Origin of the sequence: Streptomyces sp. NPDC052682 (assembly GCF_040678435.1) — a bacterium.
GTDB lineage: Bacteria > Actinomycetota > Actinomycetes > Streptomycetales > Streptomycetaceae > Streptomyces.
This window is the reverse complement of sequence record NZ_JBFATS010000006.1, coordinates 168,309-282,210: the sequence shown is the minus strand read 5'-3', so window position 1 is coordinate 282,210 and position 113,902 is coordinate 168,309. Positions and strand designations below refer to the sequence as shown.

At 72.5% G+C, this 113,902-nt stretch carries 100 protein-coding genes, 1 tRNA gene and 3 pseudogenes (2 of these 104 only partly in view); 40 read left to right on the top strand and 64 right to left on the bottom strand.

The window, feature by feature from the left end; all coding sequences use genetic code 11:
• From AB0K80_RS11895 to bldG, 9 genes are all read right to left on the bottom strand, one after another.
• Positions 1-167: the 5' end (the start) of a DNA polymerase III subunit delta' gene (locus tag AB0K80_RS11895; protein WP_365668389.1), read on the bottom strand. It extends 1,039 nt beyond the left edge of the window; only the first 167 of its 1,206 coding nucleotides appear in the window; it begins with the start codon at positions 165-167; its stop codon lies off the left edge, out of view.
• 103 nt (positions 168-270) lie between these two features.
• A complete protein-coding gene (gene tmk, locus AB0K80_RS11890) occupies positions 271-3,576 on the bottom strand; it encodes a dTMP kinase (RefSeq protein WP_365668387.1) in 3,306 nt (1,101 codons plus the stop codon).
• A gap of 168 nt (positions 3,577-3,744) precedes the next feature.
• Positions 3,745-6,579 (bottom strand): type I DNA topoisomerase, encoded by a 2,835-nt coding sequence (topA, locus tag AB0K80_RS11885; RefSeq protein WP_365668385.1) that lies wholly within the window; start codon positions 6,577-6,579, stop codon positions 3,745-3,747.
• A 262-nt stretch (positions 6,580-6,841) separates the two neighbouring features.
• Positions 6,842-7,039 carry a hypothetical protein gene (locus AB0K80_RS11880; RefSeq protein WP_365668383.1) on the bottom strand — a complete coding sequence of 66 codons (198 nt, stop codon included), beginning with the start codon at positions 7,037-7,039 and terminating at the stop codon, positions 6,842-6,844.
• Between the two features lie 754 nt (positions 7,040-7,793).
• Positions 7,794-9,314, bottom strand: coding sequence for a class I SAM-dependent methyltransferase (locus AB0K80_RS11875; RefSeq protein WP_365668381.1), 1,521 nt, complete (start codon positions 9,312-9,314; stop codon positions 7,794-7,796).
• 173 nt (positions 9,315-9,487) lie between these two features.
• The gene (locus AB0K80_RS11870; RefSeq protein WP_365668379.1) at positions 9,488-10,078 is read right to left on the bottom strand and encodes a small secreted protein; all 591 of its coding nucleotides are present in this window, start codon (positions 10,076-10,078) and stop codon (positions 9,488-9,490) included.
• Positions 10,079-10,284: 206 nt separating this feature from the next.
• Positions 10,285-12,690: a sodium-translocating pyrophosphatase gene (locus AB0K80_RS11865; protein WP_365668377.1), complete on the bottom strand. Its 2,406-nt coding sequence runs from the start codon at positions 12,688-12,690 to the stop codon at positions 10,285-10,287.
• Positions 12,691-12,976: 286 nt separating this feature from the next.
• Positions 12,977-13,408, bottom strand: coding sequence for an ATP-binding protein (locus AB0K80_RS11860; protein WP_365668375.1), 432 nt, complete (start codon positions 13,406-13,408; stop codon positions 12,977-12,979).
• 144 nt (positions 13,409-13,552) lie between these two features.
• Entirely contained in the window at positions 13,553-13,894 is a 342-nt protein-coding gene (bldG, locus tag AB0K80_RS11855; RefSeq protein ID WP_024885807.1) for an anti-sigma factor antagonist BldG, read from the bottom strand.
• A 79-nt stretch (positions 13,895-13,973) separates the two neighbouring features.
• Between bldG and AB0K80_RS11850 the strand changes: the two genes are divergently transcribed.
• On the top strand, positions 13,974-16,469 hold the full coding sequence (locus AB0K80_RS11850; protein ID WP_365668373.1) for a DEAD/DEAH box helicase: 2,496 nt from the start codon (positions 13,974-13,976) through the stop codon (positions 16,467-16,469).
• Positions 16,470-16,605: 136 nt separating this feature from the next.
• Here the strand turns inward: AB0K80_RS11850 and AB0K80_RS11845 are convergent.
• The 7 genes and pseudogenes from AB0K80_RS11845 to ssd form a co-directional block, all read right to left on the bottom strand.
• Positions 16,606-16,983: pseudogene (locus tag AB0K80_RS11845) on the bottom strand (Rv3654c family TadE-like protein); the annotation flags it as partial.
• On the bottom strand, positions 16,980-17,363 hold the full coding sequence (locus AB0K80_RS11840; protein ID WP_365668371.1) for a TadE family type IV pilus minor pilin: 384 nt from the start codon (positions 17,361-17,363) through the stop codon (positions 16,980-16,982). The pseudogene AB0K80_RS11845 and the gene AB0K80_RS11840, both read right to left, overlap by 4 nt.
• The gene (locus AB0K80_RS11835; RefSeq protein ID WP_365668370.1) at positions 17,350-17,559 is read right to left on the bottom strand and encodes a DUF4244 domain-containing protein; all 210 of its coding nucleotides are present in this window, start codon (positions 17,557-17,559) and stop codon (positions 17,350-17,352) included. The genes AB0K80_RS11840 and AB0K80_RS11835 overlap by 14 nt, the downstream gene beginning before the upstream one ends.
• Positions 17,560-17,644: 85 nt before the next feature.
• On the bottom strand, positions 17,645-18,436 hold the full coding sequence (locus tag AB0K80_RS11830) for a type II secretion system F family protein (protein WP_365668368.1): 792 nt from the start codon (positions 18,434-18,436) through the stop codon (positions 17,645-17,647).
• The gene (locus AB0K80_RS11825; protein ID WP_365668579.1) at positions 18,433-19,284 is read right to left on the bottom strand and encodes a type II secretion system F family protein; all 852 of its coding nucleotides are present in this window, start codon (positions 19,282-19,284) and stop codon (positions 18,433-18,435) included. Before AB0K80_RS11825 ends, AB0K80_RS11830 begins: the two co-directional genes overlap by 4 nt.
• A 7-nt stretch (positions 19,285-19,291) precedes the next feature.
• Complete coding sequence (locus AB0K80_RS11820) at positions 19,292-20,566, bottom strand: TadA family conjugal transfer-associated ATPase (protein ID WP_365668366.1); 1,275 nt, start codon at positions 20,564-20,566, stop codon at positions 19,292-19,294.
• Positions 20,563-21,666, bottom strand: coding sequence for a septum site-determining protein Ssd (ssd, locus tag AB0K80_RS11815; protein WP_365668364.1), 1,104 nt, complete (start codon positions 21,664-21,666; stop codon positions 20,563-20,565). The genes AB0K80_RS11820 and ssd overlap by 4 nt, the downstream gene beginning before the upstream one ends.
• Positions 21,667-22,282: 616 nt before the next feature.
• Between ssd and AB0K80_RS11810 the strand changes: the two genes are divergently transcribed.
• The gene (locus AB0K80_RS11810; protein WP_365668362.1) at positions 22,283-23,116 is read left to right on the top strand and encodes an HAD-IB family hydrolase; all 834 of its coding nucleotides are present in this window, start codon (positions 22,283-22,285) and stop codon (positions 23,114-23,116) included.
• A 320-nt stretch (positions 23,117-23,436) separates the two neighbouring features.
• Here AB0K80_RS11810 and AB0K80_RS11805 read toward each other — a convergent pair whose 3' ends face one another.
• Positions 23,437-24,261, bottom strand: coding sequence for an oxidoreductase (locus AB0K80_RS11805; protein WP_365668360.1), 825 nt, complete (start codon positions 24,259-24,261; stop codon positions 23,437-23,439).
• A 101-nt stretch (positions 24,262-24,362) separates the two neighbouring features.
• Between AB0K80_RS11805 and AB0K80_RS11800 the strand changes: the two genes are divergently transcribed.
• A complete protein-coding gene (locus AB0K80_RS11800; protein ID WP_365668358.1) occupies positions 24,363-25,343 on the top strand; it encodes an ATP-binding protein in 981 nt (326 codons plus the stop codon).
• 69 nt (positions 25,344-25,412) lie between these two features.
• Here AB0K80_RS11800 and AB0K80_RS11795 read toward each other — a convergent pair whose 3' ends face one another.
• Positions 25,413-26,729, bottom strand: a complete 1,317-nt coding sequence (locus AB0K80_RS11795; protein ID WP_365668357.1) for a hypothetical protein — start codon at positions 26,727-26,729, stop codon at positions 25,413-25,415.
• A gap of 296 nt (positions 26,730-27,025) precedes the next feature.
• Between AB0K80_RS11795 and AB0K80_RS11790 the strand changes: the two genes are divergently transcribed.
• The 6 genes from AB0K80_RS11790 to AB0K80_RS11765 all read left to right on the top strand — a co-directional run bounded on the left by AB0K80_RS11790 (position 27,026) and on the right by AB0K80_RS11765 (position 35,215).
• Positions 27,026-29,464: a bifunctional SulP family inorganic anion transporter/carbonic anhydrase gene (locus AB0K80_RS11790; protein WP_365668355.1), complete on the top strand. Its 2,439-nt coding sequence runs from the start codon at positions 27,026-27,028 to the stop codon at positions 29,462-29,464.
• A 284-nt stretch (positions 29,465-29,748) separates the two neighbouring features.
• The gene (gene acs, locus AB0K80_RS11785; protein ID WP_365668353.1) at positions 29,749-31,704 is read left to right on the top strand and encodes an acetate--CoA ligase; all 1,956 of its coding nucleotides are present in this window, start codon (positions 29,749-29,751) and stop codon (positions 31,702-31,704) included.
• Positions 31,705-31,925: 221 nt separating this feature from the next.
• Positions 31,926-33,377 carry a Na+/H+ antiporter NhaA gene (nhaA, locus tag AB0K80_RS11780; protein WP_365668351.1) on the top strand — a complete coding sequence of 484 codons (1,452 nt, stop codon included), beginning with the start codon at positions 31,926-31,928 and terminating at the stop codon, positions 33,375-33,377.
• A gap of 89 nt (positions 33,378-33,466) precedes the next feature.
• A complete protein-coding gene (locus AB0K80_RS11775) occupies positions 33,467-33,961 on the top strand; it encodes a phage holin family protein (protein ID WP_365668349.1) in 495 nt (164 codons plus the stop codon).
• Positions 33,958-34,896 (top strand): alpha/beta hydrolase, encoded by a 939-nt coding sequence (locus AB0K80_RS11770; RefSeq protein WP_365668347.1) that lies wholly within the window; start codon positions 33,958-33,960, stop codon positions 34,894-34,896. The genes AB0K80_RS11775 and AB0K80_RS11770 overlap by 4 nt, the downstream gene beginning before the upstream one ends.
• A gap of 127 nt (positions 34,897-35,023) precedes the next feature.
• Positions 35,024-35,215 carry a hypothetical protein gene (locus AB0K80_RS11765; RefSeq protein ID WP_365668345.1) on the top strand — a complete coding sequence of 64 codons (192 nt, stop codon included), beginning with the start codon at positions 35,024-35,026 and terminating at the stop codon, positions 35,213-35,215.
• Between the two features lie 19 nt (positions 35,216-35,234).
• On the opposite strand, the gene AB0K80_RS11760 is transcribed toward AB0K80_RS11765, so the two are convergent.
• The 3 genes from AB0K80_RS11760 to nth all read right to left on the bottom strand — a co-directional run bounded on the left by AB0K80_RS11760 (position 35,235) and on the right by nth (position 38,278).
• The gene (locus tag AB0K80_RS11760) at positions 35,235-36,434 is read right to left on the bottom strand and encodes a MarP family serine protease (RefSeq protein ID WP_365668343.1); all 1,200 of its coding nucleotides are present in this window, start codon (positions 36,432-36,434) and stop codon (positions 35,235-35,237) included.
• 13 nt (positions 36,435-36,447) lie between these two features.
• Complete coding sequence (locus AB0K80_RS11755) at positions 36,448-37,143, bottom strand: CoA pyrophosphatase (protein ID WP_365668341.1); 696 nt, start codon at positions 37,141-37,143, stop codon at positions 36,448-36,450.
• A gap of 61 nt (positions 37,144-37,204) precedes the next feature.
• Positions 37,205-38,278, bottom strand: a complete 1,074-nt coding sequence (gene nth, locus AB0K80_RS11750) for an endonuclease III (protein ID WP_365668577.1) — start codon at positions 38,276-38,278, stop codon at positions 37,205-37,207.
• A gap of 449 nt (positions 38,279-38,727) precedes the next feature.
• Between nth and AB0K80_RS11745 the strand changes: the two genes are divergently transcribed.
• Positions 38,728-39,402 (top strand): Crp/Fnr family transcriptional regulator, encoded by a 675-nt coding sequence (locus tag AB0K80_RS11745; protein ID WP_029382547.1) that lies wholly within the window; start codon positions 38,728-38,730, stop codon positions 39,400-39,402.
• A 96-nt stretch (positions 39,403-39,498) separates the two neighbouring features.
• Here AB0K80_RS11745 and AB0K80_RS11740 read toward each other — a convergent pair whose 3' ends face one another.
• The 4 genes from AB0K80_RS11740 to AB0K80_RS11725 all read right to left on the bottom strand — a co-directional run bounded on the left by AB0K80_RS11740 (position 39,499) and on the right by AB0K80_RS11725 (position 41,889).
• Positions 39,499-40,329: an MBL fold metallo-hydrolase gene (locus tag AB0K80_RS11740; protein ID WP_365668340.1), complete on the bottom strand. Its 831-nt coding sequence runs from the start codon at positions 40,327-40,329 to the stop codon at positions 39,499-39,501.
• Positions 40,326-41,207 carry an NUDIX hydrolase gene (locus AB0K80_RS11735; RefSeq protein WP_365668338.1) on the bottom strand — a complete coding sequence of 294 codons (882 nt, stop codon included), beginning with the start codon at positions 41,205-41,207 and terminating at the stop codon, positions 40,326-40,328. The genes AB0K80_RS11740 and AB0K80_RS11735 overlap by 4 nt, the downstream gene beginning before the upstream one ends.
• Positions 41,208-41,269: 62 nt before the next feature.
• Positions 41,270-41,731, bottom strand: a complete 462-nt coding sequence (locus AB0K80_RS11730; protein ID WP_365668336.1) for a RidA family protein — start codon at positions 41,729-41,731, stop codon at positions 41,270-41,272.
• Positions 41,731-41,889: a DUF4177 domain-containing protein gene (locus AB0K80_RS11725; protein WP_003991873.1), complete on the bottom strand. Its 159-nt coding sequence runs from the start codon at positions 41,887-41,889 to the stop codon at positions 41,731-41,733. The genes AB0K80_RS11730 and AB0K80_RS11725 overlap by 1 nt, the downstream gene beginning before the upstream one ends.
• A 106-nt stretch (positions 41,890-41,995) precedes the next feature.
• On the opposite strand from AB0K80_RS11725, the gene AB0K80_RS11720 reads away from it, so the two are divergent.
• Positions 41,996-42,973 (top strand): ArsA-related P-loop ATPase, encoded by a 978-nt coding sequence (locus AB0K80_RS11720; RefSeq protein ID WP_365668334.1) that lies wholly within the window; start codon positions 41,996-41,998, stop codon positions 42,971-42,973.
• Positions 42,974-43,070: 97 nt separating this feature from the next.
• A complete protein-coding gene (locus AB0K80_RS11715; protein ID WP_365668332.1) occupies positions 43,071-44,465 on the top strand; it encodes an ArsA family ATPase in 1,395 nt (464 codons plus the stop codon).
• A 121-nt stretch (positions 44,466-44,586) separates the two neighbouring features.
• Here AB0K80_RS11715 and wblA read toward each other — a convergent pair whose 3' ends face one another.
• Entirely contained in the window at positions 44,587-44,925 is a 339-nt protein-coding gene (gene wblA, locus AB0K80_RS11710) for a transcriptional regulator WblA (RefSeq protein WP_365668330.1), read from the bottom strand.
• A gap of 572 nt (positions 44,926-45,497) precedes the next feature.
• On the opposite strand from wblA, the gene AB0K80_RS11705 reads away from it, so the two are divergent.
• On the top strand, positions 45,498-47,810 hold the full coding sequence (locus AB0K80_RS11705) for a transglycosylase domain-containing protein (protein WP_365668328.1): 2,313 nt from the start codon (positions 45,498-45,500) through the stop codon (positions 47,808-47,810).
• A gap of 121 nt (positions 47,811-47,931) precedes the next feature.
• Here AB0K80_RS11705 and AB0K80_RS11700 read toward each other — a convergent pair whose 3' ends face one another.
• Entirely contained in the window at positions 47,932-48,396 is a 465-nt protein-coding gene (locus AB0K80_RS11700; protein ID WP_365668326.1) for a GatB/YqeY domain-containing protein, read from the bottom strand.
• A gap of 119 nt (positions 48,397-48,515) precedes the next feature.
• On the opposite strand from AB0K80_RS11700, the gene AB0K80_RS11695 reads away from it, so the two are divergent.
• The 3 genes and pseudogenes from AB0K80_RS11695 to AB0K80_RS11685 all read left to right on the top strand — a co-directional run bounded on the left by AB0K80_RS11695 (position 48,516) and on the right by AB0K80_RS11685 (position 49,852).
• Complete coding sequence (locus AB0K80_RS11695; protein ID WP_365668324.1) at positions 48,516-49,457, top strand: metallophosphoesterase; 942 nt, start codon at positions 48,516-48,518, stop codon at positions 49,455-49,457.
• A gap of 160 nt (positions 49,458-49,617) precedes the next feature.
• A pseudogene (locus tag AB0K80_RS11690) lies at positions 49,618-49,746 on the top strand (integral membrane regulator); the annotation flags it as partial.
• Between the two features lie 32 nt (positions 49,747-49,778).
• A tRNA-Pro gene (locus AB0K80_RS11685) sits at positions 49,779-49,852 on the top strand.
• Between the two features lie 166 nt (positions 49,853-50,018).
• Here the strand turns inward: AB0K80_RS11685 and AB0K80_RS11680 are convergent.
• Positions 50,019-50,231: a hypothetical protein gene (locus AB0K80_RS11680; protein ID WP_365668322.1), complete on the bottom strand. Its 213-nt coding sequence runs from the start codon at positions 50,229-50,231 to the stop codon at positions 50,019-50,021.
• A 33-nt stretch (positions 50,232-50,264) separates the two neighbouring features.
• Here AB0K80_RS11680 and AB0K80_RS11675 point away from each other — a divergent pair, with 33 nt between their 5' ends.
• Entirely contained in the window at positions 50,265-50,591 is a 327-nt protein-coding gene (locus tag AB0K80_RS11675) for a hypothetical protein (RefSeq protein ID WP_365668320.1), read from the top strand.
• A gap of 88 nt (positions 50,592-50,679) precedes the next feature.
• Here AB0K80_RS11675 and AB0K80_RS11670 read toward each other — a convergent pair whose 3' ends face one another.
• The 5 genes and pseudogenes from AB0K80_RS11670 to AB0K80_RS11650 all read right to left on the bottom strand — a co-directional run bounded on the left by AB0K80_RS11670 (position 50,680) and on the right by AB0K80_RS11650 (position 54,872).
• Positions 50,680-51,681 carry a site-specific integrase gene (locus AB0K80_RS11670; RefSeq protein WP_365668318.1) on the bottom strand — a complete coding sequence of 334 codons (1,002 nt, stop codon included), beginning with the start codon at positions 51,679-51,681 and terminating at the stop codon, positions 50,680-50,682.
• Between the two features lie 216 nt (positions 51,682-51,897).
• Entirely contained in the window at positions 51,898-52,053 is a 156-nt protein-coding gene (locus AB0K80_RS11665) for a DNA-binding protein (RefSeq protein ID WP_365668316.1), read from the bottom strand.
• Between the two features lie 89 nt (positions 52,054-52,142).
• Positions 52,143-52,400, bottom strand: a pseudogene (locus AB0K80_RS11660) (hypothetical protein); the annotation flags it as partial.
• Positions 52,401-52,498: 98 nt separating this feature from the next.
• The gene (locus AB0K80_RS11655) at positions 52,499-53,791 is read right to left on the bottom strand and encodes a DNA sulfur modification protein DndB (RefSeq protein WP_365668314.1); all 1,293 of its coding nucleotides are present in this window, start codon (positions 53,789-53,791) and stop codon (positions 52,499-52,501) included.
• A gap of 622 nt (positions 53,792-54,413) precedes the next feature.
• Complete coding sequence (locus AB0K80_RS11650; protein ID WP_365668312.1) at positions 54,414-54,872, bottom strand: hypothetical protein; 459 nt, start codon at positions 54,870-54,872, stop codon at positions 54,414-54,416.
• A 400-nt stretch (positions 54,873-55,272) separates the two neighbouring features.
• On the opposite strand from AB0K80_RS11650, the gene AB0K80_RS11645 reads away from it, so the two are divergent.
• Entirely contained in the window at positions 55,273-56,124 is an 852-nt protein-coding gene (locus AB0K80_RS11645) for a hypothetical protein (protein ID WP_365668310.1), read from the top strand.
• A 93-nt stretch (positions 56,125-56,217) separates the two neighbouring features.
• Here AB0K80_RS11645 and AB0K80_RS11640 read toward each other — a convergent pair whose 3' ends face one another.
• Positions 56,218-57,051, bottom strand: coding sequence for a MerR family transcriptional regulator (locus AB0K80_RS11640; protein WP_365668308.1), 834 nt, complete (start codon positions 57,049-57,051; stop codon positions 56,218-56,220).
• Positions 57,052-57,522: 471 nt separating this feature from the next.
• On the opposite strand from AB0K80_RS11640, the gene AB0K80_RS11635 reads away from it, so the two are divergent.
• A complete protein-coding gene (locus AB0K80_RS11635) occupies positions 57,523-61,605 on the top strand; it encodes an AAA family ATPase (RefSeq protein WP_365668307.1) in 4,083 nt (1,360 codons plus the stop codon).
• A 154-nt stretch (positions 61,606-61,759) separates the two neighbouring features.
• Here AB0K80_RS11635 and AB0K80_RS11630 read toward each other — a convergent pair whose 3' ends face one another.
• The 3 genes from AB0K80_RS11630 to AB0K80_RS11620 form a co-directional block, all read right to left on the bottom strand.
• Entirely contained in the window at positions 61,760-61,948 is a 189-nt protein-coding gene (locus AB0K80_RS11630; RefSeq protein WP_365668305.1) for a ferredoxin, read from the bottom strand.
• Between the two features lie 93 nt (positions 61,949-62,041).
• Positions 62,042-62,743, bottom strand: a complete 702-nt coding sequence (locus tag AB0K80_RS11625) for a TIGR03943 family protein (RefSeq protein ID WP_365668303.1) — start codon at positions 62,741-62,743, stop codon at positions 62,042-62,044.
• A complete protein-coding gene (locus tag AB0K80_RS11620) occupies positions 62,740-63,750 on the bottom strand; it encodes a permease (protein ID WP_365668301.1) in 1,011 nt (336 codons plus the stop codon). The genes AB0K80_RS11625 and AB0K80_RS11620 overlap by 4 nt, the downstream gene beginning before the upstream one ends.
• Before the next feature lie 192 nt (positions 63,751-63,942).
• Here AB0K80_RS11620 and AB0K80_RS11615 point away from each other — a divergent pair, with 192 nt between their 5' ends.
• Positions 63,943-65,814, top strand: a complete 1,872-nt coding sequence (locus tag AB0K80_RS11615) for an NAD-binding protein (RefSeq protein ID WP_365668575.1) — start codon at positions 63,943-63,945, stop codon at positions 65,812-65,814.
• 25 nt (positions 65,815-65,839) lie between these two features.
• Here AB0K80_RS11615 and AB0K80_RS11610 read toward each other — a convergent pair whose 3' ends face one another.
• The gene (locus tag AB0K80_RS11610) at positions 65,840-67,711 is read right to left on the bottom strand and encodes a prolyl oligopeptidase family serine peptidase (RefSeq protein WP_365668299.1); all 1,872 of its coding nucleotides are present in this window, start codon (positions 67,709-67,711) and stop codon (positions 65,840-65,842) included.
• 103 nt (positions 67,712-67,814) lie between these two features.
• Here AB0K80_RS11610 and AB0K80_RS11605 point away from each other — a divergent pair, with 103 nt between their 5' ends.
• Together AB0K80_RS11605 and AB0K80_RS11600 are read left to right on the top strand one after the other, a co-directional pair.
• Positions 67,815-68,639 (top strand): class I SAM-dependent methyltransferase, encoded by an 825-nt coding sequence (locus AB0K80_RS11605; protein ID WP_365668297.1) that lies wholly within the window; start codon positions 67,815-67,817, stop codon positions 68,637-68,639.
• Positions 68,640-68,681: 42 nt separating this feature from the next.
• Positions 68,682-69,473 (top strand): SURF1 family protein, encoded by a 792-nt coding sequence (locus AB0K80_RS11600; RefSeq protein WP_365668295.1) that lies wholly within the window; start codon positions 68,682-68,684, stop codon positions 69,471-69,473.
• A 28-nt stretch (positions 69,474-69,501) separates the two neighbouring features.
• On the opposite strand, the gene AB0K80_RS11595 is transcribed toward AB0K80_RS11600, so the two are convergent.
• The 4 genes from AB0K80_RS11595 to AB0K80_RS11580 all read right to left on the bottom strand — a co-directional run bounded on the left by AB0K80_RS11595 (position 69,502) and on the right by AB0K80_RS11580 (position 74,181).
• Positions 69,502-70,710: a hypothetical protein gene (locus AB0K80_RS11595; RefSeq protein WP_365668293.1), complete on the bottom strand. Its 1,209-nt coding sequence runs from the start codon at positions 70,708-70,710 to the stop codon at positions 69,502-69,504.
• A complete protein-coding gene (locus AB0K80_RS11590; protein ID WP_365668292.1) occupies positions 70,707-71,390 on the bottom strand; it encodes a SigE family RNA polymerase sigma factor in 684 nt (227 codons plus the stop codon). Before AB0K80_RS11590 ends, AB0K80_RS11595 begins: the two co-directional genes overlap by 4 nt.
• Before the next feature lie 449 nt (positions 71,391-71,839).
• A complete protein-coding gene (locus tag AB0K80_RS11585) occupies positions 71,840-72,910 on the bottom strand; it encodes an aspartate-semialdehyde dehydrogenase (RefSeq protein WP_365668290.1) in 1,071 nt (356 codons plus the stop codon).
• Positions 72,910-74,181: an aspartate kinase gene (locus AB0K80_RS11580; RefSeq protein WP_365668289.1), complete on the bottom strand. Its 1,272-nt coding sequence runs from the start codon at positions 74,179-74,181 to the stop codon at positions 72,910-72,912. Before AB0K80_RS11580 ends, AB0K80_RS11585 begins: the two co-directional genes overlap by 1 nt.
• Before the next feature lie 214 nt (positions 74,182-74,395).
• On the opposite strand from AB0K80_RS11580, the gene AB0K80_RS11575 reads away from it, so the two are divergent.
• Positions 74,396-75,145 carry a response regulator transcription factor gene (locus AB0K80_RS11575; protein WP_365668287.1) on the top strand — a complete coding sequence of 250 codons (750 nt, stop codon included), beginning with the start codon at positions 74,396-74,398 and terminating at the stop codon, positions 75,143-75,145.
• Positions 75,142-76,518 carry a HAMP domain-containing sensor histidine kinase gene (locus AB0K80_RS11570; RefSeq protein WP_365668285.1) on the top strand — a complete coding sequence of 459 codons (1,377 nt, stop codon included), beginning with the start codon at positions 75,142-75,144 and terminating at the stop codon, positions 76,516-76,518. Before AB0K80_RS11575 ends, AB0K80_RS11570 begins: the two co-directional genes overlap by 4 nt.
• Here AB0K80_RS11570 and AB0K80_RS11565 read toward each other — a convergent pair.
• The gene (locus AB0K80_RS11565; RefSeq protein ID WP_365668283.1) at positions 76,484-77,011 is read right to left on the bottom strand and encodes an SgcJ/EcaC family oxidoreductase; all 528 of its coding nucleotides are present in this window, start codon (positions 77,009-77,011) and stop codon (positions 76,484-76,486) included. The genes AB0K80_RS11570 and AB0K80_RS11565 overlap by 35 nt on opposite strands.
• 210 nt (positions 77,012-77,221) lie before the next feature.
• On the opposite strand from AB0K80_RS11565, the gene AB0K80_RS11560 reads away from it, so the two are divergent.
• Positions 77,222-77,704, top strand: coding sequence for a sel1 repeat family protein (locus tag AB0K80_RS11560; protein WP_365668280.1), 483 nt, complete (start codon positions 77,222-77,224; stop codon positions 77,702-77,704).
• On the opposite strand, the gene AB0K80_RS11555 is transcribed toward AB0K80_RS11560, so the two are convergent.
• The 5 genes from AB0K80_RS11555 to AB0K80_RS11535 form a co-directional block, all read right to left on the bottom strand.
• The gene (locus AB0K80_RS11555) at positions 77,689-77,940 is read right to left on the bottom strand and encodes a DUF397 domain-containing protein (RefSeq protein WP_365668279.1); all 252 of its coding nucleotides are present in this window, start codon (positions 77,938-77,940) and stop codon (positions 77,689-77,691) included. The genes AB0K80_RS11560 and AB0K80_RS11555 overlap by 16 nt on opposite strands.
• The gene (locus AB0K80_RS11550; RefSeq protein ID WP_365668277.1) at positions 77,933-78,748 is read right to left on the bottom strand and encodes a helix-turn-helix transcriptional regulator; all 816 of its coding nucleotides are present in this window, start codon (positions 78,746-78,748) and stop codon (positions 77,933-77,935) included. Before AB0K80_RS11550 ends, AB0K80_RS11555 begins: the two co-directional genes overlap by 8 nt.
• 113 nt (positions 78,749-78,861) lie before the next feature.
• A complete protein-coding gene (locus AB0K80_RS11545; protein WP_365668276.1) occupies positions 78,862-79,521 on the bottom strand; it encodes a DUF5063 domain-containing protein in 660 nt (219 codons plus the stop codon).
• Positions 79,514-80,113: a recombination mediator RecR gene (gene recR / locus AB0K80_RS11540; protein WP_365668274.1), complete on the bottom strand. Its 600-nt coding sequence runs from the start codon at positions 80,111-80,113 to the stop codon at positions 79,514-79,516. Before recR ends, AB0K80_RS11545 begins: the two co-directional genes overlap by 8 nt.
• An 83-nt stretch (positions 80,114-80,196) precedes the next feature.
• Positions 80,197-80,538 (bottom strand): YbaB/EbfC family nucleoid-associated protein, encoded by a 342-nt coding sequence (locus tag AB0K80_RS11535; RefSeq protein WP_365668272.1) that lies wholly within the window; start codon positions 80,536-80,538, stop codon positions 80,197-80,199.
• Between the two features lie 283 nt (positions 80,539-80,821).
• On the opposite strand from AB0K80_RS11535, the gene AB0K80_RS11530 reads away from it, so the two are divergent.
• Positions 80,822-81,574, top strand: a complete 753-nt coding sequence (locus tag AB0K80_RS11530) for an SLATT domain-containing protein (protein ID WP_365668270.1) — start codon at positions 80,822-80,824, stop codon at positions 81,572-81,574.
• A gap of 156 nt (positions 81,575-81,730) precedes the next feature.
• On the opposite strand, the gene AB0K80_RS11525 is transcribed toward AB0K80_RS11530, so the two are convergent.
• The 4 genes from AB0K80_RS11525 to AB0K80_RS11510 form a co-directional block, all read right to left on the bottom strand.
• The gene (locus AB0K80_RS11525; protein WP_365668268.1) at positions 81,731-82,237 is read right to left on the bottom strand and encodes an EF-hand domain-containing protein; all 507 of its coding nucleotides are present in this window, start codon (positions 82,235-82,237) and stop codon (positions 81,731-81,733) included.
• A 106-nt stretch (positions 82,238-82,343) separates the two neighbouring features.
• On the bottom strand, positions 82,344-84,197 hold the full coding sequence (locus tag AB0K80_RS11520; protein ID WP_365668266.1) for a serine/threonine-protein kinase: 1,854 nt from the start codon (positions 84,195-84,197) through the stop codon (positions 82,344-82,346).
• A gap of 77 nt (positions 84,198-84,274) precedes the next feature.
• A complete protein-coding gene (locus AB0K80_RS11515) occupies positions 84,275-84,733 on the bottom strand; it encodes a MarR family transcriptional regulator (protein ID WP_365668264.1) in 459 nt (152 codons plus the stop codon).
• Positions 84,730-85,356: a type 1 glutamine amidotransferase family protein gene (locus AB0K80_RS11510; protein WP_365668262.1), complete on the bottom strand. Its 627-nt coding sequence runs from the start codon at positions 85,354-85,356 to the stop codon at positions 84,730-84,732. Before AB0K80_RS11510 ends, AB0K80_RS11515 begins: the two co-directional genes overlap by 4 nt.
• 166 nt (positions 85,357-85,522) lie before the next feature.
• Between AB0K80_RS11510 and AB0K80_RS11505 the strand changes: the two genes are divergently transcribed.
• The 3 genes from AB0K80_RS11505 to AB0K80_RS11495 all read left to right on the top strand — a co-directional run bounded on the left by AB0K80_RS11505 (position 85,523) and on the right by AB0K80_RS11495 (position 89,010).
• On the top strand, positions 85,523-86,896 hold the full coding sequence (locus AB0K80_RS11505; protein ID WP_365668260.1) for an aspartate aminotransferase family protein: 1,374 nt from the start codon (positions 85,523-85,525) through the stop codon (positions 86,894-86,896).
• Positions 86,897-87,046: 150 nt separating this feature from the next.
• The gene (locus AB0K80_RS11500; RefSeq protein WP_365668258.1) at positions 87,047-87,769 is read left to right on the top strand and encodes a GntR family transcriptional regulator; all 723 of its coding nucleotides are present in this window, start codon (positions 87,047-87,049) and stop codon (positions 87,767-87,769) included.
• 590 nt (positions 87,770-88,359) lie between these two features.
• Entirely contained in the window at positions 88,360-89,010 is a 651-nt protein-coding gene (locus AB0K80_RS11495; protein WP_365668256.1) for a hypothetical protein, read from the top strand.
• A gap of 6 nt (positions 89,011-89,016) precedes the next feature.
• Here AB0K80_RS11495 and AB0K80_RS11490 read toward each other — a convergent pair whose 3' ends face one another.
• Complete coding sequence (locus tag AB0K80_RS11490) at positions 89,017-89,325, bottom strand: hypothetical protein (RefSeq protein ID WP_365668254.1); 309 nt, start codon at positions 89,323-89,325, stop codon at positions 89,017-89,019.
• Between AB0K80_RS11490 and AB0K80_RS11485 the strand changes: the two genes are divergently transcribed.
• Positions 89,324-89,488 (top strand): hypothetical protein, encoded by a 165-nt coding sequence (locus AB0K80_RS11485; RefSeq protein ID WP_365668253.1) that lies wholly within the window; start codon positions 89,324-89,326, stop codon positions 89,486-89,488. The genes AB0K80_RS11490 and AB0K80_RS11485 overlap by 2 nt on opposite strands.
• A gap of 18 nt (positions 89,489-89,506) precedes the next feature.
• Here AB0K80_RS11485 and AB0K80_RS11480 read toward each other — a convergent pair whose 3' ends face one another.
• Positions 89,507-90,535, bottom strand: a complete 1,029-nt coding sequence (locus AB0K80_RS11480) for a LacI family DNA-binding transcriptional regulator (protein WP_365668252.1) — start codon at positions 90,533-90,535, stop codon at positions 89,507-89,509.
• 289 nt (positions 90,536-90,824) lie between these two features.
• On the opposite strand from AB0K80_RS11480, the gene AB0K80_RS11475 reads away from it, so the two are divergent.
• The 5 genes from AB0K80_RS11475 (at position 90,825) to AB0K80_RS11455 (ending at position 97,834) form a co-directional block, all read left to right on the top strand.
• Positions 90,825-92,759 carry a beta-L-arabinofuranosidase domain-containing protein gene (locus AB0K80_RS11475; protein ID WP_365668251.1) on the top strand — a complete coding sequence of 645 codons (1,935 nt, stop codon included), beginning with the start codon at positions 90,825-90,827 and terminating at the stop codon, positions 92,757-92,759.
• A gap of 78 nt (positions 92,760-92,837) precedes the next feature.
• Positions 92,838-94,079, top strand: a complete 1,242-nt coding sequence (locus AB0K80_RS11470; protein ID WP_365668249.1) for an extracellular solute-binding protein — start codon at positions 92,838-92,840, stop codon at positions 94,077-94,079.
• A 197-nt stretch (positions 94,080-94,276) separates the two neighbouring features.
• On the top strand, positions 94,277-95,224 hold the full coding sequence (locus AB0K80_RS11465) for a sugar ABC transporter permease (protein WP_365668573.1): 948 nt from the start codon (positions 94,277-94,279) through the stop codon (positions 95,222-95,224).
• The gene (locus AB0K80_RS11460; protein WP_365668247.1) at positions 95,221-96,033 is read left to right on the top strand and encodes a carbohydrate ABC transporter permease; all 813 of its coding nucleotides are present in this window, start codon (positions 95,221-95,223) and stop codon (positions 96,031-96,033) included. The genes AB0K80_RS11465 and AB0K80_RS11460 overlap by 4 nt, the downstream gene beginning before the upstream one ends.
• Before the next feature lie 67 nt (positions 96,034-96,100).
• Positions 96,101-97,834 carry an RICIN domain-containing protein gene (locus AB0K80_RS11455; protein ID WP_365668245.1) on the top strand — a complete coding sequence of 578 codons (1,734 nt, stop codon included), beginning with the start codon at positions 96,101-96,103 and terminating at the stop codon, positions 97,832-97,834.
• 79 nt (positions 97,835-97,913) lie between these two features.
• Here AB0K80_RS11455 and AB0K80_RS11450 read toward each other — a convergent pair whose 3' ends face one another.
• A complete protein-coding gene (locus AB0K80_RS11450) occupies positions 97,914-98,591 on the bottom strand; it encodes a response regulator transcription factor (RefSeq protein WP_365668244.1) in 678 nt (225 codons plus the stop codon).
• Entirely contained in the window at positions 98,588-99,916 is a 1,329-nt protein-coding gene (locus tag AB0K80_RS11445) for a histidine kinase (RefSeq protein WP_365668242.1), read from the bottom strand. Before AB0K80_RS11445 ends, AB0K80_RS11450 begins: the two co-directional genes overlap by 4 nt.
• 205 nt (positions 99,917-100,121) lie before the next feature.
• Between AB0K80_RS11445 and AB0K80_RS11440 the strand changes: the two genes are divergently transcribed.
• Together AB0K80_RS11440 and AB0K80_RS11435 are read left to right on the top strand one after the other, a co-directional pair.
• Positions 100,122-100,832: an ABC transporter ATP-binding protein gene (locus tag AB0K80_RS11440; RefSeq protein ID WP_365668240.1), complete on the top strand. Its 711-nt coding sequence runs from the start codon at positions 100,122-100,124 to the stop codon at positions 100,830-100,832.
• Positions 100,829-103,234 (top strand): FtsX-like permease family protein, encoded by a 2,406-nt coding sequence (locus AB0K80_RS11435; RefSeq protein WP_365668239.1) that lies wholly within the window; start codon positions 100,829-100,831, stop codon positions 103,232-103,234. Before AB0K80_RS11440 ends, AB0K80_RS11435 begins: the two co-directional genes overlap by 4 nt.
• A gap of 67 nt (positions 103,235-103,301) precedes the next feature.
• Here AB0K80_RS11435 and AB0K80_RS11430 read toward each other — a convergent pair whose 3' ends face one another.
• On the bottom strand, positions 103,302-104,585 hold the full coding sequence (locus tag AB0K80_RS11430) for an adenylosuccinate synthase (protein ID WP_365668237.1): 1,284 nt from the start codon (positions 104,583-104,585) through the stop codon (positions 103,302-103,304).
• Positions 104,586-104,774: 189 nt separating this feature from the next.
• Between AB0K80_RS11430 and AB0K80_RS11425 the strand changes: the two genes are divergently transcribed.
• Positions 104,775-105,629 (top strand): diacylglycerol kinase, encoded by an 855-nt coding sequence (locus tag AB0K80_RS11425; protein WP_365668235.1) that lies wholly within the window; start codon positions 104,775-104,777, stop codon positions 105,627-105,629.
• A 1-nt stretch (position 105,630) separates the two neighbouring features.
• Here the strand turns inward: AB0K80_RS11425 and AB0K80_RS11420 are convergent, their stop codons facing one another.
• Positions 105,631-106,245: a Uma2 family endonuclease gene (locus AB0K80_RS11420; RefSeq protein WP_365668233.1), complete on the bottom strand. Its 615-nt coding sequence runs from the start codon at positions 106,243-106,245 to the stop codon at positions 105,631-105,633.
• Positions 106,246-106,301: 56 nt separating this feature from the next.
• A complete protein-coding gene (locus AB0K80_RS11415) occupies positions 106,302-106,796 on the bottom strand; it encodes a MarR family transcriptional regulator (RefSeq protein WP_365668230.1) in 495 nt (164 codons plus the stop codon).
• 73 nt (positions 106,797-106,869) lie between these two features.
• Here AB0K80_RS11415 and AB0K80_RS11410 point away from each other — a divergent pair, with 73 nt between their 5' ends.
• Together AB0K80_RS11410 and AB0K80_RS11405 are read left to right on the top strand one after the other, a co-directional pair.
• Positions 106,870-107,769: an ABC transporter ATP-binding protein gene (locus AB0K80_RS11410; protein ID WP_365668228.1), complete on the top strand. Its 900-nt coding sequence runs from the start codon at positions 106,870-106,872 to the stop codon at positions 107,767-107,769.
• Positions 107,766-109,364 (top strand): ABC transporter permease, encoded by a 1,599-nt coding sequence (locus AB0K80_RS11405; protein WP_365668225.1) that lies wholly within the window; start codon positions 107,766-107,768, stop codon positions 109,362-109,364. Before AB0K80_RS11410 ends, AB0K80_RS11405 begins: the two co-directional genes overlap by 4 nt.
• 2 nt (positions 109,365-109,366) lie before the next feature.
• Here AB0K80_RS11405 and AB0K80_RS11400 read toward each other — a convergent pair whose 3' ends face one another.
• The 5 genes from AB0K80_RS11400 to AB0K80_RS11380 all read right to left on the bottom strand — a co-directional run.
• Positions 109,367-110,587 carry a cytochrome P450 gene (locus AB0K80_RS11400; RefSeq protein WP_365668223.1) on the bottom strand — a complete coding sequence of 407 codons (1,221 nt, stop codon included), beginning with the start codon at positions 110,585-110,587 and terminating at the stop codon, positions 109,367-109,369.
• 38 nt (positions 110,588-110,625) lie between these two features.
• Positions 110,626-111,291, bottom strand: a complete 666-nt coding sequence (locus tag AB0K80_RS11395) for a response regulator transcription factor (RefSeq protein WP_365668221.1) — start codon at positions 111,289-111,291, stop codon at positions 110,626-110,628.
• A complete protein-coding gene (locus AB0K80_RS11390; protein ID WP_365668219.1) occupies positions 111,288-112,625 on the bottom strand; it encodes a histidine kinase in 1,338 nt (445 codons plus the stop codon). The genes AB0K80_RS11395 and AB0K80_RS11390 overlap by 4 nt, the downstream gene beginning before the upstream one ends.
• Positions 112,626-112,734: 109 nt before the next feature.
• Positions 112,735-113,418 (bottom strand): response regulator transcription factor, encoded by a 684-nt coding sequence (locus AB0K80_RS11385; RefSeq protein ID WP_365668217.1) that lies wholly within the window; start codon positions 113,416-113,418, stop codon positions 112,735-112,737.
• Positions 113,415-113,902, bottom strand: partial view of a sensor histidine kinase gene (locus AB0K80_RS11380; protein ID WP_365668571.1) — the final stretch only. 865 nt of this gene lie beyond the right edge of the window; 488 of the gene's 1,353 nt are visible here — the last part of the coding sequence; its start codon lies beyond the right edge, outside the window; it ends in the stop codon at positions 113,415-113,417. Before AB0K80_RS11380 ends, AB0K80_RS11385 begins: the two co-directional genes overlap by 4 nt.

Sequence of the window (113,902 nt, the reverse complement as noted above, 5' to 3'; positions counted from 1 at the left end):
CCGGCCCCGGGCGGCCCCGTGAACAGCCAGGCGTGCGTCATCCGCGACGCCTCGGGCAGGGGCTCGTCCGCCGCGGCGGCCGTGACCAGGGCGTCGGCGTCCCGGGCGGCGGCGGCGAGCTGCTCGCTCACCTTCTCCTGCCCGACGAGGTCGTCCCACACGGTCATGGGTCACGCCGCCCTTCCGTCACGTACAGCCTGCGGGATCCATTGTGGGGGTGGGCACTGACAACGCCCCGGGGGTGGGCCTGTCCCCCCGGGCGGGACCGGCTCAGCGGCGCCGGCCCCGGCCGTCGTCCTCGTCGTCCTCGTGCGGACCGAGCAGTTCGTCCGCGAGCGTCGGCAGGTCGTCCAGCGGTGTCTCCTCGGCCCAGTCGGACCGCTGCCGCCGCCGGGGGCCGCCCTGCTGATCGACCTGGGGCAGCTCCCGCGTACGGTCCTCGGTCCCGTCGGGCCGGGGCCGCTCGTCCCGGAAGAAGCCCGGAGGCACCCGGTCCGCGGGGTCCTCCCCGGGCACCGGCGGGAGTACGGCGGTCTCCTCGGCGTCCCCGGACCGTACGGGCGGGAGCACCGCGGTCTCGTCCTCGGCCCCGGGCGCCGCCGGGGTCCGGTTCCCGGCCCCGGGGGCCACCGGCGGGAGTACGGCCGTATCCTCGCCGTCCCCCGGGCGCACCGGAGGCAGCACCGCCGTCTCGTCCGCCGCGCCGGGAACGACCGGCGGCTTGGGCAGCTCGGCCGTCACCTCGGAGTCGGGCACCGCCGGCCCAGGAGACGCCTCGAAACGGTCGTCGGCGCTCCTCGTGGGCCGCTGCGGGGCCTCCGCCTTGTCCATGCGCACGCGCGGCAGCACCGCGGTGTCCTCCGCCGGCCCGCCCGACGCGTTGGTCGGCGTGACCACGGGCGTCGGCGCGGTCGCCGCGTCCGGTGCGGCGGCGGAGGGCGCCGGTGCCGGCTTCGGCCCGGTCTCGGCCGCGGCGGCCGCCGCTTCGGCCAGGCGCCGGGCCTCCTCGGCCCGCAGCAGTGCCTCCTCGGCCTTGCGCTGCTTCTCCAGTCGCCGGGCCTCGGCCTCGGCACGCACGCGTGCCTCCTCCTCGGCCTGCTTCCGGCGCCGTTCCTCCTCGGCCCTGCGCCGGGCTTCCTCCTCGGCACGGGCCTTCTCCTCGGCGAGGAGCCGCGCCCGTTCCTCCTCGGCCCGCTTGCGCGCCTCCTCGGCCCGGCGGCGCGCCTCCTCCGCCTGCCGTTCGGCCTCGCGCCGCTGCGCCTCCTCCAGCTCGCGCCGCTTGCGCTCCTCCTCCTCGGCACGCAGCCGCGCCAGCTGCTCCTGGCGCTCGCGCTCCAGGCGCTCCTCCTCGGCCTTCCTGCGGGCCTCTTCCTCGGCCTTGCGGCGGGCCTCCTCCTCGGCCTTCTTCCGCGCCTCCTCCCGGGCCTTGATCTCGGCCTCGGACAGCGGCAGGACCTGGTCGAGCCGGTGCCGGATGACCGTGGTGACCGCCTCGGGCTCCTGGGCTGCGTCCACCACCAGGTACCGGCCCGGGTCGGCCGCCGCCAGCGTCAGGAAACCGGCCCGCACGCGCGCGTGGAACTCGGCGGGCTCCGACTCCAGCCGGTCGGGCGCCTCGGTGAACCGCTCGCGCGCGGTCTCCGGCGCGACGTCCAGCAGCACGGTCAGGTGCGGCACCAGACCGTTGGTCGCCCAGCGGTTGATGCGGGCGATCTCGACGGGCGACAGGTCACGGCCCGCGCCCTGGTAGGCCACCGAGGAGTCGGTGTACCGGTCGGAGATCACCACCGCGCCCCGCTCCAGGGCGGGCCGGACCACCGTGTCCACGTGCTCGGCGCGGTCGGCGGCGTACAGCAGCGCCTCCGCCCGGTGGGACAGGCCGGCGCTGGAGACGTCCAGCAGGATCGACCGCAGCCGCTTGCCGACCGGGGTCGCCCCCGGCTCGCGGGTCAGCACGACCTCGTGGCCCTTGGCGCGGATCCACTCGGCGAGCGCCTCGGCCTGCGTCGACTTGCCGGACCCGTCGCCGCCTTCGAGGGCGATGAAGAAGCCGGTGGCGGCGGGCGCCTGCTCGGGGTCGTCGCCGCCGAGCACCGCGTCGCGCAGGTCGTGCCGCAGGGGCACGCCGGAGCGGTCGTCGACCTTGGCCAGCACCAGCGCGGCCACCGGCAGCAGCAGCGCGCCGACCAGCATCAGCGTGAACGCGGCGCCGCCGTGCGCGAAGACGAACTTGCCGTTCTCCAGCCGGTGCGGCCCGATGCCCGCCGCGACCAGCGGGGAGAGGACCGCGCCGAGTGCCACGCAGACCCGGACGACCGCGTGCAGGTGTTCCGTCGTGCGCTGCCGCCGGAAGTCCTCGGTCTCCTGGTCGAGCAGGGTGTGCCCGGTGTTGGCGGCCATGCCCGCGCCGACGCCGGCCAGTGCCAGGATCAGCAGGACGCTGGTGACGTCCGGCACCAGCCCGGCGGCCAGCAGCGCCACGCCGGTGAAGGCGATGGCCAGCGCGAGCAGCCGCCGCCGCGACAGCGCGGGCAGGACGGCGGGGGCCGTACGGATGCCGACCACGACACCGCCGGTCAGCGCACCCACCACCAGCCCGTACAGCACGGGGCCGCCGCCCAGGTCCTTGGCGTGCAGCACCGCCACGGCGACCGCGGCGGAGATCGCGCCGGCGACGCAGGCGCAGGCGAGCACCAGCAGCGGCAGCGCGCCCGTGCGGCCCTTGTCGGCGCCGGTGCCGGTCTTCGGGCGGCGCAGCCCCTCCAGCGGCGACCGCGCGCGGGGGGTGCGGGTGCCGGGCAGCTCCAGGAAGGTCAGCACGGACAGGGACGCGGCGAACAGCCCGGCCGCGACGTACGAGGCGAGGGCCGCCTGGTGCGCGCCGAACCAGTCGATGCCCGCGCCGAGCAGGTTGTTGCACAGCGCGGCGACGACCAGGGCGACGGCGGCGGCGGGGATCGCGGCGAAGCCGGTGCGCAGCGACAGGCGGCGCAGGGCGTCCATGTGGTCCGGCAGGGGCCGTATCGACGCGCCCTCCGGCGGCGGGGCGGGCAGCAGCGCCGGGGCGGCGCTCTCCCGGCACACCGTCCAGAACCGCTCGGCGACCCCGGTCACGAACGCGGTGACCAGCAGGACGGCCAGCGCGTTGCCAGGTGTCCAGTCGATCCACAGCGGCGCGACGATGAGCAGCGCGGCCCGCAGTCCGTCCGCGCCGACCATGGTCCAGCGGCGGTCCAGCGGACCGTCGTGGGAGGTGAGGGAGGTGAGCGGGCCGAGGAGGACGGCGCCGAACAGCAGGGTGGCCAGGACGCGGACGCCGAAAACGGTCGCCACTGCGAACGCCACGCCCCGGTACCCGCCGCCGAACGAGCCCTCGGCGATCGCCGCCTGGAGGGCGAGGAGGACCAGCACCAGCAGGGCGAGGGTGTCACCCACGGCACCCACCAGCTGGGCGCTCCACAACCGCTTCAGCTGCGGCTGGCGCAGCAGGGCGCGGACGGCACGCTCGCGGGAGTCCGCGACCAGGGCGTCGTCGGGGGCCGGGTGAGGGGCCGTTGGCTGCTCGGCTCGCGTCATGCTTTCAGCCTATCGGCCCGCACCGACAGCCTGGAGGGCGCGCCCGGGCGTGCGCGCGCCCCGGCACCGAAGTACTGCCGGGGCGTTCGCATTGCGAACGTGAGGCGAGGTTGCGGGCCTTGCGGGCCGGGCCTGCCCCGTGCGGGCGGACCCGGTCCTGAAGACCTCTCAGTCCTCCGCGGTGTTGGCGGCCGTCGCCTTCTTCGCCGCCGTCTTCTTGGCGGTCGCGGACTTCGCGGTCGTGGTCTTCTTGGCGGTCGTGGTCTTCTTCGCCGCGGTCTTCTTGGCGGCCGTCGCCTTCTTGGCCGGGGCCTTCTTCGCGGCCGTCTTCTTCGCGGTCTTCTTGGCGGGCGCCTTGGCGCGCTTCTCGGCGAGCAGCTCGAAGCCGCGCTCCGGCGTGATCGTCTCGACGCTGTCGCCGGAGCGCAGGGTCGCGTTGGTCTCGCCGTCGGTGACGTACGGCCCGAAGCGGCCGTCCTTCACCACGACCGGCTTCCCGCTGACCGGGTCCTCGCCGAGCTCCTTCAGCGGCGGCTTGGCGGCCGCGCGGCCCCGCTGCTTGGGCTGGGCGTAGATCGCCTGCGCCTCTTCCAGCGTGATGGTGAAGATCTGGTCCTCGGACTGCAGGGACCGCGAGTCGGTGCCCTTCTTCAGGTACGGGCCGTAGCGGCCGTTCTGCGCGGTGATCTCCTGGCCGTCGGTGTCGGTGCCGACGACCCGCGGCAGCGACATCAGCCGCAGCGCGTCCTGAAGGGTCACCGTGTCCAGGGTCATCGACTTGAACAGCGACGCCGTACGCGGCTTGACCGCGTTCTTGCCCGACTTCGGGGTGCCCTCGGGGAGCACCTCCGTGACGTACGGGCCGTAGCGGCCGTCCTTGGCGATGATCTGGCGGCCCGTCTCCGGGTCGTCGCCCAGCACGCGCTCGCCGCTGGGCTTGGCGAGCAGCTCCTCCGCGAGCTCGACGGTCAGCTCGTCCGGCGCCAGGTCGGCCGGGATGTCGGCGCGCTGGTGGGCCTCGGTGTCCTTCTCGCCGCGCTCGATGTACGGCCCGTAGCGTCCGACCCGCAGCACGATGCCGTTGCCCACCGGGAACGACGACACCTCGCGCGCGTCGATCGCGCCCAGGTCGGTCACCAGCTCCTTGAGGCCGCCGAGGTGGTCCCCGTCGCCGTTGCCGGCGTCGGCGGCGTCGCCGTTGCTCGTGCCCTCGCCGAAGTAGAACCGCTTCAGCCACGGCACGGCCTGCGCCTCACCGCGCGCGATGCGGTCGAGGTCGTCCTCCATCTTGGCGGTGAAGTCGTAGTCGACGAGCCGCCCGAAGTGCTTCTCCAGCAGGTTGACCACGGCGAAGGACAGGAAGGACGGCACCAGGGCCGTGCCCTTCTTGAACACGTAGCCGCGGTCGAGGATCGTGCCGATGATCGACGCGTACGTCGAGGGGCGGCCGATCTCCCGCTCCTCCAGCTCCTTGACCAGGGAGGCCTCGGTGTAGCGGGCCGGGGGCTTGGTGGCGTGCCCGTCGACCGTGATCTCCTCGGCGCTCAGCGCGTCGCCCTCGGTGACCTGCGGCAGCCGGCGCTCGCGGTCGTCGAGCTCGGCGTTCGGGTCGTCGGCGCCCTCCACGTAGGCCTTGAGGAAGCCGTGGAAGGTGATCGTCTTGCCGGACGCGCTGAACTCGACGTCCCGCCCGTCGGCGGCCGTGCCGCCGATCTTGACGGTCACGGAGTTGCCCGTGGCGTCCTTCATCTGGGAGGCGACGGTCCGCTTCCAGATCAGCTCGTACAGCTTGAACTGGTCGCCGGTCAGTCCGGTCTCGGCGGGCGTGCGGAAACGATCACCCGAGGGCCGGATCGCCTCGTGGGCCTCCTGCGCGTTCTTGACCTTCGCGGCGTACGTCCTCGGCTGCGGCGGCAGGTAGTCGGCGCCGTACAGCTGCGTGACCTGGGCGCGGGCGGCGGCGATCGCCGTGTCGCTCAGCGTCGTGGAGTCCGTACGCATGTACGTGATGTAGCCGTTCTCGTACAGCTTCTGCGCGATCTGCATGGTCGCCTTCGCGCCGAAGCCGAGCTTGCGGCTGGCCTCCTGCTGGAGCGTCGTCGTACGGAACGGGGCGTACGGCGAGCGGCGGTACGGCTTGGACTCGACGGACCGCACGGAGAAGCGGGTGTTCTCCAGGGCGGCGGCCAGGGCGCGGGCGTTCGCCTCGTCGAGGTGGAGGATGCCGTCGCTCTTGAGTCGTCCCAGGGAGTCGAAGTCGCGGCCCTGCGCGATCCGCCTGCCGTCGACGGTCTGGAGGCGGGCGACCAGCGACGACGGGTCCGACGGGTCTCCGGCGCGGCCGGTGGCGAAGGTACCCGTCAGGTCCCAGTACTCAGCAGAACGGAAAGCCATCCGCTCGCGTTCCCGCTCGACCACGAGCCGGGTGGCGACGGACTGGACGCGGCCGGCCGACAGCCGCGGCATGACCTTCTTCCACAGCACCGGCGAGACCTCGTAGCCGTAGAGACGGTCGAGGATGCGGCGGGTCTCCTGGGCGTCGACGAGCTTCTGGTTGAGCTGGCGCGGGTTGGCCACCGCCTCCCGGATCGCGTCCTTGGTGATCTCGTGGAACACCATGCGCTTCACCGGGATCTTGGGCTTGAGGACCTCCTGGAGGTGCCAGGCGATGGCCTCGCCCTCCCGGTCCTCATCGGTGGCGAGGTAGAGCTCGTCGGAGTCCTTCAGCAGGTCCTTGAGCTTCTTGACCTGCGCCTTCTTGTCGGCGTTGACCACATAGATGGGCTGGAAGTCATGGTCGACGTCCACACCGAGGCGGCGGACCTCACCGGTGTACTTCTCGGGCACCTCCGCGGCGCCGTTCGGAAGGTCGCGAATGTGCCCGACGCTCGCCTCGACGATGTAGCCAGGGCCGAGATAGCCCTTGATCGTCTTCGCCTTGGCAGGCGACTCGACGATGACGAGTCGGCGGCCGCCCTTCGCGGTCTCGCTGGTCGGGGACAACTTCGCTCTTCTCTCCGGTCGACGCTGGGCCTCCCCAGGCCTGTGCTCCCGGGGTCGGGTCGTTCTTTCCTGGTTCACTCTGGTGACGCTGCGGAGTGTGACGGTACATCCCGCCCCCGTGTCAAACGGGAAAAGCCCGCAACGGCCACTCGAACGGTAACCCGACTACCACCATTCCTGCCGCCCGGAGTCTTGAGTGGTCCGGAAGGTGTATGCGCAGCGCTGTCGTCCCGCTACAGAAGGACGTGTTCCGTTCCGCTGCTCAGAGGCGGGTGAGGCACCAGGCGCCGGCCGCCAGCGCGGCCAGGCCGGCCAGGGTCGCGACGGTCACCGATGCGACGGGACTCACACCCTGCGCGACCGGGCGGTGGTGCCGTGCCCGGGTCACGGTCCACACCAGCAATCCGGCCCCGAACAGGGAGAACACCATTCCTGCGAAGATCGCCGGTCCGCTCTCCATGGCTCCCCGTGCCCCTTTTTCTCCGGTCCTCGCGTTCCCAGCCCCGGGAGGCTGACACGCGCGGGCGGCGGCCAGGCGAACCCGGGGTGAACGCCGGGCCGACGGGCGTGGGCCTCATGGTCGGCTGACGCCCGCCGCCCGGTTCGGGACGGCCGCCACAACGGCTCGATCTTTTCCGGGGCCGTCCTTAGGGGCCGACGCGGGCGCTTTGAGGGGCTGGCGTGGGCTGTGTGGGGGTGGCGCGGCCTGTGTGTGGGGCTGGCGCGGCCACCGTTGGGGGGTGGCGTGGCCGCCGTTGGGGGGTGGCGTGGCCGCCAGGAGGGGACACGGCCGCCGTGAGGGAGCGTGGCCGCCGTGAGGGAGGGTGGCCGCCGTGAGGGGGCGTGGCCGCCGTGAGGGGGCGTGGCCGCCGTGGGGGCGCGGCCGCGGGAGCCGACGCGACCACCGCGAGGGGGTACAGCCCGACCCACCGCCAGGCGTCACAGTCCGGGACCACCGCCAGCCGGGACCACCGCCAGGCGGTCCGGTGCCGCCACGCCAGGCGGTACGGCCCCACCTATCAACCCAACCCGCCGACTCCGCACCGTCCGGCTAGCCCGGCCGACATCTCAACCCCGCCGACGTCTCAAACGGCCGGCCTCCCAACCAGCCGGCCTCCCAACCAGCCGGCGCCCCCAACCAGCCGGCGTCCCAAACGGCCCACACCCCAACCAGCCGGCGTCCCAAACCGCCGACGCCCCAACCAGCCGGCGTCTCAGCCCGCCGGTTCCAGGAACCCCTGCTCGACCAGCAGCCGGATCTGGCCCGGCGTGCGGTCGCGCAGCAGGACCGGGTCCTCGCCGACCAGCTGGGCGATGGCGTCCAGGATCCGGCCCGCGCTCATCGTGCCGTCGCAGACGCCGGCGAAGCCGGCACCGACCGTGTCGACCTTGGTGGCCCGGCGCATGCCGCGGTTCTGCCGCAGCACGACGTGCTCCGGGTCCTCGGCGCCGGGCAGCCCGACCTGCTCCTGCACGACCTCGTCGGCGAGCCGGAAGTGCGCCTCCAGCAGGGCGGCGTCGTCGTGCGTCCGCAGGTAGTCGAGCCGGTCGAAGTGCGCGCGGATCGTCTCACCGAGCGGCTGTTCGACCGGATGCGGCCACTCCTCCGTCGTGATGGACGGCGCGGACGAGTCCGTGCGGCGCAGTGTGATCCAGCCGAAGCCGACCGCCCTCACCTTGCGCGCGTCGAACTCGTCGAGCCACGCGTCATACCGCGCCTGGTACTCGGCCAGGTCGCCACGGTGGTCGCCCGCGTCCCTCAGCCACAGCTCGGCGTACTGGTTGATGTCCTGCACCTCGCGCTGCACGATCCAGGCGTCGCACCCGCGAGGCACCCATGACCTGAGCCTGTCCTGCCAGTCCTCCCCTTCCACGTGCTGCCAGTTGGCGAGGAACTGCGCGAACCCGCCCACGTTCAGCCGTTCCCCTGCCCCCTGAACGAGCGAGCGGCACAGATCGTCCCCGCCCATGCCGCCGTCGCGGTACGTCAGCCGGGCACCCGGCGAGATCACGAACGGCGGGTTCGACACGATCAGGTCGTACGTCTCGTCCTGCCTGACCGGCTCGAACAGCGAACCTTCGCGCAGGTCGGCGGCCGGCGCCCCGGAGAGCGCGAGTGTGAGCGCGGCGATGTGCAGGGCGCGCGGGTTGACGTCGGTCGCCGTCACGCGCGTGGCGTGCCGGGAGGCGTGCAGCGCCTGGATGCCCGATCCGGTGCCGAGGTCGAGGGCGGAGGCGACGGGCGTGCGGACGGTGATCCCCGCGAGGGTCGTGGAAGCCCCGCCGACCCCGAGGACGACTCCCTCGTCCCGCCGGCCGATCCCGCCGGCGCCGCCGACCGCGCAGCCCAGGTCGGACACGATGTACCAGTCCTCGCCGTCCGGCCCCCCGTACGGCCGGACGTCCACGGTGGCGGCGAGCTCGTCCGCCCCGGCGCGCACCAGCCAGCCGCTCTCCAGGCACGCGTCGACGGGCAGGACCTCCGCCACGCGCGCGTGCGGCACGGGCTGCTGGAGCAGGAACAGCCGGACGAGCATCTCCAGTGGCGTGTCCCCGCGGGTGGCCCGCAGCGCGGGCACCGTCTCGCTGCGCGCGAGGGCCGCGTACGCCGGGGCGCCGAGCAGCTCGAGCAGTCCGTCGGCGGTGAAGGAGGCCCCGAGCAGCGCGTCCCGGAGCCGGGCGGCGACGTCGGGGCGGTCGGAGGAGGGCAGAGGAGGCAGGCTGGCGTTACTCACGCCACCATTGTGAACGCACCCGACCGTTCGGGTCCGGCCTCACGCCGCCGTTCCGGTTCGACGCATGCCCCCGCTCCTGCCGTACGTCGCCGACACGGCGCCGAAGGCCCCGGCACGCGTGCGTACCGGGGCCTTGTTCGGTTGACGAACGACCGCTCACCCTGGGGCGGCTCTCAGCTCGCCGTGGCCGGCGCCGATCCGGTCGCCGCGTTGCAGCTGGGCTGCTTGGCCATCGCCTGGCCGACCTCGCCCTCCTCCAGGTTGCGCAGGGCGTCGTTGCCGCTCTTGCTGAGCTTGTCCAGCTCGGTGGCGATGTCCTTCAGGCCGTCGGCGAACTTCGCCTGGTCCTTGGTGTTGAGCCCGTCGACCTGCTTCTTCAGGGAGGCGTAGGAGGAGGAGATGCCGTTCAGCTCCTTCACGGCGTCCTTCTGCTTCTGCTCGCCCTTGTCGACGTCGGGCGCACCGGCCTTCTGGACGGCGGCTCCGATCGCCTTGTAGGCGTCGGACATGTCCTGGAAGGCCTGCGCGTCGGTCTTCTGGACGTCTTCCGGCGCGCTGTTGTCCGAGGTCTCCTTCTGGATCGCGGCGTTGGCGGCCTTGATCTTCTTGGCCTGCGGCTGCACCGCGTCGCAGACCTCCTTGGCCCAGGAGTTCAGCTTCTCGTTGCTGTCGTCGCCGCCGCATCCCGACAGCGCCAGTACCAGTACCGCACCGCCGGACAGTGCGGCCGCGAGCTTCTTGTTCACCGGTTTGGTCCCTTCCATGGCTCTCTCGGCCCCGGAACATACACGCCAGATGGGCGACATCCGCGTGTCGAACGCCCATTAAGACCCTTTTGTAACCATTTGCACCAAGAGAGAGAAGGCTCACGATGAGGGCGCGCACAGACACGGCGTGGGCGGACGGCGCGTCAACCCGCGCCGTCCGCCCACGCCTTGAGCTGGGGCTTGTTCCGCGACCGCCCGGCTCGCTAGGAAACCACCGCCGGATCGGCCGACTTGGGTTTCCGTTCGGCGTTGTCTTCGTCACCCACGGCGATGCCGCGCCGCTTGGAGACGTAGACCGCGCCGACGATCACGACGAACGCCAGTGCCGCGATCAGCACCCGTACCCCGACGCTCCTGTCGGCGCCGTAGGAGAACCTGATGACCGCGGGCGCGATGAGCAGCGACACCAGGTTCATGACCTTCAGCAGCGGGTTGATCGCGGGACCGGCGGTGTCCTTGAAGGGGTCGCCGACGGTGTCGCCGATGACGGTGGCGGCGTGGGCCTCGCTGCCCTTGCCACCGTGGTGGCCGTCCTCGACGAGCTTCTTGGCGTTGTCCCAGGCGCCGCCGGAGTTGGCGAGGAACACCGCCATCAGCGTGCCCGCGCCGATCGCGCCCGCCAGGTACGCGCCGAGCGCGCCGACGCCGAGGGTGAACCCGATGAAGATCGGCGCCATCACGGCGAGCAGGCCGGGGGTGGCCAGTTCCCGGAGCGCGTCCTTGGTGCAGATGTCGACGACCTTGCCGTACTCCGGTTTCTCGCTGTAGTCCATGATCCCGGGCTTCTCCCGGAACTGGCGGCGCACCTCGAACACCACCGAACCCGCCGACCGCGACACGGCGTTGATCGCCAGCCCCGAGAAGAGGAAGACGACCGCCGCGCCGGCGATGAGACCGACGAGGTTGTTGGGCTGGGAGATGTCCATCATCAGGCTCATCGGGGCGCCCTCCCCGCTGAGTTTCTCGCCCACGTCCCGCGCCCCGGTGATGATCGCGTCACGGTACGAGCCGAACAGCGCCGAGGCCGCGAGGACAGCCGTGGCGATCGCGATGCCCTTGGTGATGGCCTTGGTGGTGTTGCCGACGGCGTCCAGGTTGGTGAGCACCTGCGCGCCCGCGCCCTCGACGTCGCCGGACATCTCGGCGATGCCCTGCGCGTTGTCGGAGACCGGCCCGAAGGTGTCCATGGCGACGATCACGCCGACCGTGGTGAGCAGGCCGGTGCCGGCCAGCGCCACCGCGAACAGCGCCAGCATGATCGACGTTCCGCCGAGCAGGAAAGCCCCGTACACACCGAGGCCGATCAGGAGGGCGGTGTAGACGGCCGATTCCAGGCCGACGGAGATACCGGCGAGGACGACGGTGGCCGGGCCGGTGAGCGAGGTCTTGCCGATGTCCCTGACGGGCCGCCGGCTGGTCTCGGTGAAGTAGCCGGTCAGCTGCTGGATCAGCGCGGCGAGCACGATGCCGATGGCGACCGCGACGAGCGCGAGGATCCGCGGGTCGCCGCTCTTGCCCTGGATCGCCGCGTCGGTCACGCCGTCCAGCTCGGCGTACTTCCCGGGCAGGTAGACGAAGACGGCCACCGCGACCAGGACGAGCGAGATCACCGCGGAGATGAAGAAGCCGCGGTTGATCGCGCTCATGCCGCTGCGGTCGGCCCGCCTGGGTGCCACCGCGAAAATGCCGATCATGGCCGTGACCACGCCGATGGCGGGCACGAGCAGCGGGAACGCCAGGCCCGAGTCGCCGAAGGCCGCCTTGCCGAGGATCAGCGCCGCCACCAGGGTCACGGCATAGGACTCGAACAGGTCGGCCGCCATGCCCGCGCAGTCGCCGACGTTGTCGCCCACGTTGTCGGCGATGGTCGCGGCATTGCGCGGATCGTCCTCCGGAATGCCCTGCTCGACCTTGCCGACCAGGTCGGCGCCGACGTCGGCGGCCTTGGTGAAGATGCCACCGCCGACCCTCATGAACATCGCGATGAGCGCCGCGCCGAGACCGAAACCCTCCAGCACCTTCGGCGCGTCGGCCGCGTACACCAGCACCACACAGGAGGCGCCCAGCAGGCCGAGGCCCACCGTGAACATGCCGACCACGCCACCCGTGCGAAACGCGATCTTCATCGCTTTGTGGGAGACGGCGGTGAGATCCTTTTCCGGCTCGCCCACCGCCGGAGTCGCCTCACGCGCCGCAGCGGCCACACGCACATTGCTGCGTACGGCGAGCCACATGCCGATATAGCCGGTGGCCGCCGAGAACGCCGCGCCGATCAGAAAGAACACCGACCGTCCGGCACGCTGATTCCAGTCGTCCGCGGGCAGCAGCATGAGCAGGAAGAACACGACGACGGCGAATACGCCGAGCGTGCGCAGCTGGCGGGCCAGATAGGCGTTCGCGCCCTCCTGGACCGCCGCCGCGATCTTCTTCATGCTGTCGGTGCCCTCGCCGGCCGCGAGGACCTGGCGCACCAGGATGCCCGCGACCACGAGCGCCGCCAGCGCCACGACCGCGATGACCGCCACGAGCACACGGTTGTCATCGGTCAGCACGGCGGCTGCGAGGTGCGTGGGAAGGCCCGACTGATCTGAGAGAGAAAGCCCCGCCATTCGTCCTCCTTGACGCTTGGGCTGAGCTCAAGATGTGGACGGGATTGTAGGTACCGGAACCCGATCAAAACAGTGCGCGATAAATCGAATTGGCCGCCTCGGTAATGCCCTGAAAGCATTCCCCTACGGCACGTTGATCGCTTATTGGGCACCACAATTGATCGTGAACGAATTCACGCGATGTGAAGCACTGGAACCACTGTAAGCGCGGGTACTGACACCCGCACATGCCGAAGGGCCCCACGGGTGGGGCCCTTCGGCATGAGGAGTGCGTACGGGTGACCGGTCAGACGAGGATCGTCGGCGGCGGTGTGGTCGGCCAGGTCATACGGATCTGCCCGCCGTTCTCCCCGGTGGTGACCTCGACGTCGTCGACGAGCCCGCTGATGACGGCGAGGCCCATCTCGTCCTCGTCGGTCTCCACGTCACCGTCCGCGGTCCCGGAGGCCGGGTCACCGGGAACGGCGTGCGGGGCCTCGTCGCCGACCTCGATGGAGAACTGCTTCTCCTCCTCGATCAGCAGCACCTTCACCGGCGCCGACACGCCGCTGGTCCGGTGCAGTCCGACGGCCCGGGTGCAGGCCTCGCCGACGGCCAGCCTGACCTCGTCGAGGACGGCCTCGTCCACTCCGGCCCTGCGCGCCACCGCTGCCGCCACCAGCCGGGCGGTCCGGACGTGCTCGGGCAGCGCGCTGAAGCGGAGCTCAACGGTGGCCATGCATCCCCCTCGCAACTACGGGCGTGCTGTCGAGGGACCGGGCCGCCGATAACCCGGCCCCCCTCGTTGTTCACTTCGCCGCACGTTCCGGCGAACGTTTCGCCGGACGTCGGCAGCCCCGGGCACTTGGCCCGGGGCCGGTGATCAGTCGGTCGCCGCCACCGCTTCCTCGACCGAGGTGTGAATCGGGAACACCTTGGTGAGGCCGGTGATACGGAAGATTTTCAGAATGCGCTCCTGGTTGCAGACCAGGCGCAGGGAGCCCTCATGGGCACGCACGCGCTTGAGGCCGCCGACCAGCACGCCGAGGCCGGTGGAGTCGAGGAAGTCCACACCCTCCATGTCGACGACAAGGTGGAAACTGCCGTCGTTCACCAGCTCGACCAGCTGCTCGCGCAGCTTGGGCGCGGTATATACGTCGATTTCGCCACCGACCCTGACGATCGTGCGATCGCCGATGGTCTCGGTCGACAGGGACAGGTCCACGGATCCTCCAGCACCTTGCTATCGAGCGGTCGCCCTTGGGGCATCTCGGCTTCGGCCCCTGGACGGTTCGCCAGCCGCGATGGCATTCAATCACTTACCGGCAGGCGTGCACGACGCCTTGGTCCCATTGTCCGTCACGCCAGTGACACACTCGGTGCCGATGGCCAAGAATCACCGATCCGATCGACCCTCGACGGACCACGCCTCCCGCCCCGCGCCGGGCACGGTCCTGGACCGGCTCGCCTCGGGGCCGAGCCGGGCTGCGCGCATCACTCATACGGAGCACTTGCCCCCACGTGAGGGCCGCCATGCCGTCTGGCCGGACCGGATCCGTGCCGAGGTCATCGCCGCCGTACGGACCGCCGGTGTCCAGCATCCCTGGGCCCACCAGGCCATCGCCGCCGAACACGCCCTGAACGGCGAGTCGGTCGTCGTCGCCACCGGCACGGCATCCGGCAAGTCCCTGGCGTACCTGGTGCCGGTCCTGTCCACGCTGCTGGACGGCGCAAAGGCCGCGAACGGCCGCGGGGCCACCGCCCTGTACCTCGCCCCCACGAAGGCCCTTGCGGCGGACCAGTGCCGGTCGGTGAAGGAACTTTCACAGCCGTTGGGCCATTCGGTGCGTGCCGCGGTCTACGACGGCGACACGCCGTTCGAGGAACGCGAGTGGATCCGCCAGTACGCCACCTACGTGCTGACCAACCCGGACATGCTGCACCGCGGCATCCTGCCGTCCCACCCCCGCTGGGCCTCCTTCCTGAAGTCGCTGAGGTACGTCGTCATCGACGAGTGCCACACCTACCGGGGCGTCTTCGGTTCGCACGTCGCCCAGGTGCTGCGCCGGCTGCGCCGCCTGTGCGCCCGCTACGGCGCCTCGCCGGTGTTCCTGCTGGCCTCGGCCACCGCCGCCGAGCCCGCGGTGGCCGCCCGGCGCCTGACCGGTCTGCCGGTGGTGGAGGTGGCCGACGACGCCTCCCCGCGCGGTGAACTGGTGTTCGCCCTCTGGGAGCCGCCGTTGACCGAACTGGAAGGCGAGAAGGGCGCACCCGTCCGCCGTACGGCCACCGCCGAGGCCGCCGACCTGCTCACCGACCTCACCGTGCAGGGCATGCGGTCGATCGCCTTCATCCGGTCCCGGCGCGGGGCGGAGCTGATCTCCGTCATCGCCAAGGAACGCCTCGCCGAGGTGGACCGCTCCCTGGCCCGGCGGGTGGCGGCCTACCGGGGCGGCTACCTCCCCGAGGAGCGCCGCGCGCTGGAAAAGGCCCTGCACTCCGGCGAACTGCTGGGCCTGGCCGCGACCAACGCCCTGGAGCTCGGCATCGACATCTCCGGCCTAGACGCGGTGATCATCGCCGGCTACCCGGGCACGCGCGCGTCCCTGTGGCAGCAGGCGGGCCGGGCCGGACGGGCCGGGCAGGGCGCCCTCGCCGTCCTGGTGGCCCGCGACGACCCCCTGGACACCTACCTCGTCCACCACCCGGAGGCGTTGTTCGACCGGCCGGTGGAATCCACCGTCCTCGACCCCGACAACCCCTACGTCCTCGCCCCCCATCTGTGCGCGGCCGCGGCCGAGCTCCCGCTCACGGAGGAGGACCTGGTCCTCTTCGGCCCCACCTGCGCCGAGCTGCTGCCGCAGCTGGAAGCCGCGAAGCTGCTGCGCCGCCGTACCAAGGCCTGGCACTGGACGCGGCGGGAGCGGGCCGCCGACCTGACCGACATCCGGGGCGAGGGCGGCCGGCCCGTCCAGGTGGTGGAGGCCGGCACCGGCCGCCTGCTGGGCACGGTCGACGCGGGCGCCGCGCACTCGACGGTGCACGAGGGCGCGGTCCACCTCCACCAGGGCCGCACATACCTCGTACGGTCCCTGGACCTGGAGGACTCCGTCGCCCTGGTCGAGGAGGCCCGCCCGCCGTACTCCACCGTCGCCCGCGACACGACCTCGATCTCCGTCCTGGAGACCGACGCCGAGATCCCCTGGGGCGAGGGCCGCCTGTGCTACGGCTCCGTCGAGGTCACCAACCAGGTCGTCTCCTTCCTGCGCCGCCGGCTCCTCACCGGCGAGGTGCTGGGCGAGACCAAGCTCGACCTCCCTCCCCGTACCCTGCGCACCCGCGCGGTGTGGTGGACGGTCACCGAGCATCAGCTGGACCGGGCGCGGATCAACCCGGAGATCCTCGGCGGCGCCCTGCACGCGGCCGAGCACGCGTCGATCGGCATGCTGCCCCTCTTCGCGACCTGCGACCGCTGGGACATCGGCGGCGTGTCGATCCCGCTCCACCCCGACACGCTGCTGCCCACCGTCTTCGTGTACGACGGCCACCCGGGAGGCGCGGGATTCGCGGAGCGCGCCTTCCACACCGCCCGGGCCTGGCTCACGGCCACCCGCGAGGCCATCGCGTCCTGCGAGTGCGAGGCCGGCTGCCCGTCCTGCATCCAGTCCCCCAAGTGCGGCAACGGCAACGATCCGCTGCACAAGAGGGGTGCCGTGCGACTGCTCACGGTGCTGCTGGAGGGGGCGCCGGAGGAGAAGACGGCGGGGGAGCAGGGGGAGCCGGTCCGGCCGGGCTCCTAGCCGGTCCGGCCGCACTCTTAGCCGGGCCGGGAAGACCCGCAGCAGACAGCCCGGGGAGACCCGCAGGAGAGGGGCCCTGGAGTCCCTCCGGCGGCACCGGCCCCACAGGTTCGTCAGGAGCCAGGCCCGCGCTTCCCGCAGGGCCCGCCCGTGCCCTGACCTCCGCGGTGAACGGCCCTCGTCCCGACGCCGCAGTCACGTCCGAGACGTCGCCGACGAGCGCGCAGCGCACGAGCCGTGCCCCCTGGGCCCGGGCCACACGATCCGCCCGGGCGCAGGCCGCCGGTTCCCCCTGAGCCCAGTGGTCCGCCGCCGCGAGCGCCGCGAGGTCCGCGCCTCCGGCCGCGCGGTGCCGGGTGACGACGGCATGCCCCACGGCGAGCACGACGCCGAAGACGACGCACAGCACCGCGATCACCCCGGCGCTCCACACCGTGGCGGAGCCGCGGTCGGAGCTCGCTGCCGCCCACCGGAGCCACCGAGCCGGGGCGGGACCCCGCGAGCCGCCTTTCATGTGCCCTCCCCCGCCGCCCCCCGGGCCTCGACGGAGGCCACGGCGTCCTCCCGCAGCTCAAGAGGCAGTCCGTACAGCAGTGGCGGCTGGGCCACCACGGTCACGCGCACCTGCTGCGCCTCCCGGCTGACCGTGATCTCGGCCCCGGACGGTGCGACCTCGCGGGCCGCCTCGACCACCGCGCCGGCCGGTTCCTGCCGGGCCGCCGCACGGGCGCCCGTCCGCGCCGCGTCCACGCACCGGATCTGCGCGACCACGACCAGCAGCCCCCAGATCAGCGACGCGGCGAAGAGCACCAGCACGGGCAGCACCACGGCCGACTCCGCCGTCACGAACCCCTGGTCCGACCCCCGTCCCGCACCGCGCTCACGCTTTCGCACGAAGGGCCCGCCTCACCATGTCCTGGAGCTCCGCGCTGACCGCGCCGCTCGTGACCACCTTGTAGAGCACCACGGCGAACGCCACCGCCGCCACGATGCCCATCGCGTACTCCGAGGTGACCATCCCCGCGTCCCTCCGCACCGCTCGCACCGCGCACACCAGGGCACACAGCCGTGCCCGTACCGCCTGATACATCTCAACCTCCGTAAGAGTCCTGGAAACCGTCTGCTCGTCACTGCTTCTCGAAGCGCCGCTCACCGGCGCGTCCCGTGGGTCCCCGTCAGCCACCACCCCCGTCCAGCACGCCGCCCGCCAGCCCGATGACCACGGGCAGCACCCCGACCGCGATGAACGCGGGCAGGAAACACAGCCCCACCGGTGCGGTGACCAGGACGGAGGCCCGCCGGGCCCGTGCCGTGGCGGCGCGCGCCCACTCGGCGCGTGCGTCGGCGGCGAGCCGGGCGGCCGGCACGGCGGCGGGCAGCCCGGACACGTCGGCCCTCTCCAGCAGCCGGGCCAGCGCTCCCGCACCCGGTGCGGCGGCCAGCCGCCGCCAGGCCGCGCCCGGTTCGCCGCCGAGCCGTACCTCCGCCGCGCCGCGCGCCAGGGCGTCTCCGACCGGCCCGCCCAGGGCCTCGCCCACGGCCTGCGCCGCGAGCACCGGGCCGGCACCGGCCGCGATGCAGGCCGCCAGCAGGTCGGCGGCGAGCGGCAGTTGGCGTGCCGCCTCGGCGGCGTCGCGGTCGTGCGCGTCCGCGCCGGTGGCTGTCTGCCGCCGTCGCCACCCCCACAGCACGGCCGCCGCCACCAGTGCCACCGCGAGGCCCGCTGCACCGCCGACCAGCACCCACCCGGCACACACCACGCCCATCAGGGGCAGCCATCGCCGCAGGGCACCGCCTACCGCGCGCCGGGGAGCGGCCGGTGTCGCCGGCTCCTGCGCCAGCACCTCGGCCAGTCGTCGTCGCGCCCGGTGCCTGTGCCGCACGGTCCACAACCACCGGGCCGGCCATCCCAACAGCAGCGCCACCGCGACGGCTGTCCCCAGCCTGTGGACAACGTCTGCGTTCACGCCGCCTCCTCCGCTCCCCGCACGATGCGCAGCGCCCACCACAGCCCCAGTCCCTCCAGCACCCCACCGGCCAGCAGACAGCCCAGGCCGGCTCCGGTGTGCAGCAGCACGTGCAGCGGGTCGACGCCCAGGGCGGTGCCGAGGAGCAGGCCGAGAGCCGGCAGCCCGGCCAGCATCACGGCCGTGACGCGGGCACCCGCCAACTGGGCGCGCAGGTCGGCACGCTGGTCTCGCTCGGCGCGCAGCGCCCCTTCGAGCCGGTCGAGTCCGGCGGCGAGCCCGGCGCCCTGGTCCACCGCCACCCGCCAGCACGCGGCCAGTCCCCGCAGCCCTTCGGCCCCCGGCTGCCGTGCCGCGGCAGCGAGCGCGCCCGGCACGTCCCCGCCGAACCGCGCCGCCGCCAGCACCACGGCCTGGGCCGCACCGAGCCCGCCGGAGTCGCGGGCGGCGCGCAGCAGCGCCTCACCCGGCTGCCGCCCGGCCCGCACCTCCCCGGCCAGCGCCCCGCACAGCCCGATCACCGCATCCGCCCGGCGCTCCCGGGCGCGCCGCGCCTGACGGGCGAGCCGCGCCCGGCACAGCAACGGCACCCCGGCCGCTCCGGCGACGACCGGCAGGACCGACGCCCCCAGCACCGCCAGCACCACCCCGGCGGCGGGCGCCCACCACTCGGGCCGCAGTCGCGCGCGGACCCGCCGCAGCGCGTCCGTCACGCGTTCCGGCCAGCCGGGCGGTCCGCTGCCCGCCGTCCCACCACCCGCGAACAGCAACCGCGCCCGCCGCGCCCCGGGCTGCCGCCCGCCCAGCAGCCAGACGGCCGCGCCCAGGCACGCCACTGTCGCCCCCATCGACACCTCAGCCGTCCCGTCCAACGCCCTCTCCCCCTTCACACCCGTCCTGACGAAGCAGCCCCCGCCGGTCCTCCGGAGGCAGCTCCCGCCCACCGGGGCGAGGCACCTCCCGCCCGTCCTCCCGGAGCAGCCCCCGCAGCCGCTCCCACCCCCGCTCGCTGACGAACGCCTCCGCACCCCACCGCAGCGCCGGTACCGTCCGCACCAGCCCGGACGGGTCCCGCTCCAGCACGTGCACCTCGGCGATCCGCCGCCGTCCGGCCCGGTCGCGCACCAGGTGCAGGACCACCGACAGCGCAGCAGCCAGCTGGCTGTGCAAGGCGGCCCGGTCGAGTCCGGCGGCCGTGCCGAGTGCCTCGAGCCGGGCCGGTACGTCGGCGGCCGCGTTGGCGTGGACCGTGCCGCAGCCGCCCTCGTGGCCGGTGTTCAGCGCGGCCAGCAGATGCACCACCTCGGGCCCGCGCACCTCCCCCACGACGAGCCGGTCCGGGCGCATCCGCAGCGCCTGCCGCACGAGGTCCTCGAGGGTGACCAGTCCGGCGCCCTCCTGGTTGGCGGGCCGGGTCTCCAGGCGCACGACGTGCGGATGGTCCGGCCGCAGTTCCGCCGAGTCCTCGGCGAGCACGATCCGCTCGTCCGGGCCGGCCACTCCCAGCAGCGCGCTCAGCAGCGTCGTCTTGCCGCTGCCCGTTCCGCCGCTGACGAGGAAGGACAGCCGGGCCCGGATCAGGGCCCGCAGCACCCGGTCCCCGCCCGGCGGCACCGTGCCCGCCGCCACCAGCTCCTCGAGGGTGAAGGCGCGCGGCCGTACCACCCGCAGCGACAGGCAGGTGCAGCCGACGGCGACCGGCGGCAGCACCGCGTGCAGCCGGGTGCCGTCGGGCAGCCGGGCGTCCACCCAGGGCCGGGCGTCGTCGAGCCGGCGCCCTGCCACGGCGGCCAGCCGCTGCGCGAGGCGCCGCACGGCAGCGGCGTCGGCGAAACGGACGGAGGTCAGCTCGAGCCCGCCGCCCCGGTCGACCCAGACCCGGTCCGGGGCCGACACCAGGACGTCGGTCACCGACGGGTCGGTGAGCAGCGGCTCCAGTGGCCCGCTGCCGACCAGCTCGGACCGCAGCCGCTCGGCGGCGCCCAGCACTTCAGCATCGCCCAGCACCCGGCCCTGCTCCCGCAGCGCCTGCGCCACGCGCGCGGGGGTCGGCTCGGCGCCGCTCTCGGCCAGCCACTGGCGCACCCCGTCGAGCAGCCGGGAACCGTCGGCCGCGGTGAAGGCGTTCACGCGGCACCCGCCTCGACCAGGGCCCGCTCCCAGAACTGCGTGCAGAACCGCGCCAGGGGACTCCGCGCCGCCGCTCCGGGTGGCTGCCCGCCGCCCATCGGGCGCAGCAGTGCCGACTCCACGGGCACCTCCCCCGCCAGGGGCAGCCCGAGCAGCCGGGCCACCTCCCGGTCGTCCAGGCCGGGCGCGTACGGCCCTCGGACCGCCACCCGCAGGTCGCGCAGGACCATGCCCGCGGCGGAGGCGACACGGCCCGCCGCCGCGACGGCCCGCAGCTCCGCCGGTACCACCAGCAGCCCCATGTCGAGCTGTCCGAGGATCTCGGCGACTCCGTCGTCGACGCGGCGCGGCAGGTCGACGACGACCGTGCCGCCCCGGCGCCGGGCCGCCGCCAGCACCGCGCGGACGGCCTGCGGCGGGACGGCGACGCAGTCACCGCGGTCCCAGCTGAGCACGCGAAGGGAGTGCAGTTCGGGCAGCGATTCCTCCAGGGCGCCGCCGCCGACCCGCCCGCGCGAGGCGGCGAACGCGGGCCAGCGCAACCCCTCGGCTGTCTCCCCGCCGAGGAGGACATCGAGTCCGCCGCCCAGCGGATCCGCGTCCACGAGAAGCGTGCGCAGCCCCTCACGCGCGGAGGTGACGGCGAGGGCGCACGCGAGCGTAGAGGCGCCGGCCCCGCCGCGTCCGCCGATGACGCCGACGGTGAGCGCGGGCCGCCCGACCCCCTCGGCGACGTCGGCGATGCGGTCGACCAGCCACTGTTCGCCGTCGGGCAGCATCAGGACGTGGTCGGCGCCGATCTCCACCGCCCGCCGCCAGACCCCGGAATCGTCCTGGTCACGGCCGACCAGCACCACGCCGCGCCGGCGTGCGGCCCCGCGCAAGCGCCGGGCGGCGTCGTCGCCGACCAGCACGAGTGGGGCGGCCTCCCAGCGGCCGGTGGGTTCCGGCACCCCGTGGTGGACCTCCGGTGTGGCGCCGGCCGCCGCGCACAGGCGCAGCAGGTCGTCGAGGAGTTCGGCGTCCTCGGTGACGATGAGCGGTCCGCTCTGCCGCCCTCCGGCGGTCGGTGGCGGATCGTGTGCGACGGCTCCGGGCATGGCCGCATCCCCCTTCGCTGCATCTCTCGCGCAGCCCCTTCGGCCCCGCGAATCCCAAACGTGTGAAGAACCGCCCAAGCGGTCTCCATATGAGCGGCCGTCGAAAACCGGCCATACGCGCCCCGGCAAACGGATCCGGCAAGGAACCAGGAAGGAACCGGCAAGGAACCGGCAAGGAACTCGCCGCGAGCGGGCCGCGCTGGAATCACGGTGCAGCGATCCGGGAAATCGTGTGGATCTTGGTCGATAACTGTGGACGGCTCGGGGGTTGTGAATATCGCCATCACCCATACCGGTGACCCCGGCCCACCGCCCGTGCGACTCCCGCAGAGCAGTCCCACGGACACGCTCAGTGACGGATCATGGGCATGGCGAAGCACCGGACCTGAGCACCTGCGTGACAGCACCCGACGGCGGCGAAAATGGGAAAAACCCACCCGGACATGCGACGACCCCCGCCGGGGGGGAGAGCGGGGGTCGTCTCCACGGCCGACTCGGGGGGGGAGGAGTCGGACCGGGTTAGCACGGTCGCGAACGATCCGTGACTTCCATGGTGTACCCGAGAGGCCTCTCAGGCAAACCCACACGCCCACCTTACGCCGAATGGGCTGCCCCTATGCTCAAGGGCGTGGAAAACCACTCCTTGCCCCGCACAGCGGCCTTCTTTGATCTGGACAAGACGGTCATTGCGAAGTCGAGCACGCTCACCTTCAGCAAGTCCTTCTACCAAGGCGGTCTGATCAACCGCAGGGCTGTCTTGCGTACCGCATATGCCCAGTTCGTCTTCCTCGCCGGCGGCGCCGACCACGACCAGATGGAGCGGATGCGCGAGTACCTGTCCGCGCTGTGCCGCGGCTGGAACGTCCAGCAGGTCAAGGAGATCGTCGCCGAGACGCTGCACGACCTGATCGACCCGATCATCTACGACGAGGCCGCCTCCCTCATCGAGGAGCACCACACCGCCGGCCGCGACGTCGTGATCGTGTCCACGTCGGGCGCCGAGGTCGTCGAGCCGATCGGTGAGCTGCTCGGCGCCGACCGCGTCGTGGCCACCCGCATGGTCGTGGGCGACGACGGCTGCTTCACCGGGGAGGTGGAGTACTACGCGTACGGCCCGACGAAGGCCGAGGCGATCAGGGAGCTGGCCGAGTCCGAGGGGTACGACCTGTCCCGCTGCTACGCCTACAGCGACTCGGCGACCGACCTGCCGATGCTGGAGTCCGTCGGCCACCCGCACGCCGTCAACCCCGACCGCGCGCTGCGCCGGGAGGCACTGGCCCGCGGCTGGCCGATCCTCGACTTCCACCGCCCGGTGCGCCTCAAGCAGCGCTTCCCGGCGTTCTCCGTACCGCCGCGCCCGGTGCTCGTCGCCGCCGCCGCGATAGGCGCCGCGGCGGCCACGGCGGGGTTCGTCTGGTACGCGAACCGGCGTCGGGCGTCGATCGCCTGACCTGGGCGGCCCTCGCCGTCCTATTTGAACCCAAAAGTAAAGAAGCGCGGTCAGGGGTTTCGCTTGCTCCCGTTCCGGAGTACAAAGGACTCAACGGCCCGCGAGACCAAGGACATCCGAGAGGATCACCTTCAAAACGCAAATGGCCCACGGACCGAGCATGAACACCGGGCACCCACGCGACGTCGACCCGTCGATTACGGGCCAGCCGCACCAGGTGACGGGCAAAGTACCCGACCTGATGGGCGAATATCGAGGACGCTTGGTAACTCGGTGAACATGCCAGCGGCGGTACGAATCCTCGTACCGCCGCATTTCTGTTATGCCGCGCCGCGCTGGAGCGCCTCGCACACCGCCGTCGACTCGCGCGCGCCCAGCTCGACGGCCCTGCCGCAGTGCGCGATCCAGGCGGCCATGCCCTCGGGGGTCCCGGAGACGTACCCGTCGAGCGCCTTCACGTAGGCCGCGCGGCCCAGCTCGGCGTGGCCGACCTCGGCCGGGCACACCGACTTGGGGTCCAGACCGCTGCCCACCAGGACGATGCGTTCGGCGGTCCGCGCGACCAGGCCGTTGTGGGAGGCGAAGGGGCGCAGTGCCATCAGTTCGCCGTGCACGACGGCGGCCGTGACCAGCGCCGGGGCCGAGCTGCCCGCGATGATCAGTTCGGCGAGGCCGTCGAGCCGGCCGTGCATCTCCGTGGCGTTCGGCAACGGCAGCTCGACCAGCGGCTCGTCGACGGGCTCCCCCGCATGACGGGGTCGGCCGACGTGGTCGGCCTTGTCGGCCGCCGCCACCAGGTGCAGCCGCGCCAGCACTCGAAGGGGTGACTGCCGCCAGACGGACAGCAGTTGCCCCGCCTCCGCGGTCAGCCGGAGGGCCGCGCCCATGGTGCGCGCCTCGTCGTCGCCGCTGAAGTCGGTGCGCCGGCGCACCTCCTCCAGGGCCCAGTCCGCTCCGGACAGCGCCGCCGAGCCACGGGCGCCGCGCAGCGCCGCCTCGGAGGTGATCTCGGTGCTGCGGCGGCGCATGATCCGGTGCCCGTAGACCCGGTCCACGGCCTTGCGCACGGACTCCACGGACTCGGCCACGCCGGGCAGTGAGGCCAGGGCCGCAAGCGGGTCGGCGGTCGCGCCTGTCGTACTCATGGGTACGACCCTACGCACCCGCGGCCCGCACCCCACGAAGGAGTGGTCTTCCTCACGCGTGCGTGCGACACACCGCCATCGCCCCATTACGCTTCGTGAACATGAAAATTGCTTTCGTGGGGAAGGGCGGCAGCGGAAAGACGACCCTGTCCTCCCTGTTCATCCGGCATCTCGCGGCCCGGGCCGCCCCGGTCGTCGCGGTCGACGCCGACATCAACCAGCACCTGGGGTGCGCGCTGGGCCTCGACGAGGCGGAGGCGGCCGCGCTGCCCGCGCTGGGCGACCACCTGCGGCTCATCAAGGACTACCTGCGCGGCGACAACCCCCGTATCGCCTCGGCCGAGACGATGATCAAGACGACGCCGCCGGGTGAGGGCTCACGACTGCTGCGGGTGCGCGAGGACAACCCGGTCTACGACGCCTGCGCCCGGCCGGTGGAACTCGACGGCGGCGCGGTCCGTTTGATGGTCACGGGGGCCTTCACGGAGTCCGACCTGGGGGTCGCCTGCTACCACTCCAAGACGGGAGCGGTGGAGCTGTGCCTGAACCACCTGGTGGACGGGCGCGACGAGTACGTCGTGGTCGACATGACGGCGGGCTCGGACTCCTTCGCCTCCGGCATGTTCACCCGCTTCGACCTGACGTTCCTCGTCGCCGAGCCGACCCGCAGGGGGGTGTCCGTCTACCGCCAGTACAAGGAGTACGCCCGTGACTACGGGGTCCTGCTCAAGGTCGTGGGCAACAAGGTGCACGGCCCGGACGATGTCGACTTCCTGCGGGCCGAGGTCGGCGACGACCTGCTCGTGGCGTTCGGGCACTCGGACTGGGTACGCGCCCTGGAGAAGGGCCGGCCGCCCCGGTTCGGCCTCCTGGAGGAGCCCAACCGCCGCGCCCTGGAGCTGCTGCGCACCACGGTCGACGCGGCGTACGAGCAGCGCGACTGGGAGCGCTACACGCGCCAGATGGTGCACTTCCACCTCAAGAACGCCCAGGCCTGGGGCAACGAGCGCACCGGGGCCGACCTGGCGGCACAGATCGACCCCGGTTTCGTGCTCGGGGAGGCGGCGGTGACCACGGCCTGACCGGCCGTAGATCTGTCGCCTGCGACCGCCTGACGCCTCAGCGCCCGGCCCCTCGGGGCAGACAGTGGATCACCGCCTGGCCGCCGGGGCCTGCGGTGCCCCCTTCGCGGCCGGTGATCCGGGTGCCCCCTTCGGGGCCGGGGTCGGGCGGGCCGCCAGGAAGGCCGCCCAGCCCTGCTTCGGCGCCTGACCGACCTGCAGGGTGCGCAGCTTCTCGAGCGTCGTGGGGTCCTGCGCGTCCAGCCAGTCCGCGAGCTGCCGGAAGGAGACACACCGCACCTCGGCCTTGGTGCACACCCGCTCGATGACCTCCTCGACGGCCCGCATGTAGGTGCCGCCGTTCCAGGACTCGAAGTGGTTGCCGATGATCAGGGGCGCCCGGTTGCCGTCGTAGGCCCGCTGGAAGCCCCGCAGCAGGCTGTCGCGCATCTGGTCGCCCCAGTAGGCGTGCTTGGCGGGGTCGCCCTGGGTGGTGGTGCCCGACTGGTTGACCATGAAGTTGTAGTCCATGGTGAGCTGCTCGAAGGAGTGCCCGGGGAACGGCACGAGCTGCATCGACAGATCCCACAGGCCGTGCTTCTTGCCCGGCCACACCTGGTTGTTGACGCCGCTGGTGTCGTACCGGAAGCCCAGCTGGCGGGCCGCCCTCATGAAGTTCTCCCGGCCCTCCAGGCAGGGGGTGCGGGCGCCGATGAGCTCCTTGTCGTAGTCGAAGGGCAGCGGGGCCGCGTCCGTCAGGCCCGTGTTGGTCTTCCAGGTCTTCACGAACTGCTTGGCCTGGGCGATCTCGTCCTTCCAGTCCTCGACCGACCACTCGCCGACCCCGCCGCCGCTGCCACAGAAGTGGCCGTTGAAGTGGGTGCCGACCTCATTGCCCTCCAGCCACGCCAGACGCAGCTGCTCGGCGGTGGCGGCGATGCCCCTCCGGTCGTTGAAGCCGATGTCGGAGCGGCCCGGTGAGTGCTGCGGCGGCCGGTACAGGTCGCGCCTCTCCTCCGGCAGCATGTACACGCCGCTGAGGAAGTACGTCATCGTCGCGTTGTTCGCCCTGGCGACCTCGCGGAAGTGGGAGAAGAGCTTCTGGCTGTCCTCGCCGGCGCCGTCCCACGAGAACACCACGAACTGCGGGGGCTTCTGGCCGGGCCTGAGGCGCTCGGGTCTGGGCAGGTGCGGCTGCGCTCCGGTGTAGGCGGTGGAACCGTCACCGATCAGCCGCAGGGTGCTCTTCGGTGCCGACCGGCCGTGCTGCGGTGCGTGCGCCCCCTGCGGGTGAGCGTCCGTGCCGGCCTCGCTGGAACCGCCGGTTCCGAACGCACAGCCGGCGAGCGACAGGGCGCAGACCCCGGCGATGACGGGGCCTGCGGCGATCCTGTGGGTGGCTGCCATGTTCCGCCCACCTTCTTCCTTCTCTCGGGTGCCGACAGCGCCGCAAAGGTCGCACGGAAGGAAGAAGGAATTATTACGACAAGCCGATGAAATACCTCCTTCACTCGTGAGAGGGACTTATTAGCCCATTTGCCCGGACATTCTATGCCAGCCCTTTACTCTGCATTACGATCCGTTTACGGAGCGTTGATGCATCCCGCCGCTGTACGCCGTGACCCACGGCCGCGACCGAACCCTGCCCGCGAGGCGGGAACCACCAGATCCGCGACCGCGTAGCCCCGGAGGAGACGGGAACCATGTCAGCCTGCGTCCCCGCACGCACCACCGACTCGGGTCCGACCGAGCCCATCCACCAGTCCCACAGCCCGCCACCGGCCGGCCCCCGCCGCTTCCGTATCGCGGGTGCCGACGTGTCGGCGTCGATCGCGGTCTTCCTGATCGCCCTGCCCCTGTCCCTGGGCATCGCCCTCGCCACCGGCGCGCCGCTCCAGGCCGGCCTCGTCGCCGCCGCCGTCGGCGGGCTCGTCGCCGGCAGATTCGGCGGCTCCCCGCTCCAGGTCAGCGGTCCGGCCGCCGGGCTCACGGTGGTCACCGCCGACCTGATCCAGCGCTACGGCTGGCGCACCACCTGCGCCATCACCGTCCTCGCCGGCCTCGCCCAACTCGGGCTCGGCTGCCTGCGGGTGGCGCGCACGGCGCTCGCCGTGAGCCCCGCCATCGTGCACGGCATGCTCGCCGGCATCGGCGTCACCATCGCCGTCGCCCAGCTGCACATCGTGCTCGGCGGCACCCCGCAGAGCTCCGTGCCCGACAACCTCAGGGCGCTGCCCGCCCAGCTGGCCGACCTGCACCCGGCGGCGGTGTCGGTGAGCACCCTGACCCTGGCTCTGCTGTTCGTCTGGCCACGGCTGCCCGGCCGGGCCGGGAGCGTCCTGCGCAGGGTGCCGGCCGCGCTCGTCGCCGTGACCGGGGGCAGCACCGCCGCGGCCCTCGCGGGTCTGCGCCTGCCCAAGGTCGACCTGCCGTCCTGGAGCAACCACGCCCTGGCCGGGCTGCCGGAAGGTCCGGTGCTCGGCCTCGTCGCGGCCGTGCTCACCACGACACTCGTGTGCAGCGTGCAGTCGCTGCTCGGCGCGGTCGCCGTCGACAAACTGGCGGCCGCACGGCCCGGCCCGCCCGTCCCCCGCTCCGATCTGGACCGCGAACTGCTCGGGCAGGGCGCCGCCAACATCGTCTCCGGCACGCTCGGCGGGCTGCCCGTCGCCGGGGTGGCGGTGCGCAGTACCGCGAATGTGCACGCGGGTGCCGTGAGCCGGAACTCCACGATGCTGCACGGCGTTCTCGTGGTAGCCGCCACGCTGCTGATGGTCCCGCTCCTGGAGCTCATCCCGCTCGCCTCGCTCGCCGCCCTGGTGATGTCCGTCGGCATCCAGATGGTCTCGCTGCACCACATCCGCACGGTGACCCGCCACCGTGAGGTGCTGGTGTACGCCGTCACCACCCTCGGCGTGGTGTCCCTCGGCGTCCTGGAGGGCGTCGCCCTCGGTATCGCCGTCGCCGTCGGCGTCGCCCTGCACCGCCTCACCCGCACCCGTATCACGCACGACGAGGAGGAAGGAGTCCATCACGTACACGTCCGAGGGCAGTTGACGTTCCTCGCGGTGCCCCGGCTCAGCCGGGCGCTGCATCTCGTGCCCCAGGGAACGAACGTCGTCGTGGAGCTGGACGGCTCGTTCATGGACCACGCCGCGTACGAGACGTTGCAGGACTGGCAGAAGACGCACACCGCGCGGGGCGGCACCGTCGAGATCACCGGCCGCCGCGCCGGAATCCGCATCGCCGAACCCGAGGCGCTCCACGACCAGGACGCGCGGGAGGGAGCCGAGGCGGCCGTCGACTCCGCCGCCGGCTGCCGCTGCCGTCCCTGGACGCCCTGGCGCAACCACCAGTGCGAACGTCCGCGCCCCGAGCCGTCCGCCGAGCGGCCCGGCGACGGCATCGACCGCGCCGAGACCGCCGGGGCCGGTACGAGCGGGCACGAACTGGCGCGTGGCATCAGCGCGTTCCAGCGCAACACCGCGCCGCTGGTGCGCGGCGAGCTGGCCCGGCTGGCGCGCGAGGGGCAGCGGCCGTCCCACCTGTTCCTCACCTGCGCCGACTCACGGCTCGTCACCTCGATGATCACCTCCAGTGGTCCGGGCGACCTGTTCGTGGTGCGCAACGTGGGCAACCTGGTGCCGTTGCCCGGCGAGGAGAGCGGTGACGACTCGGTGGCCGCGGCCATCGAGTACGCGGTGGACGTGCTGAAGGTGCGGTCCATCACGGTGTGCGGGCACTCCGGGTGCGGGGCCATGCAGGCACTGCTCAGCTCCGAGCCGGGAGGGGCGCAGACACCGCTCAAGCGGTGGCTGCGGCACGGGCTGCCGAGCCTGGAGCGCATGGCCGACGGCGGCCGCCCGTGGGCGCGGCTGGCCGGGCGGGCACCCGCCGACGCGGTGGAGCAGCTGAGCCTGACCAACGTGGTCCAACAGCTGGAGCACCTGCGCGCCCACGACTCGGTGGCTCGGGCGCTGAAGGCAGGTGCTCTGGAGCTGCACGGGATGTACTTCCACGTGGGCGAGGCACAGGCGTACCTGCTCACCGAGGACCCCGAGGACCGGGCCGCCGACAGGGACGGTGACCTACGCGCGGCCCGGTTCTTCGACCGGGTGCGGCCGGTGGACCTGTCCGCCTGACGCCCGCACGCACCACCTCGGGCGGCGCGGTCCCACCAGTCCGGGACCGCGCCGCCCCCTTTGGCCCACCCCAGCCCACCAGCCCCCTCGCCCGCCCACGTGTGAAAGGCGTTACACACCCTGAACTTCCCCAGGTCGGCGTCCGTGGCAACGGGTGACCGGGACCACGGGGCGGCACGGCCGAAAGGTCTACACCAATCGGCCGACGACCCTTGTCATCGGCCCCCCGGGTCTGATGAGCTGTGGCCTGGGACACAACGGACACCCTGGGAAAGGCAGATGCCGTGAGCAACGAAAGCCTGGCCAACCTGCTCAAGGAAGAGCGCAGGTTCGCACCCCCCGCCGACCTGGCCGCGCACGCCAACGTCACCGCGGAGGCGTATGAACAGGCCAAGGCTGACAGGCTCGGCTTCTGGGCCGAGCAGGCCCGCCGGCTGACCTGGGCCAAGGAGCCCACCGAGATCCTCGACTGGTCGAACCCGCCGTTCGCCAAGTGGTTCAAGGACGGCGAGCTCAACGTCGCCTACAACTGCGTCGACCGGCATGTGGAGGCCGGACACGGCGACCGGGTCGCCCTCCACTTCGAGGGAGAGCCCGGCGACAGCCGCGCCCTCACCTACGCCGAACTCAAGGACGAGGTCTCCAAGGCCGCCAACGCCCTGCTGGAGCTGGGTGTCCGAAAGGGCGACCGGGTCGCCGTCTACATGCCGATGATCCCCGAGACGGCGATCGCGATGCTGGCCTGCGCCCGGATCGGCGCCGCGCACTCGGTCGTCTTCGGCGGCTTCTCGGCGGACGCGCTCGCCACCCGGATCCAGGACGCGGACGCACGGGTCGTCATCACCGCCGACGGCGGCTACCGGCGTGGCAAGCCGTCCGCGCTCAAGCCCGCCGTGGACGAGGCGCTCGGGAAGGCGGCGGGCGTCGAGCACGTGCTCGTGGTGCGCCGCACCGGCCAGGAGGTCGCCTGGACCGAGGGCCGGGACGTGTGGTGGCACGACCTCGTGGACCGGCAGTCCGCCGAGCACACCCCGGAGGCGTTCGAGGCGGAGCAGCCGCTGTTCATCCTCTACACCTCGGGCACGACGGGGAAGCCGAAGGGCATCCTGCACACCTCCGGCGGCTACCTCACCCAGGCCGCGTACACCCACTGGGCCGTCTTCGACCTCAAGCCGGAGACCGACGTCTACTGGTGCACCGCCGACGTCGGCTGGGTCACCGGGCACTCCTACATCGTCTACGGACCGCTGGCCAACGGCGCGACCCAGGTGATGTACGAGGGCACCCCGGACACCCCGCACCAGGGCCGCTTCTGGGAGATCGTCCAGAAGTACGGGGTGACGATCCTCTACACCGCGCCGACCGCGATCCGCACGTTCATGAAGTGGGGCGACGACATCCCCGCCAAGTACGACCTGTCCAGCCTGCGCGTGCTGGGCTCGGTCGGCGAGCCGATCAACCCGGAGGCGTGGATCTGGTACCGCAAGCACATCGGCGGCGACCGCACCCCGGTCGTGGACACCTGGTGGCAGACCGAGACCGGCGCGATGATGATCTCCCCGCTGCCGGGCGTCACCGAGGCCAAGCCCGGCTCCGCGCAGCGTCCGCTGCCCGGCATCTGCGCGACCGTCGTCGACGACGGGGCCAACGAGGTGCCCGACGGCGGGGGCGGCTACCTGGTGCTCACCGAGCCGTGGCCGTCGATGCTGCGCACCATCTGGGGCGACGACCAGCGGTTCATCGACACGTACTGGTCGCGCTTCGAAGGCAGGTACTTCGCCGGTGACGGCGCGAAGAAGGACGACGACGGCGACATCTGGCTGCTCGGCCGGGTGGACGACGTGATGCTGGTGTCCGGCCACAACATCTCCACCACGGAGGTCGAGTCGGCCCTGGTGTCCCACCCGTCCGTCGCCGAGGCGGCCGTGGTCGGCGCGGCGGACGAGACGACGGGGCAGGCCATCGTCGCCTTCGTGATCCTGCGCGGTACGGCCGCGGAGACCGAGGACCTGGTCGCCGAGCTGCGCAACCACGTCGGCGCCACCCTCGGCCCGATCGCCAAGCCCAAGCGCATCCTGCCGGTGGCCGAGCTGCCCAAGACCCGCTCCGGCAAGATCATGCGACGCCTGCTGCGGGACGTCGCCGAGAACCGCCAGCTCGGGGACGTCACCACGCTGACGGACTCGACGGTGATGGACCTGATCCAGGCCAAGCTGCCCAAGGCGCCCAGCGAGGACTGAGCATCGCACGGCGGGGCACCCGGCAGCGGACACCCGCCGGGTGCCCCGCCCCACGACGGCGTAGGACGGCCACCTCGTACGCACCTGCGTGCGGCGAGATCGCCGGGCCCGCCCGAGGCAGGTCGGATAGGCTGAGGAACACGTCGAACATGTGAGAGGTGCGCCGGGAAGTCTGGTCGGCAAGCGTTCCGCCCTGCCTGCCCACCGACCGGAGGTCCACCTTGTCCGCCCCTCGCTACTCCGCCCCCCGCGACCCCGGTCCCCGCAAGCTCTTCGGGCGTCTGTCGCTGCCCGAGCGGACCTTCGTCGCGGACGCGCTGCGCACCGAGACCGTCGGCGGCGTCCTGCTGCTCCTCGCCGCGCTCGCCGCGCTGGCCTGGGCGAACATCCCCGCGCTGCACGACAGCTACGCGACCGTGTCCCACCACCACCTGGGACCGGCCGCCCTCGGCCTGGACCTGTCCGTCGCGCACTGGGCGGCCGACGGGCTGCTCGCGGTCTTCTTCTTCGTCGCCGGCATCGAGCTCAAGCGCGAGCTGGTCGCCGGTGACCTGCGCGACCCCAGGGCCGCCGCGCTTCCCGTCGTCGCGGCGCTGTGCGGCATGGCCGTACCGGCGCTCGTCTACACCCTCACCGTGGTGACCGGCGGCGGGTCGCTGGCCGGCTGGGCGGTGCCCACCGCCACCGACATCGCCTTCGCGCTCGCCGTGCTCGCCGTCATCGGCACCTCCCTGCCGAACGCGCTGCGCGCCTTCCTGCTCACGCTCGCCGTCGTCGACGACCTCTTCGCCATCCTGATCATCGCCGTCTTCTTCACCGACGACCTGAACTTCGCCGCGCTCGGCGGCGCCGCCGCGGGCCTGGCCGTCTTCTGGCTGCTGCTGCGCAAGGGCGTCCGCGGCTGGTACGTGTACGTCCCGCTCGCCCTGGTCATCTGGGGGCTGATGTACAACAGCGGCGTCCACGCCACCATCGCCGGTGTAGCGATGGGCCTGATGCTGCGCTGCCACCGCCACGAAGGCGAGGCGCACTCCCCCGGCGAGCGCATCGAACATCGCGTACGGCCCCTGTCGGCGGGGCTGGCGGTGCCGCTGTTCGCGCTGTTCAGCGCGGGCGTGCCGATCTCCGGCAGCGCGCTCGGGGACGTGTTCACACAGCCGGAGACGCTCGGCGTGGTGCTCGGGCTCGTGGTCGGCAAGGCGCTCGGCATCTTCGGCGGCACCTGGCTGACCGCCCGCTTCACCCGGGCCTCGCTCAGCGACGAGCTGGAGTGGGCGGACGTGTTCGCGGTGGCGACCCTGGCCGGCATCGGCTTCACCGTCTCGCTGCTCATCGGCGAACTGGCCTTCGAGGGCGACGCGAGGATGACCGACGAGGTCAAGGCCGCCGTCCTCATCGGCTCGCTCATCGCCGCGATCCTCGCCACCGTCCTGCTGAAGATACGGAACGCCAAGTACCGCCGCCTGTGGGAGGCCGAGGAGCGCGACGAGGACCGCGACGGCATCCCGGACATCTACGAGGAGGACGAGCCGGAGTACCACCTGCGGATGGCGGAGATCTACGACCGCAAGGCCGCCGAACACCGCAGGATCGCCGAGGAGAAGGCCGCCGCGCGACGCGGGCTTGCCGAAGTGCCGGGCGGGGCAGGCGATGACCGCGACGGTCCGGCATGATCTGACGAGACGGTACAAAAGACAGGACCGTACGCAGTCAGGCCCACCACGAACGAACGAGACCTCAACAGCACAAGAGGGAGACCGCGATGAGCGCACCCGACGGCAGCCCGGTCGGCGCCGAACGCAGCATCGGCCAGCTGTTCGCCTCCGCGACGGCGGACATGTCGGCGCTGGTGCACGACGAGATCGCGCTGGCCAAGGCGCAGCTCAAGCAGGACGTCAAGCGCGGCGCGACGAGCGGCGGCGCGTTCACGCTGGCCGGCGCGGTGCTGCTGTTCTCCCTGCCGATGCTGAACTTCGCGCTGGCGTACGGCATCCGCACCTGGAGCGACTGGAACCTCGCGGTCTGCTTCCTGCTCTCCTTCGCGGCGAACGTGCTGGTCGCGCTCCTCCTCGCGCTGATCGGCGTCGCCTTCGCCAAGAAGGCCAAGAAGAGCAAGGGACCGCAGAAGGTGGCCGCCTCGATGAAGGAGAGCGCGGGCGTCCTGCAGAACGCCAAGCCGCACCCCCGCCCCGAGCCGGCGCTGGACCGGAACCCCGACGCGAAGGCCATCGAGGCTGTGGCACGCTCGTCGTCATGACGGAACCCGCCACCCCCTCGGCACAGCCCGCCTCGGTCGTACGTCCGGAGGGCCCCTGGAGCCACCGCGAGGTCGCCGCCAACGGCGCCCGGTTCCACATCGCGGAGCTCGGTGACGGCCCGCTGGTGCTGCTGCTGCACGGCTTCCCGCAGTTCTGGTGGACCTGGCGGCACCAGCTCGTCGCCCTCGCCGACGCGGGTTTCCGGGCCGTCGCCATGGACCTCAGGGGCGTGGGCGGCAGCGACCGCACACCGCGCGGGTACGACCCCGCCAACCTGGCGCTCGACATCACCGGCGTGATCCGCTCGCTCGGCGAGCCGGACGCCGCCCTGGTCGGCCATGACCTGGGCGGATACCTGGCGTGGACGGCGGCCGCGATGCGCCCCAAGCTGGTGCGGCGCCTGGCGGTCGTGTCCATGCCGCATCCGCGGCGCTGGCGGGCCGCGATGCTCCGGGACGCCCGGCAGACCCGGGCGGGGTCCCACATCTGGGGCTTCCAGCGGCCCTGGATCCCCGAGCGGCAGCTCACCGCCGACGACGGCGCGCTCGTCGCCGAGCTGATCCGCGAGTGGTCCGGGCCGCGCCTGCCGGACGACGAGGCGCTGGACGTCTACCGGCGCGCCATGTGCATCCCGTCCACGGCGCACTGCTCGATCGAGCCGTACCGCTGGATGGTGCGCTCCCTGGCCCGCCCGGACGGCATCCAGTTCAACCGCCGGATGAAACGGCCCGTACGGGTGCCGACGCTGCATCTGCACGGCTCCCTCGACCCCGTGCTGCGCACCCGCAGCGCGGCCGGGTCCGGCGAGTACGTCGAAGCCCCGTACCGCTGGCGGCTGTTCGACGGACTCGGCCACTTCCCGCACGAGGAGGACCCGGTCGCCTTCTCGTCGGAACTGATCAACTGGCTGAAGGATCCCGAACCCGATCGGTAAGCGTTCGGGCGCGCCCGGTGTCCGGTCGTGAACAGCTGTCCCGCGAACGGCCACTTGCCCGGCGCATAGGCCAATTAGGGGCGCCCCGAGCGGTTATCGACCATGGGTCAGGGGCACACGTCGGGGTATGGGCTGGACGCACGACTACAGTGACGCAAGCCGCGAACGCCGCTCGGCGGGCGGTACGGGGACTCACCAGCGAGGCGGTGCACCGCAGATGACGGGCACGGACCCGAGGGTGGGGATCCCGCTGATCCTCCGCCGCCGGGCCCGCTGGGTCTCCGTACGTCTGCGTCACCGCGCGGCCGAGACGCCCTGAGGCCCCGACGCTCTGGGCCTCACAGCGCGCAGCTGTCGCTGCCCACCTGCTGGCCGGCGGTACGCCCCTTGGTGATGTCCTCCTGGATCTCGTCCACGGTGAGCGCGTAGCCCGTCTCGGCGTCGTCGAGCGACTTCGCGAAGACCACGCCGTAGACCCTGCCGTCCGGAGTGAGCAGCGGCCCGCCGGAGTTGCCCTGGCGGACCACCGCGTACAGCGAGTACACGTCGCGGCGCACGGTGCCGCGGTGGTAGATGTCCGGGCCGTTGGCCGTGATGCGCCCGCGCACCCGCGCGGCCCGCACGTCGTACGCCCCGTTCTCCGGGAAGCCGGCGACGATCGCGCCGTCACCGCTGCTCGCGTCCCGCGACGTGAACCGCAGCACGGGCGCGTCCAGGTCGGGCACGTCGAGTACGGCGATGTCGCGCCGCCAGTCGTACAGCACGACCTTGGCGTCGTACCTGCGGCCCTCCCCGCCTATCTGCACGGTCGGCTCGTCCACCCCGCCGACCACGTGCGCGTTGGTCATCACGCGGCGGTCGGCGAAGACGAAGCCGGTGCCCTCCAGGACCTTGCCGCAGCTCTGCGCGGTGCCCATCACCTTGACGATGGAGCGCTGGGCGCGGACGGCGACCGGGCTCTTCGCCAGCGCCGGGTCGGGGGGCCGTACGTCGGTGATCGGCTCGTTGGAGAACGGGCTGAAGACCTGCGGGAAACCGTTCTGCGCGAGGACGGAGGAGAAGTCCGCGAACCAGGTGTCGGCCTGGGCGGGCAGCGCCCGGGAGACCCCGAGCAGCACCTTGGAGCTGCGGACCTCCTTGCCGAGCGTGGGCAGCGTCGTACCGGCCAGGGCGGAGCCGATCAGCCAGGCGACCAGGAGCATCGCGACCACGTTGACCAGGGCGCCGCCGGTGGCGTCCAGGGCACGGGCCGGGGACCAGGTGATGTGCCGGCGCAGCTTGTTGCCGAGGTGGGTGGTCAGGGCCTGCCCGACGGAGGCGCAGACGATCACGACGACGACCGCGACCACCGCGGCGGTCGTGCTGACCTCCGCGTTGTCCGTGAGCGCGTCCCAGATCACGGGCAGCGTGTAGACGGCGACGAGGCCGCCGCCGAGGAAGCCGATCACCGACAGGATGCCGACGACGAACCCCTGGCGGTAGCCCACGACCGCGAACCACACGGCGGCGACCAGCAGCAAGATGTCCAGCACGTTCACGAGGGCCACCCTGTCATGACCGCCAGTCGAGCGGGACCTGCTTCTGGCGGTCCCAGGGCCGCTCCCAGCCCGCGAAGTGCAGCAGCCGGTCGATGATGCCGGCGGTGAAGCCCCAGACAAGTGCCGATTCGACCAGAAATGCCGGACCTCGATGGCCGCTGGGGTGGATGGTCGTGGCCCGGTTGGCCGGGTCCGTGAGATCCGCCACGGGCACCGTGAACACCCGGGCCGTCTCGTTCGGATCGACCACGCGGACCGGGCTCGGCTCGCGCCACCAGCCGAGCACCGGGGTGACGACGAACTCGCTGACCGGGATGTACAGCTTGGGCAGCACCCCGAAGAGCTGGACGCCGGACGGGTCCAGGCCCGTCTCCTCCTCGGCCTCGCGCAGGGCGGCCCGCAGCGGCCCGTCGGTGTGCGGATCGCCGTCCTCGGGGTCGAGGGCGCCGCCCGGGAAGGACGGCTGCCCGGCGTGCGACCGCAGGGAGCTCGCCCGCTCCATCAGCAGCAGCTCCGGTCCGCGCTCGCCCTCCCCGAACAGGATGAGGACGGCGGACTGGCGCCCGGTGCCGTTCTCGGGCGGCAGGAAACGGCTCAGCTGGCCCGGCCTGACCGTCTCGACGGCGTGCACCACCGGGTCAAGCCAGGCGGGCAGGCCCTCCTTGCTGAGCGTCACCGGCCCGCCCTGGGTATTGCTCGCTCGCGTCATCGACACCCCCGTCGTCCTGCCGGATCCAACGGCCGGCGGACCCGTGATCGTTCCCGGGCCGTCATCCGGCCGCCAGCGGCGGGGCCGGTGTGCCGCCCGCGTCCAGGTACGCCTGCGGCGGCTTCAGGCGCTGGCCCGGGAAGCCGCCCTTCTCGTACTTCAGCAGCTTCTTCGCCTTCTCGGGGTCGGTCTCGCCCTCGCCGTACGCCGGGCAGAGCTCGGCGATCGGGCACGCTCCGCAGGCGGGCTTGCGGGCGTGGCAGATGCGGCGGCCGTGCCAGATCACGTGGTGCGACAGGTCCGTCCAGTCGCTCTTCGGGAACAGCGCGCCGACGGCCGCCTCGATCTTGTCGGGGTCGGTCTCGTCGGTCCACTGCCAGCGGCGCACCAGGCGCTGGAAGTGCGTGTCCACGGTGATGCCGGGCCGGCCGAAGGCGTTGCCGAGCACGACGAAGGCGGTCTTCCGGCCGACGCCGGGCAGCTTGACCAGATCCTCCAGGCGCCCGGGGACCTCTCCGCCGAACTCCTCCGCCAAGGCCTTCGACAGCCCTATCACCGACCTGGTCTTCGCCCGGAAGAACCCGCAGGGGCGGAGGATCTCCTCGACCTCCTCGGGGTTGGCGGCGGCCAGGTCCTCGGGGGTGGGGTACTTGGCGAACAGGGCGGGGGTCGTCTGGTTGACCCGCAGGTCGGTGGTCTGCGCGGACAGCACCGTGGCGACCAGCAGCTGGAAGGGGTTGTCGAAGTCCAGCTCGGGGTGCGCGTACGGATAGACCTCGGCGAGTTCCCGGTTGATACGGCGGGCGCGGCGGACCAGGGCGGTACGGGACTCGTTCCCCGGCGGCCTGACGACCGTCTTCGCCACGGCGTCCGGCACGGCGACGGTGGCCTTCTTGGGGGCGACGACGACCTTCTTGGGGGCGGGGGCCTTCTTCACAGCCGCACTCTTCTTGGCGGCCGGGGCCTTCTTCGCGGCCGGGGCCTTCTTCGCGGGCGCGGATTGCTTGGCCGCAGGGGCCTTCGCCGCCGGGGTCTTCTTCGCGGCCGCGGCTTTCTTCGCGGGCGCGGCCTGCTTGGCCGCAGGCGCCTTCCCCGCCGCCGCAGTCTTTTTCGGCGGCGCGGCCTTCTCCGCCACCGGGGCGTCCTTCTTCGCCGCGGCAGCCGCCCTCTTCGTGGCCGCCTTCGCCGGCGCCTTGTCGGGCGCCGTATCGGCACTCGCATGCTTCACAGAAGCCGCCCCCTTCTTCACAGGCGCCCTCTTTGCCGCTTTCGCCGTTTTCCTACCGCCATCAGGGCCCTGTTCGCCCACAGCGGAATCGCGACGTACACCCACCCGCGCAGCCCCCTCGGCCTGTGCTCTCACCGGCGATTCGGACACCCGGCCAGCCTAAGGCCCGGCACCGACATCCGCCCCGGACCCCGAAGATCGGCGCCCAATTGGACCCCTGCCGCGTACCCCGGGACACCTGTGCGGCATCCTTGTGACAGATCACACTGTTCGGACCGTCCGGCAAAATGGGCACCACGGTCCCCTGGTACACGGGGGAGCAAGATCCCCTGAGCAGGTCGACAAGGAGAGAACTCGTGGACGACGTTCTGCGGCGCAACCCGCTCTTCGCGGCGCTCGACGACGAGCAGGCCGCGGAGCTCCGCGCCTCCATGAGTGAGGTGACCCTCGCGCGTGGCGACTCGCTGTTCCACGAGGGCGACCCCGGAGATCGCCTGTACGTGGTCACGGAAGGCAAGGTCAAGCTCCACCGCACGTCCCCCGACGGCCGCGAGAACATGCTGGCCGTCGTCGGCCCCGGCGAGCTGATCGGCGAGCTGTCGCTGTTCGACCCGGGTCCCCGTACGGCGACCGCCACGGCGCTGACCGAGGTGAAGCTGCTCGGCCTCGGCCACGGCGACCTCCAGCCCTGGCTGAACGCCCGCCCCGAGGTCGCGGCGGCCCTGCTGCGCGCGGTCGCGCGCCGGCTGCGCAAGACCAACGACGCCATGTCCGACCTGGTCTTCTCGGACGTCCCGGGTCGCGTGGCGCGCGCCCTGCTGGACCTGTCCCGCCGCTTCGGCGTGCAGTCCGAGGAAGGCATCCACGTCGTCCACGACCTCACGCAGGAGGAGCTGGCCCAGCTCGTCGGCGCGTCCCGCGAGACGGTCAACAAGGCCCTCGCCGACTTCGCCCAGCGCGGCTGGCTGCGCCTGGAGGCGCGGGCCGTGATCCTGCTGGACGTCGAGCGCCTGGCCAAGCGCTCGCGCTGACGCGGTCTCCAGGGCCCCGCCTCGTCGAGGGGCGGGGCCCTTCGCGTGCGCCCACAGCGCACCGCGCGCGTGCCCGCTGACGAAGCGCGGCGCCGGCTAGATCAGCCCGTGCTCCTCGAGGTAGTCCAGCTGCGCCCGTACCGACAGCTCCGCCGCCGGCCACAGGGAGCGGTCCACGTCCGCGTAGACGTGGGCGACGACCTCGGCCGGGGTGCGGTAGCCGTCCTCCACGGCCGTCTCGACCTGGGCGAGGCGGTGGGCGCGGTGGGCGAGGTAGTACTCGACGGCGCCCTGGGCGTCCTCCAGGACGGGCCCGTGGCCGGGCAGGACGGTGTGCACGCCGTCGTCGACGGTGAGCGACCTCAGGCGCCGCAGGGAGGCCAGGTAGTCGCCCAGGCGGCCGTCGGGGTGGGCCACGACGGTCGTGCCGCGGCCCAGGATCGTGTCGCCGGTGAGCACCGCCTGGTCGGCCGGGAGGTGGAAGCAGAGCGAGTCGGCGGTGTGCCCGGGGGTGGGGACGACCCTCAGTTCCAGTCCGCCGACGGTGATGACGTCTCCGGCGGCCAGGCCCTCGTCGCCCAGCCGCAGCGCCGGGTCGAGGGCCCGCACACGCGTGCCGGTCAGCTCGGCGAAGCGGACGGCGCCCTCGGCGTGATCGGGATGACCGTGGGTCAGAAGGGTGAGGGCGACGCGCTTGCCGGCCCGCTCGGCGGTGTCGACGACGTGCCGCAGGTGCCCCTCGTCCAGCGGCCCGGGGTCGACGACGACCGCGAGAGGGGAGTCCGGCTCGGACAGGAGCCAGGTGTTGGTGCCGTCCAGGGTCATCGGCGAGGGGTTGGGCGCCAGCACGTTGACGGCCCGGGGCGTGGCGGGTCCCGAGAGGACCGCTCCTCGGGGCTGGCCGGGCAGGGCTGCTGCGTCCGTCATGCGGGGGCTCCACCGGTCGGGATGTGCTTGGTGAACTCGTCGTGGCCCGGCCAGGACAGCACGACCTCGCCGTTCTCCAGGCGGGCACTGGCCAGCACGGGCGTCAGGTCGCGCCCCTGTGCGGCCGCGAGCGCCTCGGCCGCCGTGCCGTACGGCAGCAGCTGGCGCAGGGTCGCGATGGTCGGCGGCATCATCAGCAGCTCGCCCTTGTCGTAGCCGGCCGCCGCCTCGGCCGGGGCGATCCACACGGTGCGGTCGGCCTCCGTGGAGGCGTTGCGGGTGCGCTGCCCCTTGGGGAGGGCGGCCACGAAGAACCAGGTGTCGTAGCGGCGGGGCTCGAACTCCGGGGTGATCCAGCGCGTCCAGGCGCCCAGGAGGTCGGAGCGCAGGACCAGCCCCCTGCGGTCCAGGAACTCGGCGAAGGACGTGTCACGGGCCACCAGGGCCGCGCGGTCCGCCTCCCAGTCGTCGCCGGTGGTGTCACCGACCACCGTCTCGGGCGTCGGGCCGGCGAGCAGGACGCCCGCTTCCTCGTACGTCTCCCGGACGGCCGCGCAGACGATCGCCTGGGCCGCCGTCTCGTCGACGCCGAGCCGGTGTGCCCACCACGCGCGCGTGGGGCCCGCCCAGCGGATGCGACGGTCGTCGTCGCGGGGGTCGACGCCGCCGCCCGGATACGCGTACGCGCCTCCGGCGAAGGCCATGGAGGCGCGTCGGCGCAGCATGTGGACGACCGGACCGCCGCCGGTGTCCTTCAGGAGCATGACGGTGGCCGCGCGTTTCGGGGTGACCGGGGTGAGGGTGCCGGCCGCGAGCGCGCGGATGCGGTCCGGCCACTCCGGGGGGTACCACTGACCGTTCGCCTGACCATTCGCCATGGCCGGAGGCTATCTGCTGGTGCGCGAATGTTCGAGAGGGACCAGGGGCCGCACGCGGTGCGTTACGCCAGCTCCACCTGGATCTCGACCTCCACCGGCGCGTCCAGCGGCAGCACCGCCACGCCCACCGCGCTGCGCGCGTGCACGCCCTTGTCACCGAGGACGGCGCCCAGCAGCTCGCTGGCGCCGTTGAGCACCGCCGGCTGGCCGGTGAAGTCCGACGCGGAGGCCACGTAGCCGACCACCTTCACGACCCGCGCGATGCGGTCCAGGTCACCGGCGATCGACTTCACGGCGGCCAGGGCGTTGAGCGCACACGTGCGTGCCAGCTCCTTGGCCTCCTCCGGGGTGACCTCGGCGCCGACCTTGCCGGTGACCGGGAGCTTGCCGTCCACCATCGGCAGCTGCCCGGCGGTGTAGACGTACGGCCCGGACTGCACGGCCGGCTGGTAGGCGGCGAGCGGCGGGACGACCTCGGGCAGGGTCAGGCCGAGCTCGGCCAGTTTCGCCTCGACGGCGCTCATCACTGCTTCTCCCGCTTCAGGTAGGCCACGAGCTGCTCGGGGTTGTTCGGCCCGGGCACGACCTGGACGAGCTCCCAGCCGTCCTCGCCCCAGGTGTCCAGGATCTGCTTCGTGGCGTGGACGAGCAGCGGCACGGTTGCGTATTCCCACTTGGTCATGCGGCCGACTCTAGCCGCTGCCCGGCCGGGGTCGGATGGCCGACCTCGACCCTGTTGTCCACAGCCTCCCGCTTGCTCCGCGCCCGGACTGGTTACGCTCGAAGACGTGAGCAGGCTCCAGGTCGTCAGCGGCAAGGGCGGTACCGGCAAGACCACGGTGGCCGCGGCCCTCGCGCTGGCCCTGGCCACGGAGGGGAAGCGGACGCTTCTCGTCGAGGTCGAGGGCCGCCAGGGCATCGCACAGCTCTTCGAGACGGAGGCGCTGCCTTATGAGGAGCGCAAGATCGCCGTCGCTCCCGGGGGCGGGGAGGTGTACGCACTGGCCATCGACCCCGAACTGGCCCTTCTGGACTACCTCCAGATGTTCTACAAACTGGGCGGTGCCGGACGGGCCCTGAAGAAGATCGGCGCGATCGACTTCGCCACCACCATCGCACCGGGCCTGCGGGACGTACTCCTGACCGGCAAGGCGTGCGAGGCGGTGCGGCGCAAGGACAGGGCCGGGCGGTTCGTCTACGACTACGTCGTCATGGACGCGCCGCCGACCGGCCGCATCACCCGCTTCCTCAACGTCAACGACGAGGTCGCCGGGCTCGCCAAGATCGGCCCGATACACAATCAGGCGCAGGCGGTCATGCGGGTGCTGAAGTCGGCCGAGACGGCCGTGCACCTGGTGACCCTGCTCGAGGAGATGCCCGTCCAGGAGACCGTGGACGGCATCGCCGAGCTGCGCGCGGCACGGCTGCCGGTGGGCCGGATCATCGTGAACATGGTGCGGCCCGAGGTGTTGGACGCCGACGACCTGGAACTCGTACGGACGCTCCCGCGTTCCTCTGTTGCCCAGGTGCTGTCGGCGGCCGGGCTGGGCGGGGCGCGGCGCGGCGGTCACGCCGAGCGGCTGGTGGACCCGCTGCTCGCGCAGGCCGAGGAGTACGCCGAGCGGTACACGCTGGAGCAGGAGCAGCGTGCCGTCCTGGGTGAGCTGGGCCTGCCGACGCACGAACTGCCGCTGTTCGCCGAGGGCATGGACCTGGCGGGGCTGTACGCGCTGGCCCGCGAGCTGCGCGGGCAGGGTGTGTCATGAGGCGGGCAGGGCCTGTCACCAGGCGGGCCGGCCGGCCGCCGCAGCCCGTCACCGGTCGTCGGGCAGGGCACGTCACGAGTGGGAAGCAGGGGATGTCATGAGCCGTACGGACCCGGCACACACGCACGACGCGGCCCGCCCCCACCTGACCCCCGCGCGCGTGCTCGACCTCGACCCGCTCATCGAGGACCCGGAGACCCGGATCGTGGTCTGCTGCGGCGCGGGAGGCGTCGGCAAGACGACCACGGCCGCGGCCATCGGGCTGCGCGCCGCCGAGCGGGGCCGCAAGGTCGTGGTCCTCACCATCGACCCGGCGCGCCGGCTCGCCCAGTCCATGGGCATCGACTCGCTGGACAACACCCCGCGCCGGGTGAAGGGCATCGACGAGAGCGCGGGCGGCGAACTGCACGCGATGATGCTCGACATGAAGCGCACCTTCGACGAGATCGTCGAGGCGCACGCGGACCCGGACCGGGCGGCCGCCATCCTGGGCAACCCCTTCTACCAGTCGCTCTCGGCGGGCTTCGCGGGCACGCAGGAGTACATGGCGATGGAGAAGCTGGGGCAGCTGCGGTCCCGGGACGAGTGGGACCTGATCGTGGTGGACACACCGCCCTCCCGCTCCGCCCTGGACTTCCTGGACGCGCCCAAGCGGCTCGGCTCGTTCCTGGACGGGCGGCTGATCCGGCTGCTGACGGCTCCGGCGAAGCTGGGCGGCCGCGCGGGCATGAAGTTCCTGAACGTCGGCATGTCGATGATGACCGGCACGCTCGGCAAGCTGCTGGGCGGTCAGCTGCTGAAGGACGTCCAGACGTTCGTGGCCGCGATGGACACCACCTTCGGCGGGTTCCGCACCCGCGCGGACGCCACGTACAAGCTGCTCCAGGCGCCCGGGACGGCGTTCCTGGTGGTGGCGGCCCCGGAGCGGGACGCGCTGCGCGAGGCCGCCTACTTCGTGGAGCGCCTGGCGGCGGAGAGCATGCCGCTCGCCGGTCTGGTGCTCAACCGGGTGCACGGCAGCGGCGCCGAGGGGCTGTCGGCCGAGCGGGCGCTCGCCGCTGCGGAAAATCTTGAGGACCCCCGCATTGTGGATCACCCGGACGGGAAAGCTGGACTTCGTAACTCCCCCGACACAAACGGCAGTTCAGAATCTCCCAGGTCCGGCCCCGGAGCCTTGGCCGCACCGGCTCCCGACGATGGCTCCCCCGCCGTCCTGAGCTCGGCCCCGGACCCGGACGCCGACGCCACGGACGGGGAGCGGCCCGTCGACCGGCTCGTCGCGGGCCTGCTGAGGCTGCACGCCGACCGTATGCAGTTGCTCGCCCGTGAGCAGCGCACGCGTGACCGCTTCACGGCGCTCCACCCCGAGGTGGCGGTGGCGGAAGTGGCCGCGCTGCCCGGCGATGTGCACGACCTCGCGGGACTGCGCGACATCGGCAACCGTCTCGCGGACAACCGGCCGGAGCTGCCCCTGAACACGGCCGGTGACTGAACGCGGCCGTGCCTGAACACGGCCAGTGCATGAACACGACCAGCGCACGCACACGACCAGCGTGGACGCGCGGGCGCACCAGATGGTCCTGGGCGCTGCCGGGGAGGCCCGGTGGGGCCTCTCAGCTGACCGCCGCGTAGTTCTCGTACACCTCGTCGTCGCCCAGGGGCACGACTCCGGTGCCCCGCTCGTACTCCATGCGCGCGGTCTCCAGCAGCCGGCGCCAGGAGGTCACGGTGGGCCGCCGGCGCAGCAGTGCGCGGCGCTCACGTTCCGTCATGCCTCCCCACACGCCGAACTCGACGCGGTTGTCCAGCGCGTCGGCCAGGCACTCCGTGCGCACCGGGCATCCGGTGCACACCGCCTTGGCCCTGTTCTGCGCTGCTCCCTGAACGAACAGTTCATCCGGATCGGTAGTGCGGCAGGCCGCCTGCGCACTCCAGTCGGTTACCCAGCCCATACCGGCGCCGTCCTCTCCCGAATCGAGGCTCCCCCACGGCGGCAGCGGCATATTCACCGCCGCCAGTTGAGGACGTTACGGAAGGTGGGCACGGCGCAACACCCCCAGCGGGCCCAATCTTGAATGGCCCGAACGGACTATGGGTAAGCGGCAGATCACCCGGGGGAGTGAGGTGGCGACATACGTGACGTTCCCGGCCAACCGGGACAGTTCACTGGCGTCACAAGGGACGCCGGATGACACACAAGGCGGATTCGGGCACGCCTCCATCGAAAAACCCTGGGCAGTGCCGAAACGTTTCGGGTCGCCCGACGTATGGATACATGGCCCTGCCGCCGTGACAGCCGAGAGCAGCTTAGGCCAAGGCCTGTGGGCCTGTCCGGCGAATGAGCAGGGAGCCGCGGGACTTTGCCATGCCGTCATGGCGTCATGGCGTCATGGCATGACGCCCGTCAATGCCGTCATGCCGTCATGCCGTCATCCAGGGCCACGCGTCGGCACAGGGGTGGCGCTGATCCCCGAGAACCGGGTGCTCCCTCGGAACGTTCACCGGTACGGATTAGGCTGCTGTCATGCCAAAGAAGCGCTCGGGCGGTGGCCTGTCCCCCACGCAGCAGGCCGCGAAGTTCCTCGGTGTCAGCGTGCTCGCGGGAGCCGTGCTGGCCGGCATCGCGCTGCCGGCCGTCGGCGCGCTGGGACTGGCGGCGAAGGGAACGGTCGAGAGCTTCGACGAGCTGCCGGCCACCATGAAGACCCCGCCGCTCAGCCAGCGCACCACGATCCTCGACGCCGACGGCGGCACGATCGCCACCGTCTACTCGCGCGACCGCACGGTGGTCGAGCTCAAGGACATCTCGCCGTACATGCAGAAGGCGATCGTCGCCATCGAGGACGCGCGGTTCCACCAGCACGGCGCGGTCGACCTGAAGGGCGTGCTGCGCGCGCTCAACCGCAACGCGCAGACCGGCGGCGTCGCCGAGGGCGCCTCCACGCTCACGCAGCAGTACGTGAAGAACGTCTTCGTGGAGGAGGCCGGTGACGACCCGACGAAGGTCGCTCAGGCCACCCAGCAGACCCTCGGCCGCAAGATCCGCGAGCTGAAGTACGCGATCCAGGTCGAGGAGGAGCTCGGCAAGAAGCGGATCCTCGAGAACTACCTGAACATCACGTTCTTCGGCCAGCAGGCCTACGGCGTCGAGGCCGCCGCCCGGCGCTACTTCTCCAAGTCCGCCAAGGACCTCGACCTCCAGGAAGCCGCCCTGCTGGCCGGCATCGTCCAGTCGCCCAGCCGCTACGACCCGGTCAACGACGAGGCGGAAGCCACCAAGCGGCGCAACGTGGTCCTGCAGCGCATGGCCGACGTCGGCGACATCTCCCAGGCCGAGGCCGACCGGGCGAAGCGGACCCCGCTCGGCCTGAAGGTCAGCAAGCCGAAGAACGGCTGCATCACGGCGGTCAAGGGCGCCGGCTTCTTCTGCGACTACGTCCGCGAGGTCTTCCTGAACGACCCGGTCTTCGGCAAGACCAAGGAGGCCCGCGCCAAGCTCTGGAACCAGGGCGGCCTGACCGTCCGTACCACCCTGGACCCGCAGGCCCAGGAGTCGGTGCAGGACTCGATCAGGGAGCACGTCTACAAGAGCGACGACGTGGCCACGGCCGCCACCCTCGTGCAGCCGGGCACCGGCAAGATCCTCGCCATGGGCCAGTCGCGTCCGTACGGCTTCCGGAAGAACGAGACGCAGATCAACCTCTCCGTCGACCAGAACATGGGCGGCGGCATGGGCTACCAGCCCGGTTCGACGTTCAAGCCGATCGTGGCCGCCGCCGCCCTGGAGGACGGCATGCCGGCCAACAAGGTGTACGCCTCGCCGTACAAGATGGCGTACCCGAGCCCGGTCCAGGCCTGTGACGGCAAGGTCTGGAGGAACAGCCGGACCAGCCCGACCGAGGTGGAGAACGAGAACGAGTCCGAGGTCGGCCCGTACGACATGCGGGAGGCGACCGCCAAGTCGGTCAACACCTACTACGTGGAGATGATCGGCGACATCGGCATCTGCCCGGTGACGACGATGGCGAAGAAGATGGGCGTCGAGCGCGCCGACGGCAGGAAGATGCCGCAGGTGCCGTCGATCGCCCTGGGCACCCAGGAGATGTCCCCGCTGACCATGGCGAACGCGTACGCGACGTTCGCCGCGCGTGGCATGTACTGCACGCCGATCGCCATCGAGTCGGTCAGCCAGCGCATCGGCGGCAAGACGAAGTCGCTCCAGGTGCCCAGGTCGACCTGCTCGCGGGCCATGTCCGAGACCACCGCCGACACCATCAACACCCTGCTGAAGGGCGTCGTCGAGGACGGTACGGGCACCGAGGCGGGTCTCGGGCCCAGCCGCCCCAGCGCCGGCAAGACCGGTACGACGGACTTCCGCTACGCGGCCTGGTTCGTGGGCTACACGCCGAACATGGCCGGTGCCGTGTGGGTCGGCGACCCCGCGCACAAGCGGCGCATGATCGACATCACCATCGGCGGCCGGACGTACGCCAAGGTGTTCGGCGGCAAGGTCCCCGGCCCCATCTGGCGGGACATGATGGAAGGGGCGCTGGAGGGCAAGCCCGCCCCCGACTTCGACCTCGTCCACATCCCTCAGGCTCCCGGCCGCGACCACGGGGACGGCGACGGACGCGGTGACGGTGACGGCCGGGGCGACGGCGACAACGGCGACGACGGGACCGGCGGCATCATCGGCGGCCTGGTCGGCGGCGGTGGCAACGACGGCGGCACGGGCGGCAGCCCCGTCCCCCTGCCCTCCTTCTCGATCCCGGAGAACTTCTGGCAGGGCCAGGGAAACGGCGGCAACGGGAACGGCAACGGCGGCCGGCGCGGCTGACCGGCCGGCCCCCGGGTAACCGGGTGGTCAGCCGGCCGGGTGATCCGGCCATGAGAGAGGCCCCCTCCTCCGTACGGGTTCGTACGTACGGACGAGGGGGCCTCCTCGTGCTCGGCCCGGGTCAGCCGGCCAGCAGCTTCTTCACCGCGGCGGCGACCCGGCCGCCCTCCGCCTGACCGGCGACCTTCGGGTTCACGATCTTCATGACGGCGCCCATGGCCCGCGGCCCCTCGGCCCCGGCCGCCCGGGCCTCCTCGACCGCCTGGGCGACGATCGCGTTCAGCTCCTCGTCGGACAGCTGCTTGGGCAGGTACGCGGCGAGCACCTCGCCCTCCGCCTTCTCCCGCTCGGCCTGCTCGCTGCGACCACCCTGCGCGAACGCCTCGGCCGCCTCCCGCCGCTTCTTCGCCTCGCGGGTGATCACCTTCTGCACCTCGTCGTCGGAGAGTTCGCGCTTCTCCTTGCCCGCGACCTCCTCCTTGGTGATCGCGGCGAGCGTCAGCCGGAGCGTCGAGGAGCGGAGCTCGTCGCGCTCCTTGATCGCGGCGTTGAGGTCATCCTGCAGCTTCGACTTGAGCGTGGTCATGGGGTCGATTGTCGCAGGTGCGGCAGGAAGGGCGCCTGCCCATTTAGGGTCCGTGGCGCGCGAGGGCGGTGCCGGACACCGCGGGCACGGTCACCGCCCGGGTCTGTCACGATGGACGTATGCGCGCGCGATACAAGGTCCCCCTGGGAATCGCGGCGGCTGGTGCCGCCGGTCTGGTGTACGCGGCGGGCTTCGAGGCCCGCTCCTTCCGTCTGCGCCGGGTCACGGTCCCGGTGCTGCCGTCCGGGATGCGCCCCCTGCGCGTGCTCCAGGTCTCGGACATCCACATGGTCGGCGGGCAGCGCAAGAAGCAGCGCTGGCTGCGTTCGCTGGCGGGCCTGCGCCCCGACTTCGTGATCAACACGGGCGACAACCTCTCCGACCCGGAGGGCGTACCGGAGGTCCTGGACGCGCTGGGGCCGCTGATGGAGTTCCCGGGCGCGTACGTCTTCGGCTCCAACGACTACTACGGCCCCAGGCTGCGCAACCCGGCCCGCTACCTGATCGAGAAGGTGCAGGGCCGGCACGGCCTGAACGGCAACCCGCCGGTCGTCGGCGCGATCCACAACCCGTGGGAGGACCTGCGGGACGGCTTCGACGCGGCGGGCTGGCTGAACCTGACCAACACCCGCGACACGCTGAAGATCGAGGGTGTGTCGGTCGAGCTGACGGGTCTGGACGACCCGCACATCAAGCGCGACCGGTACGCGGAGGTCTCGGGCGGCCCGTCCGGCACGGCCGACTTCTCGATGGGCGTGGTCCATGCCCCCTACCTGCGGGTCCTGGACGCGTTCACCGCCGACGGCTATCCCCTGATCCTGGCCGGGCACACGCACGGCGGCCAGCTGTGCATCCCCTTCTACGGCGCTCTGGTCACCAACTGCGACCTGGACACGGACCGCGTGAAGGGCCTGTCCACGCACACGGCTGACGGCCGTACGGCATACCTCCACGTGTCGGCGGGCTGCGGCACGAGCAGGTACACGCCGGTACGGTTCGCGTGCCCGCCGGAGGCCACGTTGCTGACGTTGGTGGGGCGGGAGCAGGCGACAGCCGCATAGACGGCGACGGCGAAGCTACGTAGACGGCGACCGGCGCCGGCGCCGGCGACGGCGGCGGCGACAAGGCAGGCGATCGCGATGCGGACGGGGTAACCCTCACAGCCCCCGCGATCCCGGGCATGCCCGCGCCACTGCCACCGCCCGTCCCGGCCACGGCCGCAGCGCCTTCCTCCTGGGCCTCGCGGTCTACGCCCTGGCCGTCCTCCTCGTGGCCCTCGACCACACCCTTCCGGACCTGGTCCGCCACCGCGGGAAAACCAGATTTCGTCTCCAGCCACCAGTGGGCTAAAGTAAACGTCGTCGCCGCGACAGCAGCGACATCGGGGTGTAGCGCAGCTTGGCAGCGCGCTTCGTTCGGGACGAAGAGGTCGTGGGTTCAAATCCCGCCACCCCGACGCTGGTCAGAGGGCCAATCGCATGATCGCGATTGGCCCTCTGACGTGCTTTGGGGGCCAAACAGGGGGCCAAACGAACTTCACCGAGGTCTAAGCGCGTCAGTCCAGGATCGCTTGCGGCGGTCCATCCGTGGGTGCAGGGAACTGGTCCCAGCCCTCGACCATCTCAGGTCTGGAGCAAGCGCTCGACGCCCTCGGGTTTAATGACGCCGTGGATCAAGGGATAGCGGGGTTGGCGGGAGCGGCAATCGGTGGCCTCATCGGCGTCATAGGCACGCTGGGGGCTGCGCGGCTGACTGGAAGGGACCAGCGGCGGAATCAACACGACCATTGGCGCCGACAGCAGCAACGGGATGCCTACGGTCAACTCGTCGCTCAAGCATCTGAGGCCATAAGGGCCGGGGGCTACAGCTTGGACGCCTACGCAGATCAAGAGCCGACCGCAGGCGATCTTGCCGAGCAGTTCCATGAGACAGTCCGCAGGCTCGATACCGCGATAAGCCTCGTAGCACTGGAGGGGCCAGAAGAAGCAGCCACCTCTGCGATGGAGCTGGTAGCAAAACTGACCCTCTGGGCTAACAGCCTCCTACTGGTTAACGGCCGAGATGAGGGAAGCTACGTTCCCTCCATGGCCAGGGTGGCGGACATGGGCCTGCCTGAGTTGATGGAGGAGAAGGAGCAGAGCCACGAAGCCCTGGACTCCTTCATCCACCTCTGCCGCTGCCTATTGGACGCCTGACGTTGTGGTCTGCACTCGGGCTAAGAAGCTGGTCCGGAGGTCACCGACCCGACGGAAGCTCATGGGGGACCTCCGCCAAGCCAGCGCCTCAAGCCCCGGTCACGTCCGTCTCGCCTTCATGGTCACCGAAGATCTTGTCCATCGCTTCGGCGCCCATCGTGATCACTGGCCGGAGCTGTTTGCGGTAGACCGCCTCAGTGGTGGTCTGGCTGCTGTGGCCGACCAACAGAGCGATGGTCTCCAGCGGAATGCCGTGATCAGAGAGCAGGGACACGAAGCTGTGTCGAAGTTCCCGCGGGGTCCACTCGGGCTCCAGCCCGGCCTTCTTCACGATCGCCTTGAAGTCCCGCCGGACGTTCGCTGCGTCGAGCGGCTCGCCGCTCCGCGTCGTGAAGACACGGCCGGTCGGACTCCACTCCATCCCTCTGGATGCCCGCTCCTGCTTCTGCCATCGCTTGTGCTCTTCGAGCACGTCGACCACCTGTTTCGGCAGGGCGATGGTCCTCCGGCTCTTCCTGGTTTTCGTGTCGCCGTGCTTACGCACGGAGCGCCACACCGCGACGTGCGGCGGCAGGCCGTCCTTCGTCTCCAGGAAGACGTAATCCCAGGTAAGGGGCTGCGCCTCCTCTGTGCGGACTCCACTCAGGAGTGAGAGCACGAGGTAGGCGTACAACCGCGACGGGCGGGCCGCGGCGAGCACGGCTTTCGCCTGTTCCAGATTGAGCGCCTTGCTCGGCCGGCCGGGGCGTCCCTCTGGAGCGGTGACGAGCAGGGCCACGTTCCGCGCGGCCTTATCCCTGCGCTGAGCGTGCGCCAAGGAACGGCGCAGGATGGCGAGCAGGTCGCGCAGGCTCCGGGTCGCGAGCACTTCGGCCCTGTCGTCCAACCAGTCGTCTACATCGTCCGCGCTGAGATCCTTCAGCTTGGCCTTGCCGATGAACGGGATCAGGTGCTTGTTCGCCATCGTGCGGTTCTTGCTGACGGTCTTCTCGTCGCGGCCCTTCAAGCCTCGCTCCAACCAGTCGTTCACCGCGTCGACCACGGTGTAGTTGGCTGGCGACTTGACGCCGGTCTGCACCTCCTTCTTCAAGTCCCTGATCCTTCGGTCGACGGCGCTTGCCGTTCGGGGCGTACCCCAGAGAAACGGCCCCCACGTAGCGATTCTTGGCGGGGTCCCAGTAGATCGTGTCCTCACCATGCCCGGCCCTGCGGGCCCGCTTCGGGGTCTCGGTCATGCTGTGTTGCGCCTCCAAAGAGCAGGGCCGCGCCCTGAAGGAAGCGGCCCTGTTAAACGGGGTGAGGGGATTCAGGCGGTGGCCTCTGCCTCGCGCTTGATGCGGACGGTCTGAAGGCGTCCGAGCCGTATCTCCTCGTAGACCATCGAGCGACCGATTCGGAGAGCCTTGGCGGCCTCTTCCGGCCGGTAGAGGAGCTGTTCGGCGGGTTCAGCGGCGGTGCTCATGCGGCGGTGCCTCCTCGGCAGGGTTTCCGAGGGCGGTGGCCCCCTTCCTGTCAGGTCCGCTACTTCCGCTACCTCCGCTACCACCCTGGTCAGGGGCATGATCGAGGTAGCGGATAGGGGTAGCGGTAGCGGATGGAGCCGCTACCGGCCTTCCCGGGGCCGGGTAGCGGATGGGGCGTCGCGGTAGCGGATGCGGAGTGCCGATCCGCTACCGATTTCAGGGCTCTGCCTGCCGGTAGCGGAGGTAGCGGAAGTAGCGCACTCTCCGCGGGGGGCGGGCAGTAGCGCTGCCACGCGTCGTGAAGATCCGTCGCGTAGTAGCCCTTCATGACGCTCCCGCCGGCCTTCCTGCAAGGACCTTGGACTGCCCCGCGCGAGTCGGCGCCGCCCAAGACACGAACGTCCCCGCCGCGGAAGTCGCGGCAGGGACGCTAGAAAGACAAGCTCAGATGGCGGCCGGCGGCTTCCGGTACCAGTCCGTGATCACGCTCGTGAGGTGCACGATGTTCTGCGTGCGCATGATCGGCGCCGAGGCGTTGGGCTCGAAGTCATCCTTGGCGTTCGTAGTGCTCCAGATGCTGTTGCCAGCGATCGGAGCGGCCATGTGCCGGTCCAGCCGCTTGAAGAACTCGGTGATGTCTCCGTCGTCTACGCCGTCCTCTCGGAGGCTCTTGAAGACCCCTGCCAAGACACGCAGCATGCCCACCGACCCGAGCAGGGAGCTTTCGCGCAACTCCATGGCCTTGGTCGGAGGGGCCGGCGCTTCGTTCTTCGGCTTCTCAGAGAGCTTGGGGTCGTAGTTCTCGATGTCCTCCTCAGTGACCGCGGCGAGCCCGGTGAACGCCGTGGAGATGATGTTAAGGAAGTCCTTCGTCTGCTCGATGACCTCGCTGTCGGTCAGAGTGGCCTCGGCCTTCTTGCTGATGCGTCCGCCAGGCCCTGCAATCACGGCACGCGTCAGGTCCGCCACGTGCTTGGCGCCCATGAGGTTGCGATTCTTGGCGGTCATGCGGTCGTTTTCGATGTCCACCTTGCCCTTGAGCAGCGGATGTTCCACCACGTCGCCGAGCGTCCGGTTGGCGATGCGGTACGTGTCGAAGCGGGCGCGGACCGCACTGGAGATGCCCTTCGCGTTGTCCGCTACGTCCACGAACATTTGCTGACCCCTGATGCCGTCGGGCTCGACGTAGATGTCGAGCCCGACGTATTCGGTCTTCAGGCGGTCCATCCGTCCAAGGAGGGCCTTGCGCTCCTCCTCCAGCTTCGCCTTCTTCGCAGCGTTGGACGTCCGAAGGAGGTCCCGATCGATCCGGGCGATCTCATCGGTAATGCGCTTCTTCTCCAGGTGCACACCCAGGATCCGATGCTGCCCGTCGATCGTGATCAGCCGCGCGATTCCCCCCAGAGCCCACGGAACCGTGAGATACCCCACCGTTCCGTCCGCGCTGACCGGCTCGAAACGACAGCCGCCCGTGTCGCGGGCGAGCAGGGTCGGCGCTACCCAGTCCGGCTTGTCGGCGAGGTACTGACCGAACCCCTTGGCGTGGACAGGGTCCACCTTGCGGTTGTCCGGGTCCGGCTTGGCAGGGTCCGGCAGAGGAAGGATGACCGAGAGGTCACCGAGCGGAACACGCGTCGTGTACACAGTCCGGCCGCCCTGCGTGGTCCGCAGCGCCAGGTAGGTGGACTCCTCGCGCACCAGAGAAAGGCGCGACGGGTCGATATCGATCGAGGTCATGCAGAACCCCCCAATTGTGGGCACTACTTCGTAAGTAGCGCCAGGAAGCCACCACCGTACAGCGCTAGTTGCTTGTCTGGGCGAGTAACTTCTTAATTCGCTCGATGAGTTGAACCGCGCAGCACTCGTCGACGTCTGACAGTGGTCTGAGCTAGGGATCTAGGCACGACAGCCCGACCCAAGCGTGGCTCGTAGGCCACAACCCAGCAGCTCACAGCCCGAGGTGCCTGCCCAGGGTCCGGGGGCCAAACAGGGGGCCAAACGCAGCAGCCCCCAGGACCGTCCCGGACGGTGGTGGACGGAGCTGGAGCTGAATGAGCAGGTCAGTAACCACGAAGCGTGGTCACGTGGGCTCTGATCGCGTTCGGGACGAAGAGGTCGTGGGTTCAAATCCCGCCACCCCGACACAGGTCAGAGGCCCATTCGCGTGATCGCGAATGGGCCTCTGCGTGTCTGTCTGTGCAGGGCGATCAAGGACCGCGCGGGTGAGGGCGCCGACAGCTAGCGCGTGAGCAGCGTCGGCTGCCTGGTGGGGAGCGGGGGCTCTTCGGGCGAAGGGACGGCGCCGAGGAACTCCTCTCCGACGAACTTCCCGACTTCGCCACCGAAACGACCCGTTAGGTCAAGCACTCACCCAAGTTGCCAGTGCACCCACGGCCGCGTGGCTATGAGCCGGACCGCGGCGCGACCGTTCTCCCGCGCACCACCAGAACAGTCGCTCCTGTGCGTCCGCCCTTGGATGCATGCCCAGGCCATGCTCGGGGCACAGCGGCCACGCCTGCCACGAAAGCTCCATGACGGTCTCCTGTGCGGCATCGGCGACACTCGCCAGCGCAGAGGCAAGGCTGTTCTGCGAGTTCGGGTCCAGGTGATTGCCGTGCCACTCGCCGTTGGCCATGGCGACGTAGACGTTTTCCAGCTCATCCGCGTCGCAGGACGGAAGAGCCAGCAGTCGCAGCGGTTCCAGCTGGGGAAGCGTCACCGCCAGGTCCCGGTTCACAAGGGCGAGAGCCTGGTCCCACACCGGGTACTCGCCCGGCGAGACGCGGCGCGGCTCAGGGGGGTCGAAGAGAGCGCACATGCGCACCATCCTCCGCCACGCCAGGGGCAGTCCTGATCGCTCAACAGCGTCGCCCGCTCCGCCATGAAGCAAGTCCCCCCTTGTCCGCAGCCGTTGGTGAACCCCGCACCGCCCCTGAGGCGGCCAGGACCCGGCAGCCGGCCGTCCTCCTCGTCCGCCGGGCCCTTGTCCGCGAGGGCCCGGTGGGCCGCTGACCTCCTGAAAGAACCGGGGGAAAGAACTACCCGCCCACCCACCCTCCCCGGCCAGGAAGCCCGCGTCACCCGTCCGGGTGACCGGCTTGCAGGGGCGGGACACCGGCGGTTACGTTCGCCGCGACAACCGCACACAGACGACGGCCCCCGGCCGGGACGGGCATCCCGATCGAGGGCCTGACCGATCAGGAAGTAGTGGCTTCCCGATGGCTGACCCGCAGTCTAACGCGCCCCTGCGCGCCGACGCCGGAGCTCCGACCTCCGGCGTGATCCACGTCCGCACCCGGCTGACGGCCGACTTCACCGTGATCTCCAACGCCATCGCCCAGCGGCGCGGCAGCGCGGTCACGGTCGGTGTCGCGGCGTACATCTCCTCCCTGCCCGACGGCTCCCCCGTGAGCATCGCCGCCCTGTGCGCGCACTTCAGCGAGGGCGAGATCCTGATCTCCCGAGCGCTCAGGGAGCTCGAAGCGGCCGGATACCTGGAGCGCCGCCGTGAGCGCACGCCCACCGGGCAGGTCCGTACCCGGACGTACTTCTACGACGTACCCGGCGGCGGCGCGGTCGCGGACGGCCCGCCGGATCCGCCGAAGCCGCCCCGGCCCCGTAAGTCGCCCGCAGCCGACCCCGTTCCCACCGGAGACCAGCCGCAGAACCCGGCGTCGCTCTCCGACGCCGACCCTCGGGCGGTCGCCGTTCTGGCCTCGCTCCGCCGCGTCGATCCGCGTCTCGTCCTGTCCGAACGGGAGGCCGTGCGTCTGGCGCCGGCCGTCGCCCAGTGGCTCGGCGCCGGTGTGGCGCCCGCCCAGATCACCGCTCAGCTGACCGCAGGGCTCCCCGACCACTTCCTGACGCGCCCGGCGGGCATCCTCGCCTACCGCCTCCGGGAGACACCCCTGCCCGCACCGCCTCCGCGGCCGCTCCCCGAAAGCGCTCCCCGCCCGGCCGTGCCGCCCTTCCAGACCTGCGACGGCTGTGAGCGGGCGTTCCGCGCGCATGGGCCTGGGCACTGCCGTGACTGCCGACAGCGCGCGGAAAACCTCCCTGCCGCCGCCTGACGCCCGTGACGGTCAGGGCGGTCGGCCGGGTGGCGGGGCGGGCGCGCAGGCAGGGGACAACCAGTGCCTCGGCGCCCGCCCCCTTCAAGAAGATCAGGAAGCGACCACAGGCGCCTGCAGCTCCGTCACCCAGTCGTCGCGGTTCTCCGGGCACTCCAGGTTGACCTCGCGGGGATACCCGGCGGAGCGGTAGCCGTTGCCGTCGATCCAGCGGGCCAGGGACTGGGCGGTCGGCAGGACGGTGTCCATCGAGCCGCGGTGGACGATCGTCGCGGCCTGCTCGATGCCGGGCAGGTCGAGGACCCGGAGGTCGTCGCCCGGTGCCCCGTCCCGCAACGGGGCCGCGACCTGGACCGCCGCGTGGATGGTGACGGCACCGCCGCCCTCCGGGGCGTCCTCGTAGTAGGCGATGCCGGGGCCGGTGACCGGGATGCCCGCGGCGTCCAGCCGGCGGAACAGTTCCTCGTACAGCGGGCCGATGACCGGGGTGATGTCCTGGGGCTCGTAGCTGGCGGCGGTGGCGGTCAGTTCGGCCACGCGGACGGGCGGGACCTGCTTGACGACGACGTCGTTCGTAGGCATGAAACCCTCGCTCTCGATCGACCGGAGCCTCGCCTCGACCTGGACCAGCCGGGCCGCCGTGGCGGCCATCGCGGCCTGCAGTTCGGCCTGGCGCAGCCGCAGCATGCCGCGCAGTTCCTCGGTGCTGACCTTCTCCTCCACGATGTCGCGCACCTGCTGGAGGGTGAAGCCGAGCTCCTTGAGCGCGATGACGCGGTTGAGACGCGTCAGCTGGGCAGCCGTGTAGTAGCGGTAGCCGGTGGCCGGGTCGACGTGGGCCGGGCGCAGCAGGCCGGTGGCGTCGTAGTGACGCAGCATCCGGACCGAGACGCGGCCGTGCCGGGCGAAGTCTCCGATGGTGAACATGGCGTCTCCGACTTCAGCGCCTGACACGGTGTGAGGGTCAAGACGGCGGTCCGGACGGGCACCGCCCCACCGGCGCGGCACCGGTCCCTCCCCTCGTGGGGACCGGTACCGGGCGGTGGGGCGGTGTCGGTCCGCGCCGTGCGGTGCCGGTGCGGACCGAGGAGAGGGCGGATCGAGGGAGGTGCGGGACGGCCGGACGGAAGGCGGCGGCGCGGCTCGGTCGCCGGGGCACGCGGCGGGGTGGCACCGACGTCTCGCGGCGTCGGCGGAAACCGTCCTGGAAGCCATGCCTCCGAGGGCCGTCCGGGGCTCGCCCGGTCGCCTCGCCCGTGCGTCACGATCCTGCCCGCTGGTGTTCACACCGAGGAGGCTGCGGTGTCCGGACCAGGACTAACCCGCAGGTCAGGCGTATAAAGTGAGTTTTCCGGTCCGGAAGGTCCGTCCGGAGTGCGAGGTGGGGGGAGGTACGGGGTGGGGACCTCGGGTGCCGGCACAGGAGCACGCACGGCCTTCGCGGAACGCCTCGCCCTGCTCTACAGGGAAGCCGGCAACCCGCCCCTCAAGCGGGTGTCCGAGGCGGTCGGGCGGCTCCAGCGGGTCGACGAGCGCGGGCGGCCGGTCCGGGTGTCCGCCCAGCGGATCAGCGACTGGCGGCGGGCCAGGAACGTACCCGCCCAGTTCGCCGCCCTCGCGGCGGTGCTCCAGGTCCTGATCCCCCAGGCGCGGCGCGCCCGGCCCACCCCCGTGTCGCCGGGCCTGTACGACCTGGCCCACTGGCAGCGGTTGTGGGAGCGGGCGCTGGCCGACCCGGTGGGCGACCGGCCCGCGCCGGACACCGAGGAGGAGGGGCCGGCGGAGGCGGCGGTGCCCGGGGGCGTGTGCCCGTACCGGGGGCTGGCCTCCTACCGGCAGCAGGACGCCCGGTGGTTCTTCGGCCGGGAGCGCAGCACCCAGGCCCTGGTCGGCCAGTTGCGGGCCGCCCGGGCCGGCGGCGGGCTGGTGATGCTGGTGGGCGCCTCGGGCGCCGGCAAGTCCTCGCTGCTGAACGCGGGGCTGGTACCCGCGCTGCGCGAGGGCGCGCTGAGTGACGGCGACGGCCCGCCGGGTGAGGTGGTGCAGCTGGTGCCCGGCGCCGATCCGCTGGCGGAGCTGACCCGGCGCATACCCGACCTCGCACCCGTCCTGGCCGGAGCGGGACCGCCCCCTGCCGCGACGGCACCGGCCGAAGAGCCCGGCCCACCCGGATCCCCCGAGGACACGGGCATCAGCACACGACCGAGCACGGACCCCGGCCCCGACACCCCCGGCTTCGCCGCCGCCGTGCGCGAAGCCGTCCTCGCCTGGGCGCGCCGCTCGCAACCCTCAGCCGGGCGGCCCGTCGTCATCGTGGACCAGTTCGAGGAGACCTTCACCCTGTGCGCCGAGGAGACCGACCGGCGTACGTTCATCCGGGCCCTGCACGCCGCCTGCACCCCGGCCGGTCCCGGCGAGCCGGTCCCCGCGGTCGCGGTCATCGGCGTCCGGGCCGACTTCTACGAGCAGTGCCTCGCCCACCCGGAGCTGGCCGACGCGCTCCAGCACCGGCCCCTGGTGCTCGGGCCGCTGACCACGGCGGAACTGCGCGAGGCGGTCACCGGCCCGGCCAAGGCCGTCGGGCTGGAGCTGGAGCCGGGGCTGGCGGAGCTGATCGTGCGGGAGGTGAGCGCCGACGGCCCGCGCGGGGCGCACGACGCGGGCGTGCTGCCGCTGCTGTCGCACGCCCTGCTCGCCACCTGGCAGCGGCGCAAGGCGGGGAAGCTGACCCTGGCGGGCTACCGGGCGGCCGGCGGCATCCAGGGTGCGGTGGCGGCGACCGCCGAGCGGGCCTGGTCCGGACTCGACCCGGCGGGACGTACGGCCGCCCGCCTGCTGCTGCTGAGGCTGGTCCGGCTCAGTGAGGACACCCAGGCCACCCGGAGGCGTGGCACCCGGCGGCAGCTGGCGCAGGAGTCGGCGGACCCCGGCAAGACCGAGGAGTCGCTGGAGGCGCTGGTCCGGGCCCGGCTGGTGACGCTCGACGCGGAGACGGTGGAGATCACGCACGAGGCGCTGCTGCACGCCTGGCCCCGGCTGCGGGAGTGGATCGAGGAGGACCGGCAGGGCCATCTGCTGCGCCAGCGGCTGGAGGAGGACGGCCGGGCCTGGGAGGACTCGGGCCGGGACGCCTCGCTGCTGTACCGGGGGTCGCGGCTGGAGCAGGCCCACACCTGGGCGCGGTCGGCCGGGGACACGTTCCTGACCCGCAGCGCGGCCCAGTTCCTGGCCGCCTCGGTGCGGCTGCGGCGGCGTACGGTGCTGATCAGCCGCGGCGCGGTGGCGGCCCTGGTGGTGCTGGCGGTGCTGGCCGTCGGGTCGGCGGTGCTGGCCTGGCAGCAGCGCAACGACGCGGTGTTCGAGCAGGTCGTCGCCGAGGCCGACCGCTTCCAGTACACGGACCCCTCGCTGTCCGCCCAGATCGACCTGGTCGCCCACCGGCTGCGGCCCGGCGACGAGGGCACCCGCAACCGGCTGGTCTCCATCGTCAACGCGCCCCTGGCCACGCCGCTGCGCGGCCACACCGGCGCCGTCTACCTCACCTCCTTCAGCCCGGACGGGCACCTGCTGGCCACCGCCAGCTACGACCGCACCGTCCGGTTGTGGGACGTGTCGGACCGGAGCCGTCCCGAGCCCCTCGGCCCGCCCCTGACGGGCCCGACGAGCTGGGTGAGCAGCGCGGTGTTCAGCCCGGACGGCGACACCCTGGCCACCGCCGGGGACGACGGCACGATCCGGCTGTGGGACGTGCGCGACCCCCGCCGGCCGGCCCGGCTGGGCACGCCCCTGGCCGGTCGTCAGGGCACCATCTACCTGGTCGCCTTCAGCCCGGACGGCCGTACCCTGGCCGCCGCCGGCGAGGACGGCACCGTGCGCCTGTGGGACGTCACCGACCCGGCCCGGCCCGGGCGGGCGGCCACCCTGACCGGGCACCGCGCGGCCGTGCGGTCGGTGGCGTTCAGCCCGGACGGCCGCACCCTGGCGGCGGGCGGCGACGACAACACGGTCCGGCTGTGGAACACCGCCGACCCGCGCCGGCCGAAGCCGGTCGGCCCGGCCCTGACCGGCCACACGGACCTGGTGCACTCCGTGGCCTTCAGCCCCGACGGCCGCACCCTGGCCAGCGGCAGCGCGGACGACACCGTACGGCTGTGGGACGTGGCCGACCCGGCGCGCGCCGCCGCGCTCGGCTCGCCGCTGACCGGCCACACCGGGCCCGTCTGGTCGGTGGCGTTCAGCCCGGACGGCAGCACGCTCGCCGCGGCCAGCGCGGACTCCACGGCCAGCCTGTGGAACGTCAGCGACCCGGCGTACCCCTCGCAGGTCGGCGAGCCGCTCGCGGGCGGCAGCGGCGAGATGTACGCCCTCGGCTTCAGTCCCGACGGGCGGACCCTGGCCACCGGCAGCGGCGACAGCAAGGTCCGGCTGTGGTCGATCCCCGCCTCGGACATGATCGGCAGTACGGGGGCGTTCCGGCCGGACGGGCGGGTGCTGGCCACCGCCGCGCGCGACGGCCGGATCCGGCTGTGGAACGTGACGGCGCACGGGCGTCCCGTGCCGATGGGCCGGCCGTTCATGGCCGCCGACGGCGACCAGCGCACCCTCGTGTTCTCCCCCGACGGCCGCACCCTCGCGGTCCTCACGGGCAACCGCACGGTGTACCTGTGGAACGTCGCCGACCCCGCCCGGCCGGTCGCCCACGGGCGGCCCGTGCCGCTGCGGACCCGGTTCATGGGCCCCGACGCGCTCGCCTACAGCCCCGACGGGCACACCCTGGCCACCGCGTACGACGACCGCACCATCCAGCTGTGGAACGTCCGTGATCCCGCCCGCCCCGTTCCGCTCGGCCCGCCGCTCACCGGCCACAAGGGGTTCGTCAACGCCCTCCAGTTCAGCCCGGACGGCCGCACCCTCGCCAGCGGCAGCGCCGACGGCACCATCCGGCTGTGGAAGGTGACCGACCCCCGGCACACGGTTGCGCTGGGCCGGCCGCTGACGGGCCATCAAGGGCCGGTCAACGTGCTCGCCTTCGGCCCGGACGGCCGCACCCTCGCCAGCGGCAGCGACGACGACACGGTCCGGCTGTGGCACTTCGCCGGCTCCGCCGGCGCCACGCGCCCGGCCGCCACCCTCACCGGGCACACCGAGGCGGTGGCCTCCCTCACCTTCAGCCGGGACGGCCGCACCCTGGCCAGCGGCGGCAACGACAACACCATCCGGCTGTGGAACGTCGCGACCCCGTCCGAGGCCTCCCCCATCGGCCAGTCCCTGAGCCCGAACGCCAGGACCGGCAACTTCCTGTCCTTCCGGCCCCACAGCCAGATGCTCGGGGTCTCCAGCGGCGCCGGCACGGTCCGGCTGTGGGACCTGGACGTCGACGCGGCCATCGCGCGCATCTGCGCGGCGACCCGGGGCGTGCTGACCCCGGAGCGCTGGCACGAGTACCTGCCGCGCCTGTCGTACGACCCGCCCTGCGAGTAGCCGCCGGTGAGACCGGTCACAGCGCCGTGGCCCGCTCCAGCGGTCCGCCCCCGCCGCGGCAGTGGCCTTGTTAGTCTTGGCCACAGCCCGATCGCTGGTGCTTCCCCCGTCGCCAGCGGTCGGGCCTTTGCATGACCCGGGCCGTTCCCGGCCGCTACTCGCCGAGGCCGATCGCCTGGGCCGGGCACTTCTCGGCCGCCTCCCGCACCCGCGGGTCGTCGCCGGTGTCCTGCTGTCCCGGCAGGACGGCTCCGAGGCCGTCCACCACCGTGAAGACGGACGGGACCCGGTAGGCGCAGTCGCCCGAGCCGTAGCACAGCTCGCGGTCCAGGAAGATCTTCATGTGCGCTCCCCTCGCAGTGACAGCCTCACGGCGTCACTGCCCGGCCCGCCACCCGCCCAACCCGCCTGCCGCTCAGGCACCTTGACGGGATCGTCAGGTGTTCCACGTCTCGTCGTACGGGTCGGACGGCGCCCGGACCGGCCGGGCCTCGGTGACCTGGAGGTAGGGGATCGGGCCGTTGTTCACCGGGTCCTTGGTGCGCCGGGGCGTGTAGGTGCCGGTGACCTCCAGCCAGGTGTCGGGCGGAAGGACCGGGGGGATGCGGCCGGTCAGGGCGATCTTGACGGGCTGGGCGTCGGCGGCGCAGCAGTTGAGGGCCATGCGCACCAGGTAGGGGGTGCCCGCCCGGTCCACGGCGACGAAGCCCGTGACCCGCACCGTACGGCCGCGCAGGGAGCGCTCGTCGTAGACGGCCCGGCCCGCGTAGTCGGCCACGCTGAGGCGCAGCGTGCCGGTGGCGGGAAGGCCGGGGAAACCCAAGGGCTTTTGCAGGGCCGTGCCCGTGTGGGTGGCGCTGTAGGAGCCGAGGGCGGGCGGGGCGACCAGGATCAGCGCGAGGACGGGCAGGGCCAGCAGCCAGGAGATGCGCGGTTCGTGGTGGTGGCCGGCCGGGTGCGGGCGGCGGCGTTCGTACCAGAGCGTCGCCAGCGCCGTCGCGATCAGCGCCACGCCCGCCAGCAGGAGCAGCGGGCGCAGGCCCGCCTTGACGTAGCGCAGGTACAGGTCGGTCGCGCCCGCGTGCAGCACGGTCGCGCCGAGCAGGAACAGCAGGGCGGCCTGCGCGTGCCGGTTCACAGCAGCACCGCCCCGGTCAGCACCGACACGGCGACGGCCAGGACGAAGGTCGCCGGTGCGAAGCGCAGCGCGAAGGAGCGGCCGAAGGTGCCCGCCTGCATGGCGAACAGCTTCAGGTCGATCATCGGGCCCACCACCAGGAAGGCCAGCCGGGCCGTCAGCGAGAACTGGGTCAGGGAGGCGGCGACGAACGCGTCCGCCTCCGAGCAGATCGACAGCAGGACCGCGAGGACCGCGAGCGCCAGGACGGACAGGACCGGGTGGTCCGCCGTGACGCGCAGCCAGCCCGCCGGGACGACGGCCTTGAGGGTGGCGGCGGCCATCGCGCCGACCACCAGGAACCCGCCCGCGTGCAGCACGTCGTGCCGGACCGACCCCCAGAACGCCGCTCCCCTGCCCTGTCCCTCGTACGAGGCCCGCTCGGGCGGGCGCAGCCAGTCGGGGCGGCCCAGGCGGTGCCACAGCCAGCCCATCGCGCACGCCACCAGCAGGCTCGCCACGAACCGGGCCGGGACCATCTCCGGGTCGCGGGGGAACGCCACGGCCGTCGCCGTCAGCACCACCGGGTTGATGGCGGGGGCCGACAGCAGGAACGCCAGCGCCGCCGCCGGTGTGACGCCCCTGCGCACCAGCGCCCCGGCCACCGGCACCGACGCGCACTCGCAGCCCGGCAGCACCGCGCCCGCCACCCCGGCCACCGGCACCGCCAGCACCGGCCGCTTCGGCAACGCGCGGGCGAAGAACGACGGCGGTACGAACACCGCGATCGCCGCCGACAGCAGCACCCCCAGCACCAGGAACGGCAGGGCCTGCACCAGCACCGCGACGAACACCGTCATCCAGCTCTGCATCACCGGCGCGGACAGCGCCCGGCGCACCGGGTCCTGCAGCATCACGGCCAGCACCAGCACGAGGGTGAGCAGGAGAGGGGAGTTGAGGTGCCGGGCCTGGGCCGGCCGGTCCGCGTCCGCGTGTTCGCCGGTCCCCGGCGGGGTGTGCTTCGTCATGACCACGGGCGGGGTACCTCCGGGTGGTGCGGCCGGGATGCGCGGGAATCCCTCCCCTTCCTTACGGCCGGCAGGGCAGGGCCGTTCAGCGCGGCCGCCGTCCCCTGTGGAACCACCCGTCCCGGTGAGGCAGTCTTCTTCCTCGTGGGGAGCGTTCCGAACCAGGGTCCGCCGGGTGACCCGGCGACGCACATGGTGGTGTGCGGAGACGACGGTCTCGCGCACCGGCTCGCGGCCGAACTGCGCGGGGTGTACGGCGAACAGGTCACGCTCGTCGTGCCGTCCTCCCGGCATGCCGGGCGGCAGCCCGCGGCCGGGCGGGCCCGGGCCGCCTCCGCGGCGCTCCTGGACCGGGTCCGGGTGGTGAGCGCGGCCGTCAACCGGGCGGGCGGCAACGGCGGTGAGCCCGGCGGTGCGGCGGAGCGGGTCATCGAGGCCCCCGAGCTCACCGAGGCCGTGCTCGCCGAGGCGGGTGTGGAGCGGGCCGCCGCCCTGGCCCTGGTGTACGACGACGACGAGACCAACATCCGCGCCGCCCTCACCGCCCGCCGCCTCAACCCGCGGCTGCGGCTGGTGCTGCGGCTGTACAACCGCCGGCTCGGCCAGCACATCGAGGAACTCCTCGACCAGGCCGCCGCGTTGGCGACGGGCGGCACCCCGGGTCCGGCCGGCGACGCGTCCACGACCGTGCTGTCCGACGCCGACACGGCCGCGCCCGCCCTGGCCGCCACCGCCCTCGCCGGCACCAGCAAGGTCGTCCAGACGGACGGGCTGGTGCTGCGCGCGGTGGAACGGCAGCCGCCCCGGCCCGGGGAGGAGGTGGCCGACCCGGGCATGTGCACGCTGGCGCTGCTCTCCGCGACCAGCAACGACCCGGCCGGATCGGACGGTTCGGAGGGCAGCGGCGAGCAGGGGCCGCGGCTGCTGCCCGACTCCGCGGCGGTGGCGGCGGCGACCGGGCGCGGCGCGATCATGCTGGAGCAGGTGTCGTACTCGGGTCCCGCGCTGCCGCCCGGCCGCGGCGGTGTCCCGCCGTTCGCCTCCTTCTTCTCCCGGCGGCTGCGCTGGTCGCTGGCCGGGCTGGTGGGCTGTGTGGTCGCGCTGGCCGTCGCGCTGTCGGTGGTGACCGGCGAGCACTTCCTGTACGCCACGTACCTCACGCTCCTCGACCTGTTCGCCATCAACGACCCCGCCCTGCACCAGCCCACCGCCCGTCAGGTCCTGCAACTCCTCTCCGGTCTGGTCGGGTTGCTGCTGCTTCCGGTGCTGCTGGCGGCGGTGCTGGAGGCGCTCGGCACCTTCCGCAGCGCCTCCGCCCTGCGCAAACCGCCGCGCGGGCTGGGCGGGCACGTCGTCCTGCTCGGCCTCGGCAAGATCGGCACCCGGGTGCTGACCCGGCTGCGGGAACTGCAGATCCCCGTGGTGTGCGTCGAGGCCGACCCCGAGGCGCGGGGCCTGGCCACGGCCCGGCGGCTGCGGGTGCCGGTGGTGCTCGGGGACGTCACCCAGGAGGGCGTCCTGGAGGCCGCCAAGATCCATCGGGCGCACGCCCTGCTCGCGGTGACCAGCGCGGACACCACCAACCTGGAGGCCGTGCTGTACGCGCGGTCCGTCCGCCCCGACCTGCGGGTGGTGCTGCGCCTGTACGACGACGACTTCGCCACCGCCGTGTACCGCACCCTGCGCGCCGCCCATCCGCACGCCCTGACCCGCAGCCGGAGCGTGTCCCACCTGGCGGCTCCGGCGTTCGCCGGGGCGATGCTGGGCCGTCAGATCCTCGGGGCGATCCCCGTGGAGCGGCGGGTGCTGCTGTTCGCCGCGGTGCGGGTCGGCGGGCATCCGCAGCTGGAGGGCCGGACGGTGGGCGAGGCCTTCCGGGCCGGGGCGTGGCGGGTGCTGGCGCTGGACGTGCGGGGGGAGGAGGGCAGGGGTTCCTCCGGGCTGGTGTGGGACCTGCCCGAGACGTACGTCCTGCGCGGCGAGGACCGGGTGGTGCTGGCGGCCACCCGGCGGGGGCTCGCGGAGTTGCTGGGGCGGCGGAGGCGGGAGCGGACCGTGTCCTGAACACCCCGCCCCGCCGCAGGAGCTGTCACACCTGGGCCTTCTTGAGGTGCCGCTCCGCGAACTCCAGCTCCAGCCGCACCTGCTTGATGCGCTCGTCCACCACCAGGGAGCCGTGCCCGGCGTCGTAGCGGTACACCTCGTGCACCGCGCCCCTGGCCTCGAGGCGTTTGACGTAGTTCTCGATCTGGCGGATCGGGCAGCGCGGGTCGTTGACGCCGGCCGAGATGTAGACCGGGGCCTTGACCTGGTCGACGTAGGTGATCGGGGAGGAGGCCTCGAAGCGCTCCGGGACCTCCTCCGGGGTGCCGCCGAGCAGGGTGCGGTCCAGCGCCTTCAGCGCCTCCATCTCGTCGTGGTACGCGGTGACGTAGTCGGCGACCGGGACGGCGGCGATGCCCAGCGTCCACGCGTCCGGCTGGACGCCCAGGCCGAGCAGGGTGAGGTAGCCGCCCCAGGAACCGCCGGTGAGGATCAGACGGTCGGGGTCGGCCAGGCCCGAGGTGACGGCCCACTCGCGGACCGCCGCGATGTCCTCCAGCTCGATCAGGCCGACCCGGTGCTTCAGGGCGTCCGTCCAGGCGCGGCCGTAGCCCGTCGAGCCGCGGTAGTTGACCCGGACGACCGCGTAGCCGTGGTCCACCCAGGCCGCCGGGCCCGCCGCGAAGGAGTCGCTGTCGTGCCAGGTGGGCCCGCCGTGGATGTCGAAGACGGTGGGGAGCGGGCCGGTGGCGCCCGCCGGTTTCTGGACGAGGGCGTGGATACGGCCGCCGGGGCCCTCCACCCACACGTCCTGAACCGGCACCGAACCCGGCGACTTCATCCCGGGCGGGTCCAGCACCACCCCGCCGGCCGTGGACCGCACCGCCGACGGCTCGGCGGCCGACGACCACAGGTACTCCACGCTGCCGTCGGGCCGGGCCGTCGCCCCCGACACCGTGCCCGGCGGGGTCGGCACACGCTCCAGCTCGCGCCGCGCCAGGTCGTAGCGGTACATCTCGCTGCGCGCCTCGAAGCTGTGCACGATGAGCAGGCCCGAGCCGTCCGGGTACCACTCGGCGCTCACGTCGCCGGGCAGCTCCAGGGCCAGGTCGCTCTCCTCACCCGTGGCCACGTCCCACACCAGCGGCTCCCAGCGTCCGCGCCGCTGGTGCCCGACGAGCAGACGCGTGTCACCGGCGACGGGCGCGAAGCCCAGCACCTCCAGGCCCAGCTCCTCGGCGCCGCCCTTGGTGTCGTCGAGCTCGGCGACCGTGGTGCCGTCGGGGCGCAGCACGCGCAGCGCGGAGTGCATGGCGTCGCCGTGCTCGGTGTGCTCGATCGCGATGAGCGAGCCGTCGTGGGAGAGGTCGCCGACGCCCGCGGACTCGCGGTGCCGGTAGATCTCCACCGGGTCCTGGCCGTCCCGCACGAGGTGGATCGTCGTGCCGTCCTCGTCCGTGGAGCGGCCCACCACCGCCGTGCGCCCGTCCCGGCCGAGGGCGAGGCCCGCCGGGTAGGACGGGTCCAGGCCGGGCGCGGCGACCTCGTCGGCACCGCCTTCGAAGGGCTGGCGGCGCCACACGCCGAACTCGTCGCCGTCCTTGTCGTCGAACCACCAGATCCACCGGCCGTCCGGGGAGAGCACGCCGTCCGTCGTGCCGTTCGGCCGGTCGGTCACCTGGCGCTGCCGGCCGGTCGACCGGTCCCAGGCGTACAGCTCGTACGTCCCCGTCGCGTTCGACACGAACAGGGAGCGGTCGGGTGCGTCCTCCGCCCAGTCCGGCAGGGAGACCCTCGGCGCCCGGAAGCGCTTCTCCCAGTCCGGCATCTCCTCGCCGTACCCCATGTGCCCGCCTTGCTCCTCGTGGCTCCGGTGCTCCCGCTGCTCGCGTGCGCCGGACCCGTTGCGCTCAGTCATGGCCCCATACTGCACGCCCGCTCCGACAATTCGCTGGCGAGCTGCACAGCCTGTGGATAACCTCCACCGGTCCCACCCGTCCCGCAGGTCAGAAGGGTCCCCGATGTACTCCCCCACCCCGTCCGACTGGCGCGAGGCCAACCGTGCCCACTGGGACGAGCGCGCCGAGGTGCACGCCACGAGCGCGTACTACGACCTCGACGGTTTCCGGGCCGGCGCCGACCCGCTGCGCGCCTTCGAGCTGGCCGAGGTGGGCGACGTCACCGGCCGCACGCTGCTGCACCTGCAGTGCCACATCGGGCTCGACACCCTGTCCTGGGCCCGGCACGGCGCGTCCCGCGTGGTCGGCCTGGACTTCTCGCCGCGGGCCGTCGAGACGGCTCGCGGCCTCGCCGCCGACCTGGGACTCGGCCCGGAGCGGGCGGCCTTCGTCACGGCCGACGTCTACGACGCGGCCGAAGCCGTACCGGAGGAGTCGTACGACATCGTCTACACGGGCGTCGGCGCGCTGTGCTGGCTGCCGGACCTCACCCGCTGGGCGCGCACGGCCGCCTCGCTGGTGGCGCCCGGCGGGTTCCTCTACCTCGCCGAGTTCCATCCGCTCGCCGACATCCTCGACGACGAGACCGGCTCCCGGATCACCCACGACTACTTCGCCCGGGACGCCTGGGTCGAGGACACGCCGGGCACGTACGCGGCCCAGGACGCCGCCACCCGCCACAACCGCCGCGTGGAGTGGCAGCACCCGCTCGGCGAGGTCGTCTCCGCGCTCGCCGCGGCCGGGCTGCGCCTGGAGTTCCTGCACGAGCACGACGTGTCGCTGTTCCGGAGGTTCGGGTGCTTCGAGGTGCGCGACGGCTACTACCGCTATCCGGCGGACCGGCCGCGCATCCCGCTGATGTACTCGCTGCGGGCGGCCAAGGCCTGACCCGGGGCCCGGGCGGCCGTCCGGCCCCCGTACCGTGGGGGTGTGTACCGGTTTCTGCTGACGCCCCGCTGGTGGGGGATCAACGTCTTCGTGCTGCTCGCCATCCCGTTCTGCGTCTTCATGGGGTCGTGGCAGCTGGGCCGGTTCGAGGACCGGGTGCAGGAGGACCGCAGCGCGAGCGAGCAGGTCGCCTCGGCCCGGCGGGAGGCGCCCCGGCCGCTGGACGAGCTGCTGCCCGTGACCAAGGCCACCTCCGGCAAGCAGGTCACCGCCACCGGCCGGTACGGCACGCAGTTGCTGGTACCCGGCCGGGAGCTGGACGGCAGGCAGGGCTACTACGTGCTGACGCTGCTGCGCACCGGCTCCGGCAAGGCGCTGCCGGTCGTACGGGGCTGGCTGCCCGGCACCCCCGATGCGGCGAAGGCACCCGCGCCGCCCACCGGGCAGGTCACGGTCACCGGCGCGCTCCAGGCGTCCGAGACGCCCGGCGACAACGGCGTCAGCGCCCGGGGCGGGCTGCCGCCCGGGCAGACCGCGGCGATCAGCGCGGCCTCGCTGATCAACCTGGTGCCCTACGACGTGTACGACGCCTGGGTCACGCTGAACCGGGCCGACGCGGGCATGAAGGCGGTGCCGGCGAGCGCGCCGCAGAACACCGGGCTCGACCTGAAGGCCTTCCAGAACCTGGGCTACACCGCCGAGTGGTTCGCCTTCGTCGGGTTCGTGATCTTCATGTGGTTCCGGTTGCTGCGGCGCGAGATCGAGTTCGCGCGCGACGCCGAGCTGGGGCTGGTCCCGGACGAGCAGCGGGACCGCAGCCCGTCCGGGGTGTGAGACCGGGGTTCTCCTCGGTCGCCGGCCCTCAGGACCCGGCCAGCAGGCCCGTCCAGTACACGGTCCCCGCGCAGGCGTTGGGCACCGTGACCGTCGCCGCGCCGGAGCCGGTCTGCGGGGTGTAGGTCACCGCGACGCTGCCGTCGACCGTGCCGTCCTCCCTGACCAGCTGCGGGGCCGTGCCCGTGGTGCCGTCGGTGGTGGTGCCGCCGGCCGTGGTGGTGGGGTCCTCGGTGGGCGTCGGGTCGGGGGTGGGATCAGTCCCGCCCGTGCCGCCGCCGTCGGTGGTGCCGCCGCCGTCGGCGGGGCAGGTGGCGGAGGGCACCCAGGCGAACTTCACCTCGTACGCCGCGCCCGGCGCCAGCACCAGCTGGGCGGCGTCCAGCGACGGGTCGGGCAGCAGTCCGGCGGCCGCGTCCCCGGCCACGTGCCGGGCCGAGCCGACCCGGGACGGGTCGGCGGCGCCCTGCGCGAAGGCGCTCACACCGCCGGGGGCGGTGACCGTGCAGGAGGCGGTGGAGACGTTGGCGACCCGGAAGGAGCCGTAGACGGCGCCGGTGGAGTCGGGGGCGCCGCTGCTGCCGGCGGCGGGGCCGAGCTGCGCGGCCGTACACAGGGGCAGGCCCGCCGGGGTGCCGGCGGAGGGGCCGGTGCCCTGGGACGTGCCGCTGCCGGTTCCGGTGCCCTTGCCCCGGCCCTTGTCCTTCTTCTGGTCTTTGCCCTTGTCCTGGGGCTTGTCGCCGGTGCCGCCGGAGGTGGACTCGCCGCCGTCCGGTCCCTTGCCCTGGGTCGCGCCGCCCTGGGTCTGCGAGGCGTGGCCGGCGACGGACGGGTTGGCGTCGGAGCCGGCGGTGTTGGAGACGTGCACCAGGGCGGGGACGGCGGTGCACACGAAGAGGGCGGCGGCGGCCATGCCGACGGCGGCCTGCCGCTTGCGGGCCCGCCGGGCGGGTACCGCCCGCCGCAGGTACTCCAGGGTGCCGTCGCGCGGCTCCACCTCCTGCACCGCCTGCTGCAGCATCCTGCGCAGGGCCAGCTCGTCCGAGCCGAACCCCTCGGGGTCCTGGTCGTCGGGGCCGTGGTTCACAGTTTCGTTCCCAGCGTGCGATTGCTTCGGCTCTTGTCCGTCCAGCCGCGGCCGCTCCGGCCCCCGCCCGGGCGGCCGCGTCGGCTCGTGCCACTCGAAGGGCTCGTGGCGGTCGCGTCCGTCGCGCCGCGCCTCGTTGCCGTCGCTCATGCCGGCGCCTCCATGGCGATCCGGAGCGCCGCGATGCCGCGCGAGCCGTACGCCTTGACCGAGCCCAGCGATATGCCGAGCGTCTCGGCGACCTGCGCCTCGGTCATGTCCGCGAAGTAGCGCAGCACCAGCACCTCGCGCTGGCGGCGCTGCAGGCCCTTCATCGCCTTGATGAGGGAGTCGCGCTCCAGCTGGTCGTAGGCACCCTCCTCGGCGCTGGCCATGTCGGGCATGGGCTTCGACAGCAGCTTCAGGCCGAGGATGCGGCGGCGCAGCGCCGAACGCGACAGGTTGACGACCGTCTGGCGCAGGTAGGCCAGGGTCTTCTCGGGGTCGCGGACGCGTTTGCGGGCCGAGTGGACACGGATGAACGCCTCCTGGACGACGTCCTCGCAGGAGGCCGTGTCGTCGAGGAGGAGCGCGGCGAGACCCAGCAGCGAGCGGTAGTGCGCGCGGTAGGTCTCGGTGAGGTGGTCGACGGTGGTGCCGGCCGCCACGGTGTCGTCGGCGTGCTCCGCGCCGTCACGCTGACTGGGTATGCGGGCCGGCCGCGCTGCGGGCATGGGCGCGATCACCGGCATGCCACCGGGCGCGCCGGGCATGCGGGGTCGGAGAGCCGCCGGGCGGGGCGGCCGTAGGGCCGTGCCGCGCGCTGCCACAAAGTCGAGAACCTCTGCCACGCCAGTTGGACACGCTCACCCCCGTCAGGGTTGTACGTGCCGGGCGTCACTTTCGCGTCGGCCGTCGCCGGCGGCCGTCTTCCCGCGTCAGGCAGCACGTCCGACAGCGCCTCGATTGCCCTCATGCGTCCCGCTCTTCCCCTGTTATCCAATGTGAACGGACGTCCCCACGCCCGGTTCCAGGCGTCCCCACGCCTGAAAGAGCCCCCACGCCCACGAAGGGGTGACCGCAAAGACGCTCCCCGCCCTCCGCGTGGTTGCGGAGGGCGGGGAGGCAAATCCTCGAGTGCCGGACGGGCCCGGTACAAGTGGTCCGGACCAAGTCCCGGCTCACATGTCTTACGGAGATCCTACAAACGGTTTCTGTGTCTGCCGGGGGTTTTGCGTCACCACGGGAGCAAAGTCACGTACCCGGGGGCCCGGGCCGGGGCCCCGCCGGGCCGGGCCGCTCACGCCGTTTCCGCGGCCACCAGTTCCGCGATCTGGGCCGCGTTCAGGGCGGAGCCCTTGCGGAGGTTGTCCCCGCACACGAACAGTTCCAGTGCCGTCGGGTCGTCCAGGGAGCGGCGGACCCGGCCCACCCACGTGGGGTCGGTGCCGACCACGTCCGCGGGGGTGGGGAACTCCCCGGCCCCGGGGTTGTCGAAGAGGACGACGCCGGGGGCCGTGGCCAGGATCTCGCGGGCCTTGTCGACGGTGACCTCGCCCTCGAAGCGGGCGTGCACGGTCAGCGCGTGCGCGGTGACCACCGGGACCCGTACGCAGGTCACCGCGACCGGCAGCTCGGGCAGGCCGAGGATCTTGCGGGACTCGCCCCGGACCTTCATCTCCTCCGAGCTCCAGCCGTCCTCCCGCGCCGAACCGGCCCACGGCACCACGTTCAGCGCGAGCGGCTCCGGGAACGGCCCGGTGCGGTCCCCCACGGCCCGCCGCACGTCACCGGGGCTGGTGCCCAGCTCCGTACCGGCGACCAGGGACAGCTGCTCCCGCAGCGTCGCCACACCCGCGCGCCCGGCCCCGCTGGCCGCCAGGTACGCCGAGACGACCAGCTCGCACAGCCCGAACTCGGCGTGCAGCGCGCCCAGGGCCACGATCATGGACAGCGTGGTGCAGCTGGGGTTGGCGATGATCCCGCGCCGCCGCATCCGTACCGCGTGCGGGTTGACCTCGGGCACGACGAGCGGCACGTCCGCATCCAGCCGGAACGTGCCGGAGTTGTCGACCACCACCACGCCCTTGGCGGCGGCGACCGGCGCCCACTGGGCGGACACCTCGTCGGGGACGTCGAACAGCGCGATGTCGACCCCGTCGAAGGCCTCCTCGCCGAGGGCCACCACCTCGACCTGCTCGCCGCGCACGGCCAGCTTGCGGCCGGCCGAGCGCGGCGAGGCGATGAGTCGGATCTCGCCCCAGATGTCCGCCCGCTGGGACAGGATCTGGAGCATGACCGTGCCGACGGCCCCGGTCGCGCCCACGACCGCCAGCGTCGGCCTGCCGGCGCGCCCGGCATCCGGGGTCATCAGCGTCCGGTGCCCCCGTAGACGACGGCCTCGGTGCTGTCGGAGTCGAGTCCGAACGCGGTGTGCACGGCGCGCACGGCCTCGGGCACGTCGTCGGCCCGGGTGACCACCGAGATACGGATCTCGGAGGTCGAGATCAGCTCGATGTTCACGCCGGCGTCGGACAGCGCGGTGAAGAAGTCGGCCGTGACGCCGGGGTTGGTCTTCATGCCGGCGCCGACGAGGGAGATCTTGCCGATCTGGTCGTCGTAGCGCAGCGACTCGAAGCCGATGGCGGACTTGTTCTTCTCCAGCGCGTCGATGGCCTTGCGGCCCTCGGTCTTCGGCAGCGTGAAGGAGATGTCCGTCAGGCCCGTGGAGGCGGCGGACACGTTCTGCACGACCATGTCGATGTTGATCTCGGCGTCGGCGATCGTGCGGAAGATCGAGGCCGCCTCGCCCGGCTTGTCCGGCACGCCGACGACCGTGATCTTGGCCTCGGAGGTGTCGTGCGCGACACCGGAGATGATGGCCTGCTCCACCTGCTTGTCCCCAATCGGCTCACTGCTGACCCACGTGCCCTGAAGTCCGCTGAAGCTGGACCGGACGTGGATCGGGATGTTGTACCGGCGGGCGTACTCCACACAGCGGTGGAGCAGCACCTTGGACCCGGACGAGGCCAGCTCCAGCATGTCCTCGAAGGAGATCCAGTCGATCTTCCGGGCCTTCTTCACCACACGCGGGTCGGCGGTGAACACGCCGTCGACGTCGGTGTAGATCTCGCACACCTCGGCGTCGAGGGCGGCGGCCAGCGCGACCGCCGTCGTGTCCGAGCCGCCGCGGCCGAGGGTGGTGATGTCCTTGGTGTCCTGGCTGACGCCCTGGAACCCGGCGACGATGGCGATGTTGCCCTCGTTCAGCGAGTCCCGGATCCGGCCCGGCGTGACGTCGATGATCCGGGCTTTGTTGTGGACCGAGTCGGTGATGACACCTGCCTGGCTGCCGGTGAAGGACTGGGCGCTGTGGCCCAGGTTCTTGATCGCCATGGCCAGCAGGGCCATGGAGATCCGCTCTCCGGCGGTCAGCAGCATGTCGAGCTCACGCCCGGCAGGCATCGGGGAAACCTGCTCGGCGAGATCGATCAGCTCGTCCGTCGTGTCGCCCATCGCGGAAACCACGGCGACCACCTGGTGGCCGTTCTTCTTGGCTTCCACGATCCGCTTGGCGACGCGCTTGATGCCTTCGGCATCGGCTACGGAGGAGCCTCCGTACTTCTGCACGACAAGGCCCACGTGCGCTCCTCGCTTGGTCCGTATCTGTCGGCTCAGTCTAACGAGCGTCCAAAACACCCTGCCGTGGTATCGCATGGTGAGACAGCCGCCCGCGTCCGGACGAGCACCTGCCCATTCCGGGGGACCTCACGCGCAAAGTGGGTGGCGTCACAGGCGGGCGGCCGCGGTTCGGACCTCACCAGTGGCTTAACTTTCAACCACTAGGGTTCGCCCTGTGCGTGTACTCCTGGTGGAAGACGACGAGCCGGTCGCCGAGTCCCTGCGGCGCGGCCTGCAGCGCTACGGCTTCGAGGTGGAGTGGGTGACCACGGGCCGGGCGGCGCTGAGCCACGCGGGCCCCTACGAGGTGGTCCTGCTCGACCTCGGCCTGCCCGACACCGACGGGCTGGACGTGTGCAAGGCGCTGCGCGAGCGCGGCGACGTGCCGATCATCGTGATCAGCGCGCGCAGCGACGAGACGGACCGGGTGGTCGGCCTGGAGCTGGGCGCCGACGACTACGTCTCCAAGCCGTTCGGCGTCCGCGAGGTCATCGCCCGGATACGGGCGGTGATGCGCCGCATGCAGCCCCGTACGGCCGGGGCCGCGGGCACCGGCCCCGACCGCTACGGCCCCCGCCTGACCATCGACCGCAAGGCGGCCCGGGTCCGGCTGGACGGCGAGGAGGTGGCCCTCGCGCCCAAGGAGTACGACCTGCTGGCCTTCCTCACCGAGGAGCCCGGGGCGCTGATGTCCCGCGAGCAGATCATGGAGGCGGTCTGGGACGCCAACTGGTTCGGCCCGACCAAGACGCTGGACGTGCACGTGGCGGCGCTGCGGCGCAAGCTGAAGGGCGCGATCACGATCGAGGCGGTCCGCGGGGTGGGCTTCCGCCTGGAGATCGTCAGCCCGGAGGAAGCCGACAGGCCGCAGGAGAACGCCAGCCCGGGTGAAACCGGCGGGCGAGTCCGGGGCGACGTGCGGTGATTCGTCAGCTCGTCCGTAGTTACGTTCTGCTCGTCGCGGTCGCCATCGCGCTGTTCACGGTGCCCGTGGCGTTCACGCTCACCGCGCAGCTGCGTGACGACACCAGGACCGCCGTGCTGCGCGAGGCCGACGCCATGGCCCTGCTGCTGGGCAACGACCGCGCCGCCTCCTGCCGGGCCCTGGAGGACATGGCCAGGGCGTACGAGGACGTCATCGAGGTCACTCCCACCGGCCACTGCTCCCCCGCCCTGCCGGCGCCCGCCCGGGACGCGGCCCTGGCCAAGGCGCTGCGGCACGGCGAGCCGACCGTGGACTGGGGCTCGGACTTCATCTGGGGGGACCACCTGGTCGTCACGGTCCCCGCCCATCGGCACGCCACGGGCGCCGACGACGCCCGGGGCCCGGTCGTCGGAGCCGTACGCGTCCGGTACGCCACGGGCGAGATGACCTCCCGCCTCTGGCAGATCTGGGGCTTCCGGGCCGTCCTCGCCGTGCTCGTGCTCGGCGTCGCCGCCCTGCTGGGCGTCCTGGTCGCCCGGCGCCTGACCCGCCCGCTGCGGCAGCTCAACGACATGGCGAGCAGGTTCGGCGACGGCGACCTGACCGCCCGCTCCCCCGTCACCGGCCCGCCCGAGACCCAGACGCTGGCCCGCACCCTCAACCAGGGCGCGGAACGCCTGGGCACCCTGATCGCGGCGCAGCGCATCTTCGTCGCGGACGCCTCCCACCAGCTGCGCACGCCGCTGACGGCGTTGCGGCTGTCCCTGGACAACATCGCGGACGGGGTGGACGACGAGTTCGTACGGGAGGACGTGGAGCAGGCGACCGCGGAGGTCGTCCGGATGAGCCGGCTGGTCAACGGGCTGCTGGTGCTGGCCCGGGCCGAGGCGAAGGTGTCGGCCGCGGAGCCGCTCCCGCTGACGGACATCGTGCGGGAGCGGCTGGCGGTGTGGAGACCGGCCGCCGACGAGCGCGGAGTCACCATCACGCTCGGGGGGAGTGCCGACGGCCGGCCGCTCGTGCTGGCCAGCCCCGGTCATCTGGACCAGGTGCTGGACAACGTGCTCTCCAACGCCCTGGAGGTCTCACCGGACGGCGGGACGATCACCGTCCGGGTGGAGCCCCGGGGCGACAAGGTGGACCTGTCGGTGCTGGACGAGGGCCCCGGCATGTCGGACGCGGAGAAGTCCCGCGCCTTCGACCGCTTCTGGCGCGGCCAGGGCCTGACCGGCAAGTCCGGCTCGGGCCTCGGCCTCGCCGTCGTCAAGCAGCTGGTGACGGACGACGGCGGGACGGTCGCCCTCACGGACGCGCCCGGGGGCGGGTTGTGCGTGACGATCAGCCTTCGGGCATCTTCGAGGAGTGGTGGTTGACGATCAGCCACCTGCCGTCGGGCTGCTTCTCGTACACGTAGGTGTAGCGGGCCTTGACGGTGCTCTTCACGCGCGTCTTGGGGTCGGTCAGGGCGAACTCGTAGGTGCCGGTGTCGATGGCGTTGTCGGCGTCGAGGATGTTGACGTGCGACTCGATCTTCGTGCCGAACGGCTTGTTCTTCAGGAAGTGCTCGAAGTAGTCGACGATCTCGGCTCTGTCGGTGCGGACCTGGTTGGAGACCGTGGGCAGCAGCACCCCGTCGCTCGCGTACAGGGCGGCCACCTTCTTCGGGTCCCCGGTCTGCAACGCCGCGTTCCACTGGTCGAACAGCCCGAGCACCTGCGCCTTGGTCACCGGCTTGGCCGGCTTCCCGGCAGGCTCGGCCCCGGCGACCCCGACCCCGGCGAAGAAGGTGCCGGAGGCGACGGCGGCCACGGCGGTGGCGAGGGCGACGCGCTTGCGTATGGAGGCACGGGCGGTACGACGAGTCATCGCTGTCTCCGTTACGAGTGAGGGGAGTTGCTTCCGGTGGAGGAAGTGACTCCAGACTCGCGGGAGAGCGGTTAGGGGGCGTGCAGGGGACGTACAGGGCGGAGGAAGGCCTGAGCAAAAAATCGCCGGGATTCATTCTGCGGCGCGGCGGACATGCCTCTACTGCCGCTGTTCCGGCGGCTGTTCGGCCTCTGACACGGGAGGGCAGGCATGGCCGGTTGTCTGTTGATCGTCGCCGCGGTTCTCAGCACCGTCGGTGTGGTGGCCGGAAACGGCTCACTGCTGCAGTGGAGTTGGGTGGTGTGGGGCGTCGGCGTCCTGCTGCTCATCCGCAACGCGCGGCTGCGGCGGCGCTACGGCACTCCGGAGGCCCTCAAGGCGTCCGCCGAGGCGGGCGACATGAAGGCGCTGCGCAGTCTGGCCATGCTGGCCAAGCTCCAGGACGACTTCGACGAGGCGGAGCGTCTGCTGCGCATCGGGGTCGCGGCCGGTGACAGGGAGTCCATGTGGGAGATGGGACGCCTGGTGGAGCACCGCGACGGACTGGAGGCGTCGGAGCCGTGGTTCCGGATGGCGGCCGAGCGCGGCCACTGGGCGGCCAGACGGTTCTTCCGCCCCGGTCACGCCCTCAACCTCGACGGCACCAACCCGCTGTTCAAGGTGGACGGTCCGGACGCTCAAGCCCCGGGCTGAACCGCGGCGATGAAAGCGGCCCAGGCCGGTCCGGCCACCTGCAGTTGAGGACCTGCCGGGTTCTTGGAGTCGCGGACGTGGACGGTGGCACAGGCGCGGGGAAGGGCGACCTCGACGCAGGCGCCGCCCTCGTTGTCGCTGTAGCTGGACTTGAACCAGTCCAGCGCGACTTCGACGCAGTCGCCGCCCTCGTTGTCGCTGTAGCTCGACTTGAACCATGTCAGCTGGTCACTCACGGCTGTCCACCATCCGCTCGATGAATCGGGCCGACTCGTCGGGCCCGAGAGCCTGCGTCCGGATCATGCTAAGCCGCTCGGTGACTCGGCTGACAACCCCTGGATCGGCCGAGAGCTCGCTGGCGAACGGCCCTTCCGTGAAGGCGAAACGCTCGTGGTCACGCGTCTCCAGCAGCACCATGGGGCCCATGAGCGCGTCGCTGAAGGCCCGTTCGAAGGGGAGCACCTGCACCACGACGTTCCGCAGCCGCCCCACCTCCACCAGGTGGCGCAGTTGTTCGGCGTCCACCAGGGGCGCGCGCAGCACCGCCTCGTAGAGCACGAAGCTCAGACCCACCGGCGGTTTCCGTGCGGTGAGGATGGACTGCCGCTCCATACGGGCGGCGATGCGCTCCTCCACCGTCTCCTCGTCCAGGGGCGGGATGCGGTTGTCGATGAGGGCACGGGCGTACCCCTTCGTCTGCAACAGCCCCGGCACGAGCGAGACGTCGTACGACCAGCGGCTGATCGCCTCCTTCTCCCGCTCCATGAAGTCCTGCGCCCGCGCCGGGAAGCGCTCCCGGTCCAGGAACTCCTTGGCCGCGCTCAACATCCCTTCAGCGCCGCACAGTTCGTCCGCCACGTCGAGTACGCGCGGCGACGGCCGGCGTACGCCGCGCTCCATGGAGGCGATCGTCTCCGGGGAGTAGTTGGCGGCGGAGGCGAGTCTCTCGCGGCTGACGTCGGCCCTCGCCCGCCAGCGTTTCAGCTGGTCGCCGCTGTAACGCCAGGCGACGGGCGGCTGGTTGTTGCTGTGCGTACCCGACACGGTCCCCACCTCCGACCGGCGCACTCCCCTGTGCGCCTCTCCGGTTCGCTACCGAGCGTAGCCTTCCGGGCGCGTCTGTGTGACCGGCTTCACGCCTTCGGTCCGGACCGGCGTCACTGTGCCGGGCGCAGCCCCAGCGGTCCCGCGATCTCGCGGGCCATCACCCGGCCCGCCTCGAACTCCAGGGTGTCGTCGCCCATGCCCTGGTCGGTGTCCAGGCCGTCGAGTTCCTCGAGGGGCTGGTTGAGGCGGACGTGGGCCACCACGGACTGCAGCGCGCGCAGGGTCGCGGACGCCGTCGAGCCCCAGTTGGAGAAGTAGGAGAACTGCCACCACCACAGCGCCTCGGTGGTGCGGCCCGCCTTGTAGTGGGCCATGCCGTGGCGCAGGTCGGTGATGACGTCGGCCAGGTCGTCGGAGATTCGGGCCGGGACCGGGGCCTTGCGGGGCTCGTAGGGGTCGAAGACCTCCGAGTAGACGTCGATCGGCTCCAGCAGGCGGGCCAGGTTCTCGCGCAGTTCGTCGACGTCGGGTTCGGGGCCCGAGTCGGGCTCGTAGCGCTCGTCGGGGACGATGTCCTCGTGCGCGCCCAGGCGGCCGCCGGCCAGCAGGAGCTGGGAGACCTCGAGAAGGAGGAAGGGGACCGCCGAGTCCGGCTCGTCGCCCTTCGCGACCTCGGTGACGGCCACCAGGAAGCTCTCGATCTGGTCCGCGATCTGGACCGCGAAGTCGTCCGGGTTCTGGTGGGTCGCGTGCAGCGTGGCGTCAGACATCTAGCAGTCGTCTCCCCTCGAAGGCGCGGCCGAGGGTCACCTCGTCCGCGTATTCCAGGTCGCCACCCACCGGGAGGCCGCTGGCCAGGCGGGTGACCTTCAGGCCCATGGGCTTGATCATGCGGGCGAGGTACGTCGCTGTCGCCTCGCCTTCGAGATTCGGGTCCGTGGCCAGGATGAGCTCCGTGACCGTGCCGTCGGCCAGGCGTGCGAGCAGTTCCCGTATGCGCAGGTCGTCCGGGCCGACTCCGTCGATGGGGCTGATCGCGCCGCCGAGGACGTGGTAGCGGCCGCGGAACTCGCGGGTGCGCTCGATCGCCACGACGTCCTTCGGCTCCTCGACCACGCAGATGACCGCCGGGTCGCGGCGCGGGTCGCGGCAGACCGCGCAGTGTTCCTCCTGCGCGACGTTGCCGCAGACCGCGCAGAAGCGGACCTTCGCCTTGACCTCCATCAGGGCCTGCGCGAGCCGCCGTACGTCCGTGGGTTCCGCCTGGAGGATGTGGAAGGCGATCCGCTGGGCGCTCTTCGGACCGACCCCGGGCAGCCGCCCGAGCTCGTCGATCAGGTCCTGGACCACGCCTTCGTACAACGGACTGCCGTCCTTCCTGGGTTCGCTTCAGTACGTACGGTAGAGGGCCGCCGCCCCGGTGAGGAAGGCAGGCCGCGCCTCCCTCAGAAGGGCAGGCCGGGGAAACCGCCGCCGCCCAGGCCCTGGGCGAGCGGACCGAGCTTCTCCTGCTGGAGGTTCTGCGCGTTCTCATTGGCCGCCTGCACGGCCGCCACGACCAGGTCGGCGAGGGTGTCGGTGTCCTCCGGGTCCACCGCCTTCGGGTCGATCTTCAGGGCGCGCAGTTCGCCGGCGCCCGTGACGGTGGCCTTCACGAGACCGCCGCCCGCCTGGCCCTCGACCTCCGTCCGCGCCAGTTCCTCCTGCGCCCGCTGGAGGTCCTGCTGCATCTTCTGGGCCTGCTGGAGCAGCTGCTGCATGTTGGGCTGGCCACCACCGGGGATCACGATCAGCTCCTGTTTCGCACGGCTGTCTGTTACGTACGGCTGTCCTGGCGGGGTTTCCCGCCTGGCACGAGCCTACGTGGTCCGGGCGGCCGCCGCCCCGGCACTCGTTCGGGTGAAGTCCGCTCCGGGCCGCTCCGTCGATCAAGGCCTACTTCCGAGCGGAAAACAGGCGAAACCTTCCCCTTCGCCATCCAACGGGCGGTAGGAAGGGTCCGGCGCGGCAGGGCGATCACGCTGCGTGACACTGCACAGTCGGAGTCAGTCGGTCAGTAGGGAGTGCCGGGTGGGTCAGCCGGAGATGCAGCCCGAGAGGCCGCCTCAGGACGGGCGGGACGAGAGGGCGGCCGGGCTCCGGCCGGGGGACCTGACCGGGCGGGCGTTCCCGCTCGGGGACTGGGGGGAGCCGGCGGTACGGCTGGACGAGCTGTACCGGTGGGTGGAGCGCGGGGCGCTGGACACCGCCGCCTGGTATCTCGCGGACCGGGTGGGGAAGCGGCGGGGCGCCCGGGCCCTGCGGGCCGGGGCGGCGGCGGGGGCCGTGGCCGGGGCCGCGCTGCCGCTGCTGGATGTGACGGGGGTGGTCGGCGGGGTCGCGCCCTGGGGGTATCTCGCGCTGCTGCTGGGCGTGGCATGCGTGGCCGGGGACCGGTTCTTCGGGGTGACGTCCTCCTGGATGAGGGACGTGGCGACGGCGCAGGCGGTGCAGCGGCGGTTGCTGGCGCTCCAGTTCGACTGGGCGACGGAGAGCGTACGGGAGGTGCTCGGGCCGACCGAGGGGACGGCGGCGGAGGCGACCGAGCGGTGTCTGGGCGTGCTGCGGCGGTTCTCGGAGGACGTCTCCGAGCTGGTGCGGGCGGAGACGGCGGACTGGATGGTGGAGTTCCGCACCGGCGGAGCACCACTCGGCATGCAGTCGGCGATGACCCCCGGGGCGGGCCGGCCGGAACCGGCCGGCCCGAACAGCCGCTTCCCGGGCCCGACGGGGGGCGCCGCCCGCCCGAACATGCCCCGGCAACGGCCCCCGGAGCCACGGTGAACCCCGCCAAGGGTCACTGCGAACCCAGCCAAGGGCCACTGCCCGGGCTGCCCGGCAAGGGGCTCCCACCCCGGGCTACCCAGCAGCGAGTCCCCGGCGCGTGCAGCCACCCGAGCCGACTGAACGCAGCCCGAGACTGGCGCTGCCGTGGTGCGGTCAGCCGGTGGCGACCAGTGCCTCGTACATCCGTGACGTGCCGTCGCTGACGAAGGCGCGGATCTCGTTCAGGTACTCGTCGCGGCCGACGCGGCCGTCCCCGTCGGTGTCCAGCGCGTGGAACGCCTCGGTGGCGTTGCCGGCGGGGTTGCCCAGGACCTCGCGCAGCCGTGCGAACTCCGTCCGGTCCAGCGCCCCGTCGGCGTCGGTGTCGGCGAGATCGAACAGGGACCCCAGCGCCTCCCGGCAGACGTCGTCGAAGCTCTGGGCGCCCGCCCACGCCGCGTACTCCTCGAGGGTCACCCTGCCGTCACCGTCGCCGTCCATCGAGGCGTAGACGCGTTCGTGCGCGGCGCGGGCGACGGCGACACGGGGGTCGTCGGCCGCGCGGCCGAGCCGCGCGGCGGCCCGGGCCGGGCGGGCGAGGTACTCCTCGCGGGAGATCACGCCGTCGCCGTCCGCGTCGAGCGTGCGAAAGACGCGCTCACGCGCGGCCATGAGGTCCATGGGGTTCCCTTCCTGCGGTACCGGGACAGTGGTGACTCACTGTACCGACAGCGCCGCTCTGCGTGATTGCGCCGGTCCTCCCGCCCGCGGGCGGGAGGACCGGCGCTCACTGCCTGGTGTACGTCAGCTCGTCCCCGGTGCTCGTGTTGACGCGGCGCAGCGAGCCGTCCGGAAGCAGGCTCACCTCGGTGGGCTCGCCCGGGGAGCAGGCCGCGCGGGGGCCGGTCGCGACGGTGGACGGGCCGATCTCCAGCGGGCCGTCGGCGTCGGGGGCCGCGGCCAGGTCGGCCTCGAACACGCAGTGGTAGGTGCCGCTCGCGGTGGGGCCGTCGGCGACGAGGGACAGGACGGTGTCGCCCACCTCGCCCTGCCGGATGGTCAGCCGGCGGGTGTGCTCGCCGTCGGCGTTGTCGATGGTGGTGGTCCAGGTGCCCAGGTACGCCGCCGGAATGGTGCCGTCGGCGGCTGCCGAGGTGGCCGGAGCCGCGGAGGTGGGGGTGGGGTCGGGGTCGGCGGTGCCACGGGCCGGGGACGCGCTGGCGGTCGGTGTCGGGTCGCCGCCGGCCCGGTCGCCCTCGCCCCGGCCGTCCATCAACGCGTAGACCGTGCCGCCCGCGGCGATCGCCACGACCAGGGCGATCACCACGAGCAGGGCGGTGGACCGGCCGCTGCCGCGCGACGGCCGGGGGTCGTACGGCGGGCTCGTCCCGAAGGGCGGCGGGCCGTACGGCGGGGTGGAGCCGAGGGCGCCCTGCCCGGGGTACGGGGCACCGGGCGGGTAGCCGTAGCCGGGCGGCTGGGGGTGCTGCTGGGGGTGGCCGTACGCCGGGTGCGGGGCCGGCGGCGGGGTGGCCGGGGCCTGGCCCACGACGACGGTGGGGAGGTGGTCGACCGGCTCCGGTGTGCCGCTGCCGGGCCGGCCGGGCGCCGGAACCGCGGGGCCGGCGGGAGCGCCCGGGGCGGCCGGCGCGGAGTCGTCGGCGGGGGCGTGCTCGGGGGTGGCGGCGGGCCGGCCGGGTCCGGCGGGGCCCGGCTGTCCTTCCGGGTCCTCCGTGTCCAGCAACCGCACGGCGTGCCGCCCGAGTTGGGCGACCAGGGAGCCGGGCAGCCAGGGGTCGCGGGAACGGCCGTCGGCGACCGTGTCGTCCACGCCGGTGCGCTGCAGGATCCGGTCGAGCGTCGGGCGCGCCGCCGGGTCCTTGCGCAGGCACTCCCGCACCAGGTCGGCGATCCCCTCCGGCACGCCGTCCAGGTCCGGCTCCTCCTGCGCGATGCGGAACATCAGCGCGTGCACGCCGCTGTTGGCGGCGCCGAAGGGGAGCCTGCCGGTCGCGGCGTACGCCAGCACCGAACCGAGGCAGAAGACGTCGCAGGCCGGGGTGATGCGGTCGCCGCGCACCTGCTCGGGCGCCATGAAGCCGGGCGAGCCGACCAGCGCGCCGGTACGGGTGAGGCCGCCGTCGGTGACGGTCTCCAGCGCCCGCGCGATGCCGAAGTCGATGACGCGCGGGCCGTCGATCGTCACCAGCACGTTGGACGGCTTGAGGTCGCGGTGCACGATCCCGGCGGCGTGGATGTCCTGCAGCGCGTGCGCGAGCCCGGCCGCGAGGATCCGCACGGACCGCTCGGGCAGGGCCCCGTGGTCGTGCCCGACGACCTGCTGCAGGCTGGGTCCGGCCACGTACCCGGTGGCGACCCAGGGGACGGCGGCCTCGGTGTCCGCGTCGAGCACCGGCGCGGTCCAGTGCCCGCCGACCCGCCGCGCGGCCTGCACCTCCTGCCGGAACCGCTCCCGGAACTCCTCCTGCCGCGCCAGCTCCTCGCGCACCAACTTCACGGCGACGGTACGTCCCCGGTCCGACCGGGCCAGATAGACGTACCCCATGCCGCCCGCGCCCAGCCGCGCCAGCAGCCGGTACGCGCCGATGTGCTGCGGGTCCCCCGGTTCCAGCTTCTCCATCGCCCCGTCGCCTTCCCCCCAAGTGAGCAACGAAGCGAGAATAGTGCGGGGTCAGCGGGCTGGGGACGGGCCGGTGTCTACGGTTCCGTAACAGGCGGCCCGAGCTGTTCCAGGGCCTTCGAGAGGCGTTCGAGCGCCTGTACCGCCTCGGCGAGGTCCGCCTCCCCGAAGGCCTGGGCCAGCCGGTCGGCGAACGCCGCGTGGCCGGGGTCGATCCGGGCGACCGCCGCGCGGCCCTCCTCGGTCGGTGCGAGGAGTTTGGCGCGGCGGTGGGCGGGGTTGGGCCGGTACTCGGCCAGGCCCCGCTCCACCAGCAGGTCGGCGATGCGCTGCACGCTCTGCCGCGTGATGCCCATGGCCCGCGCGATGCCCGAGACGGGCAGCGGCTCGGCGAGGACCGCGCCGAGCACCTGCCACCAGGCGGCCGTGAGGCCGGCCGGCCGGGCCAGCTCCTCGGCCACCGCGAGGAACTGGCCGTTGAGGCGGAAGACGCCGAGCGCGGTGCGGCTGAGCAGGGCCTGACGCTCCCGGCTCATGCCGCCCCCGCCCGCTGCAGGACGGCGTAGGCCGCGGCGTCGGAGTCGTGGAACAGCCGGTACCAGGCGTCCAGCACCTCGCCGCCGTACACCCCGAGCAGGCGCAGGACCTCCCGGGCGAAGGCGACGGGCTCGGTCGGGCCGGCGGTGACCAGGCCGCCGTCGGTGACGGCGTCGGTCTCGACGTACTTCCCGCCGCCCGCGTAGCCGGTCGCCGCCAGGTAGAAGGAGACCGCGCTGGTGTGCGCCCGGTCGTCGAGCAGGCCCTCCCGGGCCAGTCCGGCGGTGGCCCCGCAGATGGCGGCGACGGGCACGCCCGCGTCGAGGAACTGCCGGGCCTTGCGGGCGAAGGGGGCCAGGTCGTCGCCGGTGTCCCACAGGTCCGCGCCCGGGAGGATCAGCAGACGGCTGTCCTCGGGCCGTACGTCGTCCAGGGCCAGGTCGGGCTGGACGCGCAGTCCGCCGATGCTGGTGACGGGGGCGGTGGACGGGCCGACCGTGCGGATCGCGTACCCGGCGCGGGCCAGGTGGGCGGTGGTGTGGCCGGTCTCCCAGTCGGCGAGGGTGTCGTACACGGCGAGGTGGACGGTGCCGCGGTCCCGGTTTCCGGTGCTGCCGTTCATGGTTCCTCCTCGGACCCGACGGTTATGACAGAATGCTGTCGCAAACGCAGCATGCTGTCAATCCCGCGGTTTCTTCCGGGGTGTCGACAACCTGTCGCGGAAAGCGGCCCGGCGCAGACAGGACGCCCATGTCACCACCCCCGTACGCGCCCCTAGCCTCGCCCGCATGACCGCTCATGCTCAGCCGTACCCGCAGCCGGATCCGCAGGCCGGCGCGGCCGTGAAGGCCGCGGACCGCGCGCACGTCTTCCATTCCTGGTCCGCCCAGGAGCTCATCGACCCGCTCGCCGTCGCCGGGGCGGAGGGGGCGTACTTCTGGGACTACGACGGCCGGCGCTACCTGGACTTCACCAGCGGGCTCGTCTACACCAACCTCGGCTACCAGCACCCCGTAGTCGTCGCCGCCATCCAGGAGCAGGCGGCGCGGATGACGACCTTCGCGCCCGCCTTCGCGGTCGAGGCGCGGTCGGAGGCGGCCCGGCTCATCGCCGAGCGGACCCCGGGCGACCTCGACAAGATCTTCTTCACCAACGGCGGCGCCGACGCCGTCGAGCACGCCGTGCGCATGGCGCGGCTGCACACCGGGCGGCCCAAGGTGCTCTCGGCCTACCGCTCGTACCACGGCGGCACGCAGCAGGCCGTGAACCTCACCGGCGACCCGCGCCGCTGGGCCAGCGACAGCGGCTCGGCCGGGGTGGTGCACTTCTGGGCGCCCTTCCTCTACCGCTCCCGCTTCTACGCCGAGACCGAGGAGCAGGAGTGCGCGCGGGCGCTGGAGCACCTGGAGACGACGATCGCCTTCGAGGGGCCGTCGACGATCGCCGCGATCGTCCTGGAGACGATCCCGGGCACGGCCGGGATCATGGTCCCGCCGCCGGGGTACCTCGCGGGCGTCCGCGAGATCTGCGACACGTACGGCATCGTCTTCGTCCTGGACGAGGTCATGGCCGGGTTCGGGCGGACGGGCGCGTGGTTCGCGGCGGACCTGTACGGGGTCGTGCCGGACCTGATGACCTTCGCCAAGGGCGTGAACTCGGGGTATGTGCCGCTCGGCGGGGTGGCCATCTCCGGGAAGATCGCGGAGACCTTCGCCCGGCGGCCCTACCCGGGCGGGCTGACGTACTCCGGGCATCCGCTGGCCTGCGCGGCGGCCGTCGCCACGATCGGCGTCATGGCGCAGGAGGGCGTCGTGGAGCACGCCGCCCGGCTGGGGGCCGAGGTGCTCGGACCCGGGCTGCGCGAGCTGGCCGAGCGGCACCCGTCGGTGGGCGAGGTGCGCGGCACGGGCGTGTTCTGGGCGCTGGAGCTGGTCCGGAACCGGCACACCCGTGAGCCGCTGGTGCCGTACAACGCCACCGGCGAGGCGAACGCCCCGATGGCCGCGTTCGCCGCCGCCGCCAAGGCGCGCGGCCTGTGGCCCTTCGTCCACATGAACCGGACGCACGTGGTGCCGCCCTGCAACCTCACCGAGGCCGAGGCGAAGGAGGGCCTCGCGGCGCTGGACGCGGCTCTGTCGGTGGCGGACGAGTACACCGGGTGAGCCGGCGCCCCGGCGGCGGGCAGGGGAGGCAAGCGCATGTCAACGCGTCAGTAACCGAAGGCGTGGCCGGGACTCGAACGCGTATGGTGGCGTGCTCGTAAACATGTACGTGCACGCCACCCGAACGCGACGAGGGGAGACGCTCCGACCATGCCCGCTCCTGGCAGCGGCGGCAACGGCGCCGTCACGCGCAGCACCCTGCGGCAGCAGATCGCGGAAGCGCTGCGCGACGAGGTGCTGGCGGGGCGGCTGAAGCCGGGGCAGGAGTTCACGGTGAAGGAGATCGCCGAGCAGTACGGCGTGTCCGCGACGCCTGTGCGGGAGGCGCTGGTCGACCTGTCCGCGCAGGGGCTGCTCGACGCGGACCAGCACCGGGGTTTCCGGGTGCACGAGTACGCGGCCGACGACTTCCGGGGCATGATCGAGGCGCGCAGCCTGGTCACCGACGGGATGTTCCACTCCCTCGTCGACGGCGTGCGCAGCGACGTGCAGCCCGACGACCCCCGGATCGCCGCCGCCCTGGCCGGGGTCCGGCGCCGCGGCGAGGAGGCCCGGCGGGCCGCCGAGGCCGGGGACCTGACCGTGCTGATCGGCTACGACCTGCGGTTCTGGCGCGAGCTCGCCGCCCTGTTCGGCAACCCCTACCTCTCCGACTTCCTGCACCGGCTGCGCGTGCAGTCCTGGGTGTGCGCGGTGCAGCACCTGCGCCGGCTGCCCGACCTGCGCGGACAGCTGTGGTCCGGGCACACGGACCTGGTCGACGCCCTGACCCGACGCGACACGGACACCGCACGGGCGATCGTCGACGCGTACAACGCGCACTGGCTGGCGCTCATCGAGCGGCTGACGGAGAACCGAGCAGCGGGCGGCTGACCAGCCGAGCAGCTTGCTGAGGGCCGTGAGCCGGCCCGTGGTCGAGTGGCCTGGCAGGCGAGCGGGCGAGCGGGCGAGGGGACAAGCGGTCCGGGCGTCGGTGAAGGCAAGCACCGGGCAGCCGGACGGGCGCGCGGCCGGCGGGCGGGCGGCCGGCGGGCGAGCAGCCGAGCGGGCGCGCGGCCGGCGGGCGAGCACCGGCGGGCGAGCAGCCGGGCGGCCGGGCGGCTGATGGTCGGGCGGATGATGGTCGGGCCGCTGATGGTCGGGCAGGTAGGCGGCCGGGCGGCCGGGCAGGTGCGCGGTTGCAGGCGCAGGAAGGGATGGGGCAGGCGAGCGGTCGTGGCGGCTGAGCAACCGGCAGGTACATGGCCCGGCGGCGAGGGCGTCACGGGCCCCGGCGGGCCGCCCGTTCCGGCGGCGAGGCGGGCCGCAGGGGCGGGCAGGCGCGCGGGTGATCCGCCCCCGCGGGGTGTCCCCGGCGCGGGTACGGCATCTTCACGGGGGAACTGGACAGATACAGGCAGGCGCCGCCGGGCCCCGCACCGATTACCCTGCCTTGACCACCGTGCAGTGTGAGGAGCCCTCTTTTGGCCTGTGACCTGTGGCTGGTACCGCTCGTCGATGTGTTGTGCCACACGCCCGACAACCCCTTCGCCGAGGAACTCGCGCAATACAACAAGGTGCTCACCGAGGCCGGGTTGCCGCCGGTGCCGGTGTACCAGTACATGCCGGGGCTGTCCGGCGACGTGGCCCCGGTGGCCGGCTTCGACTACGACGCGCTGCACTTCCTGCGCCGCGTGTACCTGCTGCAGGTCTGTGGCCTGCCGGTCACGCCGGTCGACGAACTGGGCGGCGACTACGAGCAGTTGCTGGAGATGTTCGAGGCGACGGCCCAGCAGTCGCACCTGGTCTGGCACTACGACCACGCGGGCGCCTACGTCCCCGTCGACTTCCCGCACCCCCTGGCCAACGACGAACTCATGGCCGCCGGCGGCCCGTTGGGCTCCGCGCAGGCCCTGCTGCGGGAGCTGGAGTACGTCGCCCCGTCGATCGGCATCGACCCGGCCAACCCCCCGGCCCCGCCCCAGCCCCCGCTCGCCCCGACCGAGCTGGAGGAACCGGCCGTGCCCGCGCCGTACGACCCGAGCCCCTTCGCCCGGGAACGGCACGTCTGGCTCGGGCTGCACGCGGCGGCGACCCGGAGCCTGGCGCAGGGGTCGATGATCGTGTTCAGCTGAGGAGCGCTACTGGCCGCTGTCACCGCCTCGCAGCTGGGAGAGCCCCTTCTGCACGTCGTCCAGGTTCATCGCGGGCGTGTAGGACACCTTGGCGTCCCCGGCCTCGAAGAGCGGCTCGGTGATCACGGGTATCTGCGAGGGGTCCTCCAGATCGAAGAACAGGTAGGCGGTGCGCTCACCGTCCTCCGGGAGGAAGTAGGCGGCTTCCGGATGCACCCGGTCGATCGTCTCCCGGATGAGATCGCCCATCCTGCCGCTGCGGATGAGCTCGTTCCCCTTCTCCGTGTCGAAGTGAGCCTTGAGCAGTACGCGCATGGCGGTCGCCTTCTTCCTCGGACTCGTCGCTCAGACCCTTTCAGAATATGACCGTTTCGTCCGCAATGGCCTCTATCAAGTAGGAGCCTTTTCGTTGACGCTTCACCTGCCCGCCTGGCTCACCGGCGCTCCGATCCGGCTCCGGCCGGCCGGCACCGCCTGAGCACGCCCTGACGCGCCCTCACGTCGACTCCCGTACCACCAGCCGGCACGGCACCGTGTGCACTCCAGGTGCCGGGTCCGCGTCGATCGCCTCCAGCAGCCGCAGCGCCGCGATGCGGCCGATCTCGGCGAGGTTCATGTCGATCGTGGTGAGCGGGGGCCGGCTGGCCAGGGCCATGGTGTCCCAGTTGTCGTAGCCGACGACGGCGACGTCCCCGGGCACGCTCACCCCGCGCTCGCGCAGGGTGTCCGCGACCCCCCGGGCGATCTGGTCGTTGCCGCAGAAGAAGGCGTCCGTGCCGGGGGCGGTGCGCAGCACCGCGTCGGCGGCGCGCCGGCCCCACGCCTCGCTCCACTCGCCGAAGTGGACCCGGCCGGTCGACAGCTCCAGCGAGGCGGCCGCCAGGTGCTCCACGGCGTGGCGGGCGCGGTCGCGGGCGGCGGCGTGGTGCTCCGGCCCGGTGACGTGCGCGATGCGGGTACGGCCGGTGGCCAGGAGGTGTTCCACCGCGAGCCGCGCCCCGCCCCGGTCGTCGGACACCACGGAGGTGTCCTGCGGATCCGTCGACGGTGACAGGGCGTAGACCACCGGGATCGACTCCAGGCCGGTGACGCCGGTCAGCGGCGGGCGCGCGTCGGTGCGGCGGCCGGTGACGATGATGCCGTCCACCCGGCGCTCCAGCAGGGTCTGCAGATGGTGCTGCTCGCGGATGGCGTCGCCGCGCGTGTCGCACAGCAGCACCGAGATCTTCCCGGCTCCGAGCGCGTCCTCCGCGCCCAGCAGCACGGGCGTGCTGAACCGCCCTATGCCGTCCGTCGTCACCAGCCCGACCGTCCAGCTGCGCCCCGTGTGCAGGCTCTGGGCCGCCTGGTTGGGGCGGAAGCCCAGGGCCGCCACGGCGTCCAGCACCCGCTGCCGGGTCTCGGGACGCATCCGGCCACCGCCGTTGAGCGCCTTCGACGCCGTGCCCACGCTGACGCCGGCCAGGGCGGCGACGTCGGCGAGGCGGGCCCGGCCGACGGGGGGAGAGCCAGGGTCAGGGGTCACGGGCAAACCTTTTTCCTCAGACTTCCTCGAAGAGGCCGACGGCCCACATCGTGGCAGTCTGCGGCGCGAAGTGCCAGCCCAAGAGCAAGAAGGAAAAAGTACGGGCGCACCTCTTGACCGGGTCGTCCGGCTGCCCTCTACTTTCACCACGAGAAAACGGTTGCCCAAACCGGTCCGCACGAGCCGCGACCGCACCCCGGGCCACCGCCGTACACCGGACGCCGTCACGTACGAGCGCGGCTGCCGCAACCTCGGGCGCCACCGCCGTACGCCATCCCCTCGGAGAGCCATGCCCAGCTCACGCTCCGCCCTGCCCTCGACGGGCCCGGTCCGTCTCGGTCCGGACGCCCGGGCCGCGCTGCGCCCCGCCGCCGCCGGCATCGACGCGGGCTTCTGGCACGCCCGCCGCGAGGTCAACGCCCGCGTCTCCCTCCCGCAGGGGCCCGAACTGCTGGAGTCCGCGGGCAATCTGCACAACCTGCGGATCGCCGCGGGGACCGCGCGGGGCGAGTTCCAGGGCGCGTACCCGTTCGTGGACTCGGACGTCCACAAGTGGCTGGAGGCCGCCTCCTGGCAGCTCGCGCAGGGCGGGCAGGAGGACCTGGCCGCGCACGTGGACCGGGTCATCGGACTCGTCGCCGCCGCCCAGCAGCCCGACGGCTACCTCAACACCTGGTTCCAGCTCCGCGAGGGCGGCAAGCGCTACACGGACCTGCGCTGGGGGCACGAGCTGTACTGCGCGGGCCATCTGATCCAGGCCGCCGTCGCCCACCACCGGTCCACCGGCCGCCCCGAACTGCTCGACGTGGCCGTGAGGTTCGCCGACCACATCGACAGCGTCTTCGGCCCGCCCGGCAGCGGCAAGCCCCTGGACGGCGTCGACGGCCACCCCGAGGTCGAGACCGCCCTGGTGGAGCTGTACCGGGAGACCGGCGAGCGCCGCTACCTGGACCTGGCCGGCTACTTCGTCGACCGGTACGGCCACGGCCTGCTCGGCGGCGAGGCCTACTGCCAGGACCGCGTCCCGCTGCGCGCGGCCGAGACCGTCGAGGGGCACGCCGTACGGCAGTTGTACCTGCTGGCCGCAGCAGCCGACCTCGCCACCGAGACCGGCGACGCCGAACTGCGCGAGGCCGCCGAGCGGTTGTGGCACGCCATGACCACCACCAAGACCCATCTCACCGGCGGCGTCGGCGCCCACCACGACCAGGAGGACTTCGGCGACCCGTACGAGCTGCCCAACGAGCGCGCCTACTGCGAGACCTGCGCCGCCATCGCCTCGATCCAGTGGAGCTGGCGCATGGCCCTGCTGACCGGGCGGGCCCGCTACTCCGACCTCATCGAACGCACCCTGTACAACGGCTTCCTGGCCGGGGTGTCCCTGGACGGCGAGCGCTGGCTGTACGTCAATCCGCTCCAGGTCCGCGACGGCCACACCGACCCCGGCGGCGACCAGTCGGCCCGCCGCACCCGCTGGTTCCGCTGCGCCTGCTGCCCGCCCAACGTGATGCGGCTGCTGGCCTCCCTGGAGCACTACCTGTCCAGCTCCACCGAGGACGGCCTCCAGATCCACCAGTACGTCACCGGCACGTACACCGCCGACGGCATCCGCGTCCGCGCCGCGACCGACTACCCCTGGCACGGCACGATCGCCCTCACCGTCGAGGAGACCCCGGCCGACCGCTCCTGGACGCTGTCCCTGCGCATCCCGCAGTGGGCCGGCGACTTCCGCGTCCGTTGCGGGGGCGAGACGTACGACGGGCCCGCCGAGGACGGCTGGCTGCGCCTGGAGCGCAGCTGGGCACCGGGCGACCAGGTCGTCCTGGAACTCCCCCTGGAACCGCGGCTGACCGCGGCCGACCCCCGGGTGGACGCGGTGCGCGGCTGCGTGGCGATCGAACGCGGGCCGCTCGTGTACTGCCTGGAGCAGGTCGACCACCCCGGCGGCGGCCTGGACGACATCGTCCTGGACACCACCCGGCCGCTCGCCGTGAAGCACCGCCCGGACCTGCTGGGCGGGGTCACCACCGTGGTGGCCGCCGGCCGGCGCCGGCACCTCCCCGACCCGGGCTGGTGGCCGTACAGCCCCGCCGGAACCTCCGCCGGCACCGCCGACGCCTCCGCCCGGCACGACGGCGATCCCGTCGAGCTCACCGCCGTCCCCTACTACGCCTGGGCCAACCGCGACGACGGCAGCATGCGCGTCTGGCTGCCCACCTCCTGACCCCCCTCCCCCTGCCCTCCCCTGCCCTCCCCTGCCCTCCTCTCCGACGCCCCTCTCACGACAACGAGGTCCCCCGTGATGCCCACCCGCAGAACCCTGCTCGCCGCGTGCGCCGTGGTCGGCGCGCTCGCCTCCGTCACCGCGTGCGGTGGCGGCTCCGCCGCCTCCTCGTCCTCCGGCGCACCCAAGGGGACGTACACGTTCTGGGACCCGTACCCGCAGTTCGACGCCTCCTCGCCGTGGGGCAAGCGCGTCACCGCCTGCGGCAGGCAGGCGGGCGTCACGGTCAAGCGCACCGGCATGGACACCACGGACCTCGGCAACAAGGCGCTGCTGGCCGCCCAGCAGGGCAACGCGCCCGACGTGATGCTCGTCGACAACCCGGTCGTCTCCACGCTGGTGGACGCCGGCATCCTCACCAAGACCAGTGACCTGGGCCTGGACACCGCGTCGATCCAGAAGAACATCATCGGCGCGGGCACCCTCGACGGATCGGCGTACGGCGTCCCGATCGGCGCCAACACCCTCGCGCTCTACTACAACAAGAAGGTCCTGTCCGCCGCGGGCGTCGACCCGGCCTCCGTCAAGGACTGGGCCTCCCTCACCGCGGCCCTGAAGAAGGTCAAGGCGGCCGGGAAGAAGGGCATCACCTTCTCCGCGATCAACACGGAGGAGGGCAGCTTCCAGTTCCTGCCCTGGTTCTGGGGAGCGGGCGCCGACCTGAAGAAGCTCGACTCCGGCCAGGGCGTGGCGGCCCTCGGCCTGTGGAAGCAGTGGGTGGACGAGGGCTACGCGCCCAAGGACGTCCTGCAGAACACCCAGACGACCAGCTGGCAGGAGTTCGCCACCGGCGAGTACGCGTTCGGCGAGAACGGCACCTGGCAGCTCGGCAACGCGGAGAAGGCCGGCTTCCCGTACGGCATCCTCTCCATCCCCGGCAGGAACGGCGGTGCGGCGCCCGTGCCGACGGGCGGCGAGTTCGTCACCGTCCCCGTCCAGAAGGACACCGCGCGCTACGACGTCAGCAAGAAGATCGTCGAGTGCCTGACCAGCCCCGCGAACCTGCTGGCCACGGACACGACCCTGATGTACATCGCCCCCACCGCGGCGGTCCAGGCCGAGCAGGTCAAGCAGAACCCGAAGCTCAAGCCGTGGGTCTCCGCCGTGGCGGCGGCCCGGGGCCGCACGAGCGGCGGCCTGGGCACCACCTACCCGACGATCTCCCAGCCGATGTGGACGGCCGTACAGGCGGCTCTGTCCGGCAGCAAGACGCCCCAGGCCGCCATGGAGACGGCCCAGTCCGCCGCCTCGAAGGGCTAGCCGCCCGAGGACGGGAGCGGGCCGCGGCGGCGCGTCGCGGGCCCGCCACCCGGCTGGTCCCCCTCCCCAGCACTGTGCCGGCAGGCCAGGGGCGCGACCCGCGGCGGGTCCGGCGCGACCCGGCCCCGCCCCCGCCGCAGGCACCCCCGTACCCAGGAGTCCGTATGACCACCGCCCGAGCAGCCCGGCCCCCGGCCATGACCGGGGCAGACGCCGGCGCCCGGCCCGATCCCGTGCTCCTGCGGCGCCGCCAGGACCGCAGGAGCAGGGCCCGGACCCGGCTGACCGCGCTGGCCTTCGCCGCCCCGCTCGTCGCCTACCTCGCCGCCTTCTACCTCTATCCCCTCTACCGCAACCTCGACCTGAGCCTGCGCGACTACACCGTCCGCTCCTTCGTGGCCGGCGACGCCCCCTTCACCGGCTGGGAGAACGTCCGCAAGGTCCTCGACGACCCGGCCTTCGGCCCGGCGATGCGGCACACGCTGGTCTTCACGTTCGTGTCGATCGCGTTCCAGTACGCCATCGGCCTCGCCCTCGCGGTCTTCTTCAACCGCCGCTTCCCGTTGTCGGCGGTCCTGCGCGCCCTGTTCCTCATCCCCTGGCTGCTGCCGCTGATCGTGTCGGCCTCGACCTGGTCGTGGATGTTCAACAGCGAGTCCGGCGTCGTGAACTACTTCCTGCGCTTCTTCGGCGTGGACCCGGTCGGCTGGCTCACCTCACCCGACTGGGCGCTGGCCTCGGTCGTCATCGCCAACATCTGGATCGGCATCCCGTTCAACCTGGTCATCCTCTACAGCGGCCTGCAGAACATCCCCGCCGAGCTGTACGAGGCCGCGTCCCTGGACGGGGCGAGCAGCTGGCAGCGGTTCCGCCGGATCACCTTCCCGCTGCTGCGCCCGGTCTCCGCGATCACGCTCCTGCTCGGCCTGGTCTACACCCTGAAGGTGTTCGACCTGATCTGGATCATGACCAAGGGCGGCCCCGGCGACGCGTCCTCCACCCTGGCGACCTGGTCCTACCAGCTGGGCTTCGGCACCCTCCTGCCCAAGTTCGGCCCCGGGGCGGCGGTCGGCAACATCCTCATCCTCATCGCCCTGGTCTTCGGGCTGCTGTACGTCCGGCTCCAGAGGAGGCAGGAAGCATGAAGACCCGGCGCTCCTCCACCGTCCTCGGCCTGGTCCTCACCGCGCTGATGCTGTTCCCGGTGTACTGGATGCTGAACGTGTCCCTCACCCCGCAGCAGGACATGCGCAAGAACCCGCCCGACCTGCTCCCGCTGCACCCCACCTTCGAGGGCTACCGGGCGGTCCTGGACGACCAGCTGCCGTACCTCGGCACGAGCCTGCTCATCGGCCTGGGCACGGTCGCCCTCACCCTGGTCCTGGCCGCCCCGGCGGGATACGCACTGGCGAAACTGCGCCCACCCGGCGCGGGAGCGCTGAGCCTCGCCCTGCTGATCGCCCAGATGATCCCCGGCATCGTCATGGCGATGGGCTTCTACGGCATCTTCCTCGACGCCGGCCTGCTGAACTCCTGGTGGGGCCTGATCATCGCCGACTCGACGATCGCCGTGCCGTTCGGCGTCATGATCTTCACGGCGTTCATGTCGGGCATCCCCGGCGAACTCACGGCCGCGGCCCGCATCGACGGCGCCGGCACCTTCCGCACCTTCTGGTCGGTCGTGCTGCCGGTGAGCCGCAACGCCCTCGTCACGGTCTCCCTGTTCAGCTTCCTGTGGGCCTGGTCCGACTTCGTCTTCGCCACCACCCTCGACGGCGGCGGCGACTGGCAGCCGATCACCCTCGGCATCTACCGCTACATCGGCAACAACAACCAGGAGTGGAACGCGATCATGGCCACCGCCGTCGTCGCGTCGATCCCCGCAGCGGTCCTGCTGGTCCTCGCACAGCGCTACGTGGCCGCGGGTGTGACCGCGGGCGCGGTGAAGGACTGACGTCCCCCTCTCCCCCCTCTCCCTCTCCCTCTCCCTCTCCCTCTCCCTCCGTGAGGAGATCCCCTCCATGAGCCGCACAAGACCCCTCGCCGCCGCCCTGAGCACGGCCGCCCTGGCCGCCCTGCTGGCCACGGCGGCCCCCGCCCACGCGGTCCCCACCTCCGCCACCACCCTGGTGGTCAACGCCGGCCAGACCCTGCGCCCGGTCACCCATGTCGCCACCGGCAGCCTCTACGGCCTCGCCGACGACGCCACCCCCGCCGACAGCCTGGTCACCCCGCTCAAGCCCAACACCTTCGTGCAGATGGCCCCGGGCGGCTCCCAGCTCCCCAACGGCGAGCCGAAACCGGCCGGTGACGCCCTGGTCGTGGCCCCCAAGGCGGCCCGGGCCGGCGCCAAGGTGGTCGTCCGCATGCCCGACTGGTACCCGAACTTCCCCTACAAGTGGGTCAGCTGGAGCGACTGGCTGTCGGCGGTCGACAAGCAGGTCGCGTCCGTGCAGGCGTCGGGCGCCACGAACATCGCCGCCTACGAGCTCTGGAACGAGCCGGACTGGACCTGGGACACCACCAACGCGGGCTCGTTCGACGCCGGCTGGGCGCGGACGTACAAGGAGGTCAGGGCGAAGGACACCAGGACCCCGATCCAGGGCCCGAGTTACTCGGTGTGGAACCAGTCCTGGATGAGCCAGTTCCTGACGGACGCCAAGGCCTCGGGGACGGTCCCGGACATCATCGCCTGGCACGAGCTGCAGGGCAGCGCGAACATCGCCGCGCACGTGTCGGCGTACCGCGCGCTGGAGTCGAGCCTCGGCATCAGCCCGCGCCCGATCGCCATCGAGGAGTACGCCAAGCCCGCCGAGATGGGCATCCCGGGCGCCCTCATCGGCTACGTCGCCAAGTTCGAGAGGACCGGCGTGCACGACGCCGAGCTCGCCTTCTGGAACCACTACGGCACCCTGGGCGACACCCTCACCGACACGGGCGGCTCCCCGAACGGCTCGTACTGGATGTACAAGTGGTACGGCGACATGTCGGGGAACATGCTGGTCACCACGCCTCCCGCGCAGACCGGCATCGACGGCATCGCCTCCCTCAACAGCTCGGGCAACCAGCTCAGCGTGATCGCCGGCGGCTGCACGGGCTCCTGCGCGGTCCGGGTCGACGGCCTGTCCTCGCTGCCGGCCTTCGGCAGCACGGTCCACGTGAAGCTGGAGTACACCCCGAACACCGGCCGTACGACGGCCTCCCCCGGCCCGCTGACCATCTCCGACGCGGACTACCCGGTCACGAACGGCTCGATCACCGTCCCAGTGACGATGAACGCCTCCGACGGCTACCACCTGGTGATCACCCCCACCGGCACCTCCACCACGCTGGCCGGCCGCTACCAGATCACCAACAAGAACAGCGGGCTGGCCCTCGACCCGCAGAACGGCGGCACCGCCCAGGGCACCACGGTCGTCCAGGCGGCCCCCACCACCGGCACCGACCAGAACTGGACCCTCGTCTCCGCCGGCCAGGGCCTCTACAAGATCGTCAACCAGAAGAGCGGCCTCGTGCTCGGCATCGACCAGATGAGCACCGGCAACGGCGGCACGGCCCTGATCTGGGGTGACAACGGCACCGCCGACCACCTGTGGCAGCTGATACCGGCCCGGGACGGCTTCTACAAGATCGCCAACTACAACAGCGGTCTGCTGCTGGGCGTGGACCAGATGAGCACGTCCTCCGGCGCGCAGGTCCTGCAGTGGGCGGACAACGGCACGGCCGACCACCTGTGGAAGCTGACGGCCCGCTAGCGGCCGGCCCCGCACGCCCTGTGTCCCTGGCCGATGTCGGCGGCCAGGGACACAGGCACGCCCAACGCCGCGCGGACCCTCACCGCGCGCCTGTGCCGGGCGTGATCAGCCCCGTCTCGTAGGCCACCACCACCGCCTGCGCGCGGTCCCGCAGGCGGAGCTTGGCCAGGATGCGGGCCACGTGGGTCTTGACGGTGGCTTCGCTCAGACCGAAGCGCGCCGCGAGTTCGCAGTTGCTCAGGCCGGTGCCGAGGGCCTGGAGCACCTCCGTCTCGCGCGGGGTGAGCACGGACAGGTCGCGGTGCAGGGCGGCGGTCCGGGTGTCCTGGGAGACGAAACGCTCGACCAGCCGGCGGGTGATGGCCGGGGCGAGCAGCGCGTCCCCGGAGCGGGCCAGGCGGACGGCGGCGACCAGGTGTTCGGGGGTGACGTCCTTGAGCAGGAAGCCGCTGGCGCCCGCGGTGAGGGCCGCGTAGACATAGCGGTCCAGGTCGTAGGTGGTGAGGATCAGGACGCGGGGCGGGTCCGGCACGGCACCGGAGAGGATGCGGCGGGTGGCCTCCAGGCCGTCCAGGCCCGGCATCCGGATGTCCATGAGGACCAGGTCGGGGCGGGTGCGCTCGACCGCCTCCACCGCCTGCTGCCCATCGGCGGCCTCCGCGACGACGTCGATGCCGTCGGCGGTGAGGATCATGCCGAAGCCGGTGCGGACCAGCGCCTGGTCGTCGGCGATCACCACGCGCGGCGCCCCGGTCACGACGCCGTCTCCCCGGCCGGGGCGCCGGTGCGTTCCTCCACGGGGATGACGGCGCGGACGTGGAAGCCGCCGGTGGGCCGCTCGGCCGCGTCGAGCGAGCCGCCGTACACGGCGAGCCGTTCGCGCAGGCCGCGCAGACCGCGGCCGCCCCCGGGACCGGCCGGGGCCGCCGGGGTGCCACCGGTGTCGCAGACCTCCACCCGTACGGCCTCGGGGGTGTGCTCGACGGACACCTGGACTCTCGCTCCGGCCGCGTGCTTGACGACGTTGGTCAGCGCCTCCTGCACCACGCGGTACGCGGCCAGGTCGGCGCCGGCGGGCAGGGCGGCCGGGGTGCCGGTGACGCGCAGCTCCACCGGGACGCCGCTCGCGCGGACGCGGTCGGTCAGGGCCGTCAGCTGGGCGAGGCCGGGCTGCGGGGCCAGGCCGGAGTCGGCGGCCGGGTCGGGTCCCTCGCCCTCGGCCATCGTCAACAGGCCCATCACGTGGCGCAGTTCGGCCAGCGCGGTGCGCCCGCCCGCCTCGACGGCCAGCAGCGCCTCGCGGGCCCGGCCGGGCGCGGCGTCCATCACCTTGCGGGCCGCCCCCGCCTGGATCACCATCACGCTCACATTGTGGGTGACCACATCGTGCAACTCCCGGGCGATCCGGGCCCGTTCGCGCTCCACGGCCAGCCGGGTGGCGATCTGCTGCTGCTCCTGGAGGTCCCTCACGCGCTGCTGCCAGGTGTGGATCGCGTTCGCCCCGAGCCCCACCCCCAGCAGCACCAGGAACGGCACGAACCCGGGTGTGAAGTACGGGAAGTACTCCTCGTGGAACACCGCCATCAGCACGGCGCCCGCCGGCAGACCGACCAGGGTGCGCAGCCGGTGCGGGCTGTGGACGGCGGCGCTGTACGCGGCGGCCACGCACGACGCGAACGCGTACAGGGTCGCGACGCCCGCGCCGGTGCGCTGGTTGAGGACCAGGGTCACGGCGAGCACCGCCCCGTACGCCGTCAGGGGGCACCGGCGCCGCAGGGCCAGGGGCAGCGCGGTGAGCGCGGCCAGCACCAGCTCCCCGGGATCCGCCGCCGGACCGCCCGCCGGCGGTCGCACGGGCGGGGGCGGCGGGAGAGGCCGGCCGTCGCCGAACGCCGGGAGCGGGACCGCGGCCCGGTCCTCGTTCAGAACGGCGCCCACCGTGCAGGCGGACAGGACCACGGCGAGCACCACGTCGGCCGTCCACGTCCACCGGGACAGCCGCGGCGGCGGGCCCGGCCGCAGCAGCGCCCGGGCACCGCTCCTGAACCGCTCGACGCTCGCCCGCCCGGCTCCCCCACCCATGCGCCCAGTGTGGCAAGCGGCTCCCGCCCCCACATCCCTCCCGCCGGGGAGGGGCCGTACATCCGCCGCGTACATCCCGGGGATGACGCCCGCGTGCCGTCCGTCGGGCACGGCAGCCGCGTTCACCGCCGCGGGCGACGCCCTGGGCCCCGCACCGCTCCTAGCGTCGGGCCGGACCGTCCGCACACCGGCTTGGGGAGACACCGTGGCCACCACGACCGCACCGCCCGTCATCGACATCCGCGAGGTGAGCAGGACCTACGGGGAAGGGCCGCCCGCGCTCGACAGGGTGAACCTGAGCGTGCGGGCCGGGGAGGCGGTGGCCGTGCTCGGCCCCTCGGGCAGCGGCAAGTCGACGCTGCTGAACCTGATCGCCGGGCTGGACCGGCCGAGCGGCGGCAGCGTCACCGTCGACGGAGTGCGCGTGGACCGGCTGGGCGAGGCCGCCTCGGCACGCTACCGGCGGGCGCGGATCGGCATGGTCTTCCAGTTCTTCCACCTGCTGGACGACCTGACCGTGCGGGACAACGTCCTGCTGCCCGCCCAGCTCGCCGGCACGCCCCGGGCCGAGGCCCGCCGGCGCGCCGCGGAGCTGCTGGGGCGCCTCGGCATCGACCGGCACGCCGACGCCCACCCCGGTCGGCTCTCCGGCGGGGAGCGGCAACGGGTGGCGGTGGCGCGGGCCCTGATGAACCGTCCGGCGCTGCTGCTGGCCGACGAGCCCACCGGCGCGCTGGACACCGCGTCCGGCGAGGACGTACGCGCCCTGCTGGCCGCGCTCCACGCGGACGGGCAGACGCTGGTGCTCGTCACCCACGATCTGCGCCTGGCGCAGTCCTGCGCGACCCGCACGGTCGAGCTGGTCGACGGACGGATCGTGCACGACTCGGCGCACCCGGCGGCGGTGACCCGGTGAGCGCCCTGGGCCGGGTGGTGCGCGCCGGGGTCGGGCGGCGCCGTCTGCAGACCACGGTGATGATCCTGACCACGCTCGTCGCGGTCACCGCGTCCGTGGTGGCGGCCGGGGTGCTCGCGGCGTCCCGGGCGCCCTTCGAGCACGCGATGGCCGCGGCGCGCGGCGCCCATCTGACCGCGCGGTTCGACCCCGGGAGAGTCACGGCCGAGCAGCTGGCCGCCACCGCGCGGGCGCCGGGCGTGACCGCGGCGGCGGGCCCGTTCCGCACCCTGTCGCTGCGGCCGCGCACCGTCACGGCCTCCGACCTGGTCCCGGCCGGGACCGTGCTGCCCGCGCTGACCGTCGCCGGGCGGGCGGACCCCACCGGGCCGGTCGACCGGCTCCGCCTCGTCGAGGGCCACTGGGCCACCCGGCCCGGCCAGATCGTGCTGGCCGAGGGCGAGCTCCCGCTACGGCCGGGCGCCCGGGTGGATCTCCCCGGCCTGCCGGGCGCACCGGCCCTGACGGTGGTGGGACTGGCCCGGTCGGTGACGGGCACGGCCGAGGCCTGGGTGACACCCGGGCAGGCGGAGTCCTTGACCGGCAAGGCAGCGTCGGCGACCGGCACGGACAGCGCGACCGGATACGAGATGCTCTACCGCTTGCGGCACGCGGACACCGATGCTCAGGTGGCCGCAGGCCGCGCGGCGATCGGCGCCGCCGTGCCCGCCGGAGCGCTGACCGGGAGCCGCTCCCATCTCGCGGTACGGCAGGAGCAGCTGGCCAACGCGCTGGCGTTCGTGCCGTTCGTGGCCGCGTTCGGGGTGCTGGGCCTGGCCATGTCGGTGCTGATCATCGGCATCGTCGTCAGCGGCGCGGTCGGCTCGGCCACCCGGCGCATCGGCATCCTGAAGTCCCTCGGCTTCACCCCGGCCCAGGTGGTGCGGGCGTACGTCACCCAGGCGCTGATTCCGGCCGCGGTCGGCTGCGCGCTGGGCGTGGCGTTCGGCGCCCTGCTGGCCGGCCCGGTCCTCGGCGAGGTCGAGGACGTCTACGGCACCGCCCCGGCCGCCGTCCCCTGGTGGGTCGCGGTGACGGCGCCCGGCGTGGCGCTCGCGCTGGTCGCCGGGGCCGCCCTGGTGCCCGCGCTGCGCGCCGGCCGGCTGCGCCCCGTCGAGGCGCTCGCCGTCGGCCGGACGGCGCGGGCGGCCCGTGGCGGTCCGGCGCGGCGGCTGCCGGTGCGCCTGCCGCTGCCGCGCCCGGTCGGCCTGGGCCTGGCGCACCCGTTCGCCCGCCCGGCCCGGTCGGCGACGACGGCGGCCGCGGTCGCCCTGGCCACCCTCACCGTCACGTTCGCGGCCGGGCTGGCCCTGACCCTCGGCGCGGTGCAGGAGCACCGCAGGCTCGATGCGGCCGCCCCGGTCGTCGTGGACACCGGCGGCGGCCAGGGCCCGCCGGGTGCCCAGGTGGTGCCCGCCCCCGGCCAAGAGCCCGCCCAAAAGGCCGACCCGGCCAGGGTCACCGCCGCCCTGGACGCCGAGCACGGCACCCGCCGCTTCTACGGCACCACCCTCACCGAGGTCCACGCGTCGGGCCTCACCGGCCGTACCACCGTGGCGGCGTACGAGGGCGACGCGTCGTGGGCGGCGCCGCCGCTGGTGTCGGGCCGCTGGCTCACCGGCCCCGGCCAGGCGGTGGTCACCCAGCGGTTCCTGGACGCCGCCGGTATCGAGGTCGGCGGCACCGTGACCCTGACCGCGCCGGGGCACCGCACCTCGGTACGCGTCGTCGGTGAGGCGTTCTTCACGGAGAACGACGGCATGGTCCTGCTGACCCGCACCGCCACCCTCCAGGCCCTGGGACTGGACGCGGCCCCCACCCGCTTCTACGCCGAGCCGGACCCCGGCACGGACACCTCCGCCTACCTGACCGCGCTGCACCGCGCCCTGGACGGCACCGGCGCCGTCGCCCACCCCAACGACGACGGCTCCTCCGGCGTGGTGGTGGCGATGGAGACGCTGATCGCCCTGCTCACCCTGCTGCTGGTCGCGGTCGCGGGCCTGGGCGTGCTCAACACGGTCGTCCTCGACACCCGGGACCGCGTCCGGGACCTCGGGATCCTCAAGGCCCTCGGCATGACGCCCCGGCAGACCGTGGGCATGGTCCTCACCTCGGTCACCGTCGCCGGCCTGCTCGCCGCGGCCGCCGGGCTCCCGGCCGGCGTGGCCCTGCACCACTGGGTCACCCCGCTCATGGGCGATGCCGTGGGCCTTGACCTGCCCCCCTCGCACCTCGCGGTGTACGCGCCGGAGCTGCTGGTGCCGCTCGCCCTGGCGGGCGTGCTGATCGCGGTGGCGGGCGCCCTGCTGCCGGCGGGCTGGGCGGCCCGCGCGGACACGGCCCGGGCGCTGCGCACCGAGTGAGTCGGCGACGCGAAGAGGGGCGCCCCGAAGGGCGCCCCTCACCGTGGACCGCGGTCCCCGGGCCTGCCTACACGAACGAGTTGATCTGGATCGTCTCGTCCCGGCCCGGCCCCACGCCGATCGCCGAGATCGGGGCGCCGGACATCTCCTCCAGGGCCTTCACGTAGTTCTGCGCGTTCTTCGGCAGGTCGGCGAAGGTCTTGGCCTTGCTGATGTCCTCGCTCCAGCCCGGCAGCATCTCGTAGACGGGCTTGGCGTGGTGGAAGTCGCTCTGGGAGTACGGCAGCTCCTCCACGCGCCTGCCGTCGATCTCGTACGCCACGCAGACCGGGATCTGCTCCCAGCCGGTGAGCACGTCGAGCTTGGTGAGGAAGAAGTCGGTCAGGCCGTTCACCCGGGTCGCGTAGCGGGCGATGACCGCGTCGAACCAGCCGCAGCGGCGGTCCCGGCCGGTGGTGACACCGCGCTCGCCGCCGATCCGGCGCAGCGCCTCGCCGTCCTCGTCGAACAGCTCGGTCGGGAACGGACCGGCGCCGACGCGGGTGGTGTACGCCTTGAGGATGCCGATGACCCGGCTGATCTTCGTCGGGCCCACGCCGGCGCCCGTGCAGGCACCGCCGGCGGTCGGGTTGGAGGAGGTGACGAAGGGGTACGTGCCGTGGTCGATGTCGAGCAGCGTGCCCTGGCCGCCCTCGAAGAGGACCACCTTGTCCTGCTCCAGCGCCTGGTTGAGCACCAGCACGGTGTCGGCGACGTACGGCTTGATCTGCTCGGCGTAGCCCAGCAGCTCCTCGACCACCTGGTCCACGGCGATCGCGCGCCGGTTGTACAGCTTGGTGAGGATCTGGTTCTTGACGTCGAGGGCCGCCTCGACCTTCTGCCGCAGGATCGACTCGTCGTACAGGTCCTGCACCCGGATGCCGACGCGGTTGATCTTGTCGGCGTAGGTCGGGCCGATGCCGCGCCCCGTCGTGCCGATCTTGCGCTTGCCGAGGAAGCGCTCGGTCACCTTGTCGACGGTGACGTTGTACGGCGTGATGATGTGCGCGTTGCCGCTGATGAGGAGTTTGGAGGTGTCGACGCCACGCTCGTTCAGTCCGCTCAGCTCGGAGAGCAGGACCGACGGGTCGACGACGACGCCGTTTCCGATGACCGGCACGCAGCCGGGCGACAGGATTCCGGAAGGGAGCAGGTGGAGGGCGTACTTCTGGTCGCCCACGACTACCGTGTGGCCGGCGTTGTTGCCGCCCTGGTATCGCACCACGTAGTCGACGGAACCACCGAGGAGGTCCGTCGCCTTTCCCTTGCCTTCGTCACCCCACTGAGCACCGAGCAGCACAAGTGCGGGCACGCGCGTACACCCCTTCCGGGCGGGGCATGTCCATGGTCAGGGGCGTACGCGGTGGGATTCCGCCGCGTGCACCGCGACCGCCGTTGGCCGCAACCGTCGGACCGGATGCCCCGGAATAGACGAAGCCCCTGGCGCAACAGCGCAGCGCAAGGGGCTCTTGCACAAAGATGCTACCCGAGGAAGCGAGGCATGGCCGAGGTGGCGACTCCTCCGACGTCCGACCAGCTGCTGGTGATCATCGATCCGGTCGCCCGGAGGACGGACGGGGAATCCGTCCGGATCGCGAAGGACGTGCTCAGCGCGGGTGCCGCGACCAAGCTGTGTCTGCCGGACGGTCCGGAGGAGTTCGCCCGGGCGCTGGAGCGGCGCGGGTCGCGGCGGCCGGTGGTGGTCGGCGACGACCGGGCCCTGGTGCGCGCGGTGTCGTTGCTGCACCGGCAGCGGGAGCTGGCGGCGTGCGCGCTGTCGTTGGTGCCGGTGGGTCCGGTGCTCGGGCTGGCCCGGTCGCTGGGGGTGCCCACGGGGGCGGTCGCGGCGGCCCGGGCGGTGCTCGACGGGGTCGAGCGGCGGATGGACCTGCTGGTGGACGACAGCGACGGGGTGGTGCTGGGCGCGCTGCGGATCCCGCCGGTGGGCGAGGCCGCGCGCGACGAGGCGCCCGGGGCCGGGCGGCCGTGGCTGCGCGGCTGCCAGTCCCTCGTCCGCACCCTGGTGCCGGCCCGCCCGTCGCGGGTGACCGCGCCGCCCGCGCCCGGGCCGTCGCGGCTGCGGGTGGAGGTGGACGGGGAGCTGCTCGTCGACCTGGGCCAGCCGGTGGAGGCGGTGTCCGTCACGCCGGGCGAGAAGGGGGTGGCCTCGGTGGAGGTGCGGCCGGTGTCGGTGGGGGCGGAGGCGTCCCCGCTGCTGGCGGAGGGCCGGACGGTGACGGTGTCCGGGGCGCACTTCCGCTACCGGACGGACTCGGCGATCTCGGGGCCGGTACGGACGCGGACGTGGGTGGTGCGGGAGGGTGCTTGGGGGCTCACGGTGCCGGGGGTGGGGTGAGTCAGACCTTGGTTTCGGGGTTCTCCGGGACTCCGAAGCCGGTCGTGTCGAGGGTGCAGCCCAGAGGATCCGGGATGGGCAGCTTCTCGCCGAACGGCTTGGTGAAGCGGACCTCGTACCCTTTCGCCGAAGGTGACCCGTGAACGATGGCCCGCTGCTCCTGCATGTCCAGAACGAGGTAGAGAGGGACGCCCGCCATGGCGTATACCTCGACCTTCTTGGTGAGGTCGTCCTTGCGGGTCGCGGGGGAGGTGAGCTCGGCGACGAGGAACAGGCCCGCACCGTCCAGGCGATGGCTCTCCGTCTCGAAGACGCTCTCGTGGGCAACGTGGATGTCCGGCCCGTAGGCGCATTCCGCCCCTGGGAAGGTGTAGAGGAACGGCCCCCGTTCGATCACGTGCGCTTCGGGAAGATGTGGCTCGAGCTGTGCGCACACCAGGCGCATCACACGGTGGTAGTACCCCTTCGACCACGGCGACACGACGATGCTCCCCCTGACGATCTCGGCCCGGTAGCCGTCGGGCACGTTCAGTTCGTCGAGGAGGTCGAGAAGCTCCTCGAAGCTACTGCGGGGCTCGGTACCGCTGATCACCGGTCGCTCTGCCATGAGTGTCATGATGCGCCCTCCCCTTGAAGCGGACCACCCACTACTCAGCGTATCCGATCATTTACTCACCCGCCGAACCGCTCCGCCCGGTACACCCGCCAGCGCTCCATCATCTCGGCCACGTCCCGCTCGATGAACTCGAAGAACGCCAGCGTCTCGGCCAGCCTGCGGCCCGCCGGGGTCTGCGGGCCGAGGCTGGTGATGCCCTCGCGCAGGGCGTCCTCCCAGCGCTTGATGATCGCCTCGCGGTTGGTGAGCGCCTCGTACCACTGGTCGCTGTGCACGCGGTACCGCTCCCGGCGCGAACCGGGCTCGCGCTCGCGGGAGAGCATGTGGACCTGGGCGAGGTAGCGCACCGCGCCGGAGACGGCCGCGGGACTGATCCGGAGCCGTTCACCCAGCTCGGCGGAGGTCAGGGCGCCGGTGTCGGAGGCGAGCAGCGCGGCGAAGACCCGGGCGGGCATGCGCGGCAGCCCGGCCTCCACAAGCTGCGCCGCGAAGTGCTCCACGAACCGTGAGACCGCCTCCGGGTCCCGCTGCACCGCCTCCGAGTCCGCCATGCCACCAGCCTATCCGACCTTCACCACCTTCCTTAACTTCACAAATTTCTGAAAGAAGCGTACGTTCGGAGGCATGACGAAGGCCATCACCGTCTCCGGACTGCACAAGTCCTTCGGGCGGACGCGCGCGCTCGACGGCCTGGACCTGGAGGTCGCCTCCGGCGAGGTCCACGGCTTCCTCGGCCCCAACGGCTCCGGCAAGTCCACCACTATCCGCGTCCTGCTCGGCCTGCTGCGCGCCGACTCCGGCGCCGCCCAGGTGCTCGGCCGCGATCCGTGGGCGGACGCGGTGGAACTGCACCGCCGGATCGCCTACGTCCCCGGCGACGTCACCCTGTGGCGCAACCTCTCCGGCGGCGAGGTCATCGACCTGTACGGCCGGCTGCGCGGCGGGCTGGACCAAAAGCGCCGGGCCGAGCTGATCGAGCGGTTCGAGCTCGACCCGGCCAAGAAGGGCCGTACGTACTCCAAGGGCAACCGGCAGAAGGTCGCCCTGGTCGCCGCGTTCGCCTCGGACGTGGACCTGCTGATCCTGGACGAGCCGACCAGCGGCCTGGACCCGCTGATGGAGGAGGTCTTCCAGCGCTGCGTGGCCGAGGAGCGGGACCGGGGCCGGACGGTCCTGCTGTCGTCCCACATCCTCAGCGAGGTCGAGGAGCTGTGCGACCGGGTCAGCATCATCCGCAAGGGCCGCACCGTGGAGAGCGGCTCGCTCGCCGACCTGCGCCATCTGACCCGTACGAGCGTGACCGCCGAGCTCGCCGGGCCGCCCGACGGGCTGGCGCGGCTGCCCGGCGTCCACGGCCTCGACGTCCAGGGCCGCCGGGTCCGGCTCCAGGTCGACACCGACCGGCTGGACGCGGTGCTGCGCGCGCTGAGCGAGGCGGGCGTGCGGTCGCTGACCTCGACCCCGCCAACGCTGGAGGAGCTGTTCCTGCGGCACTACCAGGACGAGGCGGTGAGCGCCCGATGACCACGTTCGCGCTGCGGCCGGGCGGCTCCCGGCAGCTGGCCGGCACCGGGACGCTGCTGCGCTTCGCGCTGCGCCGGGACCGGCTGATGATCCCGGTGTGGACCGCGGTGACCGCGCTCATGGTGCTGTCCATGCCGAACTCGCTCAACGCCCTGTACGGCACCCCCGCCGACCGCGCCGGTCTGGTCCGTCAGATGGAGACCAACTCGGCGCTGCGCGCCATGGTCGGCCCGGTCTTCGGCGACTCGCTCGGGGCGCTGACGGCCTGGCGGGTCGGGGTGTACGCGGCGGGGCTGGCGGCCGTGACGAGCCTGCTCGTCGTCGTACGGCACACCCGCGACGAGGAGGAGAGCGGCCGTCAGGAACTGGTGGCGTCCGGCATGGTCGGCCGCCGGGCCTCCCTGACGGCGGCCCTGCTGGCGGCGGCGGTCGGCAACGCGGCCCTGGCGCTGCTGGTGACGGCGGGACTGGCCGGGCAGGGCGCGCGGGGCGCGCTGGCGTTCGGGCTGGGGATCGCGGGCACCGGGACGGTGTTCGCGACGCTGGCGGCGATCGTGGCGCAGCTGACCGAGAGCGCGCGGCTCGCGCGCGGCCTGACCGCGGGCGTGCTGGGTGCCGCCTTCGTGCTGCGCGCGGCCGGCGACGCGGCGACCGACGACGGCTCCTCACCGCTGACCTGGCTGTCGCCGCTGGGCTGGCTGGAGAACCTGCGCGCGTTCGCGGACGAACGCTGGTGGGTGCTGCTGCTCTTCGCGGGCGCCGCCGTGCTCCAGGGCGTGGTCGCGTACGGGCTGGCCGGCCGGCGGGACGTCGGCATGAGCTTCCTGCCGACCCGGCCCGGACCGGCGTCCGGGCGGCTGGGCGGCGCCGGGGCGCTGGCATGGCGGCTGCAGCGGGGCAGCGTGCTCGGCTGGAGCATCGGTTTCCTCCTCGCCGGGGTGATCTACGGCTCCCTCACGGACGGCGCCGCCGATCTGGTCGGCGACAACGCGGGCGCCCGGCGGATCATCGAGCGCATGGGCGGGCAGGCCGGCCTCACCGACGCGTTCCTGTCGGCGATGATCGGCATGCTCGGGCTGGTCGCGGCCCTGTACGTCGTGGCATCCGTGCTGCGCCTGCACGGCGAGGAGACCTCGGGGCGCGCCGAGCCGGTGCTGGCGGGCGCGGTGGGGCGGCTGCGGTGGGCGGCCGGTCACCTGCTCATCGCCTTCGGCGGCTCGGCGCTGCTCCTGCTGCTCGCCGGGCTCGGTTTCGCCGTCGGGCACGGCAGGGACATCGGCCCGATCCTCGGGGGCTGCCTGACACAGCTCCCGGCGGTGTGGGTGATCGGCGCGGTGGCGGTCCTGCTGTACGGGCTCGCGCCCCGCGCCGCGACGGCCGCCTGGGGCGTGGCCGGGGCGGTGCTGCTGATCGGGTGGGTCGGGCCCGCGCTGGACGTACCGCAGGCGGTGCTGGACCTGTCCCCGTTCGGTCATCTGCCGAAGCTGCCCGGCGGGCAGATGGAGTGGGGGCCGGTGCTGGTGATGTCCGGGATCGCGGCGCTGCTCACGGCCGCCGGGCTGGTGGGGCTGCGCAGGCGGGATGTGAGCGCCTGACCTCACCCCACCTCCACGCTCAGGCCCTTCAGCCCGCGGATCACGAAGTTCGGCTTCCGCTCCGGCTCGGCGGCCAGGCGCAGGGTCGGGGCCTTCTCCAGCAGGGCCGTCATGGACGCCGCCAGCTCGATCCGGGCCAGCGGAGCGCCGATGCAGTAGTGGATGCCGGCACTGAAGGAGATGTGCGGGTTGTCCCTCCTGGTCACGTCGAGGCGCTCGGGGTCGGTGAAGACCGCCGGGTCGTGGTTGGCGGAGCCGAACAGCATGGCGATCTCCGCTCCGCGCGGGATGGTCGTGCCGTCGATCTCGATGTCGTCCAGCACCCAGCGTTCGAAGAGCTGGAGCGGGGTGTCGTAGCGCATCAGCTCCTCGATCGCCGAGGGGACCAGGGAGTGGTCCGCGCGCAGGGCGGCCAGCTGCTCCGGGTTGCGGAACAGCGCCCACCAGCCGTTGACCGTGGCGTTCACGGTCGCCTCGTGGCCCGCGTTCAGCAGCAGCACGCAGGTCGAGATCATCTCCTGCTCGGTCAGCCGGTCGCCCTCCTCGTACGCCGCGATCAGGCCCGAGATCAGGTCGTCCCCGGGCTCCTTGCGGCGCTCGGCGATCAGGCCGCGCAGGTAGTCGGAGAACTCGAGCGAGGCACGCACGGCCTTCGCCGCCGCCTCCTCGGACGGGTTCAGCTCGTACATCCCGCAGATGTCCGCCGACCAGGGCCGCAGCGGGGCCCGGTCGGCCTCCGGGACGCCGAGCATCTCGGCGATCACAGCGACCGGCAGCGGTTCGGCGACGTCGGTGAGCAGGTCACCGCCGCCGTCGTCGACGAGCCGGGTCACGAGCTCGCTCGCCAGCCCGTGGACGTACGGCTTGAGCTGCTCCACCGTGCGCGGTGTGAACGCCTTCGACACCAGGCGCCGGATCCGGGTGTGGTCCGGCGGCTCCAGGTCGAGCATCCCGTGGTCGTTGAGCGTGTGGAACGGCTCGTGCTCCGGCGGGGGCGGGGTCCGCCCGAACTCCTCGTGCGTGAACCGGTGCAGGTAGGTCCGCCCCAGCCGCCGGTCCCGCAGCAGCGCCGAGACGTCCGCGTGGTGCGGCACCAGCCACTGGCCGGTGGGCTCGTAGTAGTGCACCCGCCCCTTCGCCCGCAGCTCGGCGTAGGCGGGGTAGGGGTCGGCGAGGAACGCCGGGTCCCAGGGGTCGAAGGCGAGGCCGGAACGCGCTGACATGCCCGGACGCTAACTCTTCGCGGCCCCGTTGACCAGGGTCAGCCCGGCGTGACCAGTCGTGCCTCGTACGCGAACACCGCCGCCTGGGTGCGGTCCCTCAGGCCCAGCTTCACCAGGATCCGGCTCACATGGGTCTTGATCGTCGACTCGGCGACCACCAGCCGCTCGGCTATCTCCGCGTTCGACAGGCCCTGCGCGATGAGGACCAGAACCTCCGTCTCCCGGTCGGTGAGATCGCCGTACGCCGCCTGCGCCGCCGGCATCAGACGCGGGCCGTCGGCCAGCTTGGAGAACTCCGTGATCAGCCGCTTGGTCACCGACGGGGCGAGCAGGGCCTCGCCGGAGGCGACCACCCGTACGCCGTCCGCGAGCTGGCGTGCCGAGGCGTCCTTGAGCAGGAAGCCGGAGGCTCCCGCGCGCAGCGCCTGGTACACGTACTCGTCGAGGTCGAAGGTGGTCAGCACCAGCACCTTCGCCGTGCCGTCCGCGGCGACGATCTCCCGGGTCGCCTCGATGCCGTTCAGCTCGGGCATGCGGATGTCCATCAGCACGACGTCCGGGGCGAGTTCGCGGACCCTGGTGACGGCTTCCCGCCCGTTCACGGCCTCGCCGACGACCTCGATGTCGGGCATCGCGTTCAGCAGGACGGAGAAGCCCTCGCGCACCATCATCTGATCGTCCGCGATCAGGACGCGGATGGTCATGCGTCACCGTCCTCGAGCGCTGCCGCGACCGGCAGGAAGACCGTCACCTCGTAGCCGCCGTCGTCCGTGGCGCCCGCGGTCATCTCGCCGCTGAGCATCGAGACCCGCTCCCGCATCCCGGTGATGCCGTGCCCGGCGCCGGGCGACGGCTTGATCAGGCCCGGCTGGGGCGGCGGGCCGTTGACTATGCGCAGGCCCAGGCCGCCGAGGACGTAGGCGATCTCGACGCGGGCGGTCGCGCCGGGTGCGTGCCGCAGGGTGTTGCTCAGCGCCTCCTGGACGATGCGGTACGCCGACAGCTCCACGCCCTGCGGCAGTTCGCGCACCGCCCCGGTGACGGTCTTGCCGACGGTCAGCCCGGCGTCCCGCACGTTGTCGAGCAGGGCGTCCAGGTCGGCGAGGATGGGCTGGGGGGCCTCCGGGGCCTCGTAGTCCTCGGCGCGGACCACGCCCAGGACGCGGCGCAGCTCGGTGAGGGCCGCCACCGCGTTCTCCCGGATGGTGGCGAACGCCTTCTCCAGCTCCGGCGGCGGGTTCTCCACGCGGTAGGGCGCTGCCTCCGCCTGGATGGCGACCACCGACATGTGGTGGGCGACGACGTCGTGCAGTTCGCGGGCGATGGTGGTGCGCTCCTCCAGCAGGGTCCGCCGGGACCGCTCGTGCTCGGTGACGGTCTGCTGCGCGGTGACCTCCTGCTCGGCCTCGCGGCGCACGTGCCAGACGGTGACGCAGAGCAGGATCAGCGCCGAGACGACCAGCATGGGCGCGGTGTTGGTGGCGTAGCGACCGGAGCCGAACAGCGTCTCCGCCAGGAAGCCGTAGGCCGCGGTCAGGGCCCACATGTAGGCGGCGGTGCGCGGCCTGGTGCGCACGGCCACCACCGTCAGCACCGTCAGGTGGCAGGCGAAGCTGCTGGGCCGCCACGGCCAGTCACCCCACTCGCTGCCGAACGGGACGGTGAGCAGGGCGGCGGCCAGGGACAGCCAGAACGCCCCGACCGGCCGGACCATGGTCAGCAGGATCGGGATGACGGCGAGCGGGGCCAGCAGGACCGTGTCCGCCCCGGTGTCGGCGCCGGCGATGAGCAGGGTGAGCAGGGCGGCCGCGCAGATCACGGCGTGCGGTGTCCACACCGCGTACTGCCGCAGCCGGCCGGGCAGCCGCCGGATCAGCGGGCCGTCCACGCTCCTGCGGGGCAGCGGGCGGTAGGCGAAGGCGTGGTGGAGCAGGTCCTGCCGCAGCCCGCGCAGGGCGTCCGCGGCCAGCCGGTACTCCGGGGTGCGCGACTTGGCCCCGTCCACCGGCGGCGTCGTCGTCTGGGTCGTCTCGGTCACGTACGCAACGGTAGGCGCGGCCCCGGGGCCGGGGCGTCCCCAGTGAGGGGGGTTCTTCGGCATCCGTCTCAGGTACTACGGGTCCTGGCCGGGCCGGTCTCCCGCCGGGTCAGTATCCCGCCGGCCGCACCAGCCCCGACTCGTAGGCGAACACCGCGGCCTGGGTGCGGTCCCGCAGGCCCAGCTTCACCAGGATCCGGCCGACGTGCGTCTTCACGGTCTGCTCGGCGACCACCAGCCGCTGGGCGATCTCCGCGTTCGACAGGCCCTGCGCGATCAGGGCGAGCACCTCCGTCTCCCGCTCGGTCAGATCCCCGACGCGTTCCTTCAGCGGGGCGCGGGGCCGGTCGTCCAGGCGGGCGAACTCGGCGATCAGCCGCCGGGTGACGCCCGGCGCGAGCAGCGCGTCACCGGCCGCGACGACCCGCACCGCCTCGGCGAGCTGGTCGGCCGAGGCGTCCTTGAGCAGGAACCCGGAGGCCCCGGCCCGCAGCGCCTCGTACACGTACTCGTCCAGGTCGAAGGTGGTCAGCACCAGCACCCTGATGTGCGGGGTGGCCACGGTGATGCGGCGGGTGGCCTCGATGCCGCCCAGTTCCGGCATGCGGATGTCCATCAGCACCACGTCCGGGAGCGTCTCGGCGACCTTGGTGACGGCGTCCAGGCCGTCCACGGCCTGCCCGACCACCTCGATGTCGGGCTGGGCGTTGAGCAGCACGGTGAAGCCCTGCCGGACCATCTGCTGGTCGTCGGCGATCAGTACGCGAATGGGGCCGCTGGGGCTGCTCGTCATGCGGGTCCGTCCTCGAAGTGGATGATGTGGTCGCGGTCGGTGGTGGCGCGGGGTCCGGGGTCGCGGCCGAGCAGGGCACGCGTGTCCGGGGCGCCGGCGGGCGGGGTGTCCGGGAGGAACGCGGACACCTTGAAGCCGTTCCAGTGCCACGGGTGGGCGGTCATGCTGCCGCCGAGCATGGCGACCCGCTCCCGCATGCCGAGCAGCCCGTGCCCGGCGCCGGTCGACGGGGGCGCGGGCCGGGTCGGCCGGGAGTTGACGACCTCCACCCACAGCCCGTCCGGTTCGTAGGCGATCCGCACGGTGGCCCGCGCGCCGGGCGCGTGGCGCAGCACGTTGCTCAGCGCCTCCTGCACGATCCGGTACGCCGACAGCTCCACGCCCTGTGGCAGCGGCCGCCGCTCGCCGGTGATCTCGGTGGTGACGGCGAGGCCTGCGGCCCGGGTGTTCGCCACCAGCGCGTCGAGCCGGTCGAGGGTGGGCT

Coding starts and splice junctions, on each gene's coding strand:
- AB0K80_RS11725 (WP_003991873.1), bottom strand. CDS start 41,889: ATGACCAAGTGGGAATACGCAACCGTGCCGCTGCTCGTCCACGCCACG.
- AB0K80_RS11665 (WP_365668316.1), bottom strand. CDS start 52,053: ATGAGCACCGCCGCTGAACCCGCCGAACAGCTCCTCTACCGGCCGGAA.
- AB0K80_RS11700 (WP_365668326.1), bottom strand. CDS start 48,396: ATGACCACGCTCAAGTCGAAGCTGCAGGATGACCTCAACGCCGCGATC.
- AB0K80_RS11395 (WP_365668221.1), bottom strand. CDS start 111,291: ATGACCATCCGCGTCCTGATCGCGGACGATCAGATGATGGTGCGCGAG.
- AB0K80_RS11805 (WP_365668360.1), bottom strand. CDS start 24,261: ATGAGTACGACAGGCGCGACCGCCGACCCGCTTGCGGCCCTGGCCTCA.
- AB0K80_RS11655 (WP_365668314.1), bottom strand. CDS start 53,791: ATGACCTCGATCGATATCGACCCGTCGCGCCTTTCTCTGGTGCGCGAG.
- AB0K80_RS11860 (WP_365668375.1), bottom strand. CDS start 13,408: ATGGCCACCGTTGAGCTCCGCTTCAGCGCGCTGCCCGAGCACGTCCGG.
- AB0K80_RS11515 (WP_365668264.1), bottom strand. CDS start 84,733: ATGAGCCGGGAGCGTCAGGCCCTGCTCAGCCGCACCGCGCTCGGCGTC.
- AB0K80_RS11825 (WP_365668579.1), bottom strand. CDS start 19,284: ATGGGGGCGACAGTGGCGTGCCTGGGCGCGGCCGTCTGGCTGCTGGGC.
- AB0K80_RS11810 (WP_365668362.1), top strand. CDS start 22,283: ATGCTCAAGGGCGTGGAAAACCACTCCTTGCCCCGCACAGCGGCCTTC.
- AB0K80_RS11490 (WP_365668254.1), bottom strand. CDS start 89,325: ATGCGCGTACTGCTCAAGGCTCACTTCGACACGGAGAAGGGGAACGAG.
- AB0K80_RS11800 (WP_365668358.1), top strand. CDS start 24,363: ATGAAAATTGCTTTCGTGGGGAAGGGCGGCAGCGGAAAGACGACCCTG.
- AB0K80_RS11730 (WP_365668336.1), bottom strand. CDS start 41,731: ATGAGCGCCGTCGAGGCGAAACTGGCCGAGCTCGGCCTGACCCTGCCC.
- AB0K80_RS11400 (WP_365668223.1), bottom strand. CDS start 110,587: ATGTCAGCGCGTTCCGGCCTCGCCTTCGACCCCTGGGACCCGGCGTTC.
- AB0K80_RS11420 (WP_365668233.1), bottom strand. CDS start 106,245: ATGACACTCATGGCAGAGCGACCGGTGATCAGCGGTACCGAGCCCCGC.
- AB0K80_RS11385 (WP_365668217.1), bottom strand. CDS start 113,418: ATGACGAGCAGCCCCAGCGGCCCCATTCGCGTACTGATCGCCGACGAC.
- AB0K80_RS11610 (WP_365668299.1), bottom strand. CDS start 67,711: ATGACTGAGCGCAACGGGTCCGGCGCACGCGAGCAGCGGGAGCACCGG.
- AB0K80_RS11415 (WP_365668230.1), bottom strand. CDS start 106,796: ATGGCGGACTCGGAGGCGGTGCAGCGGGACCCGGAGGCGGTCTCACGG.
- AB0K80_RS11695 (WP_365668324.1), top strand. CDS start 48,516: ATGCGCGCGCGATACAAGGTCCCCCTGGGAATCGCGGCGGCTGGTGCC.
- AB0K80_RS11565 (WP_365668283.1), bottom strand. CDS start 77,011: ATGACTCGTCGTACCGCCCGTGCCTCCATACGCAAGCGCGTCGCCCTC.
- AB0K80_RS11735 (WP_365668338.1), bottom strand. CDS start 41,207: ATGGCGAATGGTCAGGCGAACGGTCAGTGGTACCCCCCGGAGTGGCCG.
- AB0K80_RS11525 (WP_365668268.1), bottom strand. CDS start 82,237: ATGGACCTCATGGCCGCGCGTGAGCGCGTCTTTCGCACGCTCGACGCG.
- AB0K80_RS11585 (WP_365668290.1), bottom strand. CDS start 72,910: ATGACCCCGGATGCCGGGCGCGCCGGCAGGCCGACGCTGGCGGTCGTG.
- AB0K80_RS11510 (WP_365668262.1), bottom strand. CDS start 85,356: ATGAACGGCAGCACCGGAAACCGGGACCGCGGCACCGTCCACCTCGCC.
- wblA (WP_365668330.1), bottom strand. CDS start 44,925: ATGGGCTGGGTAACCGACTGGAGTGCGCAGGCGGCCTGCCGCACTACC.
- AB0K80_RS11560 (WP_365668280.1), top strand. CDS start 77,222: ATGGCCGGTTGTCTGTTGATCGTCGCCGCGGTTCTCAGCACCGTCGGT.
- AB0K80_RS11630 (WP_365668305.1), bottom strand. CDS start 61,948: ATGAAGATCTTCCTGGACCGCGAGCTGTGCTACGGCTCGGGCGACTGC.
- AB0K80_RS11475 (WP_365668251.1), top strand. CDS start 90,825: ATGCCCAGCTCACGCTCCGCCCTGCCCTCGACGGGCCCGGTCCGTCTC.
- AB0K80_RS11620 (WP_365668301.1), bottom strand. CDS start 63,750: ATGACGAAGCACACCCCGCCGGGGACCGGCGAACACGCGGACGCGGAC.
- AB0K80_RS11410 (WP_365668228.1), top strand. CDS start 106,870: ATGACGAAGGCCATCACCGTCTCCGGACTGCACAAGTCCTTCGGGCGG.
- AB0K80_RS11790 (WP_365668355.1), top strand. CDS start 27,026: ATGTCAGCCTGCGTCCCCGCACGCACCACCGACTCGGGTCCGACCGAG.
- AB0K80_RS11595 (WP_365668293.1), bottom strand. CDS start 70,710: ATGAGCGACGGCAACGAGGCGCGGCGCGACGGACGCGACCGCCACGAG.
- AB0K80_RS11835 (WP_365668370.1), bottom strand. CDS start 17,559: ATGTATCAGGCGGTACGGGCACGGCTGTGTGCCCTGGTGTGCGCGGTG.
- AB0K80_RS11425 (WP_365668235.1), top strand. CDS start 104,775: ATGGCCGAGGTGGCGACTCCTCCGACGTCCGACCAGCTGCTGGTGATC.
- AB0K80_RS11715 (WP_365668332.1), top strand. CDS start 43,071: ATGAGCCGTACGGACCCGGCACACACGCACGACGCGGCCCGCCCCCAC.
- AB0K80_RS11870 (WP_365668379.1), bottom strand. CDS start 10,078: ATGGAAGGGACCAAACCGGTGAACAAGAAGCTCGCGGCCGCACTGTCC.
- AB0K80_RS11740 (WP_365668340.1), bottom strand. CDS start 40,329: ATGACGGACGCAGCAGCCCTGCCCGGCCAGCCCCGAGGAGCGGTCCTC.
- AB0K80_RS11795 (WP_365668357.1), bottom strand. CDS start 26,729: ATGGCAGCCACCCACAGGATCGCCGCAGGCCCCGTCATCGCCGGGGTC.
- AB0K80_RS11775 (WP_365668349.1), top strand. CDS start 33,467: ATGAGCGCACCCGACGGCAGCCCGGTCGGCGCCGAACGCAGCATCGGC.
- AB0K80_RS11640 (WP_365668308.1), bottom strand. CDS start 57,051: ATGTTCACCATCGGAGACTTCGCCCGGCACGGCCGCGTCTCGGTCCGG.
- AB0K80_RS11755 (WP_365668341.1), bottom strand. CDS start 37,143: ATGACGCGAGCGAGCAATACCCAGGGCGGGCCGGTGACGCTCAGCAAG.
- AB0K80_RS11470 (WP_365668249.1), top strand. CDS start 92,838: ATGCCCACCCGCAGAACCCTGCTCGCCGCGTGCGCCGTGGTCGGCGCG.
- AB0K80_RS11650 (WP_365668312.1), bottom strand. CDS start 54,872: ATGTGCGCTCTCTTCGACCCCCCTGAGCCGCGCCGCGTCTCGCCGGGC.
- AB0K80_RS11520 (WP_365668266.1), bottom strand. CDS start 84,197: ATGGAGAAGCTGGAACCGGGGGACCCGCAGCACATCGGCGCGTACCGG.
- AB0K80_RS11615 (WP_365668575.1), top strand. CDS start 63,943: ATGGTGGTGTGCGGAGACGACGGTCTCGCGCACCGGCTCGCGGCCGAA.
- AB0K80_RS11705 (WP_365668328.1), top strand. CDS start 45,498: ATGCCAAAGAAGCGCTCGGGCGGTGGCCTGTCCCCCACGCAGCAGGCC.
- AB0K80_RS11880 (WP_365668383.1), bottom strand. CDS start 7,039: ATGGAGAGCGGACCGGCGATCTTCGCAGGAATGGTGTTCTCCCTGTTC.
- AB0K80_RS11485 (WP_365668253.1), top strand. CDS start 89,324: ATGGCGGTCGCCTTCTTCCTCGGACTCGTCGCTCAGACCCTTTCAGAA.
- AB0K80_RS11545 (WP_365668276.1), bottom strand. CDS start 79,521: ATGTCTGACGCCACGCTGCACGCGACCCACCAGAACCCGGACGACTTC.
- AB0K80_RS11505 (WP_365668260.1), top strand. CDS start 85,523: ATGACCGCTCATGCTCAGCCGTACCCGCAGCCGGATCCGCAGGCCGGC.
- AB0K80_RS11460 (WP_365668247.1), top strand. CDS start 95,221: ATGAAGACCCGGCGCTCCTCCACCGTCCTCGGCCTGGTCCTCACCGCG.
- AB0K80_RS11865 (WP_365668377.1), bottom strand. CDS start 12,690: ATGGCGGGGCTTTCTCTCTCAGATCAGTCGGGCCTTCCCACGCACCTC.
- tmk (WP_365668387.1), bottom strand. CDS start 3,576: ATGACGCGAGCCGAGCAGCCAACGGCCCCTCACCCGGCCCCCGACGAC.
- AB0K80_RS11765 (WP_365668345.1), top strand. CDS start 35,024: ATGGGCTGGACGCACGACTACAGTGACGCAAGCCGCGAACGCCGCTCG.
- AB0K80_RS11500 (WP_365668258.1), top strand. CDS start 87,047: ATGCCCGCTCCTGGCAGCGGCGGCAACGGCGCCGTCACGCGCAGCACC.
- AB0K80_RS11445 (WP_365668242.1), bottom strand. CDS start 99,916: ATGGGTGGGGGAGCCGGGCGGGCGAGCGTCGAGCGGTTCAGGAGCGGT.
- AB0K80_RS11465 (WP_365668573.1), top strand. CDS start 94,277: ATGACCGGGGCAGACGCCGGCGCCCGGCCCGATCCCGTGCTCCTGCGG.
- ssd (WP_365668364.1), bottom strand. CDS start 21,666: ATGCCCGGAGCCGTCGCACACGATCCGCCACCGACCGCCGGAGGGCGG.
- AB0K80_RS11455 (WP_365668245.1), top strand. CDS start 96,101: ATGAGCCGCACAAGACCCCTCGCCGCCGCCCTGAGCACGGCCGCCCTG.
- AB0K80_RS11850 (WP_365668373.1), top strand. CDS start 13,974: ATGGCATTCAATCACTTACCGGCAGGCGTGCACGACGCCTTGGTCCCA.
- AB0K80_RS11645 (WP_365668310.1), top strand. CDS start 55,273: ATGGCTGACCCGCAGTCTAACGCGCCCCTGCGCGCCGACGCCGGAGCT.
- AB0K80_RS11770 (WP_365668347.1), top strand. CDS start 33,958: ATGACGGAACCCGCCACCCCCTCGGCACAGCCCGCCTCGGTCGTACGT.
- AB0K80_RS11605 (WP_365668297.1), top strand. CDS start 67,815: ATGTACTCCCCCACCCCGTCCGACTGGCGCGAGGCCAACCGTGCCCAC.
- AB0K80_RS11405 (WP_365668225.1), top strand. CDS start 107,766: ATGACCACGTTCGCGCTGCGGCCGGGCGGCTCCCGGCAGCTGGCCGGC.